115 protein-coding genes, 2 tRNA genes and 1 pseudogene (2 of these 118 cut by a window edge) are annotated in these 110,207 nt (G+C 67.2%); 71 read left to right on the top strand and 47 right to left on the bottom strand.

Annotation, left to right across the window (positions count from 1 at the left end; genetic code table 11):
• On the bottom strand, positions 1-1,742 hold the 5' portion of the coding sequence (locus D1793_RS02430; RefSeq protein WP_119023542.1) for an NADP-dependent isocitrate dehydrogenase. Its footprint begins 493 nt before the window's first position; the window shows 1,742 of its 2,235 coding nt (coding positions 1-1,742); it begins with the start codon at positions 1,740-1,742; the stop codon falls past the left edge of the window.
• A 283-nt stretch (positions 1,743-2,025) separates the two neighbouring features.
• Here D1793_RS02430 and D1793_RS02425 point away from each other — a divergent pair, with 283 nt between their 5' ends.
• The 8 genes from D1793_RS02425 to D1793_RS02390 all read left to right on the top strand — a co-directional run bounded on the left by D1793_RS02425 (position 2,026) and on the right by D1793_RS02390 (position 9,977).
• Positions 2,026-2,664 carry a pseudouridine synthase gene (locus tag D1793_RS02425; RefSeq protein WP_119020724.1) on the top strand — a complete coding sequence of 213 codons (639 nt, stop codon included), beginning with the start codon at positions 2,026-2,028 and terminating at the stop codon, positions 2,662-2,664.
• The gene (locus D1793_RS02420; protein WP_119020723.1) at positions 2,661-3,110 is read left to right on the top strand and encodes an NUDIX hydrolase; all 450 of its coding nucleotides are present in this window, start codon (positions 2,661-2,663) and stop codon (positions 3,108-3,110) included. Before D1793_RS02425 ends, D1793_RS02420 begins: the two co-directional genes overlap by 4 nt.
• Before the next feature lie 72 nt (positions 3,111-3,182).
• Positions 3,183-4,313 (top strand): tRNA 2-thiouridine(34) synthase MnmA, encoded by a 1,131-nt coding sequence (mnmA, locus tag D1793_RS02415; protein WP_119020722.1) that lies wholly within the window; start codon positions 3,183-3,185, stop codon positions 4,311-4,313.
• Positions 4,310-4,951 carry a high frequency lysogenization protein HflD gene (hflD, locus tag D1793_RS02410; protein ID WP_119020721.1) on the top strand — a complete coding sequence of 214 codons (642 nt, stop codon included), beginning with the start codon at positions 4,310-4,312 and terminating at the stop codon, positions 4,949-4,951. Before mnmA ends, hflD begins: the two co-directional genes overlap by 4 nt.
• A 50-nt stretch (positions 4,952-5,001) precedes the next feature.
• The gene (purB, locus tag D1793_RS02405; protein WP_119020720.1) at positions 5,002-6,390 is read left to right on the top strand and encodes an adenylosuccinate lyase; all 1,389 of its coding nucleotides are present in this window, start codon (positions 5,002-5,004) and stop codon (positions 6,388-6,390) included.
• A gap of 26 nt (positions 6,391-6,416) precedes the next feature.
• On the top strand, positions 6,417-7,568 hold the full coding sequence (locus D1793_RS02400) for a cupin domain-containing protein (protein WP_119020719.1): 1,152 nt from the start codon (positions 6,417-6,419) through the stop codon (positions 7,566-7,568).
• A 51-nt stretch (positions 7,569-7,619) separates the two neighbouring features.
• Positions 7,620-8,054 carry a GNAT family N-acetyltransferase gene (locus D1793_RS02395; protein ID WP_119020718.1) on the top strand — a complete coding sequence of 145 codons (435 nt, stop codon included), beginning with the start codon at positions 7,620-7,622 and terminating at the stop codon, positions 8,052-8,054.
• A gap of 327 nt (positions 8,055-8,381) precedes the next feature.
• Positions 8,382-9,977 carry an isocitrate lyase gene (locus tag D1793_RS02390; RefSeq protein ID WP_119020717.1) on the top strand — a complete coding sequence of 532 codons (1,596 nt, stop codon included), beginning with the start codon at positions 8,382-8,384 and terminating at the stop codon, positions 9,975-9,977.
• Between the two features lie 180 nt (positions 9,978-10,157).
• On the opposite strand, the gene D1793_RS02385 is transcribed toward D1793_RS02390, so the two are convergent.
• Complete coding sequence (locus D1793_RS02385; protein ID WP_119020716.1) at positions 10,158-10,640, bottom strand: peptidylprolyl isomerase; 483 nt, start codon at positions 10,638-10,640, stop codon at positions 10,158-10,160.
• A 258-nt stretch (positions 10,641-10,898) separates the two neighbouring features.
• Here D1793_RS02385 and D1793_RS02380 point away from each other — a divergent pair, with 258 nt between their 5' ends.
• Positions 10,899-11,180 carry a hypothetical protein gene (locus tag D1793_RS02380; protein ID WP_119020715.1) on the top strand — a complete coding sequence of 94 codons (282 nt, stop codon included), beginning with the start codon at positions 10,899-10,901 and terminating at the stop codon, positions 11,178-11,180.
• 149 nt (positions 11,181-11,329) lie between these two features.
• Here D1793_RS02380 and D1793_RS02375 read toward each other — a convergent pair whose 3' ends face one another.
• Entirely contained in the window at positions 11,330-11,797 is a 468-nt protein-coding gene (locus tag D1793_RS02375) for a glycine zipper 2TM domain-containing protein (protein ID WP_119020714.1), read from the bottom strand.
• A gap of 382 nt (positions 11,798-12,179) precedes the next feature.
• On the opposite strand from D1793_RS02375, the gene D1793_RS02370 reads away from it, so the two are divergent.
• Positions 12,180-12,404 carry a hypothetical protein gene (locus tag D1793_RS02370; RefSeq protein WP_110068241.1) on the top strand — a complete coding sequence of 75 codons (225 nt, stop codon included), beginning with the start codon at positions 12,180-12,182 and terminating at the stop codon, positions 12,402-12,404.
• A gap of 60 nt (positions 12,405-12,464) precedes the next feature.
• On the opposite strand, the gene D1793_RS02365 is transcribed toward D1793_RS02370, so the two are convergent.
• The 3 genes from D1793_RS02365 to D1793_RS02355 form a co-directional block, all read right to left on the bottom strand.
• Positions 12,465-13,643, bottom strand: a complete 1,179-nt coding sequence (locus D1793_RS02365; RefSeq protein WP_110068242.1) for an MFS transporter — start codon at positions 13,641-13,643, stop codon at positions 12,465-12,467.
• An 83-nt stretch (positions 13,644-13,726) separates the two neighbouring features.
• A complete protein-coding gene (locus D1793_RS02360; RefSeq protein ID WP_119020713.1) occupies positions 13,727-14,356 on the bottom strand; it encodes an NlpC/P60 family protein in 630 nt (209 codons plus the stop codon).
• Positions 14,357-14,576: 220 nt separating this feature from the next.
• The gene (locus D1793_RS02355) at positions 14,577-17,042 is read right to left on the bottom strand and encodes a DUF1266 domain-containing protein (protein ID WP_119020712.1); all 2,466 of its coding nucleotides are present in this window, start codon (positions 17,040-17,042) and stop codon (positions 14,577-14,579) included.
• 236 nt (positions 17,043-17,278) lie between these two features.
• Between D1793_RS02355 and gabT the strand changes: the two genes are divergently transcribed.
• A complete protein-coding gene (gene gabT / locus D1793_RS02350) occupies positions 17,279-18,571 on the top strand; it encodes a 4-aminobutyrate--2-oxoglutarate transaminase (RefSeq protein WP_119020711.1) in 1,293 nt (430 codons plus the stop codon).
• Positions 18,572-18,687: 116 nt separating this feature from the next.
• The gene (locus D1793_RS19640) at positions 18,688-19,305 is read left to right on the top strand and encodes a hypothetical protein (protein ID WP_205527614.1); all 618 of its coding nucleotides are present in this window, start codon (positions 18,688-18,690) and stop codon (positions 19,303-19,305) included.
• 66 nt (positions 19,306-19,371) lie between these two features.
• Here D1793_RS19640 and D1793_RS02340 read toward each other — a convergent pair whose 3' ends face one another.
• Both D1793_RS02340 and D1793_RS02335 read right to left on the bottom strand, forming a co-directional pair.
• On the bottom strand, positions 19,372-19,614 hold the full coding sequence (locus D1793_RS02340; protein ID WP_110068247.1) for a GlsB/YeaQ/YmgE family stress response membrane protein: 243 nt from the start codon (positions 19,612-19,614) through the stop codon (positions 19,372-19,374).
• Positions 19,615-19,666: 52 nt separating this feature from the next.
• A complete protein-coding gene (locus tag D1793_RS02335; RefSeq protein WP_119020710.1) occupies positions 19,667-20,218 on the bottom strand; it encodes a DUF924 family protein in 552 nt (183 codons plus the stop codon).
• Between the two features lie 83 nt (positions 20,219-20,301).
• Here D1793_RS02335 and D1793_RS02330 point away from each other — a divergent pair, with 83 nt between their 5' ends.
• The 5 genes from D1793_RS02330 (at position 20,302) to D1793_RS02310 (ending at position 25,609) form a co-directional block, all read left to right on the top strand.
• On the top strand, positions 20,302-20,490 hold the full coding sequence (locus tag D1793_RS02330; RefSeq protein WP_110068249.1) for a hypothetical protein: 189 nt from the start codon (positions 20,302-20,304) through the stop codon (positions 20,488-20,490).
• 20 nt (positions 20,491-20,510) lie between these two features.
• Positions 20,511-21,902, top strand: a complete 1,392-nt coding sequence (locus D1793_RS02325; RefSeq protein WP_119020709.1) for a YcjX family protein — start codon at positions 20,511-20,513, stop codon at positions 21,900-21,902.
• Between the two features lie 10 nt (positions 21,903-21,912).
• Positions 21,913-22,962, top strand: coding sequence for a TIGR01620 family protein (locus tag D1793_RS02320; RefSeq protein ID WP_119020708.1), 1,050 nt, complete (start codon positions 21,913-21,915; stop codon positions 22,960-22,962).
• Between the two features lie 91 nt (positions 22,963-23,053).
• Positions 23,054-23,497 carry a universal stress protein gene (locus tag D1793_RS02315; protein WP_119020707.1) on the top strand — a complete coding sequence of 148 codons (444 nt, stop codon included), beginning with the start codon at positions 23,054-23,056 and terminating at the stop codon, positions 23,495-23,497.
• Between the two features lie 171 nt (positions 23,498-23,668).
• Complete coding sequence (locus D1793_RS02310) at positions 23,669-25,609, top strand: exoribonuclease II (RefSeq protein WP_119023541.1); 1,941 nt, start codon at positions 23,669-23,671, stop codon at positions 25,607-25,609.
• Between the two features lie 149 nt (positions 25,610-25,758).
• Here the strand turns inward: D1793_RS02310 and sucD are convergent, their stop codons facing one another.
• From sucD to sdhC, 9 genes are all read right to left on the bottom strand, one after another.
• Complete coding sequence (gene sucD, locus D1793_RS02305) at positions 25,759-26,631, bottom strand: succinate--CoA ligase subunit alpha (protein ID WP_119020706.1); 873 nt, start codon at positions 26,629-26,631, stop codon at positions 25,759-25,761.
• The gene (sucC, locus tag D1793_RS02300) at positions 26,631-27,797 is read right to left on the bottom strand and encodes an ADP-forming succinate--CoA ligase subunit beta (protein ID WP_110068254.1); all 1,167 of its coding nucleotides are present in this window, start codon (positions 27,795-27,797) and stop codon (positions 26,631-26,633) included. Before sucC ends, sucD begins: the two co-directional genes overlap by 1 nt.
• Before the next feature lie 138 nt (positions 27,798-27,935).
• Positions 27,936-29,375: a dihydrolipoyl dehydrogenase gene (lpdA, locus tag D1793_RS02295; protein ID WP_119020705.1), complete on the bottom strand. Its 1,440-nt coding sequence runs from the start codon at positions 29,373-29,375 to the stop codon at positions 27,936-27,938.
• Between the two features lie 64 nt (positions 29,376-29,439).
• Positions 29,440-30,966, bottom strand: coding sequence for a 2-oxoglutarate dehydrogenase complex dihydrolipoyllysine-residue succinyltransferase (gene odhB, locus D1793_RS02290; RefSeq protein ID WP_119020704.1), 1,527 nt, complete (start codon positions 30,964-30,966; stop codon positions 29,440-29,442).
• Between the two features lie 40 nt (positions 30,967-31,006).
• Positions 31,007-33,841, bottom strand: a complete 2,835-nt coding sequence (locus D1793_RS02285; RefSeq protein WP_119020703.1) for a 2-oxoglutarate dehydrogenase E1 component — start codon at positions 33,839-33,841, stop codon at positions 31,007-31,009.
• Between the two features lie 255 nt (positions 33,842-34,096).
• Positions 34,097-34,801 (bottom strand): succinate dehydrogenase iron-sulfur subunit, encoded by a 705-nt coding sequence (locus D1793_RS02280; protein WP_110068258.1) that lies wholly within the window; start codon positions 34,799-34,801, stop codon positions 34,097-34,099.
• An 11-nt stretch (positions 34,802-34,812) separates the two neighbouring features.
• Positions 34,813-36,585: a succinate dehydrogenase flavoprotein subunit gene (gene sdhA / locus D1793_RS02275; protein WP_119020702.1), complete on the bottom strand. Its 1,773-nt coding sequence runs from the start codon at positions 36,583-36,585 to the stop codon at positions 34,813-34,815.
• 3 nt (positions 36,586-36,588) lie between these two features.
• On the bottom strand, positions 36,589-36,936 hold the full coding sequence (gene sdhD, locus D1793_RS02270; RefSeq protein ID WP_119020701.1) for a succinate dehydrogenase, hydrophobic membrane anchor protein: 348 nt from the start codon (positions 36,934-36,936) through the stop codon (positions 36,589-36,591).
• Positions 36,930-37,307, bottom strand: a complete 378-nt coding sequence (sdhC, locus tag D1793_RS02265; protein ID WP_110068261.1) for a succinate dehydrogenase, cytochrome b556 subunit — start codon at positions 37,305-37,307, stop codon at positions 36,930-36,932. The genes sdhD and sdhC overlap by 7 nt, the downstream gene beginning before the upstream one ends.
• Before the next feature lie 450 nt (positions 37,308-37,757).
• Here sdhC and gltA point away from each other — a divergent pair, with 450 nt between their 5' ends.
• Positions 37,758-39,041, top strand: a complete 1,284-nt coding sequence (gltA, locus tag D1793_RS02260; protein WP_119020700.1) for a citrate synthase — start codon at positions 37,758-37,760, stop codon at positions 39,039-39,041.
• 109 nt (positions 39,042-39,150) lie between these two features.
• The gene (locus D1793_RS02255; protein ID WP_119020699.1) at positions 39,151-40,041 is read left to right on the top strand and encodes an NAD(P)-dependent oxidoreductase; all 891 of its coding nucleotides are present in this window, start codon (positions 39,151-39,153) and stop codon (positions 40,039-40,041) included.
• Between the two features lie 495 nt (positions 40,042-40,536).
• Here D1793_RS02255 and D1793_RS02250 read toward each other — a convergent pair.
• The 3 genes from D1793_RS02250 to gltX form a co-directional block, all read right to left on the bottom strand.
• Positions 40,537-40,612, bottom strand: a tRNA-Glu gene (locus tag D1793_RS02250).
• 20 nt (positions 40,613-40,632) lie between these two features.
• A tRNA-Ala gene (locus tag D1793_RS02245) sits at positions 40,633-40,708 on the bottom strand.
• 56 nt (positions 40,709-40,764) lie between these two features.
• Entirely contained in the window at positions 40,765-42,246 is a 1,482-nt protein-coding gene (gltX, locus tag D1793_RS02240) for a glutamate--tRNA ligase (RefSeq protein ID WP_119020698.1), read from the bottom strand.
• 150 nt (positions 42,247-42,396) lie between these two features.
• Between gltX and D1793_RS02235 the strand changes: the two genes are divergently transcribed.
• From D1793_RS02235 to D1793_RS02230, 3 genes are all read left to right on the top strand, one after another.
• The gene (locus tag D1793_RS02235) at positions 42,397-42,894 is read left to right on the top strand and encodes a hypothetical protein (protein ID WP_346426389.1); all 498 of its coding nucleotides are present in this window, start codon (positions 42,397-42,399) and stop codon (positions 42,892-42,894) included.
• Positions 42,806-43,135, top strand: a complete 330-nt coding sequence (locus tag D1793_RS20095) for an SDR family NAD(P)-dependent oxidoreductase (RefSeq protein WP_346426388.1) — start codon at positions 42,806-42,808, stop codon at positions 43,133-43,135. Before D1793_RS02235 ends, D1793_RS20095 begins: the two co-directional genes overlap by 89 nt.
• 136 nt (positions 43,136-43,271) lie before the next feature.
• Complete coding sequence (locus tag D1793_RS02230; protein ID WP_162899889.1) at positions 43,272-43,862, top strand: helix-turn-helix transcriptional regulator; 591 nt, start codon at positions 43,272-43,274, stop codon at positions 43,860-43,862.
• Positions 43,863-43,881: 19 nt separating this feature from the next.
• Here the strand turns inward: D1793_RS02230 and D1793_RS02225 are convergent, their stop codons facing one another.
• Both D1793_RS02225 and D1793_RS02220 read right to left on the bottom strand, forming a co-directional pair.
• Positions 43,882-44,484 (bottom strand): hypothetical protein, encoded by a 603-nt coding sequence (locus D1793_RS02225; protein WP_110068266.1) that lies wholly within the window; start codon positions 44,482-44,484, stop codon positions 43,882-43,884.
• A 71-nt stretch (positions 44,485-44,555) separates the two neighbouring features.
• On the bottom strand, positions 44,556-44,879 hold the full coding sequence (locus D1793_RS02220; RefSeq protein ID WP_119020697.1) for a TraR/DksA C4-type zinc finger protein: 324 nt from the start codon (positions 44,877-44,879) through the stop codon (positions 44,556-44,558).
• A gap of 136 nt (positions 44,880-45,015) precedes the next feature.
• Here D1793_RS02220 and D1793_RS02215 point away from each other — a divergent pair, with 136 nt between their 5' ends.
• Positions 45,016-45,843 carry a sulfite exporter TauE/SafE family protein gene (locus D1793_RS02215; protein WP_162899888.1) on the top strand — a complete coding sequence of 276 codons (828 nt, stop codon included), beginning with the start codon at positions 45,016-45,018 and terminating at the stop codon, positions 45,841-45,843.
• A gap of 25 nt (positions 45,844-45,868) precedes the next feature.
• Here D1793_RS02215 and D1793_RS02210 read toward each other — a convergent pair whose 3' ends face one another.
• From D1793_RS02210 to D1793_RS02200, 4 genes are all read right to left on the bottom strand, one after another.
• Positions 45,869-46,108 (bottom strand): hypothetical protein, encoded by a 240-nt coding sequence (locus tag D1793_RS02210; RefSeq protein WP_162899887.1) that lies wholly within the window; start codon positions 46,106-46,108, stop codon positions 45,869-45,871.
• 617 nt (positions 46,109-46,725) lie between these two features.
• Entirely contained in the window at positions 46,726-46,947 is a 222-nt protein-coding gene (locus D1793_RS19330; RefSeq protein WP_162899886.1) for a hypothetical protein, read from the bottom strand.
• Positions 46,948-47,153: 206 nt separating this feature from the next.
• The gene (locus tag D1793_RS02205; RefSeq protein ID WP_119020695.1) at positions 47,154-48,233 is read right to left on the bottom strand and encodes a phage portal protein; all 1,080 of its coding nucleotides are present in this window, start codon (positions 48,231-48,233) and stop codon (positions 47,154-47,156) included.
• The gene (locus D1793_RS02200) at positions 48,230-50,008 is read right to left on the bottom strand and encodes a terminase family protein (RefSeq protein ID WP_119020694.1); all 1,779 of its coding nucleotides are present in this window, start codon (positions 50,006-50,008) and stop codon (positions 48,230-48,232) included. Before D1793_RS02200 ends, D1793_RS02205 begins: the two co-directional genes overlap by 4 nt.
• Before the next feature lie 151 nt (positions 50,009-50,159).
• Between D1793_RS02200 and D1793_RS02195 the strand changes: the two genes are divergently transcribed.
• The 11 genes from D1793_RS02195 (at position 50,160) to D1793_RS02145 (ending at position 56,149) form a co-directional block, all read left to right on the top strand.
• Positions 50,160-50,975 carry a GPO family capsid scaffolding protein gene (locus D1793_RS02195; RefSeq protein ID WP_119020693.1) on the top strand — a complete coding sequence of 272 codons (816 nt, stop codon included), beginning with the start codon at positions 50,160-50,162 and terminating at the stop codon, positions 50,973-50,975.
• Between the two features lie 9 nt (positions 50,976-50,984).
• Complete coding sequence (locus D1793_RS02190) at positions 50,985-52,010, top strand: phage major capsid protein, P2 family (RefSeq protein ID WP_119020692.1); 1,026 nt, start codon at positions 50,985-50,987, stop codon at positions 52,008-52,010.
• Positions 52,011-52,024: 14 nt separating this feature from the next.
• The gene (gpM, locus tag D1793_RS02185) at positions 52,025-52,732 is read left to right on the top strand and encodes a phage terminase small subunit (RefSeq protein ID WP_119020691.1); all 708 of its coding nucleotides are present in this window, start codon (positions 52,025-52,027) and stop codon (positions 52,730-52,732) included.
• 103 nt (positions 52,733-52,835) lie between these two features.
• On the top strand, positions 52,836-53,306 hold the full coding sequence (locus D1793_RS02180; RefSeq protein WP_119020690.1) for a head completion/stabilization protein: 471 nt from the start codon (positions 52,836-52,838) through the stop codon (positions 53,304-53,306).
• On the top strand, positions 53,306-53,515 hold the full coding sequence (locus D1793_RS02175) for a tail protein X (protein WP_119020689.1): 210 nt from the start codon (positions 53,306-53,308) through the stop codon (positions 53,513-53,515). The genes D1793_RS02180 and D1793_RS02175 overlap by 1 nt, the downstream gene beginning before the upstream one ends.
• 20 nt (positions 53,516-53,535) lie before the next feature.
• Positions 53,536-53,889: a putative holin gene (locus D1793_RS02170; protein ID WP_119020688.1), complete on the top strand. Its 354-nt coding sequence runs from the start codon at positions 53,536-53,538 to the stop codon at positions 53,887-53,889.
• A complete protein-coding gene (locus D1793_RS02165; RefSeq protein ID WP_119020687.1) occupies positions 53,886-54,158 on the top strand; it encodes a phage holin family protein in 273 nt (90 codons plus the stop codon). Before D1793_RS02170 ends, D1793_RS02165 begins: the two co-directional genes overlap by 4 nt.
• Positions 54,158-54,730: an N-acetylmuramoyl-L-alanine amidase gene (locus D1793_RS02160; protein WP_119020686.1), complete on the top strand. Its 573-nt coding sequence runs from the start codon at positions 54,158-54,160 to the stop codon at positions 54,728-54,730. The genes D1793_RS02165 and D1793_RS02160 overlap by 1 nt, the downstream gene beginning before the upstream one ends.
• Positions 54,727-55,098, top strand: coding sequence for a hypothetical protein (locus D1793_RS02155; protein WP_119020685.1), 372 nt, complete (start codon positions 54,727-54,729; stop codon positions 55,096-55,098). Before D1793_RS02160 ends, D1793_RS02155 begins: the two co-directional genes overlap by 4 nt.
• A 117-nt stretch (positions 55,099-55,215) precedes the next feature.
• On the top strand, positions 55,216-55,707 hold the full coding sequence (locus tag D1793_RS02150) for a phage tail protein (protein ID WP_119020684.1): 492 nt from the start codon (positions 55,216-55,218) through the stop codon (positions 55,705-55,707).
• Positions 55,700-56,149: a phage virion morphogenesis protein gene (locus D1793_RS02145; protein ID WP_119020683.1), complete on the top strand. Its 450-nt coding sequence runs from the start codon at positions 55,700-55,702 to the stop codon at positions 56,147-56,149. The genes D1793_RS02150 and D1793_RS02145 overlap by 8 nt, the downstream gene beginning before the upstream one ends.
• Positions 56,150-56,230: 81 nt before the next feature.
• Here D1793_RS02145 and D1793_RS02140 read toward each other — a convergent pair whose 3' ends face one another.
• Positions 56,231-56,512: an addiction module antidote protein gene (locus D1793_RS02140; RefSeq protein ID WP_119020682.1), complete on the bottom strand. Its 282-nt coding sequence runs from the start codon at positions 56,510-56,512 to the stop codon at positions 56,231-56,233.
• Entirely contained in the window at positions 56,509-56,811 is a 303-nt protein-coding gene (locus D1793_RS02135) for a type II toxin-antitoxin system RelE/ParE family toxin (protein ID WP_119020681.1), read from the bottom strand. Before D1793_RS02135 ends, D1793_RS02140 begins: the two co-directional genes overlap by 4 nt.
• Before the next feature lie 163 nt (positions 56,812-56,974).
• Here D1793_RS02135 and D1793_RS02130 point away from each other — a divergent pair, with 163 nt between their 5' ends.
• The 11 genes from D1793_RS02130 to D1793_RS02075 all read left to right on the top strand — a co-directional run bounded on the left by D1793_RS02130 (position 56,975) and on the right by D1793_RS02075 (position 67,074).
• The gene (locus tag D1793_RS02130; protein ID WP_119023539.1) at positions 56,975-57,511 is read left to right on the top strand and encodes a phage baseplate assembly protein V; all 537 of its coding nucleotides are present in this window, start codon (positions 56,975-56,977) and stop codon (positions 57,509-57,511) included.
• A 3-nt stretch (positions 57,512-57,514) separates the two neighbouring features.
• Entirely contained in the window at positions 57,515-57,712 is a 198-nt protein-coding gene (locus D1793_RS02125) for a hypothetical protein (RefSeq protein WP_119020680.1), read from the top strand.
• 1 nt (position 57,713) lies between these two features.
• Positions 57,714-58,052: a GPW/gp25 family protein gene (locus tag D1793_RS02120; protein WP_119020679.1), complete on the top strand. Its 339-nt coding sequence runs from the start codon at positions 57,714-57,716 to the stop codon at positions 58,050-58,052.
• A complete protein-coding gene (locus tag D1793_RS02115; RefSeq protein ID WP_119020678.1) occupies positions 58,049-58,960 on the top strand; it encodes a baseplate assembly protein in 912 nt (303 codons plus the stop codon). Before D1793_RS02120 ends, D1793_RS02115 begins: the two co-directional genes overlap by 4 nt.
• Positions 58,953-59,579 (top strand): phage tail protein I, encoded by a 627-nt coding sequence (locus tag D1793_RS02110; RefSeq protein ID WP_119020677.1) that lies wholly within the window; start codon positions 58,953-58,955, stop codon positions 59,577-59,579. The genes D1793_RS02115 and D1793_RS02110 overlap by 8 nt, the downstream gene beginning before the upstream one ends.
• Before the next feature lie 12 nt (positions 59,580-59,591).
• Positions 59,592-60,800 (top strand): phage tail protein, encoded by a 1,209-nt coding sequence (locus tag D1793_RS02105; protein ID WP_119020676.1) that lies wholly within the window; start codon positions 59,592-59,594, stop codon positions 60,798-60,800.
• A 140-nt stretch (positions 60,801-60,940) separates the two neighbouring features.
• Positions 60,941-61,336 carry a DUF4376 domain-containing protein gene (locus D1793_RS02100; protein ID WP_162899885.1) on the top strand — a complete coding sequence of 132 codons (396 nt, stop codon included), beginning with the start codon at positions 60,941-60,943 and terminating at the stop codon, positions 61,334-61,336.
• 952 nt (positions 61,337-62,288) lie between these two features.
• Entirely contained in the window at positions 62,289-63,467 is a 1,179-nt protein-coding gene (locus tag D1793_RS02095; protein WP_119020674.1) for a phage tail sheath protein, read from the top strand.
• A 58-nt stretch (positions 63,468-63,525) separates the two neighbouring features.
• Positions 63,526-64,035 carry a phage major tail tube protein gene (locus D1793_RS02090; RefSeq protein WP_119020673.1) on the top strand — a complete coding sequence of 170 codons (510 nt, stop codon included), beginning with the start codon at positions 63,526-63,528 and terminating at the stop codon, positions 64,033-64,035.
• Between the two features lie 55 nt (positions 64,036-64,090).
• Entirely contained in the window at positions 64,091-64,429 is a 339-nt protein-coding gene (locus tag D1793_RS02085) for a phage tail assembly protein (RefSeq protein WP_119020672.1), read from the top strand.
• 173 nt (positions 64,430-64,602) lie between these two features.
• Positions 64,603-67,074 carry a hypothetical protein gene (locus D1793_RS02075; RefSeq protein ID WP_119020670.1) on the top strand — a complete coding sequence of 824 codons (2,472 nt, stop codon included), beginning with the start codon at positions 64,603-64,605 and terminating at the stop codon, positions 67,072-67,074.
• Here the strand turns inward: D1793_RS02075 and D1793_RS19325 are convergent, their stop codons facing one another.
• The gene (locus tag D1793_RS19325; RefSeq protein ID WP_162899884.1) at positions 67,075-67,509 is read right to left on the bottom strand and encodes a hypothetical protein; all 435 of its coding nucleotides are present in this window, start codon (positions 67,507-67,509) and stop codon (positions 67,075-67,077) included.
• A 15-nt stretch (positions 67,510-67,524) separates the two neighbouring features.
• On the opposite strand from D1793_RS19325, the gene D1793_RS02070 reads away from it, so the two are divergent.
• Complete coding sequence (locus D1793_RS02070) at positions 67,525-67,980, top strand: phage tail protein (protein ID WP_119020669.1); 456 nt, start codon at positions 67,525-67,527, stop codon at positions 67,978-67,980.
• Entirely contained in the window at positions 67,977-68,960 is a 984-nt protein-coding gene (locus D1793_RS02065; RefSeq protein WP_119020668.1) for a phage late control D family protein, read from the top strand. The genes D1793_RS02070 and D1793_RS02065 overlap by 4 nt, the downstream gene beginning before the upstream one ends.
• A 183-nt stretch (positions 68,961-69,143) precedes the next feature.
• Here D1793_RS02065 and D1793_RS02060 read toward each other — a convergent pair whose 3' ends face one another.
• Positions 69,144-69,497 (bottom strand): hypothetical protein, encoded by a 354-nt coding sequence (locus tag D1793_RS02060; RefSeq protein WP_119020667.1) that lies wholly within the window; start codon positions 69,495-69,497, stop codon positions 69,144-69,146.
• A gap of 244 nt (positions 69,498-69,741) precedes the next feature.
• Between D1793_RS02060 and D1793_RS02055 the strand changes: the two genes are divergently transcribed.
• Positions 69,742-70,620, top strand: coding sequence for a Dam family site-specific DNA-(adenine-N6)-methyltransferase (locus D1793_RS02055; protein WP_240407754.1), 879 nt, complete (start codon positions 69,742-69,744; stop codon positions 70,618-70,620).
• Here D1793_RS02055 and D1793_RS19320 read toward each other — a convergent pair.
• Genes D1793_RS19320 through D1793_RS02050 form a run of 3 tightly spaced genes read right to left on the bottom strand, consistent with a single transcriptional unit; the run spans position 70,617 to position 73,989 of the window.
• The gene (locus tag D1793_RS19320; protein WP_162899883.1) at positions 70,617-71,957 is read right to left on the bottom strand and encodes a hypothetical protein; all 1,341 of its coding nucleotides are present in this window, start codon (positions 71,955-71,957) and stop codon (positions 70,617-70,619) included. The two genes, D1793_RS02055 and D1793_RS19320, sit on opposite strands and share 4 nt — an antisense overlap.
• On the bottom strand, positions 71,950-73,470 hold the full coding sequence (locus tag D1793_RS19315; protein WP_162899882.1) for a hypothetical protein: 1,521 nt from the start codon (positions 73,468-73,470) through the stop codon (positions 71,950-71,952). Before D1793_RS19315 ends, D1793_RS19320 begins: the two co-directional genes overlap by 8 nt.
• A gap of 12 nt (positions 73,471-73,482) precedes the next feature.
• The gene (locus D1793_RS02050) at positions 73,483-73,989 is read right to left on the bottom strand and encodes a S24 family peptidase (RefSeq protein WP_162899881.1); all 507 of its coding nucleotides are present in this window, start codon (positions 73,987-73,989) and stop codon (positions 73,483-73,485) included.
• A 260-nt stretch (positions 73,990-74,249) separates the two neighbouring features.
• Between D1793_RS02050 and D1793_RS02045 the strand changes: the two genes are divergently transcribed.
• Positions 74,250-74,567, top strand: coding sequence for a hypothetical protein (locus D1793_RS02045; protein WP_162899880.1), 318 nt, complete (start codon positions 74,250-74,252; stop codon positions 74,565-74,567).
• A 5-nt stretch (positions 74,568-74,572) separates the two neighbouring features.
• Here D1793_RS02045 and D1793_RS02040 read toward each other — a convergent pair whose 3' ends face one another.
• Positions 74,573-74,833, bottom strand: coding sequence for a hypothetical protein (locus tag D1793_RS02040; RefSeq protein ID WP_162899879.1), 261 nt, complete (start codon positions 74,831-74,833; stop codon positions 74,573-74,575).
• A gap of 43 nt (positions 74,834-74,876) precedes the next feature.
• Here D1793_RS02040 and D1793_RS02035 point away from each other — a divergent pair, with 43 nt between their 5' ends.
• The 13 genes from D1793_RS02035 to D1793_RS19635 all read left to right on the top strand — a co-directional run bounded on the left by D1793_RS02035 (position 74,877) and on the right by D1793_RS19635 (position 81,698).
• Positions 74,877-75,092: a hypothetical protein gene (locus tag D1793_RS02035; RefSeq protein ID WP_119020662.1), complete on the top strand. Its 216-nt coding sequence runs from the start codon at positions 74,877-74,879 to the stop codon at positions 75,090-75,092.
• 46 nt (positions 75,093-75,138) lie between these two features.
• The gene (locus tag D1793_RS02030) at positions 75,139-75,342 is read left to right on the top strand and encodes a ribbon-helix-helix protein, CopG family (RefSeq protein ID WP_119020661.1); all 204 of its coding nucleotides are present in this window, start codon (positions 75,139-75,141) and stop codon (positions 75,340-75,342) included.
• Between the two features lie 38 nt (positions 75,343-75,380).
• Entirely contained in the window at positions 75,381-75,569 is a 189-nt protein-coding gene (locus D1793_RS02025) for a hypothetical protein (protein WP_119020660.1), read from the top strand.
• Complete coding sequence (locus D1793_RS02020) at positions 75,566-75,814, top strand: ogr/Delta-like zinc finger family protein (RefSeq protein WP_205527613.1); 249 nt, start codon at positions 75,566-75,568, stop codon at positions 75,812-75,814. The genes D1793_RS02025 and D1793_RS02020 overlap by 4 nt, the downstream gene beginning before the upstream one ends.
• A 12-nt stretch (positions 75,815-75,826) precedes the next feature.
• On the top strand, positions 75,827-76,240 hold the full coding sequence (locus tag D1793_RS02015; RefSeq protein ID WP_119020658.1) for a hypothetical protein: 414 nt from the start codon (positions 75,827-75,829) through the stop codon (positions 76,238-76,240).
• Between the two features lie 37 nt (positions 76,241-76,277).
• Entirely contained in the window at positions 76,278-78,992 is a 2,715-nt protein-coding gene (locus D1793_RS02010) for a toprim domain-containing protein (RefSeq protein WP_119020657.1), read from the top strand.
• A gap of 135 nt (positions 78,993-79,127) precedes the next feature.
• Positions 79,128-79,523 carry a hypothetical protein gene (locus D1793_RS02005; RefSeq protein ID WP_119020656.1) on the top strand — a complete coding sequence of 132 codons (396 nt, stop codon included), beginning with the start codon at positions 79,128-79,130 and terminating at the stop codon, positions 79,521-79,523.
• A complete protein-coding gene (locus tag D1793_RS02000) occupies positions 79,516-79,731 on the top strand; it encodes a TraR/DksA family transcriptional regulator (RefSeq protein WP_119020655.1) in 216 nt (71 codons plus the stop codon). The genes D1793_RS02005 and D1793_RS02000 overlap by 8 nt, the downstream gene beginning before the upstream one ends.
• A 20-nt stretch (positions 79,732-79,751) precedes the next feature.
• On the top strand, positions 79,752-79,988 hold the full coding sequence (locus D1793_RS01995; RefSeq protein WP_119020654.1) for a hypothetical protein: 237 nt from the start codon (positions 79,752-79,754) through the stop codon (positions 79,986-79,988).
• Positions 79,985-80,272 carry a hypothetical protein gene (locus D1793_RS01990; protein WP_119020653.1) on the top strand — a complete coding sequence of 96 codons (288 nt, stop codon included), beginning with the start codon at positions 79,985-79,987 and terminating at the stop codon, positions 80,270-80,272. The genes D1793_RS01995 and D1793_RS01990 overlap by 4 nt, the downstream gene beginning before the upstream one ends.
• Positions 80,269-80,562, top strand: a complete 294-nt coding sequence (locus tag D1793_RS01985; RefSeq protein ID WP_119020652.1) for a hypothetical protein — start codon at positions 80,269-80,271, stop codon at positions 80,560-80,562. Before D1793_RS01990 ends, D1793_RS01985 begins: the two co-directional genes overlap by 4 nt.
• Positions 80,559-80,816 (top strand): pyocin activator PrtN family protein, encoded by a 258-nt coding sequence (locus D1793_RS01980; RefSeq protein ID WP_119020651.1) that lies wholly within the window; start codon positions 80,559-80,561, stop codon positions 80,814-80,816. The genes D1793_RS01985 and D1793_RS01980 overlap by 4 nt, the downstream gene beginning before the upstream one ends.
• Before the next feature lie 39 nt (positions 80,817-80,855).
• On the top strand, positions 80,856-81,698 hold the full coding sequence (locus D1793_RS19635; protein ID WP_205527612.1) for a BRO family protein: 843 nt from the start codon (positions 80,856-80,858) through the stop codon (positions 81,696-81,698).
• A 57-nt stretch (positions 81,699-81,755) separates the two neighbouring features.
• Here D1793_RS19635 and D1793_RS01970 read toward each other — a convergent pair whose 3' ends face one another.
• Positions 81,756-82,691, bottom strand: coding sequence for a site-specific integrase (locus D1793_RS01970; protein ID WP_162899878.1), 936 nt, complete (start codon positions 82,689-82,691; stop codon positions 81,756-81,758).
• Positions 82,692-82,942: 251 nt separating this feature from the next.
• Between D1793_RS01970 and dusA the strand changes: the two genes are divergently transcribed.
• Positions 82,943-83,953: a tRNA dihydrouridine(20/20a) synthase DusA gene (dusA, locus tag D1793_RS01965; protein ID WP_119020649.1), complete on the top strand. Its 1,011-nt coding sequence runs from the start codon at positions 82,943-82,945 to the stop codon at positions 83,951-83,953.
• 344 nt (positions 83,954-84,297) lie between these two features.
• On the opposite strand, the pseudogene D1793_RS01960 reads toward dusA, so the two are convergent.
• A pseudogene (locus D1793_RS01960) lies at positions 84,298-85,611 on the bottom strand (aspartate aminotransferase family protein); the annotation flags it as partial.
• 36 nt (positions 85,612-85,647) lie between these two features.
• Entirely contained in the window at positions 85,648-86,679 is a 1,032-nt protein-coding gene (locus D1793_RS01955) for a succinylglutamate desuccinylase/aspartoacylase family protein (protein ID WP_110068272.1), read from the bottom strand.
• 161 nt (positions 86,680-86,840) lie between these two features.
• On the opposite strand from D1793_RS01955, the gene D1793_RS01950 reads away from it, so the two are divergent.
• Positions 86,841-87,458: a TetR family transcriptional regulator gene (locus D1793_RS01950; protein WP_119020648.1), complete on the top strand. Its 618-nt coding sequence runs from the start codon at positions 86,841-86,843 to the stop codon at positions 87,456-87,458.
• A gap of 31 nt (positions 87,459-87,489) precedes the next feature.
• Here D1793_RS01950 and D1793_RS01945 read toward each other — a convergent pair whose 3' ends face one another.
• From D1793_RS01945 to D1793_RS01930, 4 genes are all read right to left on the bottom strand, one after another.
• A complete protein-coding gene (locus D1793_RS01945) occupies positions 87,490-88,245 on the bottom strand; it encodes an enoyl-CoA hydratase-related protein (protein ID WP_119020647.1) in 756 nt (251 codons plus the stop codon).
• Between the two features lie 74 nt (positions 88,246-88,319).
• Positions 88,320-89,729, bottom strand: coding sequence for an efflux transporter outer membrane subunit (locus D1793_RS01940; protein WP_119020646.1), 1,410 nt, complete (start codon positions 89,727-89,729; stop codon positions 88,320-88,322).
• Positions 89,722-92,865 carry a multidrug efflux RND transporter permease subunit gene (locus tag D1793_RS01935; protein ID WP_119020645.1) on the bottom strand — a complete coding sequence of 1,048 codons (3,144 nt, stop codon included), beginning with the start codon at positions 92,863-92,865 and terminating at the stop codon, positions 89,722-89,724. Before D1793_RS01935 ends, D1793_RS01940 begins: the two co-directional genes overlap by 8 nt.
• Entirely contained in the window at positions 92,865-94,100 is a 1,236-nt protein-coding gene (locus tag D1793_RS01930) for an efflux RND transporter periplasmic adaptor subunit (RefSeq protein ID WP_119020644.1), read from the bottom strand. The genes D1793_RS01935 and D1793_RS01930 overlap by 1 nt, the downstream gene beginning before the upstream one ends.
• Before the next feature lie 388 nt (positions 94,101-94,488).
• Here D1793_RS01930 and D1793_RS01925 point away from each other — a divergent pair, with 388 nt between their 5' ends.
• Positions 94,489-95,403 carry an alpha/beta hydrolase gene (locus tag D1793_RS01925; RefSeq protein ID WP_119020643.1) on the top strand — a complete coding sequence of 305 codons (915 nt, stop codon included), beginning with the start codon at positions 94,489-94,491 and terminating at the stop codon, positions 95,401-95,403.
• Positions 95,404-95,411: 8 nt separating this feature from the next.
• On the opposite strand, the gene D1793_RS01920 is transcribed toward D1793_RS01925, so the two are convergent.
• A complete protein-coding gene (locus D1793_RS01920) occupies positions 95,412-97,328 on the bottom strand; it encodes a sigma 54-interacting transcriptional regulator (protein WP_119023538.1) in 1,917 nt (638 codons plus the stop codon).
• Between the two features lie 293 nt (positions 97,329-97,621).
• Between D1793_RS01920 and D1793_RS01915 the strand changes: the two genes are divergently transcribed.
• From D1793_RS01915 to D1793_RS01895, 5 genes are all read left to right on the top strand, one after another.
• Entirely contained in the window at positions 97,622-99,055 is a 1,434-nt protein-coding gene (locus D1793_RS01915) for a CmpA/NrtA family ABC transporter substrate-binding protein (protein ID WP_119020642.1), read from the top strand.
• Positions 99,056-99,058: 3 nt separating this feature from the next.
• Entirely contained in the window at positions 99,059-99,919 is an 861-nt protein-coding gene (ntrB, locus tag D1793_RS01910) for a nitrate ABC transporter permease (protein ID WP_110068279.1), read from the top strand.
• A 32-nt stretch (positions 99,920-99,951) separates the two neighbouring features.
• Positions 99,952-100,899: an ABC transporter ATP-binding protein gene (locus D1793_RS01905; RefSeq protein ID WP_119020641.1), complete on the top strand. Its 948-nt coding sequence runs from the start codon at positions 99,952-99,954 to the stop codon at positions 100,897-100,899.
• Positions 100,892-101,332 (top strand): cyanase, encoded by a 441-nt coding sequence (gene cynS, locus D1793_RS01900; RefSeq protein ID WP_119020640.1) that lies wholly within the window; start codon positions 100,892-100,894, stop codon positions 101,330-101,332. The genes D1793_RS01905 and cynS overlap by 8 nt, the downstream gene beginning before the upstream one ends.
• Positions 101,333-101,508: 176 nt before the next feature.
• Positions 101,509-104,349, top strand: a complete 2,841-nt coding sequence (locus D1793_RS01895; RefSeq protein WP_119020639.1) for an AMP-binding protein — start codon at positions 101,509-101,511, stop codon at positions 104,347-104,349.
• A gap of 90 nt (positions 104,350-104,439) precedes the next feature.
• On the opposite strand, the gene D1793_RS01890 is transcribed toward D1793_RS01895, so the two are convergent.
• On the bottom strand, positions 104,440-104,952 hold the full coding sequence (locus D1793_RS01890; RefSeq protein ID WP_205527610.1) for a fasciclin domain-containing protein: 513 nt from the start codon (positions 104,950-104,952) through the stop codon (positions 104,440-104,442).
• A gap of 250 nt (positions 104,953-105,202) precedes the next feature.
• Here D1793_RS01890 and D1793_RS01885 point away from each other — a divergent pair, with 250 nt between their 5' ends.
• Positions 105,203-105,514 (top strand): NGG1p interacting factor NIF3, encoded by a 312-nt coding sequence (locus tag D1793_RS01885; RefSeq protein WP_119020638.1) that lies wholly within the window; start codon positions 105,203-105,205, stop codon positions 105,512-105,514.
• Here the strand turns inward: D1793_RS01885 and D1793_RS01880 are convergent.
• The 4 genes from D1793_RS01880 to D1793_RS01865 form a co-directional block, all read right to left on the bottom strand.
• A complete protein-coding gene (locus tag D1793_RS01880) occupies positions 105,484-106,986 on the bottom strand; it encodes a mannitol dehydrogenase family protein (RefSeq protein ID WP_119020637.1) in 1,503 nt (500 codons plus the stop codon). The two genes, D1793_RS01885 and D1793_RS01880, sit on opposite strands and share 31 nt — an antisense overlap.
• Positions 106,987-107,089: 103 nt before the next feature.
• Complete coding sequence (tal, locus tag D1793_RS01875; protein ID WP_119020636.1) at positions 107,090-108,040, bottom strand: transaldolase; 951 nt, start codon at positions 108,038-108,040, stop codon at positions 107,090-107,092.
• 28 nt (positions 108,041-108,068) lie between these two features.
• Positions 108,069-109,547: a xylulokinase gene (gene xylB / locus D1793_RS01870; protein ID WP_119020635.1), complete on the bottom strand. Its 1,479-nt coding sequence runs from the start codon at positions 109,545-109,547 to the stop codon at positions 108,069-108,071.
• Positions 109,547-110,207, bottom strand: partial view of a mannitol dehydrogenase family protein gene (locus tag D1793_RS01865; RefSeq protein WP_119020634.1) — the end only. Its footprint extends 827 nt past the window's final position; only the last 661 of its 1,488 coding nucleotides appear in the window; its start codon lies off the right edge, out of view — the gene reads right to left on this strand; its stop codon occupies positions 109,547-109,549. The genes xylB and D1793_RS01865 overlap by 1 nt, the downstream gene beginning before the upstream one ends.

Raw genomic sequence — 110,207 nt, 5'->3', positions numbered from 1 at the left:
GTCTCGAACAGGCCGCCACCGTTCATCAGCGGGACGATGGAGAGCATCTTGGCGCTGGTGCCCAGCTCCATGATCGGGAAGAGGTCGGTGAGGTAGTCGCGCAGCACGTTGCCGGTGACGGAGATGGTGTCCTCGCCGCGACGGATGCGCTCCAGGGAGAACTTCATGGCCTCCACCGGGGACATGATGCGGATGTCCAGGCCGCTGGTGTCGTGCTCGGCGAGGTAGGCCTCGACCTTCTTGATCAGCGAGGCATCGTGGGCGCGCTCGGCGTCGAGCCAGAACACCGCCGGGGTCTCGCTGTCGCGGGCGCGGGTCACGGCGAGCTTGACCCAGTCCTTGATCGGCGCGTCCTTGGTCTGGCACATGCGCCAGATGTCGCCCTTCTCCACGGCGTGCTCGAAGAGCACCTCGCCGGCGTCACTGGTGACGCGCACGGTGCCATCCGCCGGGATCTGGAAGGTCTTGTCGTGGGAGCCGTACTCCTCGGCCTTCTGGGCCATCAGGCCGACATTGGGCACGCTGCCCATGGTGGTCGGATCGAAGGCGCCGTTGGCCTTGCAGTCCTCAATCACCGCCTGGTAGATGGTCGCGTAGCAGCGATCCGGGATCACCGCCTTGGCGTCGTGGAGGGCATCATCGGCGCCCCACATCTTGCCGGAGTCGCGGATCATCGCCGGCATGGAGGCGTCGATGATCACGTCGCTGGGCACGTGGAGGTTGGTGATGCCCTTGTGGGAGTTGACCATGGCAAGGCGCGGACGCTCGGCGTAGAGCGCCTCGATATCGGCCTTGATCACCTCCTGCGTCTCGGCGGGCAGCTGCTCGATGGTGGCGTAGAGATCGCCGATGCCGTTGGTGGCATCGAAGCCGACCTTCGCCAGGGCGTCGGCGTGCTTCTCCAGCACGTCACGATAGAACTCCTTCACCACGATGCCGAACATGATCGGGTCGGAGACCTTCATCATGGTGGCCTTGAGGTGTAGGGAGAAGAGCACGTCCTTCTCCTTCGCGTCGGCGACCTGCTCCTTGATGAAGGCGGAGAGCGCCTTGTGGCTCATCACCGCCCCGTCGATCACCTCGCCGGCCAGCACCGGGGTCGTCTCCTTGAGCACGGTGGCGGTGCCGTCCTTTCCGACCAGCTCGATCTTCACCGAACCCTCGGCGGCCAGGGTGGCGGACTTCTCGCTGCCGTAGAAGTCACCCTCGCTCATGCAGGCCACGTGGGACTGGGAGTCGGCGCTCCACTCGCCCATGCGATGGGGGTACTTGCGGGCATAGTTCTTCACGGACTTGGGCGCGCGGCGGTCGCTGTTGCCCTCGCGCAGCACCGGGTTCACCGCGCTGCCCTTGGTGCGGTCGTAGCGCGCCTTGATGTCACGCTCCACCTGGGTGGTGGGCTCATCGGGATAGTCGGGAAGCTTGTGGCCCTGGGCCTGCAGCTCGCGGATGGCCGCCTTGAGCTGGGGCACCGAGGCGCTGATATTGGGCAGCTTGATGATGTTCGCTTCGGGGGTCTTGGCCAGTTCGCCCAGCTCGGCCAGGTGGTCGCCGATCTGCTGGGCCTCGGTCAGGTATTCGGGAAACTGGGAGAGAATGCGGCCGGCCAGGGAGATATCGCGGGTCTCCACGATGACGCCCGCGGAGTCGGTATAGGCATCGATGATCGGCAGCAGGGAAAAGGTGGCCAGGGCCGGCGCTTCGTCGGTCAGCGTGTAGATAATCTTCGGCGTTTTTGACATGTTGGCGTTGATCTCTCTGGTCACTGCGGTGGCATGAAACTGGATCGGTAGCGCGCGCTCACGATGTCTGCAACGGGGGACCGGCGTGCTCCGCCCACTGTTGTGATCGTGCGGGGATGCGCTTGGCATCGACCCGGTGGCGGAGTCTCGGCAGATCCCTGAACGACGAGGGCGCTCCCGGCGAGCGGGCGCATTATATCAGCCCGCCCGAGCCGGCGCATGAGCAATAAGGCTGACGCGCCGCCCCCTGCCATCCTGCCGCACTTGCCGGTAAGCTTGCCCCATGAGCACCCTCTACCTGCTGCACAAGCCCTACCGCATGCTGTCCCAGTTCACCGACCGGGCCGGCGAGGACGGCGAACGTCGCGCGACCCTTGCCGACGTCATCGATGTACCCGGCATCTACCCGGCCGGGCGCCTCGACCACGACTCCGAGGGGCTGCTGCTGCTCTCCGACGACGGCGAGCTGATCCACCGCATCAGCCACCCGCGCCACAAGCAGCCCAAGACCTACCGCGTCCAGGTGGAGGGCAAGCCCGATGACGCCGCCCTGCAGGCGCTGCGCCAGGGCGTCGCGCTCGGCGACGGCATGACGAAGCCGGCCAAGGTGCGCCGCCTGGAGGCGAGCGGCCTGCCCGAGCGCGACCCGCCGCTGGACCCCAGGCGCCACCCGGTGACCACCTGGCTGGAGATCACCATCAGCGAGGGGCGCAACCGCCAGGTCCGGCGGATGACCGCCCACGTCGGCCACCCCACCCTGCGCCTGGTGCGCGTGGCCATCGGCCCCTGGCGCCTCGACGGCCTGGCCCCCGGGGAGTGGCGCCGCGAGACCCTGCATGCACCGACCCCGTCGCGCCGTGACCGGCCGAGCCAGGGCCGCGCCCCGCGCCGCAAGCCCGCCACGCGAGGCGGCAGGCGATGAGTCGCTGGCAGCCCTACGTGACCGTGGCCTGCGTTGTGGAGCGCGCCGGCGCCTTCCTGATGGTGGAGGAGGACCGCGGCGGCCCCGCCACCCTCTTCAACCAGCCCGCCGGCCACCTGGAACCGGACGAGCAGATCCTCGACGCCGCTCTGCGCGAGGTGGCCGAGGAGACCGCCTGGCGGGTCGGCGTCAGCGACTACCTGGGGATGTATGTCTACCGGGCGCCGGATGGCAAGACCTTCCACAGCCACGCCTTCTTCGGCATGGCGCTGGCCCACCTGGGCAGCGAGCTGGACCCGGCGATCCGAGCCGTGCACTGGCTGACCCTCGAGGAGATCGAGGCCCTGGATCGCGAGGGTCGCCTGAGAAGTCCGCTGGTGCTGCGTCGCATCCGCGACGCCCAGGCCGGGCGCTTCTACCCCATGGACGTCATCCACGAACGCTGAGTGAGCCGCGCCCGGCGCTCAGATCATGTATAATCTTGCCCCATTTATGTCACACCGACTCCGAGGGCGCCCATGACCGCCACCCCAGGCAAGGTGATCGTCGGCATGTCCGGCGGCGTCGACTCCTCCGTCTCTGCCCTGCTGCTGCTCGAGCAGGGCTATCAGGTCGAAGGCCTGTTCATGAAGAACTGGGACGAGGACGACGGCACCGAATACTGCACCGCCAAGGCCGACCTGGCGGACGCCGAGGCCGTCTGCGACAGGCTCGGCATCCGGCTGCACACCGCCAACTTCGCCGCCGAGTACTGGGACAACGTCTTCGAGCACTTCCTGGCCGAGTACAAGGCCGGGCGAACGCCGAACCCGGACATCCTCTGCAACCGCGAGATCAAGTTCAAGGTGTTCCTGGAGTATGCCGAGATGCTCGGCGCCGAGAAGATCGCCACCGGCCACTATGTTCGCCAGGGCGAGCGCCGCGGCCCGACGGACGGCCTGCTGCGGCCGCGGCTGCTCAAGGGGCTCGACGCCAACAAGGACCAGAGCTACTTCCTGCACGCCGTGCCCGAGGCCGCCATCGCCCGCACCCTCTTCCCGGTGGGCGAACTGGAGAAACCCGAGGTGCGCGCCATCGCCGAGCGCCACGATCTGGTGACCGCCAGGAAGAAGGATTCGACCGGCATCTGCTTCATCGGCGAGCGGCGCTTCCGCGACTTCCTCAAGCAGTACCTGCCGGCCCAGCCCGGGGTGATCGAGACCCCCGAGGGCGAGGCGATCGGTGAGCACATGGGGCTGATGTACTACACCCTGGGTCAGCGCCAGGGCCTGGGCATCGGCGGGCTCGCCAATCACCCGGAGGCCCCCTGGTACGTGGCCGCCAAGGATCTCGAGCGCAACGTGCTGATCGCCGTGCAGGGCAAGCACCACCCGCTGCTCTACACCGACAGCCTGGCCACCGAGGCCATGGACTGGGTGGCCGGCGAGGCGCCCGCCGCCGAGGGGCGCTTCACCGCCAAGACCCGCTATCGCCAGAGCGACGTGCCCTGCCGCATGCGCACCCTGGCGGATGGCGGCGTCGAGGTGCGCTTCATTGATCCCCAGCGGGCCGTCACCCCCGGCCAGTCGCTGGTGCTGTACGATGGCGAAATCTGCCTGGGCGGTGGGGTGATCCGTGACACCTGGAACGCCGAGGAGCCTGCCCCATGACCGCCTCGACCCCGATCCACCGCGTCCCCGACGACCCCGTCACCCGCCAGGCCCTGGCCCTGGCGGGGGTCTTCCAGTCCGCCAGCCTGGTCGATGAACTGGCCCGCACCGGCCAGGTCGACCCGCGTAGCTGGGACACCCTGATCCGCGCCACCCTCGACACCAACCCCGAGAGCTTCGAGGCGATCTACGGCGGCCATCCCAACAACCTGCGCCGCGGCCTCGAGGTGCTCGAGGCCGTGGTGGGCCGCAAGCAGGCCAACCCGGTGGTGCTGCGCTACGGCTTCACCCTGCTGCTGCTGATGAACCAGGTGCGCAAGAACGACGCCATGCTGGGCGAGCTGGGCAGCCGGCTGGTGCGCATCCAGGGGCAGGCCGAGCACTTCGGCGAGACCCACGAGAACGTCATCGCCAGCCTCGGCGAGGCCTACCAGGAGACGCTCTCCACCCTCAAGACCCGCATCGTGGTGCAGGGCGACCCCTCGCTGCTGCAGAGCCGGATGATGCCCGAGCGGGTGCGGGCCTGCCTGCTCGGCGGCATCCGCTTCGCCCTGCTCTGGCACCAGCAGGGTGGCCGACGCTGGAAGCTGGTCTTCCAGCGCGGCGCCCTGAAGAGGGCCCTGGACCAGCTTTCCTGACCCCTTACCCAGCCCGACACTCCAACGCTCATCGACCCGGAACCCGAACCATGCACGCCCTGTCGCACTCTTCGCTTCCCCTCTCCGCCCTTACCGCCCTCTCTCCCGTCGACGGCCGCTACGGCAGCAAGGCCGTCAGCCTGCGCGAGCACTTCAGCGAGTTCGGCCTGATCCGCGCCCGCGTGATCGTCGAGGTTCGCTGGCTCCAGCGCCTGGCCGAACTGGCCGGGGTCACCGAGGTGCCGCCCCTCTCCGCCGAGGCCACCGCCTTCCTGGAGGCGCTGATCCGCGACTTCTCGCTGGAGGACGCCGAGCGCATCAAGGAGATCGAGCGCACCACCAACCACGACGTCAAGGCGGTGGAGTACTTCCTCAAGGAGAAGATCGCCGGCCAGCCGGAGCTGCACGCCATCACCGAGTTCGTGCACTTCGCCTGCACCAGCGAGGACATCAACAACCTCTCCCACGGCGTGATGCTCACCGACGGCCTCAAGAGCCTGCTGCCGGTGATGCAGCGGGTGGCCGACGAGATCGCCAAGCTGGCCCAGGAGCATGCCGCGCTGCCGATGCTGTCGCGCACCCACGGCCAGACGGCGAGCCCCACCACCCTGGGCAAGGAGATGGCCAACGTCGCCTATCGCCTGCGCCGCCAGCTCGCCCAGATCGAGGGCGTCGAGATCCTCGGCAAGATCAACGGCGCGGTGGGCAACTACAACGCCCACCTGGCCACCTACCCGGAGGTGGACTGGGAGGGCAACGCCCGCACCTTCGTCGAGGGGCTGGGGCTGACCTTCAACCCCTACACCACCCAGATCGAGCCCCACGACTACATCGCCGAGCTGTTCGACGCCATCTGCCGCTTCAACACCATCCTGATCGACTTCGATCGCGACGTCTGGGGCTACATCTCGCTGGGCTACTTCAAGCAGAAGACCGTCGAGGGCGAGATCGGCTCCTCGACCATGCCCCACAAGGTCAACCCCATCGACTTCGAGAACTCCGAGGGCAACCTGGGGCTTTCCAACGCCATCCTCGGCCACCTGGCCCAGAAGCTGCCGATCTCCCGCTGGCAGCGGGATCTCACCGACTCCACGGTGCTGCGCAACCTGGGCGTCGGCCTGGCCTACGGCCTGATCGCCTATGAGGCCTCCCTCAAGGGCATCGGCAAGCTCGAGGCCAACCCGGTTCGCATCGCCGAGGACCTCGACGCCAGCTGGGAGGTGCTCGCCGAGCCGATCCAGACGGTGATGCGCCGCTACGGCATCGAGAAGCCCTACGAGAAGCTCAAGGAGCTGACCCGCGGCAAGCGCATCGACCAGGACGGGCTCAAAGCCTTCATCGACACCCTGGCGCTGCCCGCCGAGGTCAAGGTCGAGCTCAAGGCGCTGAGCCCGGCGACCTACATCGGCAACGCCGAGGCCCAGGCGCGCCGGCTGTGAGCGCTTCTGCGGATACCCCGCTGGCCATGCTCGGCGGCCTGACCGCCGCCGAGTTCCTGGGCGACTTCTGGCAGCAGAAGCCGCTGCTGATCCGCGGCGCCTTTCCCGACTTCGAGTGCCCGCTTACCCCCGACGAGCTGGCGGGCCTGGCCTGCGAGGAGGGCGTCGAGGCCCGCCTGGTGGAGGAGCACGGCAAGGCTGGCCCCTGGCAGGTCAGCCACGGCCCCTTCGATGAGCGCACCTTCGCCCGGCTGCCCGAGCGGGACTGGACCCTGCTGGTGCAAGCCGTGGATCACTATGTGCCCGAGGTGGCCGAGCTGCTCGAGACCTTCGACTTCCTGCCCCGCTGGCGGCTCGACGACATCATGATCAGCTACGCTCCCCCGGGCGGCAGCGTCGGCCCCCACGTCGACCAGTACGATGTCTTCCTGCTCCAGGGCAGCGGGCAGCGTCGATGGCAGCTGGGCGGCCGAGTGGGTGACGACGCCCCGATCATCACCGGCATCGACCTGCGCATCCTCGAGCACTTCGAGGTGGAGGACGACGACGACTGGGTGCTTGCGCCCGGCGACATGCTCTACCTGCCGCCCGGCTGGGCCCACCACGGCGTCAGCCAGTCCGACGACTGCCTGACCCTCTCGGTGGGCTTCCGCGCGCCCTCCGCCGACGAGGCGATCACCTCCTTCGCCGACTTCCTGGGCGAGCAGCTGCCGGCCTCGAGGCGCTACTCCGACGCCGGCATGGCCCCGCTCGGGGACCCGGCCGAGCTGGACGATGCCGCCATCGCGCGCATGCGCGCCCTGATCCTCGAGACCCTCGACGACCCGGCCCAGCTGGCCCAGTGGTTCGGCCGGGTAATGACCCAGCCCAAGTACGTCGACCAGCTGGTGGCCAGCGACACCCCCACCGACCCCGCCGCGCTTGTTGCGGCACTACAGGAAGGCGAGATGCTCGTGCGCAGCCCCGGTTCGCGCTTCGCCTGGCGGGCCCTGGACGACGAGCGTGCCACCCTGTTCGCCGACGGCGACGGCGTCGAGTGCGCCCTCGCGCTGGCACAGCTGGTGGCCTCCGAGGTTCCGCTGGATGCCGAGGCGCTGGCCCTGCCCGGCGCCGCCGAGCTGCTGACCGCCCTGCTGGATGCCGGCAGCCTGGCCTGGGACGGCGAGTTCGAGGAGTAGCCGGCCCGCCAGCGGATCAGCCCCGAGCAAGAGAAAGGCGAGAGGTGAGCGATGACGAAAGCGCTGGAGATTCGCGAGGGGAGCTGGGAGGCGCTGGGCGCCGAGGCCACCGAGATCCGCCGGATGGTCTTCATCGAGGAGCAGCGCGTCCCCCTCGAGGAGGAGTGGGACGGCCGCGATCCCGAGTGCCGCCACTTCCTCGCCCTGCTGGAGGGGCTCCCGGTGGGCACCGCCCGCCTGCTGCCCGACGCCCATATCGGCCGGGTAGCGGTGCTCGCCAGGGCCCGCGGCTCAGGGATCGGCGCGGCGCTGATGGCGGCGGCCATCGAGGCCGCCCGCCGCGACGGCCACCCCGCCGTGGAGCTCGCCGCCCAGACCCACGCCCTCGCCTTCTATGCGCGACTGGGCTTCATGCCCTTCGGTGACGAATTCATCGACGCCGGCATCTTGCACCGCAATATGCGCCTTCCGCTGGCCGATTCCTGAGCCGGCTAACCACCTTTCAAACGAAAATTGACTACACAAGCGGGGCCATTTCGGCCCTGCTTGTAGTCGAGTTACAACGCCTTCTTCCCCAAAGAGCCCATTGTTGAAGCCCATGGCCATGGGCCATAGTGCTTGCCATGGCGGACGACGAAACGACTGTTTGACACCGGCCCCGCGAGCGCCTTCATACATTCGTTTCAAATTCGCCCGGGTTCGACCAAGGCCGCAGAGACAAGCCGGCGGCGATGAACGAACCTGACTCCACTTCGCAGGTGCAGCATAAGCGACACCGGCAAGCCAACGACCAGACCAGGAGAGGATGACACCATGTCATACCAGGACGATATCAAGGCGCTGTCCCAGCTGCGTGAAGCCATGCAAGGCAAGTGGGCGGACATCAGCCCCGAGAGCGCCGCCCGCATGCGTGCCCAGAACCGCTTCAAGACTGGCCTGGACATCGCCAAGTACACCGCCAAGATCATGCGGGAAGACATGGCGGCCTACGACGCCGACACCGCTCAGTACACCCAGTCCCTGGGCTGCTGGCACGGCTTCATCGGCCAGCAGAAGCTGATCTCCATCAAGAAGCACTTCGGCACCACCAAGCGTCGCTACCTCTACCTCTCCGGCTGGATGGTCGCCGCCCTGCGCTCCGAGTTCGGCCCGCTGCCCGACCAGTCCATGCACGAGAAGACCGCCGTCTCCGGCCTGATCGGTGAGCTCTACACCTTCCTGCGCCAGGCCGACGCCTGGGAACTGAACCACCTGTTCCGCGCCCTGGAAGAGGCCAAGCAGGCCGGCGACAGCGCCAAGGCCGCCGAGCTGGTGAAGCAGATCGACAACCACGAGACCCACGTGGTGCCGATCATCGCCGACATCGATGCCGGTTTCGGCAACGCCGAGGCCACCTACCTGCTGGCCAAGCAGATGATCGAGGCGGGTGCCTGCTGCATCCAGATCGAGAACCAGGTCTCCGACGAGAAGCAGTGCGGCCACCAGGATGGCAAGGTCACCGTGCCCCACGAGGACTTCCTGGCCAAGATCAACGCCGTGCGCTACGCCTTCCTGGAGCTGGGCGTTGACGATGGCGTCATCGTCGCCCGTACCGACTCCCTGGGCGCCGGCCTGACCCAGAAGATCGCCGTGACCAACGCGCCGGGCGACCTGGGCGACCAGTACAACAGCTTCCTCGACGGCGACTACATCGACAGCGCCGACCAGATCGACAACGGCGACGTGGTGATCAAGTCCGAAGGCAAGCTGAAGAAGCTCAAGCGTCTCGCTTCCGGCCTCTTCCAGTTCAAGCCGGGCACCGGCGAGGACCGCGTGGTGCTGGACTGCATCACCAGCCTGCAGAACGGCGCCGATCTGATCTGGATCGAGACCGAGAAGCCCCACGTCGGCCAGATCGCCGGCATGGTCAACCGCATCCGCCAGGTGGTGCCGGACGCCAAGCTGGTCTACAACAACTCGCCCTCCTTCAACTGGACCCTCAACTTCCGCCAGCAGGTGTTCGACGCCTGGGAGAAGGAAGGCAAGGATGTCTCCGCCTACGACCGCGCCAAGCTGATGAGCCCGGAGTACGATGCCACCGAGCTGGCCCAGCTGGCCGACGAGTGGACGCGCAACTTCCAGCGCGACTCCTCTCGCGAGGCGGGCATCTTCCACCACCTGATCACCCTGCCGACCTACCACACGGCGGCTCTCTCCACCGACAACCTGGCCAAGGGTTACTTCGGCGACGAGGGCATGCTGGCCTACGTGGAGGGCGTGCAGCGCCGCGAGATCCGCCAGGGTATCGCCACCGTCAAGCACCAGGACATGGCCGGCTCCAACATCGGGGACGACCACAAGGAGTTCTTCCACGGCGAGGCCGCACTGAAGGCCGGTGGCAAGGACAACACCATGAACCAGTTCGGCTGATCGCGGATCGGTTGATCATGGCACTGCGGTAAAACTGGAACTTGGGGAGGCAGCTGCCTCCCCTTTTTTGTGCCTGTTCGCCAGGCTGGCAAGGCCGTCACTACCGCAAACAGAAGGGGCAGCCCGTGGCTGCCCCTTCTGTTGCGTGCGGCGCTCGCCGCGTCGGCTGTCGGACACCGCTCAGTGCTGGTGACCGCCCTCACCGTGCACGTGGCCGTGCTCGATCTCTTCCTGGCTGGCCTCGCGCACCGAGGCGATCTCGACGGCGAAATTCAGGGTCTGGCCGGCCAGCGGGTGGTTGCCATCGACGGTGACGGTGTCACCCTCGACCTTGGTCACGGTGACCATCAGCGGACCACCCTGGGTCTGGGCCTGGAACTGCATGCCCGGCTCGATGCCCTCGACGCCCTGGAAGGCATCGCGGGGTACTTCCTGCACCAGTTGCTCCTGCTTCTCGCCATAGCCTTCGGCCGGTGACACCACGGCGTTGAGGGTATCTCCCGCCTGGCGGCCTTCCAGTTCCTTCTCGAGGCCCGGAATGATGTTGCCGGCGCCATGCAGGTAGGTCAGCGGCTCGCGGCCTTCTGAACTGTCCAGCACCTCACCTGAGTCGTTGGTCAGGGTGTAGTGGAACGCGACAACGGAGTTCTGCGCAATCTGCATTAATGAACCTTTCGGTGAGTGCATGTCCCGGCATGGTAACGCGGGGCGAGGGGGGCTGTCAGGGGCATGGCGGAATTTCAGGATCGCAAACGGCATCCTGAAAGGTGTTCACGCACCCGGCCGATAGCCGGCCGCCGCCGGTAAATGGCACGCCCCCAGGGTTGACCTATGGACGGTTGCGCCCGAGTGCAGCCACGGCTAACCTAGCTCGCACCCTTTTGATGACCCGCCTTTCACCCCTTGTCTGGAGATCTGTCCATGACCCAAGTAGTGCTCTGGCTGATCGCTTTCGGAGCGATTCTCTTCTTCACCTTCAAGCGCTGGGACAGCGTGAGTCCGGCGCTGGACCGCGTGCTGCCTTCGCTGCTCAAGAGCCGCGGCGACAATCGCACCCTCTGGGGGCTTTCGCTTGCCATCCTGGGGGCCACCGTCTTGGTGCGCCCGGTGGACATCCTGCTGACCGTGGTGCTGGCCGTGATCATCGGCCTCGTCGGCTGGAAGCTCGCTAGCTGGGCGATGAACAAGGTCGACCTGCACTGAGACAGCAGCGCTGCCGGAGCGGCAGCGCTTGATCACCGAGTAGCAGAAGGCCCGCGGATCTCTCCGCGGGCCTTCTGCTTTCAGCGCTGCGCTATGCCCGGCCCCGGTTAACCCGTAACCGGGCCAGGCGTCGCGGCGCGGCGCGGGGCTCAGTAGGGAGCTACGGTCACGTTGGCACCGCTGCCGATCAGGCGGACGCGCTGGCCGGTCTGGAAACGCTGGTCGGCCTTCTGGACGATCACCACGCGCTGGCCGTCATCGCGACGGATCTCCATCTCCAGGGCGTTGACGCGGTTGGTGGCCTCCTCGATGCGCGAACCGGCCACGGCGCCACCGATCACACCGGCGGCAGTCGCCAGGTCGCGTCCGCTGCCGCCACCTACCTGGCGGCCCAGCAGGCCACCGACTACGGCACCACCGCCGGTGCCCACGATGCCCCCGGCGCGGCTGTCGGCCTGGATCTGCACCTGGCGGACGGCCTCGATGGTGCCGAAGGTCACGGTCTGGGCGGTGCCGGCCTGGCTGCCACGGTAGACGTTGCCGCCCATCGTCGAGGTGTTGGCACAGCCGGCCAGGGTCAGGGCGCCGATGGCAAGGATGGGAAGAAGTCGCTTCATGAAAAACCTCCTGAAGAAAGGCTGCCGGTCCCCGTCATGTGGGAGCTGGCTCCGGGACGCCCGGAGAGGAATGGCCAGATTAGTGAACAGTGTTTGCTAACGGGATTCTATGCCAGTCTGTAACGCTTTGACCAGCGCAGGCCGTCTATGTGCGGCTCATTCTAGCCCGAAATCGCTCAAGGAATGTGAAAGTCCCCTGCCCGGCCTACCGGGCGGAGCGCCATGTAGTCGAGCTACAACCGGGGGTTCACCCAATGATGCATTGCGGCAAAAAAGGGCCTGGACCATAGTGACATCATGGATCAGGAGGGTGTGCCGCCATCCCGACTCCCCGCAGACGGCATTGACCAGCGCCGTGATGACCTGACACGAGGAAGAGACCATGAACGCCACCGAACTGAGCGAACAGGCCGAGCGTATCGCCGACAGCTTCAGCAAGCAGGACCTGGCCAGGCTGGTGGTTGCCCTGAAGGGCGACCGACAGTCCCTCCAGCACGCTCTCGAAGTGGTCGACACCCTCGACTCCCGCCTGAGCTGCACCCTGGAAGAGGCCTGGGCCGAAGTCCGCGCCGGCGAGAACCGCGAGGAGACCGCCCACGAGGAGTGACAAGGCGTCACCCATCAGGCCGCTCCCCTCTCTTCGCCCCCTGCCATCGGCAGGGGTTTTTCATGGGCGCTGTCGTCGCCACAGCCAGGCGGCAATCGCCAGGGTGACGCCCAGCACCAACCAGGAGGCCAGCGCGACCCCGGGCCAGGCCCCGACCTGCCAGAAGGGTTCCAGCCAGAAGGCCCCCAGACTGGCGCCGCTGTAGTAGAAGACCAGATAGAGCGCCGAGGCGCTGCCCCTGGCCTGTCCGGCATGGCGTCCCACCCAGCTCGAGGCCATGGCGTGGGCCAGGAAGAAACCAAAGGCGTTGATGGTCAGGCCGAGCACGATCAGCGCCAGCGACCCCGCCAGGGTCACCAGGGTCCCACCCATGAGGATCAGGATGCCCAGCATCATGCAGGCTGGCGGTGTCAGGCGCCGCGCCAGCCGGCCGGAGAGCGATGAGCCCAGGGTGCCCCCCAGATAGGTCAGGAAGACCAGCCCCAGCACGCTCGGCCCCAGCTCGAAGGGCGCCTGGGCCAGGCGGAAGGTCAGGTAGCTGTACTGGTTGATGAAGATCAGGAAGTTGAGCCCGCCCAGCAGGTAGGCGGCCAGCAGCAACGGGTTACGCAGGTGCCCGGCGAGATCTCGCGCTGCGCCGCGCAGCTCGAAACGGCGTGGCACGAAGCCCCTGGCCGCCGGCAGCAGCTTCCAGAACACCACCAGCCCCACCAGTGTGATCACGCCTACCGCCAGGAAGCTGGCGGAACTGCCGGCCACCTCCCCCACGGCCCCGCCCACCAGGCGGCCGCTGATCCCGCCCAGGGAGTTGGCACCGATATAGAGGCCAATCGCCGGCAGCATCGCCGAAGGCTCGAACTCGTCCCCCATCCAGGCGATGGCCACCGCCGGCAGCCCGCCCAGCACGAAGCCCTGCAGCCCGCGCAGCACCAGCAGCACCTCGAAGCTGGGTGCCAGTGACAGACCCAGCGACAGCGCGCCGGCCGCCAGCAGCGTCAGGCGCATGATGGCCGCGCGACCGATGGCGTCCGACAGCGGACCGAAGACCAGCAGCGAGGCCGCCAGGGCAAGGGTCGCGACCGACATCACCAGCCCCACGGCCAGGGTGGAGACCCCATAGGCCTCGCGCAGCTCCGGCAGCAGCGGCTGAGGGGCGTAGAGATTGATGAAGACGAGGAAGGAACCCAGGCTGAGAGCCAGGGTAGCGCGCCACCAGGCACGGGTTCGAATCTGGATCATGGCGTGAACGCCTGCGGTCATGGGAGCAGCGGGCCGGCCCACGGGCGGCGACGGTCGCCGGCTCGCCGCGACCGCGGCGCGATTCAGCCCTGGTCGCCGACCATCACACGCTGGGCCAGGGTGGTGGGCTCCAGAGTGCGACGGGCCTGCCAGTAGTAGCGCTGCCAGTAGCGGTTGTCGAGTTCGGAGATCATCACCCCCCGGGAGGTGGAGGCATGCAGGAAGCGCCCCTCGCCCAGGTAGATGCCGACGTGGTCATAGCGGCCCGGCGGGCGGAAGAAGACCAGGTCACCGGGCACCAGTTCGCTGCGTTCGACCGGCGCCCCCTGGTGGACCTGCTCGCCGGTGGTGCGCGGCAGGGAGACGCGGAAGGTCTCCTCGAAGACGCTCTGAACCAGCGCCGAGCAGTCGATCCCGCTGGAGGAGGTGCCGCCAATGCGGTAGGGCGTACCGACCCAGCGCTCATGCTGGGCCAGCAGCGCCTGCTGGATCAGGGCGGGCGGGGGATTGCCGAGGGCGCGCGCCTCCAGAATCGGATTGTCCACCGGCGACATGGCCAGCCCCCAGTCGCCGGATATCCCGGGCAGCTGACGGGCGAAGTAGGGCTCCTCGGCGTCGCGGGAGGCGACATCGCGAGGAGTGGAGGCACAGCCGGCCAGCAGGGCCAGCGACACGACAACACACAGGGCGCGGCACGACGAGGTGACGTCCATTCCAGCGGTGACCTCTGACCGGAGCCGCGCCCCGGCGGCGCCAGCGGGCGCCAGCCTTCGGGGGAGTCATCGCTGTGGCAGTGGTGCCGGCAACCGGTATCACTGCCAGAGCGGCCTGTCGGCGGCTCACTGTGGAACACGGCTCCCGACAGGTGGAGCCTTGTTTAGACTCGTCGACTATAAACCAGCCCCGAGCGGGTGGCGAGCCCTGAAAGCGCTCTCAGTGCAGGGTGCGCGAATCACCCGGCAGGGTGTCGATATGCATCGGCGCCCAGTGGCGCGGGCGTGCCCCGGGAAACTCCAGGCTTGCCCAGGGCCCGGCCAGGGGCGGAGCCGCGGACAGCCAGGCCACCAGGGCCTGCCGAAAGCCGGCAACGAAGCTCTCCCGCTCCGGGGTCTCGCCCATGAAGAAGGAGAAGCCGGCATAGAGCCCGCGAGCATAGGCCTCCCACCCCGAGTAGTGGGCTGCCGCCAGGCCATGGGCACGCTCCAGCACCGCCACAAAGGCGCGCTCCTCCAGCCAGCCCAGCTGGCGTGCGGCGATGGCCAGATCCACCGCCTGAGCCACGTCCCAGGCGGCCATGTCGGTCTCGTTGCAGCCGTCCTCGTTGTCCCGCACCCGCTGCAGGCGCAGCAGGTGGGTGCGCTCCTCGTCGCTGCACTCGCCGGACTCCAGGGTAGCGATCTCGGAGCCGAGCCGGGCGGCGTTCAGGGTGTAGGGCGCGTAGTTGATCAGATACTCCTGACGGTCGCCGGACTCGAGCAGGAACTCCAGGAACTCGCCCAGCTCCTCGGCCCCCTGGAGCCCGTAATGGCCATCGATCCACTCGCGGATCGATACGCGCTCACGCTCGCTTTCCGGGTGGGGCAGGCTCCAGGCCGGGCTGTTGAGCGGCCCCACCAGTGCCATGGCGGTGAACAGGTTCAGGCTGGGACGCGGCCCCGGCTCCTGCCATTCGCCGGCACGCCAGTCGAGCCAGTGAAACAGGCTGCCGGGGTCCTCCTCATGCCAGCGGATCTCGACCACCAACGAAGGCTGCTCCTCCTCCGGCAGCAGTCCCTCCCAGGTCGCCCAGGCCTCCAGCAGGCGGCGGGGGTCCGGATAGAAGCGGCACAGCGAGGCGCGCAGGGCATCGGCCAGCGCCGCCAGCCCCTCGGCGTCGAAGGCCTCGCAGTCCATGGCCATCTGCAGATAGAAGGCGTACTTCTCGGCCATGTGGATGGTGGCCGCATGACGGCTGCCGCGGCGCAGCGCATCGCGGCTTGCCAGCCCCGCCGGGTCGGCGTGGCCAAAGGAGGTCTCCGCCGGCGGCAGGGCGCCATGGGCCGCATCGGCGGCCAGCTGGTTGAGGTGGTGCGCCTGGGCCGGCAGCCAGTAGCGGGAGAGCGCCGAGATGCCCTCGTCGGGGTGCAGGTCGAGGGTCTCGGCCAGGTACTGGAGGGCGTCCTCGCGGCGCGCTACCGCTACCGGCCCGGCGGGCCCCTGGCGAGCCGCCAGCTCGGGCTCACGCACCGCGGCCAGGGCCAGCACCCAGTGTCGGGGATCGGCTCGCCAGGCCCGAATGGCCTGCCGGGAGCGCTCCAGCGGCTCGTGCCCCACCAGCCCCTGCAGGGCCGGGCGCCAGGGACTGACCGGCGACTGCAACAGCAGCCGCCAGTCGGCCTCGAAGGTGCTCAGCAGGTTGCGCCCCTCGAAGAGGCTCCTGCCACGCTGATAGGCCCGGGCCAGAGCCGCCCAGTCGCTGTAGCGATGCATCACCAGGTCGGCGCCGTGAAGCGCGAAGTCGGCGGCCTCCCGGCCGCTGAGCCAGCCCAGGCAGGCCCCGGCCCAGGCCAGGTCGATCAGCCGCAGCCAGTCCCAGGCCGCCCACTCCAGGGGCTCGCCGTGCTCGATGAACTCGAGCAGCACCCGGCCATAGCGCTGATCCTCCTCCTCGAGCTTGTGAAGCCAGGCATAGCGGCTCGCCGGATCGCTCTCCAGCAGCCGCGTGGCGTCCAGGTCCCAGCCCTGACGATCGCCCTGCCCGCCCAGCCACAGCAGAGAACGGATCAGGTCGTCACGGTGGTGGATCTGCCACGCCTCGCCCAGCCAGCCGGCCAGGCCCGACCAGTCCCCCTCGATGGCGGGCACGCTTATCACCGGCGCGAAGCCGGCGCGCAGGCGCCACACCTGTGCCTCCTCCTCGACGGGCCACAGCGGCGGCAGCGTATCGTGGATCGCCAGCCACTCGCCGAGACGCTCCCAGGTGATGCCATCGCCATCGTGCTCGAGGGCAGCCAGCGCCTCGCAGGCCTCGAAGAAGCCGTCATCGCCGCGCACCCATCCCTCGGCGCTGCGCGCCCGACGCAGTGCAGAAAGCCAGGCATCCAGGTCGCGGTGATGGGCGCTGATCTCGGCGGCCAGACGATGGGCCCAGGCGCGCCCGGCCCGCTCGTCCAGCCAGCCCGCGGCACCGGCCAGGGCGACCAGCTCCAGGGCCGCCAGCAGGCGAGCCGGGTCGGCCATGCTGCCGCCCACGCCGAAGGACTCCACCAGGCGCCAGCCGAGCTCGCCGCGGTCCGCCACGCCCAGCCCGTGCAGGCGCATCAGGGCGGCCTGAGGTTCCACGCTCAGCGGGTCGGGGTCGAAGGCCCAGTCACACAGCACCAGCTGCTGGGCCCACCAGGCATTCAGCGGATCGATCAAGGCTCACCTCGGCATCAGTCAGAAGGACGGCAGCGGCCGCCAGCGTATTGCGGCGCCATAGTGTAGCGGAAAGCGCCGCCGGCGCCGATGGGTCGAGGCGCGCCTTCTGCCGGTTCCGGTTCCGCTGCTGCCCCCGAGCGCCCTGCCCTTGCGCGCCCCGGCAAACCTGGCAGAGTGAACTAGACTGTGGGGGCGCGGACCGCTCTCGCCCCCCTTATTCTGCCACCGGAGGCATCATGACCAACGCGGAACTCAACGACCTGAAGAAGCGCTATGTCGCCAACGGCGCGGCCAGCCCCGCCACCCAGTTCGCCGATCGCGCCGAGAACGCCGTGATCTGGGATGCCGATGGCAACCGCATCATCGACTTCGCCGGCGGCATCGGCGTACTCAACATCGGTCACCGCCACCCCAAGGTGGTCGAGGCCGTCAAGGCGCAGCTCGACCGCGTGATGCACACCTGCCAGACCGTCATGCCCTACGAGGGCTACGTGAAGGTGGCCGAGAAGCTCAGTCAGATCACCCCGGTACGCGGCCACGCCAAGGTGATGCTGGCCAACTCCGGCGCCGAGGCCCTCGAGAACGCCGTCAAGATCGCCCGCGCCGCCACCGGCAAGAACAACGTGATCTGCTTCGACGGCGGCTACCACGGCCGCACCTTCATGACCATGGCCATGAACGGCAAGGTCGCCCCCTACGCCGCCGACTTCGGCAGCATGCCGGGCAACGTCTTCCGCGCCCCCTACCCGGTGCCCTACCACGGCGTCAGCGAGGACGAGGCCCTGCGCGGTCTCAAGATGGCGCTGAAGACCGACGCCAACCCCCGCGATACCGCGGCCATCGTGCTGGAGCCGGTGCTCGGCGAGGGCGGCTTCTACCCCGCCCCGGCCAGCTTCCTCAAGGCGGTGCGCGAGATCTGCGACGAGCACGGCATGCTGATGATCGTCGACGAGGTGCAGTCCGGCTTCGGCCGCACCGGCAAGATGTTCGCCATCGAGCACAGCGGCGTCGAACCGGACCTCATCACCATGGCCAAGAGCATGGCGGCCGGCATGCCGATCTCCGCCGTGGTGGGCACCGACGTGCACATGGACGCCTCCGGCCCCAACTCCCTGGGCGGCACCTACACCGGCAGCCCGGTCTCCTGTGCGGCCGTGCTGGCGGTACTCGAGGTGTTCGAGGAGGAGAACATCCTCGCCAGGAGCCAGGCGCTGGGCGAGAAGCTGGGCAAGCGCTTCGCCAAGTGGCAGCAGGCCTTCGACTGCGTGGATAACGGCCGCCACCTGGGCGCCATGGCGGCCATCGACCTCGTCTCCGACAGGGCCAACCACACCCCGGACGCCGACCTGGCCGCGGCGCTGTGCAAGCGCGCCCGCGAGAAGGGGCTGGTGCTGCTCTCCTGCGGCCTCTACGGCAATACCATCCGCTTCCTGATGCCCGTGACCATCGAGGACGAGGTGCTAGAGGAGGGCCTGGCCATCGTCGAGGCCTCCCTCAAGGAGCTGGTGGGCCAGCCCGCCACCGCCTGATCGGCCTAGCCTGCGTGCCTCAACCGCCCGGCCAAGCGCCGGGCGGCTTGCGTCGGGGGCCTTGTCATCGCCGGGCACAGCCGGGAAGATGACCGCGTCCACCGCGAGGCCATCCCGTGATACTGCGAACCCTTTCCCTGCTGCGCTCCCTGCAGGGTGCCAGCCACACCGCCCAGGAGGCCCAGGCCAGCGTGCAGCAGGCCTGCGACTACCGCTGGCTGCGCGGGGAGCTTCACCACGGCGCCATCACCGAGCCGTCCACCGCCCTGGCCGACGGCACTCCCGGGGTCACCATCACCCTGGCCTACCCCGCCACCCGAGCGCGCCTGGCCGGCGGTCGCTGGCCCGAGCCCCCCGAGGAGCGCGAGCGCTGCTTCGTGGAGGGAGCCCACGCCTGCCGGGCCGCAGGCGCCCCCGCCTATCGCACCCTGGAGAGCCTCTCCCGGGGGCTGGCCGAGGGCGCCGCCTCGGTGCTCACCGATGCCGCCCGCCTGCAGTACCTGCTCCAGCAGCGCGCCCTGCGCCTCGCCTGGCGGCGACCGGAGGCCCTGCCCCCGGCCCTGCCCCCGGCCCTGGCCCGGCGCCTGGACTCGGGTGAGCCCGCCGCCGACGGCGTCTTCCTGCTGGCGCTGAGCGTTCCGGCCCGGCGCGATGAAGTGGCGCTGAACGGCGCCTGGCTCGACCGCACCCTGGACCGCTATCGGCGCATCCTGCCCCGCCACGCAGGACGCTGAGCCGCCGCCAGAAACGACGACGCCCGGCTGGAGCCGGGCGCCAGGCAGGCGTCATGGCGGCGGGGGTCAGGCCTTCCTGACCTTCGAGATCACCCACAGCAGCACCACGGCCCCGACGATGGCGGTGACCAGCGAGCCGACGAAGCCACCGGCCTGCAGCCCCAGCAGGCTGAACAGGAAGCCGCCGATCACCGCGCCCACAACGCCGACGCCGATATTGCCGAGGATGCCGAAGCCGCCTCCACGCATGATGTGTCCGGCGATCCACCCCGCCAGCCCGCCGATAATCAACCAGGCAATCAGTCCCATATCGCTCTCCTTGCAGTGTGTCGTGTTGAATCCAGGCCAGCCCGAGCGGCGCTCAGAATGACGAGCCGGGCTGTTCGAGGAAGGCCAACTCCTCCGGCGTGGAGGGGCGGCCCAGTATCGCGTTGCGGTGCGGGTAGCGACCGAAGCGCAGGATGATGTCGCGATGGCGATGCTCGAAGTGCAGCTGCTCCTCCAGGCCCGGCTGGTCGAAGAGCCCCAGGGCCTCGTCATGGATGGCCAGGGACTCGCTGTGCATCCAGGGCATGTAGAGGAAGGCGCGCCAGGGCACCTCCAGGTGGTGATCGATGCCGCCGGCCACGGCCTCTTGGGCCAGCACCAGCGCCACCGGGTCCCGGGCGAAGGCCAGCGGGGTGTCCCGATGGATGTTGCGCGAGAACTGGTCGAGCACGAGCACCTCGGCCAGGCGACCCCGCGCCGAGAGCCGCCACGACCAGAGCTCGCCGCGCCCCGCGGCCTCCAGCAGCTCGCCGAAGCGCGCCGCGATCTCGCCATCCAGTTCGGGGTCCTTGCGAAACCACTGGGCCGGCGTGAGTTCGTCGAACCAGAAGCGGATCACCGCCTCGGCATCCGGTAACCTGGCCATGCGCTTCCTCCTGGTCGGTCCTGCGGAGACACCCCGACACCTGATACCATTCCCCACACTGCACGGCAACCCGAGGAACCCGCATGTCGCCCCAGCATTTCATGGAGATGGCCTCCTTCACCCTCAACCTGGTGGGCATGCTGGTCTGCATCGGCGGCCTGACCCTGGCCCACCGCACCCGGCATCGAGTGCCCGGCTACCTGCTGGCCGGGGCGGGCTTCGTGATCGCCGCAAGCCCCCTGCTCTACACCATGTTTGCCGGCCCCCGCTGAGCCCCGAGGAGGCCCTGCCCATGCGCCAGCCCCTGGCTCGCGAGCTCCATGACCTGATCGAGCGCGGCCGCGACCGCCAGCTGCGCCTGGCGGTGACCGGCCTCTCCCGCTCCGGCAAGACCGCCTTCCTCACCTCGCTGGTCAACCAACTGCGCCATGTCGGCCTGGAGGCCAGGCTCGACCTGCTGCCGGCGGCCCGCCAGGGGCGGCTGCTGGGAGCCAGGCGGGTCAACCAGCAGGACCTGGGCGTCCCGCGCTTCCCCTACGACCAGGCCATGGCGGCACTGGCCGAGACGCCGCCGCGCTGGCCGGAGCCCACCCGGGGCATCAGCGAGCTGCGCCTGGTGCTGCGCTATCGCCCCGCGAAGCGTGGCTGGCTCGGCGGCGAATCCCGCCAGCTCACCCTGGACCTGTTCGACTACCCCGGCGAATGGCTGCTCGACCTGCCGCTACTGGCCCATGACTACCCCAGCTGGTGCCGCCGCCAGCAGGCCCTGGCCGGGGCGCAGCGCCGCGCCCACTTCACCGCCTGGCACGCGGCCGTGGAGGCGCTCGACCCCGCCGCCGAGGCCGACGAGGCGCGCCTGGCCGAGATCGCCGAGCACTATGCCGAGGGGCTGCGCGCCGCCCGGGAGGCGGGATTCGCCGACCTGCAGCCGGGACGCTTCCTGCTGCCGGGGGATCTCGCCGGCGCCCCGGTGCTGCAGTTCTTCCCGCTGCCCGGCGTGGCCGAGGCGGACCCCGCCGCGCTCGCCACCCTGCCGCCCGAGAGCAACTACGCCACCCTGGCGCGGCGCTTCGCGTACTACCAGCAGCACATCGTGAAGCCCTTCTACCGCGACCACTTTCGCCGCTTCGATCGCCAGATCGTGCTGGTGGACCTGCTCGGTGCGCTGAATGCCGGCCCGGAGCGCTTCCAGGATCTCTCCCGGGCACTCGCCAACCTGATGCAGAGCTTCGATTACGGCAAGCGCAGTCTGCTCTCGCGGCTCTTCGCGCCGCGCATCGACCGCCTGGCCATCGCCGCCACCAAGGCCGACCACGTCACCCCGGAGCAGCACCCTCGTCTGGTGGCGCTGCTCGAGGCGCTGCTGGCCGAACCCCTGAAGGACCTGCGCTTCGCCAGCGTGCCGGTCCGCGCCCTGTCGCTGGCGGCCATCCGCGCCAGCGAGGCTCGCGAGGTGGAGCATCGCGGCCAGCGCACCCCCGCCCTGCGCGGCACCGGGCTCGACGGCGAAGCGCTGCTGCTCTATCCCGGCGAGGTCCCGGAACGCCTACCCGATGACGCCTTCTGGGCGCGCCAGGGCTTCGCCTATCCGGCCTTTCGGCCGCTGCCCCTGGAGGGCGGCGCCCTGCCCCATATCCGCATGGATGCCGCCTTGGACTGGCTGATCGGAGACAAGCTGTCATGAGCGAGCCGACATGAACGAACCTCGCGACCCGCGACCGGGCCAGCGCTTCTCCCCCGAACCCGACGCCGAGGCCCCCGCGGCCCGCGACCCGCGGCCCGCCGCGGCCTTCGCCACCGACCTGGAGAGCCGCCCGCTGGCCGAGCCGCCACCCGACGCCGGCGAACGCGCCCTGGAGACGAGCCTGGCCCGGCCGCGCCGGCGACGCTGGGGCCTGCTCGCCCTGCTCGGCGGCACGCTCGGGCTCGGCGCCGTGGAGGCCGGCACGACCCTCTACGTCGCCGGTCTCGGTGGCGACTGGCTGGCCGGCGCCTGGAGCGGGCTCCTGCTGCTGGCCCTGGCCCTGGGGGGCTCGGCGCTGGGACGCGAGCTGTGGCGGCTGCGCCGGCTGCGCCGCCACGACCGGCTGCGCGACCGTCTCACCGCCCTACCCGAGGCGACGCCCCGCGAGGCGCTTGCCACCGCCGAGGCGCTGCGCCATGCCCTGGCCCTGGAGGACGACCACCCCCACTGGCAGGGCTTCCTGGCGGCCCGCCAGGCCCACCACGACGGCCGGGACCTCCAGCTGCTGCTCGACCACCACCTGCTGGCCCCCCGCGACCGCGAGGCGAGCCGGCTCGTATCACGGATGTCCGGCGAGACGGCGATCATGGTGGCGGTCAGCCCCTTGACCCTGGTGGACATGGCGCTGGTGGCCTGGCGCAGCCTGGCGATGATCGACCGTCTGTGCCATCTCTATGGCCTGGAGCTTAGCTATGCGGGGCGGATCCGGCTGCTGCGCGCGGTGCTCCACCAGATGGCCTTCGCCGGCGCCACCGAGATGGCCAGCGACGCCGGCATGGAGCTGCTGTCGATGAACCTGGCCGGGCGACTCTCCGCCCGGGCCGCCCAGGGCATGGGCGTGGGGCTGCTCGGCGCCCGGCTGGGGCTGCGCACCCAGCGGCTCACGCGACCGCTGCCCTTCCCGGAGAACGCGGCCCCTCGCCTGGGTGATCTGCGCCGCGAGCTGTGGCAGCAGCTGCGCCGGCTGGAGAGCCGCGAGTCACCGGACGAGCGGCGCTGAGCCCCGGCCACCTTGACCGGGGTCATGACAGCGTGGCCCCGAAGCGCTACGATCAAGGCATCGTCCATCCAACCGAGCAAGGAAGTCCGCCATGTTCAAGTCCATCCTGGTGCCCGTCGACGGTTCCGAGCACGCCAAGAAGGCCCTCTCCGTGGCCTGCCAGCTCGCCCGCCAGGAAGAGGGCTGCACCCTGCACCTGGTGCATATCCCTGAAGAGCTTGCCCACGAGACCACCCTGGTGTGGGGCATCGGCGCCATCGCCATCGAGGCCAGCCGCGAGGAGCGCCAGGAGGCCGGCAAGCAGGTAATGGACCGCGCCGCCGAGGCCGCCCGCGAGCAGGGCGCCACCAACATCGAGACCGTGATCGGCCAGGGCGACCCGGCCCGCACCATCCTCAGCGAAGCGCGCCGCCGCGGCGTCGACGCCATCGTCATGGGCAGTCGCGGCCTGAGCGACCTGCAGGGCTTCGTGGTCGGCAGCGTCTCCCACAAAGTGGCCCATACCGCCGACTGCACCGTCATCACCGTGCGCTGAGGCCGCGGCCAAACAGAACGACGACGGCGCCTGCGGGCGCCGTCTGCGTTCTGGTCGGGATGCGGGCGCCGGCTCAAGTGACTGATTCCCCTTGTCCGGCCTGTCCCGCGTTTGGCGCGCGCCCCGGGAGTCCGTATAGTGGCCCCCTACCCCCGCCACACGTTCGTGATCATGCTGCAGAACAACGCCCTGCTTGCCCAGCTCAAGCAACAGATTCGCTCCAGCACCCCCCGGGTCGAGGGGGTGATCAAGGCCACCCAGAAGGGCTTCGGCTTCCTCGAGACCGACGAGGGCGAGTCCTACTTCGTGCCGCCCCCCGCCATGAAGCTGGTCCTCCACGGCGATCGTGTCGGCGCCGTGCTGCATGAGGAAGGCGACAAGAAGCGCGTCGAGCCCGACACCCTGATCGAACAGGGACTCGACCGCTTCATCGCCCGGGTCCAGAAGGCCGAGGGCCGCCTGGCCGTGGTGCCCGACCACCCCTCCATCAACAACGCCCTCAAGGCGCGCATCAAGCGCAGCTTGGACGAGACCACCATCGGCGACGCCGACTGGGTCGTCGCCCGCCTAGTCCGTCACCCCCTCAAGGCGGACGACCGCGGCTTCTTCGCCCAGATCGACGAGCTGGTGGCCAAGGCCGACGACCCCGCCGTGCCCTGGCGCGTCACCCTGGCCCGCCACGCCCTGGAGCAGGAGTGCCCGGATGCCGGCGACGACTGGCCGCTGCGCGACGAGGGCCTCGAGCGCGAGGACCTCACCGCCGAGCCCTTCTTCACCATCGACGGCGAGAAGACCCGGGACATGGACGACGCCCTGCGCATCGTGCCCCGCGAGGAGGGCGGCTGGGCGCTGACCGTGGCCATCGCCGACCCCACCGCCTATGTGGAAGAGGGTCACGCGGCCGACCTGGAGGCGCGCACCCGCGCCTTCACCGTCTACCTGCCGGGCCAGAACGTCACCATGCTCCCCGAGCAGCTGGCCGACGACCTCTGCTCGCTGTGGGAGGGCAAGGAACGCCCGGTTCTGGCCTGCACCCTGAACGTGGAGGCCGACGGCAGCCTCGGCGACTACCGCTTCTTCGCCGCCACCGCGACTTCCCGGGCCAAGCTGGCCTATGACCGCGTCTCCGACTGGCTGGAGGGCCAGGGCGACTGGGCCCCGGCAGACGAGATCGCCGAACAGCTCAAGGCCCTGCGCGACCTCACCGAGGCCCGCAGCGCCTGGCGCGCCGCCCACGCCCTGGTGTTCAAGGATCGTCCCGACTACGTCTTCGACCTGGACGAGGCCGGCAACGTGCTGGACGTGCGTACCGAGGAGCGCCGCATCGCCAACCGTATGATCGAGGAGTCGATGATCGCGGCCAACGCCTGCTGCGCCCACTTGCTGGCCGAGCACGTGGGCCACGGCATCTTCAACGTCCATCGCGCCTTCGAGGACGACAAGGCCGAGGCGGCCCGCGACTTCCTGGCCAGCCAGGAGATCGAGGTGGCGCTCGAGGCCCTCACCGAACTGCCCCGCTACAAGGAGCTCAAGCGCGAACTGGAGGGCCGCGACGACGCCTGGCTCGACGCGCGCCTGCGCCGCTTCCAGGGCTTCACCAGCATGTCGGCGAAGCCCGGCCCGCACTTCGGCCTGGGGCTTGCCGCCTACGCCACCTGGACCTCACCGATCCGCAAGTATGGCGACATGGTCAACCACCGCCTGATCAAGCGGGTGCTCAAGGGCGAGCAGGCTCCGGCCGAGGCGAGCCTCGCCCTCACCGAGCAGCTCACCGAGCGTCGCCGGCTCAACCGCATGGCGGAGCGCGACGTCAAGGACTGGCTCTATGTGCGCTACCTGACCCCGGCCGCCGAGGCCCAGGAGAGCTTCGACGCCGAGATCATCGCCATCAACCGCGGCGGCATGCGCGTGCGCCTCACCGCCAACGGGGCCACTGCCTTCGTGCCGGCACCGATGATCCACAGCGATCGCGACAAGGTGGCCATCGACGACAAGGAGGGGCGTATCCAGGTGGAGAGCGAGGAGCGCTTCAAGCTGGGCGACCATATCCGCGTGGCCCTGCTGGAGGCCCGCGAGGAGACCCGCTCGCTGGTGGCGCGTCCCGCCGACTGAGACCCGGGCCCTCGCGGCCCAGCAGCAGCAAGCAGCACGGCGGCCAACTGGCCGCCGTGCTGCTGTCAGGCCCCGATAGCCCACACCGCCCCACGAGAAAGGGCGCCCGAAGGCGCCCTTTTGGCATGTCCCGAGAGGGAGGGAGCGGCTTACCAGCCGGTCACTTCCTTCAGGGCATCGCCGATCTGCGCCAGGGAGCGCACGGTCTTGACACCGGCGTCCTCGAGGGCGGCGAACTTCTCGTCCGCGGTGCCCTTGCCGCCGGAGATGATCGCACCGGCGTGGCCCATGCGCTTGCCCGGAGGGGCGGTCACACCGGCGATGTAGGAGACCACCGGCTTGGTGACGTTGGCCTTGATGTAGGCCGCCGCCTCTTCCTCGGCGGTGCCGCCGATCTCGCCGATCATCACGATCGCCTCGGTGGCCGGATCCTTCTCGAACATCTCGAGGATGTCGATGAAGTTGGAGCCCGGGATCGGGTCGCCGCCGATGCCCACGCAGGTGGACTGGCCGAAGCCGTGGTCGGTGGTCTGCTTGACCGCCTCATAGGTCAGGGTGCCGGAGCGCGACACGATACCGACCTTGCCCGGCTTGTGGATGTGACCCGGCATGATGCCGATCTTGCACTCGCCGGGAGTGATCACGCCCGGGCAGTTCGGGCCGATCAGGCGCACGCCCAGCTCGTCGCACTTCACCTTGACGTCGAGCATGTCGAGGGTGGGGATGCCCTCGGTGATGCAGACGATCAGCTTGATGCCGGCGTTGGCGGCCTCGAGGATGGAGTCCTTGCAGAACGGGGCCGGCACGTAGATCACGCTGGCCTCGGCGCCGGTCTTCTCCACGGCTTCCTTGACGGTGTTGAACACCGGCAGGCCCAGGTGCTCCTGGCCACCCTTGCCCGGGGTCACGCCGCCGACCATCTGGGTACCGTAGGCGATCGCCTGCTCGGAGTGGAAGGTGCCCTGGCCGCCGGTGAAGCCCTGGCAGATGACCTTGGTGTTCTTGTCGATCAGGATACTCATTACTTGCCCTCCGCTGCCTTGACGACCTGCTCTGCCGCATCGGTCAGGCTGGTAGCAGCGATGATGTTCAGACCACTGGAGGCCAGCTTCTCGGCGCCCAGCTCGGCGTTGGTGCCTTCCAGGCGCACCACGACCGGCACGTTGACGCCGACCTGCTCGACGGCACCGATGATGCCCTCGGCGATCATGTCGCAGCGCACGATACCGCCGAAGATGTTGACCAGCACGGCCTTCACATTATCGTCGGAGAGGATCAGCTTGAACGCTTCGGCCACGCGCTCCTTGGTGGCACCGCCGCCCACGTCCAGGAAGTTGGCCGGGGAGCCGCCGTGCAGATTGACGATGTCCATGGTGCCCATGGCCAGGCCGGCGCCGTTCACCATGCAGCCGATGTTGCCATCCAGCGCCACATAGTTGAGTTCCCATGCGGCCGCCTCGGCCTCGCGAGCATCCTCCTGGGAGGGGTCGCGCATCGCCTGCAGGTCCGGATGACGGTAGAGGGCGTTGCTGTCCAGATTGAGCTTGGCGTCGAGGCAGTGGAGGTTGCCTTCGTCGGTGATCACCAGCGGGTTGATCTCCAGCAACGCCAGATCCTTGTCGTGGAACAGCTTGGAGAGGCCCAGGAAGATCTTGGTGAACTGCTTCACCTGGTCACCCTTGAGGCCCAGGGCGAAGGCCAGCTCGCGCGCCTGGTAGGGCTGCGCGCCCACCAGCGGATCGATCTCGGCCTTGAGGATCTTCTCGGGAGTCTCCTCGGCAACCTTCTCGATCTCCACGCCGCCCTCGGTGGAGGCCATGAAGACCACGCGGCGGGTGGCACGATCAACGACGGCGCCCAGGTAGAGCTCCTCGGCGATGTCGGTGCAGTTCTCGACCAGGATCTTGGCGACCGGCTGACCGTTGGCGTCGGTCTGGTAGGTCACCAGGTTCTTGCCCAGCCACTGCTCGGCGAAGGCCTTGGCCTCCTCCGGGCTCTTGATCAGCTTGACGCCGCCGGCCTTGCCGCGGCCACCGGCGTGGACCTGGGCCTTGACGACCCACATGTCGCCACCGATCTTCTTGCAGGCTTCTGCGGCTTCTTCGGGGGTGTCGACGGCGAAGCCCTTGGACACCGGCAGACCGTAGTCGGCAAACAGCTGTTTGCCCTGATACTCGTGAAGGTTCATCGATTCATGCCATTGGTTGCATGTGACTCGAACGGTGGTCCGGCCTCGCCTCGGGCGGACGTCTCGGACCACCACCGTCCCTGCCGATACATGGTCGGAAGGGGCGCGCCGCCCGATGGGCGGCGCTCGTTGTGCGGCTTACTTGCGCTTCTTGCGGTTGGCCATGTGGATGGCATGGCCATCCACCGCCAGGGCGGCCTCGTGCACGGCTTCCGACATGGTCGGGTGCGCGTAGCAGGTCAGTGCCAGGTCCTCGGCGCTGGAGCCGAACTCCAGGGCGATGACGCCCTGGGCGATCATCTCGCCGGCGTGCTGGCCGACGATGTGCATGCCCAGCACGCGGTCGGTCTCGGCGTCGGCGACGATCTTGGCCTGCCCTTCGGTGGCATTGTTGGCCATGGCGCGGCCGCTGGCGGCAAACGGGAAGCTGCCGACCTTGACCTCGATGCCCTTGGCCTTGGCCTCCTGCTCGGTCAGGCCGACCCAGGCCACCTCGGGGAAGGTGTAGATGACGTTGGGGATGGCATCGTAGTTCATCTCGGCCTTGTGGCCGGCGATGATGTCCGCGACCATCACGCCCTCTTCGGAGGCCTTGTGGGCCAGCATCGGGCCGCGCACGCAGTCGCCGATGGCGTAGACGCCCGGCACGCTGGTGCGGCACTGGTCGTCGACGTGGATGAAGCCACGCTCGTCGAGGTCGACGCCGACACCATCGGCCACGACACCCTGGGTGTAGGGCTTGCGGCCAACGCAGACAATCAGCTTGTCGAAGGTCATCTCCTGGTCGCCATCGCCGTCGGTGTACTTGACGATGACTTCCTGGCCCTTGACCTCGGAGCCGGTGACCCGGGCGCCCAGCTTGATGTCCAGGCCCTGCTTCTTGAGCAGCTTCTGGGTCTCCTTGGCGATGGCGGTATCCACCATCGGCAGGAAGCTGTCCATGGCCTCGAGCACGGTGACCTCGGAGCCCAGGCGGTTCCACACGCTGCCGAGCTCCAGGCCGATGACGCCGGCGCCGATCACGCCGAGGCGCTTGGGCGTCTCGGTGAACTCGAGCGCGCCGGTGGAGTCGACGATCAGCCCCTCGGTCAGCGGGGTCGGCGGGATCTCCACCGGCACGGAGCCCGCGGCGATCACGATGTTGTCCGCCTCATAGGTGGTCGCCTTGCCGTCGAGGTCGGTGACCTCGACCTGCTTCGCGCCCACCACCTTGCCGGTGCCCTCGATGCCGGTCACGCCGTTGGCCTTGAACAGGCCGGCGATGCCACCGGTGAGGTTCTTCACGATCTTGTCCTTGCGGGCGATCATCTTCTTGACGTCCATCTGGACGTCACCTGTCTCGATCCCCATGCCGGCGAAGTCGTGCTTGGCCTCGACGAACTTGTGGGAGGCCTCGAGCAGCGCCTTGGAGGGGATGCAGCCCACGTTGAGGCAGGTCCCGCCGAATACCACCTTGCCTTCCTTGCCGATCCACTTCTCGACGCAGGCGGTCTTCAGGCCCATCTGGGCGGCGCGGATGGCGGCCACGTAGCCGCCGGGGCCCGCACCGATCACGATCACATCAAACTTGTCAGCCATGTTGGCTCCCCTTGCGTGTCTTGGGATGGAGTACCGCCGGGGATCGCCCGGCGGCACGTTCCGCTCAGATGTCCAGCAGCAGGCGCGCCGGATCTTCCAGCAGTTCCTTGATGGTGACCAGGAACCGCACCGCGTCCTTGCCGTCGATCATGCGGTGATCGTAGGAGAGCGCCAGGTACATCATCGGGCGAATCTCGACCTTGCCGTCCACCGCCATGGGGCGATCCTGGATCTTGTGCATGCCCAGGATGGCGGTCTGCGGCGGGTTGAGGATCGGCGTGGACATCAGCGAGCCGAAGGTACCGCCGTTGGTGATGGTGAAGGTGCCGCCCTGCATCTCGTCGATGCCCAGCTTGCCGTCACGGGCACGCTTGCCGAAGTCGCCGATGCCCTTCTCGACGTCGGCGATCTTCATGCTGTCGGTGTCGCGCAGCACCGGGACGACCAGGCCGCGGTCGGTGGAGACCGCCACGCCGATGTCCTGGTAGCCGTGGTAGACGATGTCGGTGCCGTCGATGGAGGCGTTGACGTCCGGGAAGCGCTTGAGCGCCTCGGAGGCCGCCTTGACGAAGAAACCCATGAAGCCGAGCTTGACGTCGTGGGTCTTGGCGAAGGTGTCCTTGTACTGGGCACGCAGCGCCATCACCGCACTCATGTCCACCTCGTTGTAGGTGGTCAGCATGGCGGCGGTCTGCTGGGCCTGGACCAGGCGCTTGGCGATGGTCTGGCGCAGACGGCTCATCGGCACGCGCTTCTCGGGACGCTCGCCCTCGAAGGCGGGGGCCGCGGCGGCGGCAGGCTTGGGCGCGGCCGGCTTGGCGGCCTTCTTCGCGGTGCCCTCCTTCACGGCCTTCTGCACGTCCTCCTTGAGGATCCGCCCACCCTTGCCGGTGCCCTGGATAGCGCTGACGTCGAGGTCGTGCTCGGCGACGAGCTTGCGAGCGGCGGGGGCGAGGATCTTGTCGCCCACCTTCTCGTCGCTGGCGCCGTCATCGGCGGAGGCCGCCGGGGTCTCGTCAGCGGCGGTCGCGGCACCGCCGGCGCCCTCGGTGAAGATCGCCAGCACGGCCTCGGACTCGACCTGGCTGCCCTCCTCGGCCTTGATCTCGGTCAGCGCGCCGTCGACCGGCGCCACCACCTCGAGCACCACCTTGTCGGTCTCGATCTCGGCCAGCACCTCATCACGCTTCACGCTCTCGCCGACCTGCTTGTTCCAGCGGGCGACGGTGCCTTCCTGGATGGACTCGGGGAAGGTCGGCGCCTTCACCTGGTGCTGCTTGCCACCGCTGGCGGCAGGCGCGTCGGCCTTGGCGTCGCTCTTCGGCTCGGCCTTGGCCGCCGCCGGCTTGGCCTTGCCCTCGCCGATGCGGCCCAGCACCTGCTCGGACTCGACGGTGTCGCCCTCCTCGGCGAGCACCTCGGTGAGGGTGCCGGCCTCGGGAGCCAGTACCTCGAGCACCACCTTGTCGGTCTCGATCTCGACGATCAGCTCGTCGCGCTCGACGCTGTCACCGGCCTTCTTGTGCCAGGCAGCCACGCTGCCTTCGGCAACGGATTCCGGAAAGGTTGGGGCCTTGATATCGGTAGCCATGTCGTTTCCCTTGTCTGTTCTCTCGTCCCGGTGGCGTGCCTTACAGATTGAAGGCGTCTTCCACCAGCTGGCGCTGCTGTTCGATATGGACGGACATGTAGCCCGCGGCGGGTGCGGCAGAGGCCGGGCGCCCGGCGAACTTGAGCGCGCCGCCCAGGTTGCTCTTGAGCATGTCGGCTACGGCCCGCATGTGGTGCTGGCTCGAGTACCAGGCGCCCTGGTTGAGCGGCTCCTCCTGACACCACACCACGTCCCTGACGTTGACGTAGGCCTTGAGCGCCTCGAAGAGCTCCTCCTTGGGGAAGGGGTAGAGCTGCTCGACCCTCACGATGGCGACATCCTGGCGGTCATTCTCCTCGCGCCAGGTAGCCAGGTCGTAGTAGACCTTGCCGGCGCACAGGATGATGCGCTCGACCTGCTGGGGATCGCGCACGCCCTGGTCGGGCAGCACCATCTGGAACTGGCCGGTGGCCAGCTCGTCGAGGGTGGAGATCGCCTCCTTGTGGCGCAGCAGGCTCTTGGGCGACATCACCACCAGCGGCTTGCGCAGCGGGCGAATCACCTGGCGGCGCAGCAGGTGGAAGATCTGCGCCGGGGTGGTGGGCACACAGACCTGCATGTTGTACTCGGCGCACAGCTGCAGGAAGCGCTCCAGACGGGCCGAGGAGTGCTCGGGGCCTTGCCCCTCGTAGCCGTGGGGCAGCAGCATGGTCAGGCCGCACAGCCGTCCCCACTTGGTCTCGCCGGAGGAGATGAACTGGTCTACCACCACCTGGGCACCGTTGAAGAAGTCGCCGAACTGCGCTTCCCAGATCACCAGGTCGTTGGGCGCCGTGGTGGCATAGCCATACTCGAACGCCAGCACCGCCTCCTCGGAGAGGAAGGAGTCGTGGATGGTGAAGGCCGGCTGGCCGTCCGCCATGTGCTGGAGCGGTACGTAGCTGGTGCCATCCTTCTGGTTGTGCACCACCGCGTGGCGGTGGGAGAAGGTGCCGCGGCCCACGTCCTGGCCGGTGATGCGCACCGGGTGACCCTCGTCGAGCAGGGTGGCGTAGGCCAGCGTCTCGGCGAAGCCCCAGTTCAACGCCATGCCGCCGGCCTGCATCTTGCGGCGATCCTCGTAGATCTTGGCGACCTGACGCTGCACCTCGACCCCGTCCGGGATCTCGCACATCCGCGCAGCCAGGCGCTGCAGGCGCTTCATCTCCACGGCGGTGTCGGCATAGCCGGTCCACTCGTGGCCGAGGTAGGGCTTCCAGTCGACAAACAGCGAGGTGTTGGGCTCCTGCACCAGGGCGTTGGCCACGTGGTTGCCGGCCAGCAGGTCCTCGCGGTAGGTCTCAATCATCGCCTTGGCGTCCTCCTCGGAGAGCACGCCTTCCGCCACCAGGCGCTTGGCGTAGATCTCCCGGGAAGAAGGATGGTCCTTGATCTTCTTGTACATCAGCGGCTGGGTGCCGCTCGGCTCGTCGGCCTCGTTGTGACCGCGGCGACGATAGCAGACGAGGTCGATCACCACGTCCTTCTTGAACTGCTGACGGAAGTCGAGCGCCACCTGGGTGGCGTGCAGCACCGCGTCGGGGTCGTCGCCGTTGACGTGGAAGATCGGCGCCTGGACCATCTTGGCGATGTCGGTGCAGTACTCGGTGGAGCGGGTGTCCAGCGGGTTCGAGGTGGTGAAGCCGACCTGGTTGTTGATCACGATGTGGATCGTGCCACCGGTCTTGTAGGCGCGGGTCTGGGACATCTGGAATGTCTCCATGACCACGCCCTGGCCGGCGAAGGCCGCATCGCCGTGGACATTGATCGGCAGCACCTTGCTGCCGTCGCTGTCGTCGCGGCGGTCCTGACGGGCGCGCACCGAGCCCTCGACCACCGGAGAGACGATCTCCAGGTGGGAGGGGTTGAAGGCCAGCGCCAGGTGCACCTCGCCGCCCGGGCTCATCACGTTGGAGCTGAAGCCCTGGTGGTACTTGACGTCGCCGGAGCCGCGCTCGATGACCTTCTTGCCGTCGAACTCGTCGATCAGGTCGCCGGGATTCTTGCCGAGGATGTTGACCAGCAGATTGAGGCGGCCGCGGTGGGCCATGCCGATCACGATCTCCTTGATGCCGTAGCCGCCACCGCGCTGGATCAGCTCGTCCATCATCGGAATGAAGGACTCGCCGCCCTCCAGGCCGAAGCGCTTGGTGCCGGGGTACTTGGAGGCCAGGTAGTTCTCCAGCCCCTCGGCCGCGGTCAGCCTCTCGAGCACATGCTGACGCACCTCGCTGCTGAACTTGGGCGCGCTGCGCACCGACTCGAAGCGCTGCTGCAGCCAGCGCTTCTCCTCGGTGTCGACGATGTGCATGATCTCGCAGCCGATGGAGCGGCAGTAGGTCTGCTCCAGCGCCTCGACGATATCCTTGAGCGGCGCCTTGTCCAGCCCCAGGAAGAAGGAGCCGGTCTGGAACTCGGTGTCCATGTCGCTCTTGGAGAGCTGATGGAAGGAGAGGTCGAGGTCGGGCACCGGTGTCGGGCTGCGCAGGCCGAGCGGATCAATATTGGCCTTCTGGTGACCGCGGAAGCGGTAGGCGTTGATCAGCTGGAGAACCTTGACCTGCTTCCTGCTCTCTTCGCCGTCGGCGGCGGCAGGTGCCAGGGCGGTGCGGCGGGCACGACCCAGCTGGTAGAACTGGTCGCGGACCGGGGCGAGGGGGACATCCTGGGGGGCACTGCCTTCGGGGGCCGGCAACTGGTCGAAGTAGTTGCGCCACTCTTCCGGGACAGCGGCGGGATCGTCGAGGTACTGCTCGTAGAGCGCTTCCACATAGTGGGCATTGCCGCCACTGACGTGGGAGGAGCGCCACATCAACTCCATTATGCCTTGTTGCATCTCTCGGTCACCCTGCACTGATGGGGTGGTATCGGCGTCCCCGCACGCTGGGCGCGGCGACATCGGTGGTGCCCTGCCGGCGGGGCCATTCTCGTTCCGGCGCTGCCGACACGCGGTCGACAGCCTTGAATTCCATGCTCAGGAGCCGGTGCCCAAGGCACCGGCTCCTGATGCTGCTGAACCGACCGGCTCCGGCTGCGACACCTGGTCGCAGCAGGAGACGGGGGCCCATGATAGCAAGCTAGGCGCCACGATTTAAGTGGCGTTGGCCAGCAGCATCTCGCGGATCTTGCCGATCGCACGAGTGGGGTTGAGCCCCTTCGGACAGACCGCGACGCAGTTCATGATGCCGCGGCAGCGGAACACGGAGAAGGGATCCTCCAGCTCCGCCAGACGCTCGCGGGTCGCCTCGTCGCGGGAGTCGGCGAGGAAGCGGTAGGACTGCAGCAGACCGGCCGGACCCACGAACTTGTCCGGATTCCACCAGAACGAAGGGCAGGAGGTGGAGCAGCAGGCGCACAGGATGCACTCGTACAGCCCGTCCAGCTTGTCACGGTCTTCCGGCGACTGCAGGCGCTCGATGGCCGGCGCCGGGGTGTTGTTCTGCAGGTACGGCTGGATGCGCTCGTACTGCTTGTAGAACAGCCCCATGTCGACCACCAGGTCGCGGATGACCGGCAGACCCGGCAGCGGGCGCAAGACCAGCTTGCCGTTCTTCACCACCTCGGAGAGCGGGGTGATGCAGGCCAGGCCATTCTTGCCGTTCATGTTCATGCCGTCGGAGCCACACACACCCTCGCGGCAGCTGCGGCGATAGGCCAGGCCGTTGTCCTGCTCCTTCATCAGGTGCAGCACGTCCAGCACCATGACATCACGGCCCTGAGTGTCGACCTGGAACTCCTGCATGTAGGGCGCGGAGTCGGTTTCCGGGTTGTAGCGGTAGATGGATACCTGAAGCATCGTGACTCCCCTCAGTAGGTGCGGACTTTCGGCTCGAACGTATCGACGGTCTTCGGCGTGAAGTTGACGTCACGCTTGCCGAGCTTCTTCTCTGCCGGGAAGTAGAGCGAATGCTTCAGCCAGTTGACGTCGTCGCGATCCGGATAGTCGTAGCGGGAATGGGCGCCACGGCTCTCCTTGCGCTCGAGAGCGGCGATGGCAGTCGCTTCGGCGACTTCCATCAGGTTGTCCAGCTCCAGGGCCTCGACGCGCGCGGTGTTGAAGGCGTTGGACTTGTCCGGCAGGTAGGCATTGGCGATGCGCTCGCGCAGTGCGGCCAGCTGCTTGACGCCCTCGACCATGTTCTTCTCCTCGCGGAACACGCCGAAGGAGTTCTGCATGATGTTCTGCAGCTCGCGCTTGAGCTCCGGGACGGTCTCGCCGCCCTCGGACTCGTTCCAGCGGTTCATGCGCTTCATGGCCGACTCGATGTCGGACTCGGAGGCGTCGAGGTAGTCGATGCCCTCGTTGAGCGCCCCCTCGATGAACATGCCGGCCGCGCGGCCGAAGACCACCAGGTCCAGCAGCGAGTTGCCGCCCAGACGGTTGGCGCCGTGCACCGACACACAGGCCGCCTCGCCGCAGGCGAACAGACCGTTGATGATCCGGTCGTTGCCGTCGGCGTCCTGCATGATCGCCTGGCCGTGGATGTTGGTCGGCACGCCGCCCATCATGTAGTGGCAGGTCGGCACCACCGGGATCGGCTCCTTGGCCGGGTCCACGTGGGCGAAGGTCTTGGAGAGCTCGACGATGCCGGGCAGGCGCTTGCCGAGCACCTCCTCGCCAAGGTGGTCGAGCTTCAGGAAGACGTGGTCGCCGTGCTCGCCACAGCCGCGCCCCTCGAGGATCTCCATCACCATGGAGCGGGCGACCACGTCGCGACCGGCCAGATCCTTGGCGTTGGGGGCGTAACGCTCCATGAAGCGCTCGCCATCCTTGTTGACCAGGTAGCCACCCTCACCGCGACAGCCTTCGGTCACCAGGGTGCCCGCACCGTAGATGCCAGTCGGGTGGAACTGCCACATCTCCATGTCCTGCATCGGGAAGCCGGCGCGCAGCGCCATGCCGATGCCGTCGCCGGTGTTGATCAGGGCGTTGGTGGTGGAGGCGTAGATGCGGCCGGCGCCGCCGGTGGCCAGCACCGTGGCCTTGGACTTGACGTGGACCACTTCACCGGTCTCGATGTCCATGGCGATGCAGCCCACCACGTCGCCGTTGGCGTTCTTGACCAGATCAACCGCATACCACTCGTTGAGGAAGGTGGTATTGTTCTTCAGGTTGTTCTGATAAAGGGTGTGCAGCAGGGCGTGCCCGGTACGGTCGGCCGCGGCACAGGTACGCGCCGCCTGGCCACCGGCGCCGAACTCCTTGGACTGGCCGCCGAACGGGCGCTGGTAGATGCGGCCGTTGTCGAAGCGGGAGAACGGCAGGCCCATGTGCTCGAGCTCGAAGACCGCCTTGGGGCCCTCGGAACACATGTACTCGGCGGCGTCCTGGTCGGCGATATAGTCGCCGCCCTTGACGGTGTCATACATGTGCCAGCGCCAGTCGTCGTTGGGGTCGGCAGACGCGATGGCACAGGTGATGCCGCCCTGGGCGGAGACGGTATGGGAGCGGGTCGGGAAGACCTTGGACAGCACGGCGGTCTTCTTACCGGACTTGGCCAGCTCCAGGGCGGCACGCAGGCCGGCACCGCCACCGCCGATGATGATGGCGTCGAAAGAAAGGCTACGCAGGTTGGACATGTATCAGGCTCCCCACAGAATCTGAATGCCCCAGACCAGGAACACGAAGATGGCCAGGATGATGACGGTCTGGGCGCCGACGCGAAGGCCGGTCGGCTTGAGGTAATCGGTGGTCACGGTCCACAGCCCGACCCAGGCGTGGGCGGCCAGCGACACGAAGGCCAGCAGCGAGAAGATGCGCATCCAGGTCTGGGCGAACAGTCCGCTCCAGGTGGCGTAGTCGAGACCCGGATTGAACAGCAGGTAGAGAACGATGAAGACGGTGTAGAGCGCCAGGATGACCGCCGACACGCGCTGAATCAGCCAGTCGGAGAGGCCACTGCGGCCGAAATTCGTGATGTTGGTTACCATACCCAGACTCCCGCCAGAATGATCAGGACCGCACTCACCACCACGGTGATCTGCGCCTTCTTGACACCACCCTCGAGGGTCACGCCGATATCTGCGTCCATCAGCAGGTGCTTGATGCCGGCCACGAAGTGGAAGGCCAGCGCCGAGAGCAGGCCCCAGGCGATCAGCTTGGCCAGGAAGTTGTTGGCCAGCGCATCACTCACCGCGGCGAAGCCGGCCGGAGAGGAGAGCGACTTGCTCAGGGCCCAGAAGGCGAAGATCAGGCCGACAAACAGGATCACACCGGTGATGCGGTGGGTGATGGAGGTCAGGGCGGGGAGGGGGAACTGTATAGTGGACAGATCCAGGTTTACGGGTCGTTTACTATTCACGGCTCTCTACACACTCTCTATGGCCCACTTGAGGACGGGACGGGCAAGGTCCGAGCGGGCGGTGGTTTCGGGAAGGAGCGGCACTTACCGTTGAAGGCAAGACCGCCTGTTCCTGCCAGTCGCGCGGGGTGGATTATAGGGACATGGCCGGGCCATGACAAACGCAGCGGCGGCCAACTAGACCATGGTGCAAAGGGTGTCGACAGCCAGCAGACGCCTGCTCCGGCACAACCTGCCCCGGCGCCCGCGCGGGCGTGGTGCAAAGCACCAATTATCATACAACAGTTATATATCACTTGACAGCTCGTACAATGGCGAGGTCGCCATGGGCTAATTGACAATCGCTGGAACGCTTCTATAGTGGGCGAACCTTTTCGCCGGCATCATCTGCGAACCCGCCAGTGAAATAACGACTTATCGCCCTATCACGAACTCGAGAGGAGGCCTTGCATGGCTGACAGGAAAGCGACGCTGACGGTAGACGGTCTGGACAAGACGATCGAACTGCCTGTCTATTCGGGCACCCTGGGCCCCGACGTGATCGATGTACGCGGGCTCGGTGCCGAAGGCCTGTTCACCTACGACCCCGGCTTCATGGCCACCTCCTCCTGCCAGTCCGCCATCACCTATATCGATGGCGGCAAGGGCGTCCTGCTGCATCGCGGCTTCCCGATCGACCAGCTGGCCAAGCAGTCCGACTTCGTCGAGATGTGCTACCTGCTGCTGTTCGGCGAGCTGCCGGACGATGCCCAGTACGCCGACTTCGAGTCGCGGGTGCGCAACCACACCATGGTCCACGACCAGATCAACAACTTCTTCAAGGGCTTCCGCCGTGATGCCCACCCGATGTCGATCCTGTGTGGCGTAGTGGGCGGTCTGGCCGCCTTCTACCACGACCATATGGACATCACCGTGGAAGAGGACCGCATCATCAGCGCGATCCGCCTGATCGCCAAGATGCCGACCATCGCCGCGATGTCCTACAAGTACAATGTGGGCCAGCCCTTCAACTATCCGCGCAACGACCTGAGCTATGCAGAGAACTTCCTCTACATGATGTTCAGCACGCCCTGCGAGGAGTACAAGGTCAACCCGGTCTACGCCAGGGCCATGGACCGTATCTTCATGCTCCACGCCGACCATGAGCAGAATGCCTCCACCTCCACGGTGCGCCTGGCAGGCTCCACCGGCGCCAACCCCTTCGCCTGCATCAGCGCCGGCATCGCCGCCCTGTGGGGTCCGGCCCACGGCGGCGCCAACGAGGCGGTGCTGAAGATGCTCGACGAGATCGGCGACGACTCCGAGGAGAACATCCAGCGCTTCATCGACAAGGCCAAGGACAAGGATGACCCCTTCAAGCTGATGGGCTTCGGGCACCGCGTCTATCGCAACTTCGACCCGCGCGCCAAGGTCATGAAGGAGACCTGCGACGAGGTACTGGCGGAGCTCGGCATCGACGATCCCCAGCTGAAGATCGCCAAGCGCCTGGAGCAGATCGCCCTGGAAGACGAGTACTTCGTCGAGCGCCAGCTCTATCCCAACGTCGACTTCTACTCCGGCATCATCCTCAAGGCTATGGGGATTCCGACCAACATGTTCACCGTGATCTTCGCGGTGTCCCGCACCATCGGCTGGATCTCCCACTGGCACGAGATGCTGAGCGACAGCTACAAGATCGGCCGTCCGCGTCAGCTCTACACCGGCCACACTCAGCGCGACTATCCTGCCAAGTAAGCCATCGGCAGATGCGGCCACGCCCGCATGCGCTACCCTACAGAAAGCCGCCCTCGGGCGGCTTTCTGCGTCGTGACCCCAACCTTCCCAACCAGAGTGAGCAGTCAGGATGAGCAAGAGCATCTCTAGAATCGCCTTCATCGGCCTGGGCGTGATGGGCTATCCCATGGCCGGCCACCTGGCCCGCGCCGGGCTCGAGGTCCGCGTCTACAACCGCACCGAGGCCCGCGCCGCCGCCTGGGCCGCCGAACATGGCGGCAGCCACCACCCCACCCCCCAGGAGGCCGCGAGCGGCGCCGACCTGGTACTGGTCTGCGTGGGCAACGACGATGACGTGCGCCAGGTCACCACGGGCGAGCAGGGCGCACTCTCCGGCATGGCCGAGGGCAGCCTGCTGGTGGACCACACCACCGCCTCGGCGGAACTCGCCCTGGAGCTCGACGCCGCCTGTCGCGAGCAGGGCATCGGCTTTCTCGACGCGCCGGTCTCCGGCGGCCAGCAGGGTGCCCAGAACGGCGCCCTGACCATCATGTGCGGCGGCGAGGTGGACGACTTCACGCGCGCCGAAGCCGTGCTCGCCCACTATGGCCGCGCGGTGGCCCTGATGGGTGCCGCCGGCAGCGGCCAGCTCACCAAGATGGTCAACCAGATCTGCATCGCCGGCCTGGTCCAGGGGCTGGCCGAGGGGCTGCACTTCGCCGAGCAGGCGGGGCTCGATCGCCAGCGCGTGGTGGACGTCATCGCCAAGGGCGCGGCCGGCTCCTGGCAGATGGAGAACCGCCACGCCACCATGATCGCCGACGAGTACGACCACGGCTTCGCGGTGGACTGGATGCGCAAGGATCTCGGCATCTGCCTGGCGCAGGCCCGCCAGCTGCAGGCACGCCTGCCGGTCACCGCCCTGGTCGACCAGTTCTATGCCGATGTCCAGGTGATGGGCGGCGGCCGCTGGGACACCTCCTCGCTGCTGCGCCGACTGCGCGCCGTGGGCCACCGCTGAGCCTCAGGGCGGCGCCCCGGCGCCGCCCTTCCCCCTCCCCCACCAGTATTAGTCTCCCCCTCTTTTCAGGTTGACAAAAGCCATACTGCACAGCGCCAGAGGCTTACTCGCCGTTGTCCACACATTCTGTGGATAAACCTGTTCACAACCGCAAGAAAAGGCCGTCAGATCGCCATGAACTGGGGGCTGAGCTCAGATTGATCAATTTTTGATCTTGTATAAACCATTGATTTTGAAAGTCTTTATGAAAAAGCCTGTAGACACGGGCGATTGCAGACCTGCTGTACACAGGCGTACCGACGGAACCCCGCCTGGTGGACAAGTCAAGCAGAAATCGCCCCGCAAGAGGGGCCCTAAGAGGGAGATAACGTGAGAGGCATCAACGCTGGCGACCGGCAGCAGGCGATGAAAAAAGGGCACTCGGAGAGAGTGCCCTTTTCAGGCAGCAGGCGATGAAAAAAGGGCACTCGGAGAGAGTGCCCTTTTCAGGAAGAGTGGCGTCCCATAGGGGGTTCGAACCCCTGTTCCCGCCGTGAAAGGGCGGTGTCCTAGGCCACTAGACGAATGGGACGCAGGTGTCGTTCGAGGGGTTGGTGGAGCCTAGCGGGATCGAACCGCTGACCTCAACACTGCCAGTGTTGCGCTCTCCCAGCTGAGCTAAGGCCCCGTGCCCTGAAGACGAGTCGTATAGTACTGATTCGACTCGCCTTCGTCAACAGGAAATCACGCGAGTTCGCGGAATTCCTTCTCGAAGCGCTTGGCCTGCTTCTTGGAGACGCCGCCGAGCACCTCGATGGCGTGGCGCAGGCGCGCCCGGGTCATGTCGGAGCCGAGGATCGCCATGGCGTCCATCACCGAGGTGCTGGCGGCGGAGCCGGTGATGGCGATGAAGACCGGCGCCAGGAACTCCTTCATCTTGAGGTCGAAGTGGGCGGCCAGCGCCTTCACCTCGCTAAGCAGCGCCTCCTTGTGCCAGGCGGGCAGCGTCTCCAGGCGCCACACCAGGAACTGCAGCAGCCTGAGCAGGTCCTCGCGACCCAGCTTGACGCCGTCGAAGCTCTCCTCGCCGATCCGCGGCAGCCCCGAGAAGAAGTGGCCGGCCAGGGGCACCACCTCGGAGAGGGTCTCCACCCGCGGGCGCACCTGGGGCAGGATCTCCTTCACGTAGCGCTCGTTGAAGGCCCACTCCATCAGCGCCCTGAGGAAGGCGTCGTCGTCGAGCTCCTCGCGGATATAGAGGCCATTGAGCCAGGTCAGCTTCTCGAGGTCGAAGACCGGGCCGCCCAGCGAGACCCGCTGGATATCGAAATGGGCCATCATCTCGTCGAGGCTGAACTTCTCGCGCTCGTCGGGCATCGACCACCCCATCCGGCCCAGGTAGTTGATCACCGCCTGGGGCAGGTAGCCCATGCGCCGGTAGTAGTTGATCGAGGTCGGGTTCTTGCGCTTGGAGAGCTTCGACTTGTCGGGATTGCGCAGCAGCGGCATATGGCAGAGCTCGGGCATCTCCCAGCCGAAGTACTCGTAGAGCAGCTGGTGCTTGGGCGCCGAGTTGATCCACTCCTCACCGCGCAGCACATGGGTAATCCCCATCAGGTGGTCATCGACCACGTTGGCCAGGTGATAGGTGGGCATGCCGTCGGACTTGAGCAGGATCTGGGCATCCACCTGGGCCCAGTCCACCTCGATGGTGCCGCGCAGCATGTCCTGGATCACGCAGGTGCCGCTGGCAGGCACCGCCATGCGCACCACGTAGGGCCAGCCCTCCTTCTCGCGGCGCGCCTGCTCCTCGGCGGGCAGGGCGAGGTCCGCGGGCTTGAGCGCCAGGTGCATGCCGGCAGCCTTGCGCGCCTCGCGCAGCTCATCGAGCTCCTCGCTGGTGCGGTAGCACTTGAAGGCGTGCCCCGCCTCGATCAGCTGGCGGGCGTACTCGGCGTAGATGTCGCCGCGCTCGCTCTGGCGATAGGGCCCATGGGGGCCACCCACGTCGGGGCCCTCGTCCCACTCCAGGCCCAGCCAGCGCAGGGAGTCGAGGATCATCTGCTCGGACTCGGCCGTCGAGCGCACCCGGTCGGTGTCCTCGATGCGCAGGATGAACTGGCCGCCGTGCTGGCGGGCGAAGCAGAGGTTGAACAGGGCGATGTAGGCGGTGCCGACGTGGGGATCGCCGGTCGGTGACGGCGCGATACGCGTGCGTACGGTCATGTCGTTGCGGTGTCCCGATGCTGGTGGAAGAATGGCCGCATTATACGCACCTGCCGCCCGCTCGGCAGCCGTCACCGGGAATCATCCGCGTGGATCGCGGTCAATGTCAGGCTACCCGACCTGGCCCGCCGGCCGACCAGGAGACACGTCATGCTTGCGCAACTTCCCGAGGGCTTCACCACGCTGGTGACCGGCGCCGGCGGCGGCATCGGCCGGGCGGTGGTGGAGACCCTGCTGGCCAGCCCCAGGCCGGGCCGGGTGATCGCCGCCAGCCGGCGCCCGATGCCCCAAGCGGATCCCCGCCTGGAGCCGCTGGAAGCCGACCTCACCACGCCCGAGGGCCGAGAGCGACTGGCCGCCCACCTGGACGGCACACCGCTTCACCTGACCTTCAACACCCTCGGCATGCTGCATGACGAGGCGCTCGGCATTCACCCAGAGAAGAAGCTCGACGACCTCGACGCCGAGGCCATGGCACACCTGTTCCACGTCAATGCCACGACCCCGGCTGCTGCTCCAGGCGCTGCAGCCCAGCCTGAAGGGAGGGCACCCGGCCCTGGTGGCCAGTCTCTCGGCCCGGGTCGGCTCCATCGAGGACAATCGTCTGGGCGGCTGGTACGCCTATCGCGCCAGCAAGGCAGCCCATAACATGCTGATGAGGACGGCCGCGGTGGAGCTGCGACGGCTCAACAAAACCCTCGCCGTGGTCTGCCTGCATCCCGGCACCACGGATACCGGACTCTCACGCCCCTTCCAGGCCCGGGTGCCGGAAGGCAAGCTGTTCACACCGGCATTCGTGGCCGAGCGGCTTCTCGCGGTGCTGGGGGAGCGCCCGCTCGGGGGGGCCGCCAGCTTCTACGACTGGGCCGGCGAGCCGGTAGCCTGGTGACAAGCGCCGACGCCACCATAATCGGTGAATCAACGTTGGTGTGCGTTATTGCACAGCCGCACAGGATGCCGGATGATCACCGCCGGCTTTTCCTAACGTTCCGATAACACAAGACATGCAACGACAGGATGAAGAGATGGATTCACTAGGCCCGCGCATCAAGGAGCTCCGTCTGGAGGCCAACCTCAACAAGGCGGCCCTGGCTCGACGGGTAGGCGTTTCGGACGTGACCATCTCCTACTGGGAGTCGGGCGCCATCCGCCAGATCGGCCACGAGCGGCTGGTGGCGCTGTCCCAGGCCCTGGGCTGCCCCCTGTCACGGCTGCTGGAGGGCGAGAACGGCGGCCGGGCCGCCCCTCTCTACTTGCGCAGCCAGCCCCCCGCCCCCTGGCAGGACCCCGCCGCCGGACGCATCGAGCTGCCCTTCGAGCTGGTGCCCGCCCAGCAGTGGGAGGGAGAGTGCTTCCTGCTGACCCCGGCCCCTGGCGAGCATTTCGACTTCCTGAGCGAAGGTGACCTGGTCGCCGTGGCCCCCACCGACATCTTCCATCAGACCGGGCTCTACCTGGTCGAGCGAGAGGGGCGTCACTGCATTCGTCGCGTCAGCCAGGACGATGACGGCAAGCTGCTGTTCAGCGCCGAGGAGAGCGACCGGGTCGAAGGCTATACCCCCGATACCCGGCTGCTGGGCAAGCTGGTGGCCCGCTGGCAGACCGCCTCACTCTGAGGCGGCCCTCTTCCTCCCCCTACTCGACGCCCAGCACCTCGACCCGATCATCGGTGCGACGGGGCTCGCTGCCCACCAGGAAACGCCGTGAGGCACTGGCCACCTGCCCCAGGCCGTGTCGTGAGGTACTCACCAGCGGACCGCTCAGGTGCTCGCCCTGCTGGCCGATCTTCCGCCGCACCTCCAGCGGCTGCACGCTGGCCTCGGGCAGGTTCACGGTAATGGTGTAACCGCCGTCCGGCAGGCCACTGCCCGGGCCGAAGGGACCGGCATGGAAGCGCCCCTCCTGCAGGGTGGTGCGCTGCTGCCAGCGCACGCCGCTCAGTTCCCGCTCCACCACGATCTGCAGCCTCGCCCCCTCGGGCAGATTGCTCTCCCCCTCGACCATCAGCCGCCGGTCGGTGCGCAGGCTGGCCGCGAACTCGATGACGACCGGCTCGTCGAAGGGTGCCACCTCGGGTTCCGGTTCGGGCGCCGGCGCCTCGACGACCACCTCCGCTTCCGGCTCCTCTGCCGGCGCCTCGGGCGCCGCGTCACCATTATCGGCGCCGCCGCAGCCCGCCAGCAGCACCAGCAGCACCAGCAGCAGCCCCAGGCTGCATCCTCGATACCACAGCTTCATGCATGACCTCCCAAGCGATGACTCCCAGGCCAAGGCTATCATCTGCTCGGGCTGCCCGTCCCGTGAACCACTCAACGTGGCTCGGCGCAGTCTCGGCAGAGGGTAGCGAACGGCAGGGCCTCGAGACGCTCGCCCGCGATCGGCTCCTCACACACCTCGCAGAGCTCCCCTTCGCCGCCGTCGATGCGCCCCAGGGCATGCATCACCTGACGCAGCTCATCCTCGGCCTCCCGCTCCAGGGCATCGACCACCTCGTCGTTCTGCAACTCGATGGCCTGCTCCTCCATGTCCTTGTCCAGCGGGCCTGCACGCTGCTCCTTGTGGTCACGATAGCGTTCGATTCGCTCGACCAGCTCGTCACGCAGGGTCTCGAGTCGCTGCTTGCGCTCCATCATGGTCCTGCCTCCCGTCGCCAGGCGTACCGGAGTGGCACCGCCTGTCCTTCTTCATAGCACATGCCGACCGTCCCACGACCCGGCAATTGCCTGTCGGCACGGGTTTTCCACTAGAATGCCCTCTTCACGACAACCCATGACGATCGAGGAGACGCCCGTGGATCCCCTGTGGTGGCTGGCCTATCTGGCCCTGGGAAGCTTCGTTGGCCTGATGGCCGGCATGCTCGGCATCGGTGGCGGCGGCATCATGGTGCCGATCCTGACCTTCCTGTTCGTGCTCCAGGGCGTCCCCCATGAGCACCTCGCCCACCTGGCCCTGGGCACCGCCATGGCCGCCATCGTGCCGTCCGCCTCGGCCAGCCTCTGGTCGCACCATCGGCATGGCGCGGTGAACTGGCATGTCGTTCGCCTCATCACCCCCGCGATCCTCGCCGGCACCTTCCTGGCCACCTTCATCGCGGCCCTGATACCGACCCGCGGCCTGGCGGTGTTTTTCGCCTGCTTCATGGTACTGATGTCGCTGCAGATGTTCGCCAACCTCAAACCCAGGCCATCCCGCACCCTGCCGGGTACCGTCGGCCTCTCCGGGGCGGGGTTCGGCATCGGCGGCATCTCCGCGCTGGTGGCCATCGGCGGCGGCTCGCTCACCGTGCCCTTCCTCACCTGGTGCAACGTCCGGCTGCCCCAGGCGATCGGCACCTCCGCCGCGGTGGGCCTGCCCATCGCCCTGGCGGGGGCGCTGGGCTACCTGATCAACGGCTGGGGCACCGCCGGCCTGCCGGATGCCGCCTGGGGCTATGTCTACCTGCCCGCCCTGCTGCTCATGGCGCCCTTCAGCATCCTCACCGCCCCCCTCGGCGCGAGGCTCGCCCACCGCCTGCCGGTGGCACTCCTCAAGCGGGTATTCGCGGTCATGCTGATGCTCCTCGCGCTGCAGATGCTCTACACGGTGTTCACCGCCTGAAACTCGGGCCGACCAGGCGGGCCCCTCAGGTCATGTCGAGGGCCGCATAGCCCTCCTCGGTCAGCGTCAGGGTCTCCCCCTGGCCCCGGCCGGCATGGGGCGTCACCGTGATCAGCCCCTTCTCCTCCAGCGCGGCGATGTCCTCGCGCAGCGCCGGCAGCAGGGCGTCCTCGTCGGAGTAGCCGAAGGGCGAGGAGAGGACCCCGCCATGCTGCAGCACGCGGGCCAGCAGCTCCAGTTGGTGGTCGGTCAGTTCGTGGGACATGGCCGTCATCTCGCAGATAAGGTTCCAGGGGTAGCGTCGCTCACGCTTGAAGCATCGCCCTCACCCACAGGGTACATGGCCCGCCCCTTATCTGCGGGCAGTGCGGCAACCGCGAAGCACCGACCGCCTTCTCCCAGGCCGACCCGATCGGCCGCAGCATGTCTGCCATGGGCAACCCGCGCCGGGGGCTGGTAGAATACTGCCTCTCCGAACAACCCCGTGATGCCCGATGCCCCAGCTCGACCGCACCTTCTCCGTCGCGCCGATGATGGATTGGTGAAGGTGCCCGGCATTACGGGCTTGATGCTTGCGCAGTACCAAAATTGTTCCAGCTCCCCACCGGTTTTTGCCACTTTGGACTCGCCACGTTCGCGAATCCTGAGATTCGTGCGCGACGCGCGCGTATGCGTGTCACGCGCACGCCTGGCTCTAGAATCCGTGGGGGGCTCGGAAAAAGGTAACAACGGTAGCGCAATGGCAAAAATCAACATAAGCCAATGATTCTAATGGATTTCAAACGTACGTCCAAAAGGTAACAAAAAGGTGATGTAAAGGTGATGCGTTACCTTTTTGAAAGGTCACAGAAGAGATTTCATATACCTATTAGAATCAGCAGCTTATGTGGGCATCACCTTTTTCAGTACTTTTTGTGACCTTTTAAAGGTAACGGCAAAAGCATTTAAAATCATAGGCTTATATATAAAAAACAGCCCTGCGACCCATGTTACCTTTTTCCGAGCACCCCCCACCTTCTCAGAATCCCCCATCACCGGGGCGCCACCCTTTTCACCATCCATATTGAAAGAAAACGCAAGTATTTCCAGCCACTTAGCTGCCATTCCACCCTACCAATCTGCGCCTGTTCCCAGGCCATGCATACGTGCAGAAAATTCGGCACGCAAAGAGCGCCGGCGGGGCGGGGTGTCGACGGCGCGCCGTGGGGCTGGGCCGTGTGCCCGGGTGAAGTTGGTACTCGCCGGCCAGCTGCGGCGAGCAGCCACAAAAATGCCGCCCAGCGGGCGGCAAGCGATGAGAGCAGGTTGCGTCAGGCGGCGCTGTCGCCCTCCTCCTCGAGCAGGTATGGCCGGAAGCGGACGATCTCCTCGCCAGTGATCTCGTTGATCTCCTTCAGGCTCTCCTGGAGAGGTTCGAGCTCGTTGGCCACGAACACCCGGGCGGCCTTCTCAACGTCACCGAAGCCGGCGGTGTTGGTGGGCACGATGCCCATCAGCTGCGGGGGGATCCTGTGGCCGGCGAGCTGGTCGTCTCGGGTGAGGTTCTTGATGTTCCAGAAGTCGTCCTTGGCCGCCACCTCGGAGACGGGGATCACCTGGACCCCGTCCTTCTTGCCCTTGGGGGAGTACAGGAAGAGGTTGCGGAAGTTGCCCGGGCCCTTACTGTCCTTGAGGGCCTGGCGCATGGCGTCGATGTCCTTCTGGTCCTGGGCGGGGTCGTTGACGTAGAGGATGAACCCGGCATGGCTGCCGTTCAGGTAGTAGCGCCGCCGGAACAGCGTGGCCGACTCGTTGAGCCAGGCCGACTGCAGACTCCCCAGGTAGTCCGGCACCCCATAGATCGACTGGTCGATGTCGGGCTCGAGCAGATGGATCACTCGCCCGTGGGGCAGTTCCTGGCGCTCCAGGTAGTTGGGTACCCACCAGTATCGGTCCGCCTCGAGGCCGCCGCGGCGCATGTACTTGGCTCGCAGGTGGCGGAACGGCAGCCGCCGGCCCAGCCGTCCCCTCACCTCCTCCAGGTAGGCATTGCCGAACACCAGGTAGTCGAGGGCCAGGCCGCTGAACACCTGCCTGCTCAGAAGTGGGTGCGGCTCGAAGGTCCTGAGCAGGATGTTGCGCTTCACCTGGAGCGCCGAGCCATGGTGCGCGGTCGCCCGATAGCTCTTGGCCAGGATCGAGAGCGGGATCGGCGGCTCGTACCACTCGTCAACGGTGAGCCACACCCCCTCGTACCAGATGTCGCGCATGCTGGTGACCGGCTCCGGGTCGCCGAAGCTGAAGGCCTCCATGGCCGGCGGGGAAGCCACGGCAGTCGCTGCGGCTGCTGGCTCGCCGCTGCGGTAGGCGGGCACGCGAATGCGCGGCTTGCTTGCTGTCGTCTGGCTCATCCGGAGATCTCCATGATGGAGCCCGTGCCCTCTTCGGCCGGGCCGTCGATCGGTTCATTGTGCAGCGCATGCATCGTCGCCCAGGCCAGGTCGGCGTGGCCGGTGGCGCGGCTGCGCCCGCTGGTGTAGGTGAACTGCCGCCCGCTGGGGGTGAGCTCGCGTTTGATGGCCATGAAGCTCTGGGCCATATCGCTCCACCCCGCGTCGAACTCCAGGCGGCTCTTGCGCATGATCTGCTGGGCCTGCATTACCATGGTCGCCTTCAGGGTGACGTCGTAGCGGTAGCGCACCAGGGTCGGGAACCACTTCTCCACGTGCTCGGCCACCGCCTCCCCCAGGCCGCTGACATCGATGCCGATATGCTCGATGCGGTACTTCTCCTGGAACGAACGGATGAAGGCGGCCTGGGCCTCGTAGTCCTCTCCCTTGAGCCGGTGCCGCTCCAGCACCCGGTGCTTCTCCTCCCGGGTGCGTGCCGGCAGCACCACCACCAGCCCCGCGCCATCGCCATCCTCGCCGGTACCGGTGGGGTCGTAGCCGATCCACACGCCACGGTCCCCCACCGGGCGCGGGGCATAGGGACGGTAGTCGTCCCACACCTCCCAGCTGTCGACCATGCAGGGGTGCAGCAGCGAGAGCGGGAAGGCGCTCTGGCTGTCGTCCACGAACTGGCACATCAGCAGGTTGTTGAACTCGTCGACGCTGTACTCCAGCCGAAGCTGCTCCAGGTCGAAGAGATCGCAGCCACCCCGGATCGCGTCTTCAACGGTGACGATCTGGCGCCACTGGCCATCCGGGCACAGCCGCCCACCCGCCAGGGTCGCGTGGGAGACATCGAATTCTTGGCGCTCCGCCTTGGGCCGGCGAGTGTTGAACAGCTCCCCGCTCCAGAACGGGTAGGCCTCATGGCCCAGGCTCGAAGGCGTCGAGAAGTAGGTCTGCCGCCACTTCTTGTGCATGGCCATGCCGCTGGTGACCTTGCGGAACTCCTGGAAGCGGTGGATCCAGAAGTACTCGTCCAGGTAGACGTCGCCGTGGTAGCCCTGGGCCGTCTTGCTGTTCGTGCCCAGGAAGTGCAGCTCGGCGCCGTTGTCGAGGATGATCGGGTCGCCCTTCAGCTCGATGTCACAGGTCTCTTTGACGAACTTGACGATGTAGCTGCGGAAGATGTGGGCCTGCGCCTTCGAGGCACTCAGGAAGATCTTGTTGCGGCCATGCTCGAAGGCATCGACGATCGCTTCGAGTGAAAAAAAGTCCGTGGCCCCGATCTGGCGACTCTTCAGCACGTTGCGAATGCGGTGCTTCTGCCCCGCTTCGTACCAATCCAGCTGGTACTGGAAGCACCTTTCGAGAAACGCTGCTTTCAGCAGCTCGACCTGTTCCTCATCGAGGTAGTTGCGGCGCTGCTTGCGGATGCGCGGCGCCTCGTTGCGCGCGTGGATGTTGGGGTTCAGGTCCGACTCGCGCCCGCTCTCGGTGTACTTGTGCACCCGGGCCAGGCGTTCGATCTGCCGGCCGAGCAGGTCGATCTCCTTGAAGTCCCGCCCCTCCTTCTCGGGCTTCACGATCAGCTGAACCAGCCGCGCCTCGAGCGCCCCCTCCACCCGCTGGATCGGTGTGGCGTCATCCCAGCCATCGCGCCGCTTCCAGCTGTGCAGCGTCGCCTCCTTCTCGTCCAGCAGCTCGGCAATGCGCACCACGCGCCACCCCTGCCAGTAGAGATGGCGGGCGATCAGGCGCGGAGAGTCCAGGGCATCGGGGGGCATCGTCGTCATGCGGCCAGCGTACCCGCGCGCCCGCGAGGCGAAGCGGTGCCGGCCATGTACCGCCAGGACCGTACACGCCAGCCGCATTGAGAAGGCCCGCGCAGGCACGGAACCTGACGGCAACGATCGCCGCCCGCCCCGCTTCAGCCGAGGACACCCCATGAAATGGTTCCGCGTCGCCACCCAAGGCGCCACCACCGACGGCCGCGAGATCTCACGCGAGTGGATCGAGCAGATGGCCAGCAACTACGACCCGAAGAAGTACGGCGCCCGCGTGTGGATGGAGCACATCCGCGGCATGGGCGCCGACAGCCACTTCGGCGCCCTGGGCGACGTCATCGCCGCCAAGGCCGAAACGGTCGAGGACGGCAAGCTCGCCCTCTTCGTCCAGATCGACCCCACCGAGCGGCTCAAGGAGATCAACGCCGACCGGCAGAAGGTATTCACCTCCATCGAGGTGAACCCCAAGTTCGCCGACACCGGCGAGGCCTACCTCGAGGGCCTGGCGGTCACTGACTCCCCCGCCAGCCTCGGCACCGAAATGCTCAAGTTCAGCCGCAGCGCCGGCGACGCCTCCCCCCTGGCCGCGCGCAAGCAGCACCCCGAGAACCTCTTCTCCGAAGGCATCGAGGTCGAGCTCGACTTCAGCGACGAACCGGAGCCCCCCACCGGCCCCACCCTCGCCGAGCGGGTCGCCGCCCTGTTCAAGCGCCAGGACGCCAAGACCGCCAAGGGCTTCGAGGCCTTCCGCGGCGAGCTCGAGCAGACCCTGGAGCTCTTCGTGCAGAAGCATGGGGAACTCGCCGGTGAACTTGCCAAGCGCCCCACCCAGGCACAGTTCGATGCCCTGCAGGCCGCCCACGACCGGCTCAAGGCGGACTTCACCGCCCTCTACGAGCAGCTCGACACCACCCCCGACACCCCGCCCCGCACGCCCGCCACCGGCGGCGGCGACGCCCAACTCACCGACTGCTGAGGAGCGCCCATGCGCAACCAGACCCGCATCGCCTACAACAAGCTGCTCGAGCGCGTGGCGCACCTCTCCGGCGTCCCCAACGCCAGCGAGAGCTTCGCCGTCGAGCCCAGCATCCAGCAGACCCTGGAATCCAAGATCCAGGAGAGCTCCGCCTTCCTCAGCCTGATCAACATGGTCGGCGTCGACGAGCTCAAGGGCGAGAAGCTCGGCCTCGGCATCTCCGGGCCGATCGCCGGCCGCACCGACGTCTCCACCAAGGACCGCCAGCCCCGCGACCTCACCGCCCTGGACCCCAACGGCTACGAGTGCGTCAGCACCGAGTTCGACACCTTCCTCCCCTGGAGCAAGCTGGACGCCTGGGCCAAGTTCCCCGACTTCCAGACCCGGGTGCGCAACGCCATCGTCCGCCAGCAGGCCCTCGACCGCATCATGATCGGCTTCAACGGCACCAGCGCCGCCAGCGAGACCGACCGCGTCGCCAACCCCCTGCTCGAAGACGTCAACAAGGGCTGGCTGCAGATGTACCGCGAGCGCGCTGCGCAGCGCGTGCTCACCGAAGGCGGCGAAGGCGTCGGCCAGGTGCGCATCGGCCCCGGCGGCCACTACGCCAACCTCGACGCCCTGGTCTACGACGTCGTCAACGAGATGATCGACCCCTGGCACCGCGAGTCCACCGACCTGCGCGTCATCTGCGGCCGCAAGATCCTCGCCGACAAGTACTTCCCGCTCATCCAGGAGCATGCCGGCACCCCCACCGAAAACCAGGCGCTCGACCTCATGGTCAGCCAGAAGCGCATGGGCGGGCAGCAGGCCGTGCGCGTGCCCTTCTTCCCGGACGGCAAGCTGTTCATCACCATGCCCGAGAACCTCTCGCTCTACTGGCAGCTCGGCAGCCGCCGCCGCTACATGAAGGACAAGCCCGAGCGGAAGCGCGTCGAGAACTACGAGTCCTCCAACGACGCCTACGTCATCGAAGACTTCGGCGCCGGCTGCCTGGTCGAGAACGTCGTCTTCGGCGACTGGACCAGCGAGTGAGGAGCGAACCACCCATGGTGAACCAGCACAGCAGCCCCGCCCGCCGCCACTACCAGCGCGCCACCGCCGCCCAGTCGGCGGCGGCGGCCACCCCCGCCCAGCAGCAGCAAGGCCACCAGTACGAGCTGATGGCCGCCGCCCTGTGGGAAGCCCGCCGCACCCTCAAGGCCATCAAGTCCGTGCAGGCCAAGATCGAGAAGAAGCGCGAGCTGCTGCCTGAGTTCGCCCCCTACGTCGAAGGCGTTCTGGCCGCCGGCCAGGGCGCACAGGACGACGTGCTGATGAGCGTCCTGGTGTGGCGCATCGACGTCGGTGACCTGCCCGGCGCCCTGGACATCGCCGAGTACGCCATGCGCCACCAGCTGCAGACGCCCGACCGCTACGAGCGCGACACCGCCAGCCTGATCGCCGAGGAACTCGCCGACCAGGCCCTGCGCATGCTGGTCGAGGACGCCCCCGACGGCCCGGCCATCGCCGAGATCCTGCAGCGCACCGAGGCCATCACCGCCGGCCACGACATGCACGACGAGATCCGCGCGAAGCTGCACAAGGCCCTCGGCTACGCCCACCGCACCGCCGGCAGTCCGGCCGAAGCGGTCGAGCACCTGCGCCGGGCCCTCGCGCTCAACGAGCGCGCCGGCGTGAAGAAGGACATCGAGAAGCTCGAGCGCGAGCTCAAGCAGCACGACACCGGCCAGCCCCCCGCCCAGCCAGGGGCCTGACCACCACCGAGTCGCACGCCGACGCCAAGGGGGCGCCGGGCCAGCCTGGAGCAACGCCCCGCGCTGATACCCCGGCCCACCCCCTTCCCCAGCGAGGCACACCATGTCACTGATCGCCGCCGGCACCGGCCCCCAGGAAGCGCCCCCGGAACCCCTGGCCAACAACGGCTTCTGGCCCGAGATCGTCCCGGGCGACTTCCGCGAGACCCAGCGGCTGGACGGCACCGTCACCCGGCCGCGCCTCGAGCACGCCCTGCGCGTCGCTATGGCCGACGTCAACCGCCAGCTCGCCGACTACCAGGCTCAGCAGCAGGCCGCCGGCATCGAAGGCGCCCAGGGCATCCCGCTCGAGCCCTGGCAGATGCAAGGCCACCACGCCCTGCTCTACCGGCGCGCTGTCTACGCCCAGGCCCATGCCGAACTGCTCGAGCGCTACCGCGATATCAGCGCCACCGGCCAGGGCGACGAACGCGGCGAGGCCAAGGACCTCGCCGCCGACGACTACCGCGGCGATGCCCGCTGGGCCATCGCCGAACTCACTGGCCGCACCCACAGCACCGTGGAGCTGATCTGATGCAGACCGAGCGCGCCCGCCAGGGCGAGACCCTCGACGCCCTCTGCCACCGCGTGCTGGGCGCCACGGCCGCGATCACCGAACAGGCGCTCGAGCTCAACCCCGGCCTCGCCGAGCTCGGCCCGTATCTCCCCGAGGGCACCGCCGTGCGCCTGCCCGACGCCGAGCCCGAACCCCGCCAGCAGCGCACCGTGCAGCTCTGGACCTAAGCCCCGGAACTGAGGAACTCATGGCCGAACCCAGCACCGCCGTCGCCGCCGGCACCATCAGCCTCACCGCTGCCCTCATCGCCCTGCTGCCCGGGGTCGACCCCGACGCCGCCATCGGCGCCTTCTGCGGCGCCCTGCTGTTCTTCATCAGCGGCAAGCAGGAGTTCCCGCTGTGGATGCGGATCGCCTACCTGCCGATCTCCTTCGTCATCGGCTACCTGGGCGGCCCCTCCCTGCTCGGCGACTACATCGAGGCCACCGCTGTCTCCGCCTTCATCGGCGCCTCCATCACCGTCACTGCCGGCATTCGAGTCATCGAGGGCGTCCGCACTCTCGACCTCAAGGCCTGGTTTGGCTCAGGGGGGAAGAAATGAGCGTGTTCACCGACATCGCGATCCTCGCTGCCGTCATCAGCGTCTTTCGCATCCTCACCTTCCAGCGCCGCGGCAGCCGCTACCGCCGGGGCATCGCGCTACTCGCGTGGTTGGTCTCCTGCGCCCACGTCACCGTCATCGTCAAGCTTCCAACGCTCGACCTCCCCGAACCCGCCGCCGCCGGCCTCGCCCTGGTGCTGGTCACCATCGCCGTCCTGCTGCTGCGCGCCGGCGGCAACCTCGCCCACCTGTTCCGCTGGAGACACTGATGCGCCAATACGCCGCCCTGCAGGAGAAGAGCCTGTACATCGCCGCCGGCCACAGCGACACCGACCCCGGCGCCGTAGGCCACGGCCATACCGAGGCCGATATCGTGCTGGAATTCCGCGACCTGCTCGCCGACTACCTGCGCCGCCGGGTCATCTTCGACAAGGACGGCGCCCCCGGGCAGAACCTGCCGCTGCGCGAGGCCATCGGCGCCGCCAAGGCCCACGACCTCGCCGTCGAGTTCCACTGCAACGCCTTCACCGACCCCGCCGCCACCGGCGTGGAAACCCTCAGCCACCGCCAGCACTACCCGCTCGGCAACGCCCTCTGCCAGGCCATCGCCGACACCCTCGGCATCGCCAACCGCGGCGCCAAGGGCGAAGCCAGCGGCCAACACAGCCGGCTCGCGTTCATCGCCCAGGGCGGCGGGCTGATCGTCGAGCTCTTCTTCATCACCAACAAGAGCGACCTGGCCAAGTACATCGCCAACCGCCGCCGCGTCGTGGCAGCCGTGGGCGACGTGCTCGTCGCCGCCGTCTGCCAAGGCGAAGCCCCCACGGCATACGCCGCATGAAACGCGCCCGCCTTGCCGGCCTCGCCCTGCTGCTGGTGGCCACCGCTACCGGCAGCTGGCAGGCCCGCGGCTGGTTGGAAGACAGCCACCGCCTCACTGCCGAGCGCGCCGCCCAGCGCACTATCGACGCCGCCCTGGCCCGCGAAAGTGAGATCGCGGCCAGCGTCGAAGCGCGCCTCGCCGAGCTCACCGCCAGCGAGCGAGTCATCGACCGAGGAATCATCCGTGAGATCGAGCGCCCGATTTATCGCCGCGTCTGCCTTGAGCCTGACACTATCCGCCTGCTCAACGACGCCGCCGCCGGCCGCACCCCCGATCCAGCAGAGCCTGCTGAGCCGCTGCCCCGCCGAGCTGCCCCCGCTGACTGACGGCACCGGCGGCGACGTCGCCCTCACCATGGCCAGTTGGGCCGGGCAGTACCACCGCTGCGCCACCCGCCATAACGGTCTGGTCGACGCCCTCGAAACCCGCCAGGAGCCCCGCCGATGATCAAACTTCAGGCCCTTCGCCAGCACCTGCTGAACGCCGTGCCGGATCTCAAGCGCGGCCCCGAGAAGCTGCTCACCTTCGTGCAGGATGGCGGCATCGCCTTCGCCCGCGGCCAGCACCTCAGCCACGAGTATCGCGTCGACGCCCAGATCATCGTCACCGACTACCGCTGCAGCCTGGACACCCTGATGATCCCGCTGCTGCAGTGGCTCAGCCGCTACCAGCCGGACCTCGACCCCGACGAAGCCGTGCGCCTCGAGGCCGAGATCCTCAGCAACAACGCTTGGGACCTCGCCCTCACCGTGCGCCTCACCGAACGGGTGATCGCCCTGGTGGACTGCGACGCCGGCACCATCAGCGCCGAGCACCGCATGCCCGCCTACCCCATCGAGGCCTGCCCGGCGCTCTCCTGGTCGCTCAACGTCAAGGGCCCCGGCGATGCCGACTATCAGCCGGCCAGCCAGTGGGAGAGCCCGAACGATGGATGACGGCGACCTCCAGGCCCTCGAGAGCTGGGTCGAGCCGCTGATCGCCAAGCTCGGCCCCGCCGAGCGGCGCCGCCTTGCCCGCCACGTCGCCCGCGAGCTGCGCATCAGCCAGCGCGAGCGCATCAAGGCCCAGCAGAACCCGGATGGCAGCGCCTACGCCCCCCGCGCCGCCCTGCGCGGCCAGGCCGGCGGCATCCGCCGGCGGGCCATGTTCACCCGGCTGCGCACCGCCCGCTTCCTCACCATGAAGGCCGGGCCCAACGCCGCCGCGGTCGCCTTCCTCGGCCGCGTGGCGCGCATCGCCAAGGTCCACCAGCAGGGCCTGCGCGACCGCGTCGAGCCCGGCGGCCCCATGCACCAGTACCCGCGCCGCGAGCTGCTCGGCTTCACCCGCGCCGACCGCGAGCGGATCCGCGACAGCCTGATCGACCACCTCACCTGAAGTCGTGCCTGCCCCCAATGAAAAACGCCCTGGCACGGGTGCCAGGGCGTTGCGTAGTCAGGGAGCGCCGCTCGCTTCGGGTCAGGAAGCCTCAGCGTGAAGCGTGAACCCGAGGGCCTTTATGACCTTCATGATCGTCGCAAAGCTGGGGTTGCCATCGGCAGAGAGCGCCTTGTAAAGCCCTTCACGGGTCAGCCCCGTGTCGCGGGCCAGCTGCGCCATGCCACGCGCCCGGGCAATGTCGCCCAGGGCAGCCGCCACCAGCGCAGGGTCGTTTTCCTCCAGGCATGCCTCCAGGTACAGGGCCATCTCCTCCTCGGAGCCCAGATGCTCGACCGCATCCCATTTCTGTAGTGTGCTCATGGAACCTCCTTCAACTCGCGCGCGAGCTGCTTCGCAACCTCGATGTCCTTGGCCTGGCTGCCCTTATCGCCGCCCGCCAGGAGAATCACCAGCTCGAAGCCTCGCTGCACGAAGTAGACCCGGTAGCCGGGGCCGTAATGAATGCGCAGCTCCGACACCCCCTCGCCCACCGGTTCGCAATCGCCGAAGTTGCCAAGCTCCACGCGGCGTATCCTGGCCAGGATCTTGGCCTTCGCCCTCTGGTCGCGCAGCTTGGCGAACCAGTCGGCATAGGTCTCGGTTTGGCTGATGCTCTTCATGACAGCAAGTGTGAACCACAGTTCACGTCTAGGCAATCTATTCCGCCAACGTGCGGCGCCAATATCGCCTGACCGCCCCCTCACCTGATCGAGCGTGTACCGCTCCGCCGGTACATGGCTCAGCGCTACCGCGCCCACGCCCGGGCGCGCAAGCATGGGCGGCATGAGCCCCTCTCACGCTACCCAAGGCGTCGCCGAGCTGCTGCGCCTGATCCACAACCTCATCCGCCTCGGCACCATCGCCGAGGTGAACCACGCCTCCGCGCGCTGCCGGGTGCAGATCGGCGAGCTCACCACCGCCCGCCTGCCCTGGCTCGAACTGCGCGCCGGGGAAACACGCACCTGGAACCCGCCCACCCTCGGCGAACAGGTCCTGGTGCTCTTCCCGGGCGGGGATCTCTCCGCCGGCGTCGTGCTCTCCGGGCTCTACCGCCAGGCGCACCCCGCGCCCAGCGGCGACGAGAACCTGATCGGCACCTGGTACCCGGACGGCACCCGGGTCGAGTACGACCACCAGGGCAACACCCTGACCATCGACTGCGTCGGCAACGTCATCATCAAGGCCGCCGGCGTGGTCACCGTCGACGCCGAAAGCATCCACCACAACGGCGGCAATCCGATCGTCACCACGGGGCACATCTGCCACTTCACCGGCAACCCCCACGGCGACGGCTCCAGCACGGTCACCGCGGGGAAATAGCGCATGGCACTCAGCAAGGGGCAGCTCAAGAACCGCATCGTCAGCGAGATGGCCGCCCAGGGCGCCACCGCAAGCGGCGAACACTCCTGGGTCAACCGCATGGCCGAGGCCATCGCCAACGCCGTGGTCGACGAGATCCAGAGCAACGCCGAGGTCCCCGTCACCGGCGGCAGCTCCGCCGGCACATACAAGGTGGAATGACATGGCAGGCATGAACGCCCACACCGGCCGCCGTCTCGAAGGCCTCGCGCACATCCAGCAGAGCGTGCGCGACATCCTCACCACGCCGATCGGCTCGCGCGTCATGCGCCGCGACTACGGCAGCCTGCTGCCCGAGCTGATCGACATGCCGCTCAACGACGCCACCCTGCTGCAGGCCTACTCGGCCAGCGTCATGGCGCTCATCCGCTGGGAGCCCCGCATCCGCGTCACCGCCATCCGCCGCGCCGTCAGCACCACCCACCCCGGCGCCGCCGTGCTCGAGATCGACGCCCAGACCCGTGAAGGCGACCCCCTGCAGCTCGAGGTGCCCATCGCATGAGCGGAACCATCGACCTCTCTCAGCTCCCCACGCCGCGCGTCGTCGAGCGCCTCGACTTCGAGGAGATCCTCGCCGACCGCCGCCAGGCGCTGCTCGACCTCGTCCCCGCCAGCCGCCGCGACGAGGTCGAGGCCACCCTCGCCCTGGAGAGCGAGCCGCTCACCCTGCTGCTGCAGGAGAACACCTACCGCGAGCTGGTCTGGCGGCAGCGCATCAACGAAGCCGCCCGCGCCGTCATGCTCGCCAACGCTCGGGAAGACGACCTCGAGCAGCTGGTCGCCAACTTCAACGTCCGGCGCCTGGTGATCGACGAAGGCGACCCCAACGCCACGCCGCCGGTACCGCCCACCCTGGAGAGCGACAACGACCTGCGCCTGCGCGCCCAGCAGGCCTGGGAAGGCCTCAGCGTCGCCGGCCCCCGCGGCGCCTACGTCTACCACGCCCTCTCGGCCGATGGCCGCATTTCCGATGCCACCGCCATCAGCCCGGCCCCGGCCGAAGCCCTGGTCACACTGCTCAGCACCGAAGGCGATGGCCACGCCAGCGAAGCGCTGGTCGAGATCGTCAAGAAGGCGCTCTCCGCCGAAGACATCCGCCCGGTCGGCGACCGCCTCACCGTGCAATCCGCCACCATCGTCGACTACGCCATCGAGGCCACGCTCTACATCTTCCCCGGCCCCGAACAGGAGCCGGTGCTGGCCGCCGCCGAGGAGTCCCTCGCTCGCTACATCAACGAGCAGCGCCGCCTCGGCCGCGACATCCGCATCTCGGCCATTCATGCCGCCCTGCACGTCGAAGGCGTACAGCGGGTCGAGCTCGCCCAGCCCGCCGCCGATGTGGTGCTCGATGACACCCAGGCCGCCCACTGCACCGGCGTAGAGATCGTGATCGGGGGCAGCGATGAGTGACCGTCGGCCCCTACTGCCGGGCAACGCCTCCCCCCTGGAGCGCGCCGCCGCCGAGGCCCTGGCCGAGATCCAGCGCGTACCGGTGCCGCTTCGCCAGCTGTGGAACCCCCACACCTGCCCCGCGCACCTGCTGCCCTACCTCGCCTGGGCCTTCAGCGTCGACCGCTGGGACCCGGCCTGGAGCAACGCCGCCAAACGCGAGGTCATTGCCACCAGCTTCTACGTCCACCGCAAGAAGGGCACCATCGCCGCCCTACGCCGCGTGGTCGAGCCGCTGGGCTACCTGCTCGAGGTCACCGAGTGGTGGCAGCTCGAACCCATGGGCGAGCCCGGCACCTTCGCCCTGCGCATCGGCGTGCTCGAGACCGGCATCACCGATGCCATGTACCTGGAGCTCACCCGCCTGGTGGATGACGCCAAGCCGCTCACCCGGCACGTCATCGGCATGGATCTGCTCGGCGAGAGCCGCGGCCGCTTCTACGTCGGCGCCGCCACCTACGACGGCGACGTCACCGCCATCTACCCCTACGAGGCCGGCGACACCGAGGTGGCCGGGCCCTTCTTCGTCGCCATCGGCCTCGACACCGTCGACAGCGCCACCGTCTACCCGCAGACATAAGGAGGCCCACCCATGGCCCAGTTCTATACGCTGCTCACCCAGGTCGGCCAGGCCAAGCTGGCCAACGCCGTCGCCCTGGGCAACACCATCGAGCTCACCCACCTGGCCGTGGGCGATGGCGGCGGCAGCGTCCCCACGCCGGACAGCGACCGCACCGCACTGATCAACGAGGTGCGCCGCGCGCCCATCAACCGCGTCGAGGTGGATGCCGACAACCCCAACTGGGTCGTCGTCGAGCAGGTCATGCCGCCGGACGTCGGCGGCTGGACCATCCGCGAGATCGGCGTCTTCGACTCCGCCGGCGACCTCATCGCCTACGGCAACTACCCCGAGACCTACAAGCCCACCCTGGACGAAGGCTCCGGCCGCACCCAGACCGTGCGCATGGTGCTCCAGGTCAGCGACACCGCCGCCGTCACCCTGAAGGTCGATCCCAGCGTGGTGCTCGCCACCCGCCAGTATGCCGACAGCGGTGACACAGCGACTGCCCAGGCCGCAGCGCAGGCGCTGCAGGAGCATGCTGAGTCAGTCGAGGCTCATGTCGCCGACCAGATCAAACTGAAAGAGGAGATCGCACAGGTACCGGTGGCCGAAACATTACAACAGGCGCTTTCGGCATTGGGAGACTTCGCGGCAGAGGGCTTCCAGAACATCGCTGTATTTGAAACTCCCGGCTCCAATGAATGGACAGTGCCTGATGTTCTTAAGCAGGGCCTTCGAAAGGCATATGTCACTGTTATCGGAGGCGGTGGCGGCGGCGGAAGCTCCTCAAGCTCTGTCGATTGCGGCGGTGGCGGCGGCGGCGGGATCGCTTACAAGATATTGGATTTGACGGGCCACAACAGCATTTTGGTCACTGTCGGCGCTGGGGGGAATTTAACCGCCGGAGGATCAAGCAGCTTCGGTTCTTATCTATCAGCCACCGGAGGTCGCCGTGGCTCTGATGGAGGTTACCGATCAGGAGCGCCAGGTGGTGTGGGCATCGGTGGGGATATAAACAGTAGCCTTGGGCCAGGCGGCGCTCCGATTTATGACCCAATAAGCGGTGGGATATATCGAGGGGGGCACGGAGGGGGACCCGGTGGTAGGGGCGCCGGATATCTAAGCACAAGTGTTTCATCCCCAGCCCTTGGGCCAGGTGGCGGCGGGGGAGGCGGCAACTCGATAAATGAAAATGGCCAAACGACTGGTGCTGATGGCATTGTCATTGTGAGGTGGTAACTATGTGGGCACGAATCAACAATGGCACCGTGGCCGAAATCACGGACATTGACCCGGTGGGTCGCTTTCACGCTTCAATTCAGTGGGTGGCCTGCTCAACCGATACCCGCCCCGGCTGGCACTACGACGGAGAGCAGTGCTTGCCGCCACCACCCGAGCCCCCGGAGGATCTCGCCGCCCGCAAGCGCGCCGAGATCGACCAGGCCCGCGATGCCGCCTTCGCCGCCGGCCTCCCCTACGAGATCGTCGGCGAACCCGATGTAGTGCAGACCCGCCCCCAGGACCAGATCAATCTGCTCGGGCTCTCCGCCAAGGCCCAGCGGCTCATCGTCGCCGGCGATAGTGAGGCCACACTCACCTTCCGCGGCCTCTCCAACGTCAACCGCGAACTCACCGCCGAGGAGATGGACACCCTCACCCTCGCAGCCCTGGCCCACATCGAGGGGATCTACCAGCGCAGCTGGGACCGCAAGGACGCAATCGACCGGGCCCTGGCCGAGGAGGACCGGAAGGGGATCGAAGCAGTGGTGTGGTAGATCATCAACACACCATGACTGAGTCGATATGATCTTTAAGGTCAACGTGCTGGCTAAGCCTCGCAACCCATTGTGAGGCTTAATTTTTTGGCCCAAAAAGGGCTGCACAGCTCACCGTTTACAACTTGCCCGGTGACTAGCCGGGATACACTGAGCGCTCAATGTCGTTGAGAGAGGCAGCGTTGATTCGATGTCCGCTAATGCATCGCATGGGGTAGCTACAGTGTCTTATTCACCGAGTGCTGCTTCGTGAATCACCAGACCAAGTCCAGACTACCTTCTGTAAACCCCATCATTACAGAGAAGTCTGCTAGTGCATGGCAATCACCTTGAGCAACATCACCATAGAAAAAATATCAGCATTTCCAGTACTCGTTGAGAACCTCCACCTGCACCAGCTAGACAAAGGATAGGGTGTCAAGTGAATGATTTTTATAGTCACCAAGGTTATCCACAACCCTGACCACTGCTTGCCCACAACACAACCCCGGCCCGAGTAGGATAGGATATCGAATAATGCGAATGCGGAGCGGTAATTGACCAGATCAGATAGAGAAGAGACCTAAATGAGGAAGCCCCGGTCGGGGGGACCGGGGCTTCGAATGCATCAGGCGTTGGCGCGCCTTCAACAAAGGGCTGTCTTGCATGCACCACGATAACCGAAATCGAACCACCGTCAAGTGGTGGAACTTCAGCATTACCCTACCTGGTACAACGTTTGTAAGTCGTTGCGTTGGGATCAGCATCTTGCTGGTGGCAATGGCGGTCGTGATATGGGCTACAGGCGTATACCTCTCACCTGTGCTGCTGGCCATCTTGGCATAACCGTGGGCCGGCAGCCCCACCCATGTACCACCCCCATCGTACACCCCTGCCCGGTGGCCCCTCGCGCGCCCGCGCGGCACGGTGACGGCATCACTCTGCCGCCACCCGCCACCGCGCAGGAGCCCCCATGCCCGATCAATACCACCACGGCGTCCGCGTCCACGAGATCAACGAGGGCACGCGCCCCATCCGCACCGTTGCCACCGCCGTCATCGGCCTGGTGGCCACCGGGCCGGAGGCCGACGCAGAGGCCTTCCCGCTGGATACCCCGGTGCTGGTCACCGATCTCTACGCCGCCATCGGCAAGGCCGGCAGCGGTGGCACCCTGGCGCGCTCGCTGAGGGCCATCGTCGCCGAGGCCCGCACCCTGGTGGTCGTGGTGCGCGTGGAGGAAGGCGAAGACGAAGCCGGCACCACCGCCAACCTGATCGGCGGCGTGGATAGCGAGACCGGCCAGAAAACCGGCATGCAGGCGCTGCTCGCCGCGGAGCAGCGCTTCGGCATCAAGCCGCGCATCCTCGGCGTGCCGGAGCTGGATGACGAGAGCGTGGCCGCCGAGCTGATCACCACCGCCAAGAAGCTGCGCGGATTCGCCTATATCTCCGCCCACGGCTGCGAGACGAAGGAAGAGGCCGCGATGTACCGCGAGGCCTTCGGCGCCCGCGAGGCCATGGTGATCTGGCCGAACTTCCAGGCCTTCGATGTGGATGCCGAAGAAACCCGCCCACTCTCTGCCGTAGCCAAGGCATTGGGCCACCGCGCCCGGCTGGATCAGCAGTTCGGCTGGCACAAGACGCTCTCCAACATCCCGGTGAACAGCGTCACCGGCATCTCCAAGGACGTCTTCTGGGACCTCCAGGACCCCAACACCGATGCCGGCTATCTCAACGCCGCCGAGGTGACCACGCTGATCAACAAGGGCGGCTTCCGGTTCTGGGGCTCGCGCACCACCAGCGACGACCCGCTGTTCGCCTTCGAGAACTACACCCGCAGCGCCCAGGTCATCGCCGACACCCTCGCCGAGGCCCACCTGTGGGCCGTGGACAAGCCCATGCACCCCTCACTCGTGCGCGACATCATCGAGGGCATCAACGCCAAGTTCCGCGAGTGGGTGCGCCTGGGCTACCTCATGGGCGGCGAGGCCTGGTTCGACGAGTCCGCCAACAGCCCCGAATCCCTCAAGGACGGCAAGTTGTTCATCGATTACGACTACACCCCGGTGCCCCCGCTGGAAAACCTCAACCTGATGCAGCGCATCACCGACCGCTACCTGGTCGATTTCGCCGACCGCGTCGCCGCTGCCTGAAGTTGAAATTGAAAGCCGCCGGTTCGGCATCGAGAACCAGAACTAGGAGCCCCTCGACATGGCACTTCCCAAGATCCTCAAGGACTTCAACCTGTTCGGGGACGGCAACAACTGGCAGGGCCAGATCCCCGAACTCACCCTGCCCGAACTGGCCCGCCGCATGGTCGAGTACGAAGGCGGCGGCATGGATGGCCCCATCGAAGTCGACCAGGGCGCCGAGCTGCAGGTCTTCGAGTGGACCGCCGGCGGCATGATCGTCGAGATCTTCGATACCTGGGGCTCGCCGATCCACGATGCCGCCCTGCTGCGCCTCACCGGCAGCTACGAGAGCGACGAGACCGGGGAGACCATCCCGGTGGAGATCGTCATGCGCGGCCGCCACAAGAGCATCGCCCTGGGCGACGCCAGCAAGGGCGACAACAACCAGATCAGCGTCACCACCACGCTCAGCTACTTCAAGCTGACCGTCGACGGCGAAGCCATCATCGAGCGCGACGTGCCCGGCATGGTGTTCCGCGTGCGCGGGGAAGACCGCTACGCCCAGCGTCGCCAGAACCTCGGCGTCTAACCCCGCCCCCATCCCCCGGCCGCCACCGGCGGCCCACCCCCCTCCAGGAGAGACCATGAGCGAGCAACCCAACGAGCAAGCCACCGCCCCGGCAGCCCTGCCCAGCGTGCCCACCGAAACCGTCACCCTCGACACCCCCCTGCAGCGCGGCAGCAAGGCCGTCACCGAGGTCAGCGTGCGCAAGCCGCTCTCCGGTGCCCTGCGCGGCGTCGCCCTGGTGGATCTGCTCAACATGGACACCCACAGCCTCACCCGCGTGCTGCCGCGCATCACCGAACCCGCCCTCACCGAGGCCGAGCTGCGCAAGATGGACCCGGCCGACCTGGTCCAGCTGGGCAGCAAGGTGAGCCGTTTTTTGCTGGGCAAGCGGGCCCAGGAGGACGAGACCGCGTAACCCTGCCCGCCTGCGTCGACGACGCCATGGCCGATATCGCCATGGTGTTCCACTGGGGGCCGGAATCCATGGCCCCCATGCCCCTCGAGGAACTGATGGCCTGGCGCGAGCGGGCCCGCCAACGCGTTGAAGCCGCCGGCCGCCGGCACCCATCGCACCGCTAAGGAGCCCGCATGGCCCGCGACCTGAACCTGAGCGTTACCCTCAGCGCGATCAACAAGGCCACCGGGCCACTACGGCAGATCATGCAGGGCAGCCAGGGCGCCGGCCGTGCCATCCGCGAGACCCGCGACCAGCTACGCAACCTGCAGGACCAGCAGAAGCAGCTCACCGCCTTCCGCGACATGAGCCGCCAGAGCCACGCCACCCGGCGGGCACTGATGGACAAGCGCGAAGAGCTGCGCCAGGTCAGCCAGCAGCTGCAGACCACCGAAGGCCCCACCCGCCGCCTCACCCAGCAGCAGGAACGCGCCCAGCGCGAAGTCGACAAGCTCACCCGCGAATACCGCGGCCAGCGCGACCAGGTGCGCGAACTCGCCCGCCAGCTGCCGCCGGGCATCGAGGGTACCCGCGGCCTCACGCAGCAGAACGACGCCCTCGCCCGCCAGATCGCCGAGACCACCCGCCGCCTCGAGGCACAGCGCAACGCCCTGCAGCGGCTCAGCGATGCCGATGTCAGCGGCCGCTTCCGCAACATGGGCACCGAGGCCCGGCGCTTCGCCCGCAACGTCACCCTGGCCACTACCCTGGCCGCCGGCTCCATCTTCGGCCTGGCCAACTCCACCGCCGGCCTGGGCGACGACGTCGCCAAGACCGCCGACATCATGGGCATCGGCACCTACGAGCTCCAGGAGCTGCGCTACGCCGCCGAGCGCGCCGGCGTGGGTACCGGCGCCCTGGATAGCAGCATGCAGCGCATGGTGCGCCGCATCGGCCGGGCCGCCCAGGGCGGCGGCGCCGCGGCCAAGGCCTACGAGGAGCTCGGGCTCAACGCCCAGGAGCTCGCCGCCATGCGCCCCGAGCAGGCCCTGGGCGCCATTGCCGATCGGCTCAATCAGGTCGAAGGGCAGACCAACAAGATCGCCTACGCCAGCGCCATCTTCGGCAACGCCGGCGAATCCATGATCAACATGATCAAGGGCGGCTCCGGCGAGCTCGAGGAGCTGCGCCGCCAGGCTCAGGACACCGGCTACGTGCTCAGTGAGGAAGCGACCCGCGGCTCGGAAGACTTCAAGGACGCCCTGCTCGACGCCCAGCTCAGCCTCAAGGGCATGAAGAACACCATCGGCGCCGAGCTGATGCCCGCCGTCACCGAGCTGATGGGTGAGTTCACCGGCTGGATGCGCAGCAACCGCCACGAGGTGCAGGCCTTCGCACGGGAGTTCGGCCACCGCCTCAAGGCAGCGGTGCCGGTCATCATCGAGCTCACCCAGGGCGCCGCCAACTTCGCCAGCGGCCTGGCCGAGCTCACCATGCGCGCCGCGGATCTAGTCGGCGGCTTCGACAACCTGGCGCTCATCCTCGGCGGCCTGTTCGCCGGCAAGCTGATCATGAGCGTGGTGATGTTCGGGATCAGCCTGGTCAAGGCCGGCGCCGCCCTGGGCAGCCTGGCCGCCACCCTCCCGGGGCTGATCGGCGGCATCAAGGCGCTGGGCCTCGCCTTCATGGCCACGCCGCTGGGCTGGGTGATCGGCGGCATCACCGCCATTGCCGCCGGCGCCCTCTACCTATGGCGCAACTGGGAAGCCGTCGGGCCGCGCTTCGCCGCCCTGTGGGAGGGCCTCAAGGCGCTGCCCGGCCAGGCCTGGGCAGGCATCAAGGCCGCTTTCGAGGAGGGCATCGGCGGCGTCACCCGCCTGCTGGTGGATTGGTCGCCCCTCGGCCTGCTGTGGCGCGCCATCAGTAGCGGGCTGGCCGCCCTGGGCATCGAACTACCAGCCAGCCTGAGCGAACTGGGCGGCATGATCATCGACGGCCTGCTGGGCGGCCTGCGCGCCAAGGCCGGCGAGCTGCGCGACGCCATCACCGGCATCGGCGGCAACATCGTCGGCTGGTTCAAGGCGCGGCTCGGCATCAACTCTCCCTCACGGGTGTTCGCCGGCTTCGGCGGCAACCTGCTCGAGGGGCTGATGGATGGCATCGACGCGAAGTGGGGCGTGCTGCGCGACAAGATCGGCAGCGTGGCCGGCGGCGTGGTCGGCTGGTTCAAGGATCGCCTGGGCATCCGCTCGCCCTCTCGCGTGTTCGCTGAGCTGGGCGACGACACTCTGGCCGGCTACCGCGAAGGGCTGGAGCGCTCCGAAGGCGGCGCCCTGCGCGAGATCCGCCGCTTCGGCGAGCGGGTGCGCCGGGCCGGTACCGGCATCGCCCTGGGCAGCGTGGCCACCGCCGCCGTAGCCGCCGGCGGTGAAGGCCCGGCCGCAGCCCCCGGCGCCCTGCGCTTCGATACTCGCCCACCGCTCTCAGCCCCAGGCGGCGAAGGCCTGGTGATCCACGGCGGCATCAACATCGAGATCCACGCTGCCCCGGGCATGGATGAGCAGGCGCTGGCCCGCCTGGTGGATGCCCGCGTACAGCACGCCCTGCGCCAGGCCGCCCGAGAGCAAGCAGCCCGTAGCAGGAGCTCGCTTTATGACGTGGATTGATCAGCGCCGATGGCGAGGCGGTGGAGTACGAACAAACTTTGGGCGATCCATTTGCACTGGCCGTGAAACCTTCCGGCCATAGCCTTTCAAGGCTCGGAAAAGCTGAAAAATGCTGTAAAGCAACCCGGACACGAAGATGGAAACAAGAAAGCTTCCCGCCATCCAGGCAAGGTCATGCTCAAGGCTGGTGAAAGCTCCTAGAAGCATCGAAGCGATAACAGCAGTTACCGCTGCGGCCAAAGCGATGAGGCCATGCTCTTCTGACGAGTCTTTCAAGACGAAGCCCAAGGCAGCACCAACAAGGAGATAGATCGACTCATGGCCACCACTCTGTACCAGCCGAAGGATATATCCACGATCTCCAGCTAAATCTGAACCGAATACGATAACCATGACGACAACGAACACAAACACGACTTCCTTCAGCCCCTTCACGATGAGTATCTCCCTATGATGATGGTTTACGGCCTGTTCGTATTCAGCCTCTCCACCGCAGCCTATCAGGAGTTCCAGCGGCAGACCTCCTGGCGCCACCAGAGCCAGAGCCGCGTGGGTGCCCGGCCGGCGCGGCAGTTCCTCGGCGCCGGTGACGACACCATCACCCTCACCGGTACCCTGCTACCCGAGTTCACCGGTGGCCAGGCCAGCTTGGATGCCCTGCGAGAGATGGCCGACCAGGGCCGCGCCTGGCCGCTGATCGAGGGCACCGGGGTCAACTACGGGCTCTACGTCATCGAAAGCCTGAACGAGCGCAAGAGCCGTTTCTTCCGCGACGGCGCCGCCGCCCAGATCGAGTTCGATCTCACCCTGCAGCGCATCGACGACGAGCGCCGCGAGCTGCTCGGCGTCATCAACAACACCATGCTGCGCGGCCTCTCCGGCCGGCTGGCCGGGGCCTTCGCATGAGCCGGCGCCCCACTTACCGCATCACCCTACAGGGCCAGACCATCAGCCCCGAGTTCCGCGCCCGGCTCTCCCGCCTGCGGCTGACCGATCGCCGCGGCCTCGAGGCCGACCAGCTGGATCTCACCCTCACCGATGACGACGGCCGCCTTGCCCTGCCGCCCCGCGGCGCCGAGCTCACCCTTGCCCTCGGGTGGGCCGGCGAGGCCCTGGTGGAGCGTGGTACCTACATCGTCGACGAGGTGGAGCACAGCGGCAGCCCAGACGTGCTGATCATCCGCGCCCGCAGCGCCGATATGCGCGGCGGCCTGCCCGGCAAGCGCACCCAGAGCTGGGAAGGCCTCACCCTGGGCGAGCTGGTCACCACCATCGCCGCCCGCCACGGCCTGGCACCGGTGGTCGGCACCACCCTGCAGGGCGTGCCCATTGATCACATCGACCAGACCGAGGAGAGCGACCCGCACTTCCTCACCCGCCTGGCCGAACGTTTCGACGCCGTGGCTACCATGAAGGCCGGCCGCCTGCTATTCATGGCCGCTGGCACCGCCACCACCGCCAGCGGCCTGCCCATCCCCCCGGTGCAGATCCGCCGCCGCGACGGCGACGGCCACCGCTACATCACCAGCGACCGCGATGCCTTCACCGGCGTGGTCGCCGCCTGGCACGACCCCAACAGCGCCGAGCGCCAGGAAGTGGTCGCCGGCAGCGAGGCAAACGCCAAGCGCCTGCGCCCCACCTACGCCAGCGAGCAGGACGCCCTGGACGCCGCCCGCGCCGAATGGCAGCGCCTACAGCGCGGCCACGCCGAGTTCAGCCTCGAGCTCGCCGAAGGAGACCCCCGCCTGATGCCGGAAACCCCCGCCGCCCTCACCGGCTGGAAGCCCGAGATCGACGCCACGCCCTGGCTGATCACCGAGGTCACCCACGAGCTGACCGATACCGCCTACACCAGCTCACTTCGGCTCGAGGTGATGGGTGAGTAGCCAAACGGAAGAGCCCCGGCCATCATAGCCGGGGCTCTCGAACGCAACGCATCATGGGGTTCCTGGCGGCCAAGGCCGCAATCGTCAGGCGTTACGCCTTCAGCATGGCAAATTGCCTTGGGCCTTCTGAGCGTTGTTCACTCAGCTGCGTGTAAGAGATCACCGACACAGCAGGGCAGCCCCTCACCACGCGTACCGCCGCGCCTGGCTGACCACTACCCCGCGCATGTCCGCCTGCCGGGCCACGAGTGAACGCCCCTGGTGCACCACCGGCAGCAGCCTGAACTGCCCGCCAATCCGGTGCGTGGTGAACAACCGCTGCTCCCCGGCCTGCTCCACCACTACCAGGTCGGCATGGCCCGGCGTCCTGGCCTCGTCCACCACCAGCAAGTCGCCCTCGATCACCGGGCCGCTCACCCCCGCCTCGTCACCCACCTCCACCAGGAAGCAGCTTGGCGAGAACTGGCTCAGGTCGTAGCCAGCCAGCGCCGGGTGAGCCATGCCTGCCATGAGTGGGCCCAGGTAGGTCACGCGCATCCATCGTCTCCTCGTCCAGCTTGAGCTCCATGGCCAGGCATCGTTCTATGGTTGCCAGAAGCCTTTGCGCCACCAATACTGTGCGCATAAACAGCATACAGCAATAGCAACACCGCCATGACCCAGCCCAACCCCGCCCTCCCTGCAAGCTCCATAGCCGAATGTTGGCGGATGTTCTTCCACTGGACGCAGCGCCGACCCATCCCACGATGGGGATGCCTCATGCATCGCAAGGCGGTACCCCATGGCGCCGGATCCGCGCTCCACGTATCATAGTGGCCAGAATTCGTATCAGGATGATGAAATGTCAGAGGAAATTGTGCTGCCCTTTCTGAAGTGGGCTGGTGGGAAAAGGTGGCTGGTGCGAGACCACCCTGACATTTTCCCAAAAGAATTTAACACCTACATCGAGCCTTTCCTGGGAAGTGGCTCGGTGTTTTTTCATCTGAAGCCTGAAAATGCTCTTCTCGCTGATGTGAATAAGGAGCTCATTACAACGTACAAAGCGCTTCGCAATCGAAACCGAAAGGTAGAGGCGCTGCTCAGAACGTACCATGAGAGCCACTCTGAAGAGTTCTATTACCATATGCGAGAGCAATCTCCTGAAAAGCAGGAAGAAATTGCCGCACGTTTTATCTATCTAAATAGGACCTGCTGGAACGGTCTATACAGAGTAAATCTTACTGGGAAATTCAATGTACCCAAGGGCACAAAAAACAAAGTAATCCTTGATACGGACAACTTCAAAAAAACTGCCATGTTACTTAGGCAATCTGTGATTGCCCACTCTGACTTTGAAACCATTGTGGACGCTGCACAAGAGGATGACTTTGTTTTTATCGACCCTCCTTATACAGTCAAGCACAACTTAAATGGTTTCGTAAAGTACAACGAAAAGCTCTTCTCATGGGACGACCAAATAAGGCTGAAATTAGCTGTAGATCGCGCAGTTAACAGAGGCGCCAAGGTGCTTATAACAAACGCGCACCACGAATCGATAGCCGAGCTTTACAGTAACTATGTGGATTATAGTACGCTGTCTAGAAACAGCGTACTTTCTGGAAAAAAAGAGTTTCGAGGAAAGTACGAAGAACTGGTCATCAAATGCTGGAAAGAAGACTAGGCACCGGACATTCCAAAAAATGCTATTTTCTCCAATCGAGACAGCGGCTCAACAAATAGATGCCCATCCCTCATAAATTTTTTCCAACAAGTTACTTCTTCTTCCAGATGCTCCCCAAGACCTGTGATGGCATCTTCAATTTCTATCCACAGGCTTTCAATATCAGCTTCGCAATCACCAACAAGCATTCCTTCTTCCACTAGGCCAGAGGAGTACGCCACTTCACCCCACCAGAAATCGAAATCGTCCATAGACATCCCTGACTCTTTTAACATTTTTGAAATACATGCTGATGAAATTCTAAGCAGAAGAAAGGCCCTAGAGAACATATCTAAAAATTGGTAATCATCGAAAGTTGACCTATCATTTCTAGCATGGCCTAAGATGGAAAGATCAGGGTCGCCATCCCGTTGCTTAAGGAAGTTTTTCGCATACTCACCCACCCCAAGATCATCACAAACTTGACTTACCACGTCATTGTATGACTTACCGCCAAAAATCACCCCTTTGTCATTATAAATCCTTAACAAAACACTTTTCAGCAAGTGCATATCAAGTGATGAAAAAGCAAGCATGGAAGGATCTGATGCCTCCCAAATCTCCTTTATGAAATCATAAAAATTTTTTGGAGATATCCCTGACTCTGGATTTTTAATATTCACCTGATATGAAACCTCGTTACGAGATCCTCTATCACCAGAATATTTTTCCAAGTCGCATCCCCATGCATTTATCAAGCTAGCCCCGGTATAATTAAGAAGCGGCGTTTTCTCAAATCCATGAAGCCATTCATGAAGTGGGCGTGAGAATGCCGCTATTTCTTCTCCAAAAAGCTCTCCTGAAGAAGATGACTTACTCCACTCTTCAAGGGAGAGCCAGGCTATAGTATGCGTTGACTTTTTTGAGAATTTATAAACACACCCAGCCGAATCAACAACTACATTGTTGCAACCATATATGCCGACTCCTTGACTTGCCAAAATACTTATAGATGCTCGAAGCTCAGCGTAATATGCCAGATGTCTTACTGCACCCAGATCTCCTCTAATCATTGACTGCATAGATTGCGCCAGATATGACCAACCATCATAAGCATGCAAAAGAACAGACGCAGAGAGATATTCAAGCAACGAATCGTCTCTAAACTGATCTTCCAAGTCCTTCCAATCAGTTTTGAGCTTATCACTAGCCGAACAAGAGTAAGGGTTTTCATCTGACAACAACACCCCTCTCTGAAAGCACCCTTTTAGCGAGCTAAAAGCGTTGGTAACAGCTTGCGAAGATGCAAGAGACAGGATATCCAGCTCAGATTGCGTAAGTGTAGGCTTGTTACTCATAAAGGCCTGTCATCCTTGCAACGTTCTCAAGAGCCTCAGATAAATCATCACTTTCTGAGTGGTCAAGGCAAAACTTAAGAATATCCTTTCTCAACTCAACATAGCCACCGCTTCCACGGAATATCTTTTTATCATGAACTTCTTTCTCCGACAGCCCGGGCCCAGCGGACGTCCTCCAGTCATATTTTGAGAGGGTTTTTGAAAACTGTTCAAGAAGGGATGAAAACTTGAAATCAGGTATCCTCTCCAACTCATCATCGATACTATCTTCTGAAAAAGCCCCTGCCCCCTGCACGGGCTCCCACTCATAAAAATCATATCTATCAACATTAATCACACACAGCTCGTTCAAAAGAAGAAGTAGGCTTCTAACCCCCTGATCTGAGTTCAAAAGAGATTTTTTGTCAAACATGCCTGGCTCATAGGCGTCATCATCAATTTCTTTCGTTTTGTTTTTTCTAAGCTCCTCTACCCACACATCAGTTGATTCTTTTATTTTCTCTAGAAGAAGATTACCAAAGAAAATTATGAATGCTGCTTGCTGAGACCTGGCCCAAGGAATAATAGACTCCCCATCCCGGGATGAGGCTCCAAAAAGCCCACCAATTCTATTTCCCCCGGCAGCATTTTTCACAAAAGAGTTAAGGAATGCCCGAATCCAAGTGGCCTGCCTAATGTAGGGGTTTCCGGACTCAGCAAGCATATTCACCTTGTTTCTCCAAGGGCTTTTCGAGTGCGACCAAAGAGTCTCGACTATTTCTTGGGCTCTTGCCTCTTGATATACTTTGTGGCCAGCCTTATCCACCCAATCCTCTGCTCGCAAAAGAGGGTACATATCAAAGGCTAAACTTCTATTTATTCTAACGGGGGTAATATTAATTGACCAAAACAGATACGCCTGCCAACTTATATCTAGACCATGAAACGCTATTACCGGCATCTCATAATCAGGTGCAAAGTCTTCATCAAAAGCCCAAAGACGATGCTGTCCATCAATAACCTCAACAGGGGGGAGAGTTGTCGGGCGCCATGCTTCTTCTTCAAACCCTTCCGGGAGCCGCAAACCAACCACTTTAGACTCCCCACTCACATCAATCTCAAGCATATCCTTCTTATCAACCACTTTGCCCTTTCTAGGATCGGCTTCGGTCAATATATTTATAACAATCCCAGTAGGTAGCCACCCGGGCTTACGTAGCGATGAGTGCTGCTCATTATCTTTCTGATATTCGGTCAGCTCGCAGTAAGGGTAGCCATACCTAACAAACTCTTTTATCTTTCTTGACCTCTTGGCATCATGACTGCGTTGGATGCCTGTATCATAGGTCCGCTTCTCGCCATCTTTAGCGTGTCGACGATAAATCCCTGAAAGCCTTTTTAAATCAGATGCCTTAATTGAAAAAATAAAGAACTCATGCTGAGGTTCTCTGCGATAATTTTTTTCATCCCACTCAACTTCATTCCAGCTTTCTAACCACTGGGAGACTCGAATCCCTTCAATTTTATTGCTCATATATCACCCTTACTAAATAATCTTCCCAATCCGAATCTCACACCGCCCCAGGATCTCCACCTCTCCCATCTGCTCGGGCGTGATCATCTCGGGCTTGTAGTGCTCGTTATCGCTGATCAGGTACAGCGCGCCGCCAGCCAGGCGCTGCACGCGCTTGATGCGCCGCTCGCCGCTCACCCACAGCAGGAACACCCCCTCCCGCCGCGGGTCGCGGTTGGCCAGGTCCACCAGCACCCAGTCGCCATCGGCGAGGGTGCCCTCCATGGAATCCCCGCGCACCTTCACGCCGGCCACCTGCCCAGGTGAGATCCCCAAGGCCGCCAGCTGCGCCTCGGGGAAGTAGAGCTGCCCTTCTACCTGCTCGCCCTCGAGCGAACGGCCAGCGCCGGCCGCACCCTCCACGTCGTAGAGCTTCACCTCGGCCAGGCCGGGCCCTGGGCCATTGGCCGCGGTAACCGGGGCGCCATCGGCCACCCGCTGGGCGGTCACGCCGGCCTCTGCGCCGCGTCGGCCTGTCATGACGTATGTAACGTCTACACCAATCGCGCCGAGACGCATGAGATATTCCACAGAGCAGCGTTTACGGCCACTCACAACATCCCTGAGGCCCTGTGGAGATTCATCTCCCGCAGCTCTTGATGCCTCAGCAAGTGATTGATATCCCACGCGCTCTATCTCATCGCGCAGGCGAGCAAGCATATGTTCCACGTCCGTGCTTGACATGATGTATTATTTCCACAAGACTGCATGTGACATTTACACAGCTCTGGGAGCCGCCCATGACTCACCCCAACCACTTAACCCCGAGCCTGCAGGAGTTCCGCGGCTTGACCGTGGACCTCGAGCGCTGCACCCCAGGAGCACGCCGCCAGCTGCAGAACTTCCTGTCTCACACCGTCGCCGGCGCCAAAAACCCGCTGGCTGAGATCGAGGCCCTGGAGGAGCAAACGCTGGCCGCAGCCGCGTCTCGGCTCAGCACAGAGATGATCGCCGCTGGCCACGACGACGACGCCATCGAGAACGCCCTTGTCAGCCTGCGCGGCCACCTCGAGGCCCATTTCATCCAGCGCAAGCTCAGCGCGCTCTACGAGCGCTGAGGGGGTCAGTCGTGTTCGCCGTGCCACACCTTTTCCGCCGGGTAGCTGATCGCCAGCCCCTTCTCCGATTGCCTGTGCAGTTCCACCACGTAGGGCTCTGCCAGGCGCAGCAGGTCCAGGCGCGTGTAGTCCTCGCCTGGCGTCGCGCCGGCCATCTGCAGCGTCTCTTCGATGCTGGCGGCAGTGGCGTAGAGCGTGTCGGCAAAGCCCTCGGCATCCATTTCTCCCAACCGCGGGAAAAGCCGCGCGGGTTCTCGCGTCGTCATGCTCTCGCCTCTTGTCATTAATTCCACAAAGGAAGCCTAACCCATGAATACCGCTGAAACCATTCGTAACACTGCCACCGCCTACTCGCGCAGCCCCAACGGCTGCAGCAAACAGGTGATGACCCAGATCACCCCGGATGAGCGCGAAAAGCTCAAGGAGATCGCCGAGCTCGAGATGCGCAGCGTCTCCAGCACGCTGCGCATGCTGATGCTGCGCGGCATGCAGGGCTACGAAGACGACACCCTCGCCGCCAGTTGAGCCGCTGCCCGATGAATCCGTCGCCTGCTGCATAAGGAAATTCGCCATGTACCAGGACCCCAAGCGCGTGCGCACCAAGACCACCGTCTACCTCGATCAGTACGAAGCGGATGTGATCACCGCCCTGGCCAACTACCTGGGCCTGCCCAAGGGCGAGGTGATGCGCCAAATGCTGATGAAAGAGGCGCGGGACGTGTTGGGCGTCGACCCCGCAGGCCTCGAACCCACTATCGCCGAACAGGCCGGGTAAATCGCACCCCCACATCCACCGTGCATTTTGAGGTCCGCATGCCTGATCAACCCATGGAGCTCGACCAGCAGGCCAAGGCATTGCTCGACGCCGTGTGTGAGCAGCAGGGCCTGGAGAACCGCGAACAGGCCGCCGAGTGGCTGCTGCGCCGGCGCATTCGCCGCGGCGCCCAGGGCCTCACCGGCCGCGGTCGGGCGCTCTACGAAGTGAAGCGAGGAGAACCGTGAGCCATTCGCGTCGCCACCCCTGCCCGCACTGCGGTAGCCCCATGCGCATCCGCAACTCGGTGGGCGTGACCCCGCTGTACCGCGAAGCCTGGATCCACTGCACCAACGAAGTGGAGTGCGGCTTCCGCGCCAAGATGGGCCTGGAGCTGATCCATACCACCTGCCCCAGCGCCAAGCCCAACCCCGAGGTAGAGCTGCCGGCCGCCCCCTCCCTGCTGGCCAAGCTGCTCAACGAAGCGAACTGAAGGAGCACCGCCATGAACACCGCCCCGAACGCCCCCCTGCGCCAGGTCACCGTCATCCGCCCTGCCACGCCGCGGCTGGATACCGCAAACCTCGCCACCGGCTACCTCTTCCAAGTGCGCTGGGAAAACCGAGTCAACGCCCTGCGCCACTGCATCGATCAGCTGGTCACCCACCACGACATGCCCGAAGCCACCGCCGAGCTGGCCGCCCTGCAGGCCTATGCCGCCATCGAAGGCACCAACCACACCGCCCGCATCGATGTGGATGCCACCACCTCCGATCTGGTGGTGCTGCGCACCGAAGGCGGCCGCCCGGTGGCCTTCACCACTGCCGACCTGCTGCGCCTGCTGCAGCGCGCCCGCGATGAAGGCGCGGCCATCGTCATCGCTCAGGACCGCCGCCGCCCGGTCGTCCTCGAGCACTAACCCCGCCCTCTCACTCCACGGATAAAGGAGGCACAGCGTGAATCCATCGCTGCGCCAGGACATCCTCGCGCGCTTGATGCGCGATTACGACGCCCAGGAGCGGGGCGCGTACCTGCAGAAGGTGCGCTGCCCCGACTGCGGCAAGCGCGAGGCCTACATCGCTGCAGAAGCGCCGTGGATGCTGAAGTGCGGGCGCGAGAACAACTGCGGCGCCCAGGTGCACGTGAAGAGCCTGTTCCCGGAGCTGTTCGAATCCTGGAGCGAGCGCTACGCCCCCCGGCCTGATCAGCCCGCTCACGCCCAGCCGGCCAGCACCACGCCGGTGGCCGATGGCTACCTGCAAGACGGCCGCGGCTTCGATCTGCAGCGCATTCAGGGCTGGTACACCCAGGAGAGCTACTGGAAGCCCGAGGTCGGCGGCACCGCCACCGTGCGCTTCCCGCTGCCCGGCGGCGCCTACTGGGAGCGCCTGCTCGACAAGCCGGAGCGCTTCGGCAAGCAGAAAGCCAACTTCGTGGGCCGCTACAAGGGCCAGTGGTGGTGTCCGCCGGCGCTCACCCTGGCGGATCTCGTCGAAGCCGGCGAGGTGTGGGTCGTGGAGGGCATCTTCGATGCCATCGCCCTCTACCACCACGGCATCGCCGCCGTCTCGGCCATGAGCTGCACCAACTACCCCAGCGCCGCCCTCGAGCAGCTAGCCGATGCCGCCCACCAGGCCGGCACCGCTCGCCCCGCCCTGGTGTGGGCCCTGGATGGCAACCGTGCCGGCCAGAACGCCACCCTCAAGCACGTGAAGCACGCCCGGGAAACGGGCTGGGACTGCCACGCCGCTCAGATCCCCGGCGGCGGCCGGCACGACTGGAACGACTGCCACCAGCGCGGCGAGCTCACCGAGAAGCACCTCGAGACCTACCGCTACCACGGCGACCTGCTGCTGGCCCCCACGGCCATGGCCAAGGCGCTGATCATCTACCGCCGCACCGAGCGCCGCGAGTGCTGGTTCGAGTACCGCCGCCAGCTGTGGTGGTGGAAGCTCGATGTGGACGCCTTCGATCGCGCCGTGCGGGCCGAGGGCGCCGATGGCCTCGACCAGCAGCAGCTCGACCCCACCCTGCGCGATGCCGCCCTGGAGCAGGCCGGTAGCGTCAAGCGCATCTGCACCTGCTACCCCACGGCGCTCTACTTCCAGGCCAACGCCGTCACCGACGAGAGCTGGTACTACTACCGCGTCGAGTTTCCGGATGGCCGCGCCCCGGTGAAGAACACCTTCAGCGGCGGCCAGCTTGCCAGTGCCAGCGAGTTCAAGAAGCGCCTGCTGGGCGTGGCCCCGGGCGCGGTGTGGACGGGTACCAGCCAGCACCTGGATACCCTGCTGCAAGACCAGATCGGCAGCATCAAGACCGTCGAGACCATCGATTTCATCGGCTACAGCAAGGAGCACGGCGCCTATGTGTTCGGCGACCTGGCCGTGGCCAGCGGCAAGCTGCACAAGATCAACAGCGAGGACTACTTCGAGCTCGGCCACCGCCTGCAGCTGAAAACGCTGAGCCAGTCCGTCGCCCTGCACCTCAACCCCAACCGCAAGGACTACCACACCGAGTGGACCCGCCAGCTGCTCGGCGCCTTCGGGGTCAAGGGCGTGGTCGCGCTGGCCTTCTGGCTGGGCAGCCTGCTGGCCGAGCAGATCCGCGCCGAGATGGGCAGCTTCCCCTTCCTGGAGATCGTCGGCGAGGCCGGGGCGGGCAAGTCCACCCTGATCGAGTTCCTCTGGAAGCTGGTGGGCCGCCGCGACTACGAGGGCTTCGACCCCTCCAAGGCCACCATGCCGGCCCGGGCCCGCAACTTCGCCCAGGTCTCCAACCTGCCGGTGGTGCTGATCGAGTCCGACCGCGAGCAGGAAGGCGGCGCCAAGCAGAAGCAGTTCGACTGGGACGAGCTCAAGACCGCCTTCAACGGCCGCAGCATCCGCGCCCGGGGCGTGAAGAACAACGGCAACGACACCTACGAGCCGCCCTTCCGGGGCACCATCGTCATCAGCCAGAACGCCACCGTGCAGGCCGGCGAAGCCATCCAGACCCGCATCTGCCACCTGCACTTCACTCGCGAGGGGCAGAACGCCCACACCAAGGAGCTGGCCGAGGCCCTGGAGAAGGCCGAGATCGAACAGGTCAGCCAGTTCGCCCTTGAAGTGGCCACCCGCGAGGCCGCCCTGCTCGATCTGATCACCGGCAAGCCGGGCAGCAATGGCCGCCGCGAGCCCGGCCTCGCCAAGCAGTACGCCAACCGCCTGGCCGAAGACCCCGATATCAAGGTGCTGCGCATCGCCAAGTGCCACGGCCAGCTGATGGCCCTGGTGGACTGCCTGGGGCCCGAGGGACTGGGCCTGTTCAACGCCCAGGTGATCGACCAGGCCGCCGGGCTGATCTGGCAGATGGCTCGGGATCGCCAGCAGGCCATCAACGCCGACCACCCGCTCGTCGCCGATTTCTGGGAGGCCTACGACTACCTCGAGGGCCTCACCGAAGAGCCGCTGCTCAACCACTACGGCAAGCACGCCCCGAACATCGCCATCAATCTCAAGGACTTCGAACGCAAGTGCGCCGACTACAAGCTGCGCGTGCCCGAAATGCGCGAGCTCAAGCGCTACCTGCGCGGCAGCAAGACCCGCAAGTTCCTCGACGCCAACCGCACCGTCCGCTCCCAGATCCGCATGGGCGGGGCCAGCGTGAAGTGCTGGATTTTCCAGGGCTGAGCCCGACCACCACAGGAGCGCGCCATGCACCCCCGCACCCACCCCCTCGAACAGGCAGCACCGCTGCTGAACATGGGCCGCCACACCCCGGCAGCCCGCCAGATGCCTCACCCCCGCAACCCGTAGGAGTCACCCATGAGCCTTCGTAACGAAACCCTGTACGACGCACTGCAAACGATCGCCAGCAAGGTCAGCAGCGTGGAGATCGACCGCCAATCCCTCGAGCGTTCACTGGAGCAGCTCGAGCAGGCCAAGCAGGCCGCCCAGGAGGTCATCAAGCAGCTCTCCACCGAGGAGATCCGCGAGCTGGCCGCCATGCCGATCAAGGCCGGGGATGTCTGGCTGCACCTGCAGTTCGACGAGGCCGCCGGCGAGATCCTGATCACCGAGCAGGCCGAGCCCCGCCACCGCGCCCTCTACGAGCTGCTGCCCGAGGAAACGCCCGCGGAGAAGAGCGCGCGGCTCCAGCGGATCCGCCAAGCCGCCGAAAGCCGCGAGGCAGCCAACCAGGAGGGCGCCACCCATGGCTGACAACGCCGACCTCGCCAACGAGCTGATGGAGATGCGCCTGGAGGGCGCACTCTCCACCCGCCTGACGCCCCAGGTGCCGGCCAACGCCCCCTGGTGCGAAGACTGCGGCGCCGAGATCCCCACCGCCCGCCGCCACGCCGCGCCCTGGGCTACCACCTGCATCGAGTGCCAGGGCATCCGCGAACAGCGCGCCCGGCACCGCCGCTAAGCCACCACGAGGACGAGACCATGCACCCCGTGACCCGCGATCGCATCACCCAGCTGATCCACACCAGCGCCGACGACGCCCGCTCTAGCCTGGAGCTGATGCACACCCAGCACGGTGCCGACTACACCCTGGAGGTAGCCAGCGGCGCCATCCTGCGCCTCGAGGTGCTGCAGGCCGCAAAGCTCAGCCACCGCAAGGTGTTCGCCACCGCCGCCCGGCGGGCGCTCAAGCAACTGGAGAAGGGGCCGCTGTCATGACCGCTGCCACCGCCATCGACCCGCGCGACTACGCCATCATCAGGGCCCTGGGGGCCCTGAGCCTGGCCACGCCCAACCTGGAGCTGGCCCGGGCCTTCTTGCGTGAAGCCGGCGCCGACGCTCGCATCCACCACGCCGCCCAGGTACAGCGCTGCCAGCAGGTGCTCGCCAAGGGTGTCGCCAGCCGCATCGGAACGCAGACCGTCGCCATCAGCTTCCACACCATGACCGCCGCCGATGCCTTCGAGACCCTCGCCAAAGAAGCCAAGGAGTGCCGCCCATGACTCAGCCACCACCGAAAGGCGGCCGGCTGGCCCAGCAGGCCGCCCTGCTCTGCCAGGATCGCGCCTTCCAGCTCTACCTGGACCGCCGCCGGCGCCACAAGCAGGGCCTCACCGCAGCCCAGCTGCCGGACGGCACCCACAGCGAGCAGGACGCCCGCGACTGGCTCTGCGCCGCCTGCCAGATCGGCAGCCGCGCCGAGCTCGACCACAACCCCACCGCCGCGGCCATGCTTCGCAGCATCCGCCAGCGCTTTCACCTCTGGAAGACCCGCCAAGGAGGCCAGCCATGAACACCTACTTCGGTCTGCTCGCTGAGTTCGACGGCCGCGCGGAGATCCCGCTCGACGAAGTCGCCCCCCGCTACTTCGGCATCAGCCCCCGCACCGCCAGCGCACGCGCCGGCGCCCAGGCCCTGCCGGTACCCGCCTACCGCGCAGGCGACTCCCAGAAGTCACCCTGGCTTGTCAGCGCGGTGGATCTGGCCCAGTACCTTGACGCCAAGCGCGCCGAGGCGCGGGATATGTGGAAACGCGTGAATGAGTGAAGCCTACGCTACCGATTTCGGCCTTCTGGAGAGCGCTCTATGAGCCACCTGATTCCCTTCAACTTCGACGACAGTCTGGTTCGATCCACCCTGATCGACGACCAGCCCTGGTTCGTGGCAATCGACATCGCCAAGGTGCTCGAGTACCGAGAAACTCACGACATGACTCGCATGCTCGATGATGACGAAGCTGCCCCGCACACTATGCGGGTCAGGTCCGAAAATGGAGTAGAGCAGGACCGGCAGGTGACCATCATCAACGAGTCAGGCCTCTTCCACGCCATCCTCAAGAGCCGCAAGCCCGAGGCCCGGCGCTTCCGCAAGTGGGTCACCGGCGAGCTGCTGCCCACGCTCTACCGGGACGGCGGATACAGCCTGACCGATCACGCCGAGAAGCTGCGGCTGGAGACGAACAAGCGCATCACCCAGCACCAGGAGGCCGCCGTGCGCCTGATCGACAAGATCCGCCGCGAGCACCGGCCCGAGGTACGCGAGGCGCTGCACGCAGCCATGGTGCACAACTGCGCGGCCGGCAACATGCCGGCGCCACCGCTGGAAGCCCTGGGCGGCCCTGATCTGGCAGAGAAATCGCGCATCGATGCGTTCTGGGCGGCCGTCACAGACCTGATGGCCAAAGGCGAGGAACTCAACCACAGCCGCGACCCTGCACGCCTGGCGATCAGTCTGCCCCACCTGCGGCGCCTGGCGGCCAAGCATGGGACCCCAATCCCAGCGGCAGCACTGCTGCGCCGCTGCCTGCGGGCCAGCGAAGCGCCACTGTTCATCGACTACCGCACCGTACGCAGCGCGCTGTTCGGCGGCTCGGTGAAGTGCTGGGTGTTCGCCCAGGAGGATGAGGCAACGGGTGAGGAGCAGCCGTGAGGGAAGCCGCCCTTCAAGGCGGCTCTCTCGCCACCGCCGGTAACGGTATAAGCCCAGCTATCGCAGCTGAAGCTTCTCCGGCCGAAGGTGCGTGTAGCGCTTCAGCACGTCCCAGCTCTCATGCAGCGTAAACTGCTGCACCTCCACGATTTCATACCCCGCCTCGAACAGCCGCGACGTCGCCTCATGGCGCAGGTCGTGAAAGCGCAGGTCCTCGATGCCGCAGGCCGCCGTCGCCGCCTGCCACCGCGTCCCGATCGACGCCGGCCGGAAGGGGAAGATCCTCTCCTCCCCCTGGCCCCGCGGCTGCCGGCGGATGATCGCCATGGCGTCGGCGGTGAGCTTGAAGCGCTTGTGGTTGCCCCACTTCTGCCGCGGGTGCTTGGCATCGCGCACCCAGCAGGTCGAGGCCTTCTCATCCAGGTCTGACCACAGCAGCCGGGTGATCTCCTCGCGCCGCCTTGAGGAAGCGATGGCGAAGTCCATGATGTCTTCCATGGGGATGATCGCGCTCGGCCGGATCCGCTGGGAGCGCTGGAAGTAGGCCCGCAGCCGCTCGACCTCTGCCGGCGCCGGCCGCCGATCCCGCGACTTCGACTTCCCAATCAGGCCCTTGGAGCGCAGCAGCAGCTTGGCCGCCTCGAACTCGCTGAGGTTCACCGGCATCTTCCAGGCCGCCACGGCCGTTTTCAGGATGATGCCCAGCCAGACGATGTCCTGGTTGATGGTCGCCGGCTTGATGCCACTGTTCCGGCGCATCACCCCGTGCTCGATGATCTGCTGGCTGGTCAGCTCGGTGATCTGCACCCGGGCGATCGGGAAGCGCTGCAGCTGCTCGATCGTCGCCCGCTTGGAGCGGCCGGCGTCCTGGGCGAACTCGTGCAGGTAGCGCTCCATGGCGTTGTCCAGGGTCACCCCCCGCCACTGCGCCGACAGGATCCCGCCCGGGGCGCTGAGCTCGAGCTCGCGGCGCTTGGCCCACTCCTCGGCCATGGTCTTCCTGGGGAACGTCCGCGACTCCGAGTGGTCTGGTTGGCCACGCCGCGCAATGCGGATCTGGGCCAGGTATGAGAAACTGCCGTCCTTCTTTCGACGCTTCCGGATCGTCGCCACGCGAGCCCCTCCGATGTACCAAATCGCCATGGCCCCGTGTGCCAAAAATGTACCAAGCAATGGCGAAAAACGGGGCTCTACTACTGTAAATATGTACAGTTATGACAGACAAGGCAACCGCCACAACCCGCATGGATACTGACACCCCGCGCCCTGCACTAGACAGGACTTTCTCCGTCGCGCCGATGATGGATTGGACGACCCGCGACTACCGCGCCTTCGCCCGGACCCTGACCCGCCGCGCCCTGCTCTACACCGAGATGGTCACCACCGGCGCCATCCTGCACGGCAGCCCGCGGGAGCGCTTCCTGGGCTTCGATGCGGTGGAGCATCCGCTGGCCCTGCAGCTGGGCGGCAGCGACCCGGGCGAGCTGGCCGAGTGCGCCGCTATCGCCGAGGCTTGGGGCTATGACGAGGTCAACCTCAACGTGGGCTGTCCCAGCGACCGGGTACAGAACAACCTGATCGGTGCCTGCCTGATGGGCCATCCCGACAAGGTGGCCGCGGCGGTGCGCGCGATGCGCGAGGCGGTGTCGATCCCGGTCACGGTCAAGTGCCGCATCGGCATCGACGACCAGGACGAGGACGCGGACCTCGAGCGCTTCATCGCCACGGTGGCCGACGCCGGCTGCGACACCTTCATCGTGCACGCCCGCAAGGCCTGGCTGCAGGGCCTCTCCCCCAAGGAGAACCGCGATATCCCGCCGCTCAACTACCCCCGGGTGCACCGCCTCAAGGCGAGCCGCCCGGAGCTGCATATCGGCATCAACGGCGGCCTCAGGACCCTCGACGAGTGTCGCGCGCAGCTCGAGCAGGTGGACAGCGTGATGGTGGGCCGCGAGGCCTACCAGAACCCCTGGCTGCTGGCCGGGGTCGATGCCGCCCTCTACGGCGAGGCAGGCCCGGCGCTGAGCCGACACGCGGCGGCGCGGACGTTTCGCCCCTACATCGCCCGGCGCCTCGAGGAGGGCGCCAAGCTCAACCACATCACCCGCCACCTGCTGGGCCTCTTCCAGGGCCAGCCCGGCGGGCGCCGCTTCCGCCGCCACCTCTCCGAGAACGGCCACCTCGACGGAGCCTGCCTGCGGGTCTTCGACGACGCCCTGAGCCTGGTGCCCGAGCGCGAGAGCGCCGCTGCCTGAGCGACAACGCAACGCCATAACGACGACCGGGGCCATCATGGCCCCGGTTTTCTTTCAAAGTTTGCTCTACGCCAGCCGGTCCAGCACTCCCGCCACCGCATCGAAGAGACGCTCCAGCTCCTCTTCGGTGCTGCCGAAAGGGCGGCCGAGGGTTGGTAGAGAGGGTGGCGCCGCCTTGGCGGCGAGGCCTGTTTCACTCCAGCCGGTCCAGCACCCCCGCCCCCGCATCGAAGAGACGCGCCAGCTCCTCTTCGGTGCTGCCGAAAGGGCGGCCGAGGGTTGGTAGAGAGGGTGGCGCCGCCTTGGCGGCGAGGCCTGTTTCCCTCAAGCCGGTCCAGCACGCCCGCCACCGCATCGAAGAGACGCTCCAGCTCCTCTTCGGTGCTGCCGAAGGGGGGGCCGAACTGCAGGGTGTCGCCGCCATAGCGCACGTAGAAGCCCGCCTCCCACAGCGCCATATGGGCGTCCCGGGGCCGAATGGTGGGATCACCCTCCCGCGGCGCCAGCTGAATGGCGCCAGCCAGGCCATAGTTGCGGATATCCACCACATGGGGCCGCCCCTTGAGCGCGTGCAGCTTCGCCTCGAAGGCCGGGGCGATGGCGCGCACCTGGGCAGGGAAGGCCTCGCGCTCGAAGAGCGACAGGGCCGCCAGGGCCGCGGCGCAGGCCACCGGATGGGCGCTGTAGGTGTAGCCGTGGGGAAACTCGATGGCGTGCCGGGGCCCACCGGCGTGCATGAAGGTGTCGAAGATCTCGCGCGAGGCCACCACTGCCCCCATGGGCACGGCGCCGTTGGTGAGCTGCTTGGCGATGGTCATCATGTCCGGCACCACGCCGAACGCCTCGGCGCCGGTGCGCGCCCCGCTGCGCCCGAAGGCGGTGATCACCTCGTCGAAGATCAGCAGGATCTCGTGGGCATCGCAGATCGCCCGCAGCCGCTCGAGATAGCCCTTCGGCGGCACGATCACCCCCGCGGAGCCGGACATCGGCTCGACGATCACCGCGGCGATATTGGAGGCGTCATGCAGGGCGATCTGGTCGAGCAGCGCATCGGCCAGCTCGGCGCCGCTCTCGGCCTGGCCGCGGGTGAAGGCCAGTCCCGGCTGCAGGGTATGGGGCAGATGGCTGACCTCCATCAGCTGGCCGTAGTGCTTGCGGTTGCTGCCGATGCCGCCGAGGCTGGTGCCGCCCACGTTGACCCCGTGGTAGCCCTTGGCGCGGCCGATCAGCCGGGTCTTCTCGGGGCGCCCCTTGAGCCGCCAGTAGGCCTTGGCCATCTTCACCGCGGTGTCGGCGGACTCGGAGCCCGAATCGGTGAAGAAGACGTGGTCGAGGCCGTCCGGGGTGAGGCTCGCCACCTTCTCGGCCAGGCGGAAGGCCAGCGGATGGGCGACCTGGAAGCCCGGCGCGTAGTCGAGGGTGCCGAGCTGCGCCGCCACCGCCTGCTGGATCTCGGCGCGGTTGTGCCCCGCCCCGCAGGTCCACAGCCCCGAGAGCGAATCGAACAGCCGCCGGCCCCGGTCATCGATGAAGTAGCGCCCTTCCGCCCCGGTGATCACCCGCGGGTGGGCATGGAAGTCGCGGTTGGCGCTGAACGGCATCCAGTAGTGGTGGTTGAGCTCGCCCGGCGCGCCGCCGGAAGCGCGCTGGGCATCCATCTGCTGGGGGCTTAGATCGAACATGGTGGTGCCTCCTCAATAGAGCGGGTCGGGCGGCGGCGTGAGGCTGGAGTGGAAGTCCTCGATGGCGCTCTCGGCCTCCTCGATGGCATCGAAGCGGGCGATATGAAAGAGCGCCTCGCCCTCGTTGGCCAGCGGCAGTCGGCTCATGCCGATGACGATGCCGTCGGCCATGGAGCGCACCTCCCCTTCCGCGTTACCGAAGGGGTCGGCGACCCGGCCCAGCAGCTCGCCCCGGGCCACCCGGTCCCCCAGACGCACCTGGGGGCGCAGGATGCCGTCGATGGGCGCCCGGGCCCAGCTGGAGCCGTTGGCGACCTCCGCCGCCGGCGGCGCGCGACGGCGGTGCTCGCCGGTCAGCATGCCGAGCCGGCGCATCACCCGCAGCACGCCGCGCACCCCGGGGGTGATCGCCCACTCATCGAAGCGCAGCGCCTCGCCGGCCTCGTAGGTGAGTACCGGGATGCCGCGCGTCTGGGCATAGTGGCGCAGGCTGCCTTCGCGAAGCTCGGCGTTGAGGATCACCGGCGCGCCGAAGGCGTTGGCCATGCGCTCGGTCTCGCTGCCGCTCTCCAGCTGGGCGCGGATCTGGGGCAGGTTGGTGCGGTGGATCGCGCCGGTGTGCAGGTCGATGATATGGGTGGCATGGTCGACAATCTGCTCCCGAAACAGCGCCGCCACCCGCCCGCCCAGGGAGCCCGACTCACTGCCCGGGAAGCAACGGTTGAGGTCACGCCGGTCGGGCAGGTAGCGGCTGTGCTGCACGAAGCCGAAGACGTTGACGATGGGTGCGGCGACCAGGGTGCCGCGCAGGCCCTGGAGCTGCTTCGAGCGCAGCAGCCGGCGCACGATCTCCACGCTGTTGATCTCGTCGCCGTGGATGCCCCCGCACACCAGCAGCGTCGGCCCCGCCTGGCGGCCATGGACCACCTCCACCGGGATATAGAGCGGCGCATGGGTATAGAGCCGGGCCACCGGCACATCGATCTGGGTGCGACTGCCGGGGGCAATCCGTATGCCGGCGAGGTCGAAGGGGGCGCGGGCCATGGCGAGTCATCCTGTGACGGGGCGAGATTTCCTTTATACCCGTGTCATCAGGGGGTTGGCGAGGGCGGCGACAACCGCCCACCAACCATACGTTGACGAATGTAAAAGTCGCGACAATCGGTTAGAATCACTCCCCCACCGCTTGATGGAGTCCGCCCCCCATGGCGCGAAAGACCAAGGCCGAGGCCGCCGCGACCCGCGAGGCCCTGCTCGACGCCGCCGAGGAGGTCTTCCTCGAGAAGGGCGTGGCCCGCACCTCCCTGGAGCAGATCGCCCGCCATGCCGGCATGACCCGGGGGGCCGTCTACTGGCACTTCAAGAACAAGGCCGACCTCTTCCAGGCCATGCTCAACCGGGTACGCATGCCCTTCCAGGAGCTGGTGGAAGAGATCGGTGGCCCGAGCCTTGCCGACGCCCCTCTGGAGGCGATCCGCCTGGCCTGCGTCAGCGGCTTTGCGCGCCTCGAGCGGCCGCGCTACCGCCGTGTCCACGCCATCCTGATCCACCACTGCGAGGTGTTCGGCGATATCGACCCGCTGGCCATGCAGAACGAGATGGCCGAGGAGTCCTGCGGCGCCCTGCGCGACTACCTGGAGAGCGCCGCCCGGCTGGGCCAGCTGCGCGAGGACCTCCCCCCGGAGCTCGCCGCCAGGCTGCTGCAGTCGATGCTCGGCGGGCTGTTCCACGACTGGCTGCGCAATCACGAGCAGTTCTCCATCGTGGAACAGGGCAACCTGCTGGTGGAGACCCAGCTCAGGCTGTTCAGGCGCCAGGCCTGATCCGGCCCGGCGCCCTTCCCTTCCTGTCACGTCACGGATGGCGCCTTCTGGCGTAGAAGGCATCGATGGCGCCCTGGGCCTCGGGCGTGCGACAGCGCGCCAGCAGCATCTGCTCCTCGCGATCCAGCGCCGCCTTGACCGCCTCGGCCTGCCCCTCGCGCATCAGCGCCTTGGTGGCCAGCACGGCCTCACGGGGCTTGGCCAGCAGGCGGGCGGCGCAGTCGAAGGCCTGCTCCAGCGCTCGGCCATCCGGCGCGGTATCGGTCAGAAGGCCGATCTCCCGGGCCTCGCCGGCCGAGAAGGCCTGCCCCAGCAGCAGCATCTGTGCCGCCGCCTTGTGGCCCGCCAGCTGCGGCAGCAGCCAGGTGGTGGCCCCCAGCGGGCTCAGGGCGAAGCGGGTGAAGGGCAGCTGGAAGCGGGTCGAGTGCCCCGCATAGGCGAAGTCGCAGTGCAGCAGCATCGAGACCCCAAGCCCCATGGCGATCCCCTCCGCCGCCGCGATGGCCGGCTTGGGAAAGGCGTGCAGGCGGCGCAGGAAGGTGATCGCCGTGACGCTGTCGGCCTCGGCCAGGGCCTTGTAGTTGGCCAGGTCGTTGCCCGCCGTGAAACAGTTCTCGGTGCCGGTGAGGATCAGCACCCTGACGCTGTCGTCCGCCTCGGCCGCGGCAAGCCCGTCGATCAGCTGCGCGTAGCTGGCCTCGTCGAGGATGTTGCGCCGCTCCGGGCAGCTGATCTTCAGCACCATGATGCCATCGTCGCGCCGGGTAGCGGTGATTCGGGTCGCCATGACGTGTCTCCCTTGAGTTGGTGGGGGCCGACCGGTTACCAGGCCGGCCCTCGTTCCCTGGGCCTTTCGGCGCCTCAGCCGTCGACCTGCCAGCCGCCGCCCAGCGCCTTGAACAGCGTGGCGGTGGCGGTCAGGCGATCACGCATCGCCTCGGAGAGCGCGAGCTCCGCGGCCAGCAGGGCGCGCTGGGCATCGAGCAGCTCGATGAAGCCCACGAAGCCCTCCCGGTAGCGCACCTCGGCCAGCTCCAGGGTGCGCTCGAAGGCGGTCACCTGGCGGCGGATCGCCTCGACGCGCTCGCCGCTCGCCTCGTAGGTGACCAGGGCGTTGCGCACCTCGTTGAAGGCCTGGGCCACGGTGGCGCGGTACTGCACCTCGGCCTGCTCGGCCAGCGCCTCGGCGGTCTCGATGCGCGAGGCGCTGCGCCCGAAGTCGAACAGCGGCCCCATCACCGTGGCGGAGAGCCCCCAGGTGCCGGCCGCCGAGGTGAACAGATCCCCGGCATCCCCGGCGGCGCTGCCCAAGAGCCCGCCCAGGTTGAAGCGCGGCAGGCGGCTCGCCTCGGCCACGCCGATACCGGCGTTGGCGGCGATCAGCCCCGCCTCCGCCGAGCGGATATCGGGGCGCCGTGCCAGCAGCTCCGAGGGCAGCACCGCCGGCACGCCATCGGGCAGTGCGATCGCCTCCAGGTCGGTGTCGCCATAGTCCAGCTCGCCCATCAGCTCGGCGGGGGTCATGCCCACCAGCAGCGCCAGGGCGCCCTCCAGCACCCGCACCCGCTGCCGCTGGCCCGGCAGCTGAGCCAGGGTCGACTCCAGCTCCGACTGCGCCTGGCGCAGTGCCAGCTCGTCGCTCTCGCCCACGTCAAAGCGCAGCTGCTCGAGGCGGAAGGTCTCCTCGCGGGACTCCGCCGTGGCCTCGGTGATGCGCAGCTGGCGCTGGGCGCTGCGCAGGTCGAAGTAGGTGGCCACCACGTCGCCGATCACGTTGAGGCGCACCGCATCGTGGGCGAACAGGCTCTGCTCGAGCAGCGCCTCGGAGGCCTCCCGCTCCCGGGCCAGGCGGCCCCAGAGGTCCAGCTCGTAGTCGAGCACGCCGGCCAGCGAGAAGGTGGTGTCGGTGCTTTCGCCGAAGGGCGACAGGGTGCCCGGGGTGCGCTCCCGGGCCGCCTCGGCCTGGGCGCCCACCGTGGGCAGCTGCTCGGCGCGGGCCAGTCCCAGGCGCGCCCGGGACTCCTGGATCCGCGCCAGCTGCAGACGCAGCTCCAGGTTGTCGTCCACCGCCCGGGCCACCAGGGCATCCAGGTGCGGGTCCTCGAACTGGCGCCACCACTGCTGCCAGTCGGCCCGCGCCTCGGCGGAGAGCAGCACGTGCTCGGGCCACTGCTCGGGCAGGTCCAGCGCAGGGGCCCGGTAGTCGGGCCCCACGGCACAGCCGGCCAGCAGGGCGGTGGAGAGCAGCAGGACAGGCAGTGCCTTACGCATGGGGAGTCTCCTTCTCCAGGCGGCCCACCTTGCGCTCGCGGCGCCAGGTCACCAGATCCTCCAGCAGCTTGTAGGCCAGCGGCACGAAGATCAGTGCCAGCGAGCTGGCCATCAGCATGCCCCCCACCACCACGGTGCCGATCTCCTGGCGGCTGTTGGCGCCTGCGCCGCTGGCGAACACCAGCGGCAGGGTGCCGATGATGAAGGTCAGGGCGGTCATCAGGATGGCCCGGAAGCGCTGCCTCGCCGCGCCCAGGGCAGCCTCGGTGGAGCTCATTCCGGCACGCCGGTTCTGGGCGGCGAACTCCACGATCAGGATGGCGTTCTTGGCCGCCAGGCCGATCAGCACCAGCAGGCCCACCTGGAAGTAGATGTCGTTGGGGAAGCCGCGCAGCATGGCGGCCAGCGCCGCCCCCAGCACCCCGAAGGGCACCGCGGTGGCCACCGCCAGCGGCAGCGACCAGCGCTCGTACTGGGCGGCCAGGATCAGGAACACCATCAGCAGCCCCAGGCCGAAGGCCAGGGCCCCGGCACCGGCCGCGGCGTCGAGCTGATAGGCCTCGCCGGTCCAGCCCAGCTGCACGTTGCCACCCTCGAGCACCTCGGCGGCGACCTGGTCCATGGCGTCCTTGGCCTGGCCGGTGGTGTAGCCCGGCGCGGCGTCGGCCAGGAACTTGGCGGCAGCGTAGACGTTGTAGCGGTTGAAGATGTCCGCCCCGGACTCGCGGGTCAGGGTCACCACCGAGGAGAGCGGGATCATCTCGCCCTCCTGGGAGCGCACGAAGACCTTGTTGAGATCCTCGGGCCGGCTGCGGAACTCGCCCTCGGACTGCAGGTTCACCTGCCAGTTGCGCCCCGAGAGGGTGAAGTCGTTCACGTACATGGAGCCGAAGGTGCTCTGCATGGCCGCAAACACCTCGTTGATCGGCACGCCCATGGCGCGGGCCTTCTCGCGGTCCAGCTCGGCACGGTAGCGCGGAATGGAGGTGTCCAGGGTGGTGCGGGCGTTGGTCAGCTCCGGGCGCTCGTTGGCGGCGGCGGCCAGCCGGTTGGCCAGATCGGCGATCTGCTGGGTGGTGGCGTCGCCGCGCACCTGCAGATAGCCCTCCACGCCGCCGGTCAGCGACAGGCCCATGATCGGCGGCGGGGTGAAGGAGATCACCAGCGCCTCGGGAATGCCGCCCCCCATGCCCATGATCCGGCCGGCCAGGGACTGTGCGTCCTGGCCGGGACCGGTCCGCTCGCTCCAGTCGGCGAGGTTGGCGAACCCCACCCCGGCGTTGGTGCGCAGGGCGCCGGCGATGATGTCGAAGCCGGCGAAGGAGGTGAACTCGTCGATCTCGTCCATCTCCAGCAGCATCGCCGAGACCTGGTCACGCACCGCCGCGGTGCGGGGCAGCGCCGACACCTGGGGCAGCTGGTAGACCACCAGCGCCACGCCCTGATCCTCCTGGGGCACGAGCCCCGGCGGCAGGCGCGACATGGTGAAGAGCGTGGCGGCGATGACGCCGACGAACAGCAGCACGCCGATCACCGCATGGCGCAGCAGCTTGCCCACCAGCCAGCTGAAGCCGGCGGTCAGCCGGTCGAAGCCGGCGTTGAACCACTGGAAGGGTTTGGCCACGGTGTGGGACTGCTTGTCGAGCAGCATGGCACACATCGCCGGGGTCAGGGTCAGGGCCACCACCCCGGAGACCACCACCGAGACCGCGATGGTCACCGCGAACTGACGGTAGAGCTCGCCGGTCAGCCCCCCCAGGAAGGTCACCGGTGCGAACACCGCCACCAGCACCAGGGTGGAGGAGACCACCGCGCCGGCCACCTGCTTCATGGTCTCGATGGCCGCCTCGCGGGCCTTCATGCCCTGCTCGTTGATCAGCCGGTCGACGTTCTCCAGCACGATGATGGCGTTGTCCACCACGATGCCGATGGCCAGCACCAGGCCGAACAGCGTCAGCAGGTTGACCGAGAAGCCGAAGGCGAGCATGCCGGCGAAGGTGCCGACCAGCGATACCGGAATCGCCACCACCGGGATCAGGGTGGCGCGCAGGTGCTGCAGGAAGAGAAAGGTCACGCCCACCACCAGCGCCACCGCCACCAGCAGGGTGATGAACACCTCGCGGATGGAAATCTCGACGAACTCGGTGGTGTCGTAGGGCACCGTGTAGGAGAGGTCATCCGGGAAGCGGGAAGCGAGATCCTCCAGCGCCTCGTGCACCGCCGAAGCGGTCTCCAGGGCGTTGGCGCCGGGCTGCAGGTAGACCCCCATGGGGACGGCGTTCTGGCCGTTGTAGGTAGCCGAGAAGGCGTAGTTCTGGGAACCCAGCTCGGCGCGGGCCACGTCCCCCAGGCGCAGAGTGCTGCCGTCCTGCTCGGCGCGCAGGATGATCGCCTCGAACTCCTCGGGATCCGACAGCTGGCCGCGAGTGGTCACCGTGAAGGTGTAGGCCTGGCCCTCCGGCGAGGGCTCGGCCCCCAGGCTGCCGGCGGCGAACTGGGCGTTCTGCTCGCGGATCGCCGAGGCCACGTCGTTGGGGGTCAGGTCGTACTGGGCCAGCTTGTCGGGGCTGAGCCAGATACGCATGGAGTAGTCCTGGGCGCCGAACAGTGAGGCGTCACCCACGCCCGGAATCCGCACCAGCTCGTCGAGCACGTTGAGCAGCGCATAGTTGGACATGAAGAGCACGTCGCGGCTGCCCTCCGGCGAGAACAGCACCGGCACCATCAGGATGTTGGTGGAGCGCGCCTCGACGCGCACCCCCTGGTCGCGCACCGACTGGGGCAGGCGCGCGGTGGCGGCCTGCACGCGGTTGTTGACGTTGATGGCGGCCTGATCGGGATCGGTGCCCATCTCGAAGGAGACGGTGATCTGCAGGCTGCCGGCATCGGTGGAGGCCGACTCCATGTAGAGCATGTTGTCGACGCCGTTGATCTCCTGCTCCAGGGGCGCGGCCACCGCCTCGGCGATCACCTCGGCACTGGCGCCGGGATAGGCGGCCTGGACCACCACCTGGGGTGGCACCACGTCGGGATACTGCTCCACGGGCAGCATGCGCAGCGCGGCGAGGCCGGCCAGCACGATGATGATGGAGATGACCGACGAGAAGATCGGTCGATCGATGAAGAACCTGAGCATCACGCCTCCTCGTCAGCGGCGAGCTCGTCGTCCAGCGACACCTCACCGGCCGTCTCGTCGTCCATGACGCCCTCGGCGGAATCCGCCACGCTGACCTGCACCGGCATGCCGTCCTGCAGCACCACCTGGCCGCTGACCACGATGCGATCGCCCGCCTCGAGGCCCGAGAGCACCACCTGGCGGTTGTCGACGATGGGGCCCAGCTCCACGTTGCGGGCGTGGGCGGTCTCCTCCTCGACCACGAAGATCCGCGGCCCCTCGGCGCCCTGGCCCACCGCCTCCTGGGGCACCAGGAAGACGTCGTCGAGCTCCTGCACCAGCACGCGCACCCGCACGAACTGGCCCGGCACCACCATGCCCTCCGGGTTGGGGAAGACGGCCCTCGCCGAGACGCTGCCGGTGCGGGGGTCGATGGTGCTGTCGGTGAAGTCGATCTGCCCCATCTCCTCATATTCGCTGCCGTCGGGCAGGGTCAGCCAGGCCTCGCGAGGGGCCTCCGCCTGGGCATCGCTCATGGCCCGGCGGGCGGCTCGCTGCAGGGCGGCGTCGCGCTCGGGCAGCGAGAAGCGCACGTGAATCGGGTCCTGCTGGGTCACGCTGGTCAGCAGGGTGCCGCGCTCGATCAGGCTGCCCTCGGGGAAGCTCTCAAGCCCCGTCAGGCCAGCCAGGGGGGCGCGCACCTCGGTATAGCTGAGGTTGAGCTCGGCGTTGGCCACGCCGGTCTCGGTCAGGGCGTAGCGCGCCTCGGCCAGCTCCCGGGCGGAGAGGGCGCTGTCGCGCTCCCGCTCGCTGACCGCGTTCTGGTTGAACAGGGTGGAGATCCGCTGCCACTCGCGGTTGGCCTGGTTGAGTTCGGCACGGGCATTGGCCCGCTCCGCCTCGGCGCGCTTGAGAGCGATCTCGTAGGGCTCGCGATCGATGCGGAACAGCGCATCCCCCTCGCTGACCATCTGGCCCTCGGTGTAGAGGCGCTCCTCGAGGATACCGTCGACCCGGGCACGCACCTCCACCTCGCGGGAACCCCGTGCGCGGGCCGCATACTCCTCGATCACCTCGACGCTGCGTGGCTCCACGCCTACCACGACGACCGGGGGCGGCGGACGGTCGCCGCCACCGCCGCCGGGCGCTCCGGCCTGATCGTTGTCCTGCCCGCAGGCGGACAGCCCGGCGGCCATCAGGCCGGCCAGGGCCAGGATTTTCAGGGGCCTGTGCCCCTTCAGGGGTGCCAATCGCATGGAAGTCTCCACTCTGGGTGATCTCGTCAGGGGCCCGGCAGCAGGGGGAAGAAGCCGGCGCGCGGGTCGAAAACAGGCAGGGATTATAGCTACATCCATGTATGTATACTAGTGACTTTTCCCCTAGCCTCCCCCTTCCGGCCAGAAAAAAACCGCCCGGGGCGGGGCGGCAAAGCAGGGTTGGTACAGACGGAACTCGAAACGAGGAACAGCTCATTTCAAGCCGAGGGCTGAGGCTCCCTCCACGAAATATTAGACAAGAAATAAACACGAATCAACATCCGTACAATTTTTATCACCTCGACCCGGGCCCGGCTCACCGCTAAGCTGCCGCGAGGGTGGCAAGGCAAGCCACCCAGACCATCATGACCGACAGGGGAGCAAGGCAATGGATGCGCTGGAACTGGTGAGGGTCGACGAGCTGGAGGTCGCGGTGCGCATCTGGCAACCCCAGGCCCCCCGGACGGTCGTGGCCTGGCACGGCCTGGCCCGCCACGGCGGCGATTTCGAGGACTTCGCCCGGGCGCTGGGCCCCGGCTGGCGAGTGCTCGCCCCGGACACGCCGGGGCGCGGCCTGTCGGGCTGGCCGCTCTTCCCCGCTCAGGACTACCTCTATTCGCGCTACACGGCCCTGGCCATCGCCCTGCTCGACCACTTCGGGCTCGACAGCGTGCCCTGGGTGGGCACCTCCATGGGCGGGCTGATCGGCATGCTGCTCGCGGCGGACCCCGAGACGGCCCCGCGCCTCGAACGGCTGGTGCTCAACGACGTCGGCCCGGAGCTGGATCCCCAGGGGCTGGCCGACCTGGGCCGCTACTTCGCCTCCCCCCACCGCTTCACCCGCTTCGGCGACCTGGAGGCCGAGCTGCGCCGCCACTATGCCGGCTTCGGCATCGACACTGACGACGCCTGGCGGCGGCTGGCCCTGGGCAGCGCACGCCGGCTGCCCGACGGCAGCTGGACCTACCACTACGATCCCCGCATCGGCGAGCAATTCATCCACGACACTCCCCGCGACACCTGGGCCGACTGGCGCGCGATCCGCTGTCCGCTGATGGTGGTGCGCGGCGCCGATTCCCCGCTGCTGCGCCGGGACAGCGTGGCGAAGATGGTCGAGGCCCAGCCGGGCCTGGTCACGCTGGAGGTGCCCGGCTGCGGCCACGCCCCCATGCTGGACCGGGCGAGCCAGGTCGCCCCCATCGCGGACTTCCTCGAGCGGCCGAGAGAGACCCTGATGCCGGCACCGCCGGGGCCTCCCTCCACGGCCTGGTGGAAGCGGCTGCTCGCGCGGCTCAGGGGTTAACCAGACCGTCATGACGCCTTGAAGTCCCGGGGCGCGATTCCCCACGCCTTGAGACGGGAGCGCAGCGTGGTCGGCTTGATCCCCAGCCGCTCGGCGGCCCCGCCCTCCCCCGACACCTTGCCACCGCTGGCACGCAGCGCCGCCAGGGCGTTCTCGCGCTGCCGGCGTGACAGCTCCTGCTCGGTCAAGAGTCCCGGCTCGGCCGACTCCCGGGGCGGCGGAAAGGGCTCGCCGGGCGAGGCCACCCGCTCGTCGCCGGCCGCCGGGATCAGGTCATCGAAGGCCAGCTGGCGCCCCTGGGCCACGATCACCTGGCGTTCGATCACGTTCTCCAGCTCGCGGATATTGCCAGGCCACGGGTAGCGCTTGAGCACCTCGAGCTGGGCCGGCGGTATCCTCACCCCCGGCCGGTTGAACTTCTGGCAGGCGCGCAGCAGGAAGTGCCGCGCCAGCAGGGGCACGTCCTCGATGCGCTGGCGCAGCGGCACCGAGGCGATCGGGAAGACATTGAGGCGGAAGTAGAGGTCCTCACGAAACTCGCCCGCCTCGACCATCTCGCGCAGGTCGCGGTTGGTGGCGGCGATCACCCGCACATCCACCTGGCGCGTGCGGTTGTCTCCCACCCGCTCGAACTGCTGCTCCTGCAGCACCCGCAGTAGCTTGCCCTGCAGTTCGAGGGGGATCTCGCCCACCTCGTCGAGGAACAGGGTACCGCCATCGGCCAGCTCGAAGCGCCCCGGCCGGTCGTTGACCGCCCCGGTGAAGGCCCCCTTCACGTGGCCGAAGAACTCGCTCTCGAAGAGGTCGCGGGGGATGGCGGCGCAGTTGACCCGGATCAGCGGCCGGCCACCGCGCGCGCCGCCGGCGTGGATGGCCCGGGCGATCAGCTCCTTGCCGGTGCCCGACTCGCCGCTGATCAGCACGTTGGCATCGGTGGGCGCCACCAGCGCGATCTGGCGCACCAGATGAGCCACGGCCTGGCTCTCGCCGACGATCTCGCGATGGTTGATCTCGGCCTTGATCTCCTCCTGCAGGTACTGGTTCTCGAGTTCCAGGCGCTGCTTGAGGGACTCGACCTCGGCCAGGGCATCGCGCAGCTGCTGCTCGGCGCGCTTGCGCTCCGAGATATCGCGGAAGAGCACCACGGCCCCCACCAGACGCCCCATCTCGAAGATCGGCGTGCTGGTGTACTCCACCGGCACCGCCTCGCCGTTCTTGTGCCAGAACACCTCGTCATCGACCCGATGCACCTGACCGTCGCTGAAGGAGGCGTGGATCGGGCACTGCTGCACCGGAAAGTGGCGGCCATCTGCATGGGTATGGTGGAACAGCAGGTGAGCGTCGTGGCCCACCATGTCCTCGCTGCTCCAGCCGAGGATCCGTTCGGCGGCCGGATTGGCGAAGGTGGTGCGGCCCTCGGCATCCAGGCCGTAGATGCCCTCGCCCGCCGCGCCGAGGATCAGCCGGTTCTGGCGCTCGATGCGCTCGAACACCTGCTCGACCCGCTCCCAGCCCACCTGCCCGCGCCGGTGCTGACGCCCCAGCTCGGCCCGGGCACGGCGCTGCTCGGCCTTCTGGCGATCGACCAGGGTCAGCAGCAGCCGTCCCCGCACCAGCGCCTGGGCCTGCACCTCAACATGGCGCGGCTGGCGCTTGAGGTCGAGGACCACCAGGTCATCCGACCAGGCGGGAGAGCGGGTCAGGGCCTCGTCGGTGAAGCTGACCCACAGCGGCAGCGAGGCCCCCAGGCGATGGCTGAAGGGGTGCGCGCTGAGCGCCTCGAGGTCGCCACCCAGCAGCTGGCAGGCCGCGGCATTGGCGCCCAGCAGGCGGTCGGCCACGGGGTCGATGAGCAGCAGCGCCTGGGGCGACCGGGCGAAGGCCTCCTGGACAAGCGATGGTGGGGAGAGATCGGGCAGGGACATGGCGACGGCCTCGCAGCGATGGATACCCCTGCCATACAAGGCCCGCGCCAATGACGAGAAATCGCCAATCTTTCAACGAGATCTCGTCATTGACGAGATCTCGTCACCGTCAGGAAGCGCCCTCGCCAGTCAGCCATTTACTTCCAAGCGTTTGAAAATTCGACGGGTATCTCAGGAATATCGCGAGATGGCACGGGCCTCGCAGCATTCAGGGTGAACGGCCAGCGGGCAGCGTATCTGCACCAGGCTGGCGCATGACAGGCCTTCCCCTGTACCAGCGAAGCGAGACGACCATGAACAACGACCACAGCAGTCTGGGTAACCCCTTCGATCACCGGCACTCCCTGGTCCATGGACGCGACTGTGGCTGCCAGACCTGCACGGATGCGCACCCCCACCCCTCCGAGGCCGCCAGCGCCGCCTCCCGCCCCGCCGAGGCACAGTCGCCCGCCTCGGCCGCACCGCGCGACAGCGAGGCGATGATGGACCGCGTGGTGGAGAGCGCCCTGGTGCGCGGCATCTTCGGCCACAGCGACATGCACCGCCGCCAGTTCATGAAGCTGGTGGGGGGCGGCACCGTGGCCGCGGCCCTGGCGACCCTGTTCCCGATGGACGCCATCAAGGCGGCCGTCAAGGAGGACCTCGGCCCGCTGGAGAAGACCCGCCTGAACGTGGGCTTCATCCCCATCACCTGCGCCACGCCGATCATCATGGCTCACCCCATGGGCTTCTATGAGCGCTACGGCCTCGACGTCAACGTGATCAAGACCGCCGGCTGGGCGCTGATCCGCGACAACTCGCTCAACGACAACTACGACGCCGCCCATATGCTCTCGCCCATGCCGCTGGCCATGAGCCTGGGGGCGGGCTCCAGCCGTCGCGCCTTCATCACCCCGGCCATCGAGAACATCAACGGCCAGGCGATCGTGCTGCACAACGATCACCAGGACAAGCGCGACCCGACTCAGTGGAAGGGCTTCACCTTCGGCGTGCCCTTCGAATACTCGATGCACAACTTCCTGCTGCGCTACTACGTCGCCGAACACGGCCTCGACCCCGACCAGGACATCCAGATCCGCGTCATTCCGCCGCCCGAGATGGTCGCCAACCTGCGCGCCGGCAACATCGACGGCTTCCTCTCGCCGGACCCCTTCAACCAGCGGGCGGTGTTCGAGCGCATCGGCTTCATCCACCTGCTGACCAAGGAGATCTGGGACGGCCACCCCTGCTGCGCCTTCGCCACCAGCGCCACCTTCGCCCGCGAGAACCCCAACACCTACGGCGCCCTGCTGCGGGCCATCATCGATGCCACCCAGTACTCCTCCGACCCCGCCAACCGTTCGGAGATCGCCGAGGCCATCGCCCCCACCAACTACCTCAATCAGCCGGTGACGGTGATCGAGCAGGTGCTCACCGGGCGCTTCGCCGACGGCCTGGGCAACGTGCAGAACGTGCCCGATCGCATCGATTTCGACCCCTTCCCCTGGCACTCCATGGCGGTGTGGATCCTCACCCAGATGAAGCGCTGGGGCTACATCGATGGCGACGTGGACTACCAGCGGGTCGCCCGCGACGTCTTCCTGGCCACCGAGGCCGCCGAGGTGATGCGCGAGCTCGGCTACGACGCCCCGGAGGAGACCTCGCGGCAGTACCAGATCATGGGCAAGACCTTCGACTACACCAATCCCGAAGCCTATCTGCAGAGCTTCGACATCCGCAGGAGCTGAACCATGGACCGCACGACCACCGAGTGGAAGTTCAGTCTCAATTTTCGCGCCGGCCTGCTCGCCGCGGTGATCCTGGCGCTGCTGCTCGGCCTCTGGGAGGGGCTCAACCGGGCACCGATCCTGGGCGGCGCCGGCGCCGAGCTCAGCGAGTACGAGCTGTTGATGGGTGGCGCCGACGAGACCGCCCGGGTACCGCCCCCCTCGCAGATCATCGAGCGCGGCTGGCAGGAGCTGTCGAACCCCTTCTACGATGCGGGCCCTAACGACAAGGGCATCGGTATCCAGCTCGGCTACTCGCTGTTCCGGGTGCTCACCGGCTACTTCGCCGCGGCCCTGGTGGCGATTCCCATCGGCTTTCTGATCGGCATGTCGCCGCTCGCCTACAAGGCGCTCAACCCCTTCATCCAGGTGCTGCGACCCATCTCGCCGCTGGCCTGGATGCCGCTGGCGCTGTTCATCATCCGCGATGCCCAGGCCTCGGCGATCTTCGTGATCTTCATCTGCTCGATCTGGCCGATGCTGCTCAACACCGCCTTCGGCGTGGCCGGCGTGAGGCAGGACTGGGTCAACGTGGCCCGCACCCACGAGCTGTCGCCGATGAAGACCGCCTTCCAGGTGATCCTGCCCGCCGCGGCCCCGACCATCCTCACCGGCATGCGCATCTCCATCGGCATCGCCTGGCTGGTCATCGTCGCCGCCGAGATGCTCGTGGGCGGCACCGGCATCGGCTACTACGTGTGGAACGAGTGGAACAACCTCGACCTGACCAGCGTGATCTTCTCGATCCTGCTTATCGGCGTGGTCGGCATGCTGCTCGACCTGGCCCTCGGCGCCGTCGCCAGGCTGGTCGCCTACCAGGAATGACCGACCCCACGCATCCCCCACAGGAGAGAACCATGAGTCATGCCTTTGTGGAAGTTCAGCAAGCCGCCAAGCGCTTTCCCGGCGCCAAGGGAGGCGAGGGCCTGACGGTCTTCGAGAACGTCAGCTTCAGCCTCGAGAAGGGCGAGTTCGTCTGCATCATCGGCCACTCCGGCTGCGGCAAGTCCACCATCATGAACGCCCTGGCCGGGCTGGATCAGTTCAGCGATGGCGCCATGGTGATGGAGGGCAAGGAGATCAAGGGCCCGGGCCTCGAGCGCGGCGTGGTGTTCCAGAACTACAGCCTGCTGCCGTGGCTGACCGCCCTGGAGAACGTGCGTTTCGGAGTGCGCGCCCGCTGGAAGGCGTGGGACGAGGCCCAGGTCACCGAACACAGCCTGCGCTATCTGGAGATGGTGGGACTGAAGGGGGTCGAGGATCGCAAGCCGGCCCAGCTCTCCGGGGGCATGCGCCAGCGTGTCAGCATCGCCCGGGCCTTCGCCACCAAGCCGGAGCTGCTGCTGCTCGACGAGCCCTTCGGGGCGCTCGACGCTCTGACCCGCGGCGTGATCCAGGACGAGCTGGTGAAGATCTGGAGCCAGGACCGCCAGACGGTGTTCATGATCACCCACGACGTGGACGAGGCGATCCTGCTGGCCGACCGCATCTTCCTGATGACCAACGGCCCCCAGGCGCGCATCGCCGAGGCGGTGGAGATCGACCTGCCGCGGCCGCGCTCCCGGGCCGAGATCGTCAAGCACCCGCACTTCTACACCATCCGCAACTACCTGGTCGATTTCCTGGTGAACCGCTCGGGCGAGCTGCGCACCGCCGACCTCGACCGCCGCGGGCTGCACTACCCGCGCCCGGTCAACCCGGTCACCGAATCGGCGACCGAGTCCGACAGCCCGGATGCGCCGGCATCCGCTTCCCCCACCGAGAAACTGGTCAAGTTCACTCCCAAGGAGACTCACCATGGATAAGCTCGAGATGCGCCACACCCTGCTCGCCGCCAAGGCCCGCAAGAAGATGAGCTGGGACGACATCGCCACCGCCGTGAACATGTCGCCCGTCTGGGTGGCCTCCGCCTGCTACGGCATGAACAGCGCGAGCCACGAGGTGGCCCACAAGCTCTGCGACGTGCTGGAGGTCGACACCGAGGTCGCCGAGGCGCTCACCGACTTCCCCACCAAGGCCTGGGACGAGGCGATCCCCCAGGACCCCTTCATCTACCGCCTCTACGAGGTCGTCGGCGTCTACGGCGAGACCCTCAAGGACGTGGTCCAGGAGCGGTTCGGCGACGGCATCATGAGCGCCATCGACTTCACCATGGAGGTCGACAAGATCGAGGACCCCAAGGGGGACCGCGTGCTGCTGACCCTCAACGGCAAGTTCCTGCCCTACAAGGCCTGGTAAGACGCACCTGGTCCGCTACAGCGCCCCGGCCCATCGGCCGGGGCGCTGTCGTTCCGGCCGATGGGCCCAGCGCCGGCTACGCTAGCAGTAGGGCCCGGACTCGCCGGCGGGGTCTCACCCCGACGCGGCCGGCCGCCCTCCCCACAGGCCCGTAGGCGCCAGGCGTGAGGTAATCGATGGCCCGATCCGACGAATCCCGCCCCACCCCGGCGCCCGACGCCGTCACCCAGCGGCTGCTGGCGGTGATCGACGCCCTGGTGCAGGAGACGCAGCCCCGGCAGGGCGCACGCTACCGCTCGACGCTCACCACCCGCCTGGACCGCGACCTGGGCCTCGACAGCATGGCGCGCTCCGAACTGCTGCTGCGCCTGGAGGCGGAGTTCGCCGTGCGCCTCCCCGAGAGCGCACTGCTGGCGGACACCCCGGCCGAGCTGATGGCGCTGCTGACGGCCGCCCGGGGCAGCGGGCAGCCCCTGCCCGCGCCCGGGCCCGTTTCCTCGCCGGCGCTCGCCTCGGCCCCCGGTCCGCCGGCCCAGGCCGAGAGCCTCAATGCGGCGATGGACTGGCACCTGGCTCGCCATCCCGAGCGCCCCCACCTGCAGATCTATACCGGCGATGAGACCCTGAAGACGCTGAGCTACGCCGAGCTCGAGCACGGTGCCCGGGGCATCGCCGCGGCGCTTCGCCGGCGCGGGGTCGCCCCCGGCGACCGGGTCGCCCTGATGCTGCCCTCCGAGCCGGACTACTTCATCGCCTTCCTCGGCATCCTGCGCGCCGCCGCGGTGCCGGTGCCGATCTATCCGCCGGCCCGGCCGGCCCAGCTCGCGGAGCACCTTCGCCGCCACGGCCGACTCCTCACCAACGCCGGCGCCAGGACCCTGATCACGCTGCCCGAGGTCGGGCAAGTGGCCCGCCTGCTCCGGGCCGAGGCGCCACGCCTGACCTCCGTGGTCACGGTGGCGGAGCTCGGCGAGTCGGGCGGCACCGACGGGGAAGCCGTGCCCCCCGGCGAGACGAGCCTGGCGCTGCTGCAGTACACCTCGGGCAGCACCGGGGATCCCAAGGGGGTGATGCTGACCCATGGCCAGCTGCTGGCGAACATCCGCGCCATGGGTATTCGGCTCGAGGTGACTCCGGAGGACGTCTTCGTCAGCTGGCTGCCCCTCTACCACGACATGGGCCTGATCGGCGCCTGGCTGGGCAGCCTCTACCACGCCGTGCCGCTGGTGGTGATGTCGCCCCTCGCCTTCCTCGCCCGCCCCCGGCGCTGGCTCGAACTGATCCACCACCACCGAGCCACGATCTCCGGCGGCCCCAACTTCGGCTACGAGCTCTGCCTGCGCGCCCTGGCGCATCAGGGCCCGGAGGGGCTGGACCTGAGCCGATGGCGCGTCGCCTTCAACGGCGCCGAGCCGGTCAGCCCGCACACCATGCAGCGCTTCGCCGAGTACCTGGCCCCCTGCGGCTTCAGGCCGAGCGCCCTGATGCCGGTCTACGGCCTCGCCGAATCGGCGGTGGGGCTCTGCCTTCCCGCCCCCGGCCGCGGCCTCAGGCTCGACCGGGTCGAGCGCGAGGCCTTCATGGCCCGGCAGGAGGCGCGCCCGGTCGCGGTTCACGAAGGTGAGGACCGCGAGCCCGCCCTCACCTTCGTGAACTGCGGCCCGCCGCTGCCGGGCTACGCGCTGCGCATCGTCGACCGTGACGGCCATGAGCTGCCACCGCAACGGGAAGGCGAGGTCGAGTTTCGCGGCCCCTCCGCCACGGCGGGCTACTTCGACAATCCCGCGGCCACCGGCGAGCTCTTCCACGGGGAGTGGCTGCGCACCGGCGACCGCGGCTACCTCCTCGACGGCGATCTCTACATCAGCGGCCGGATCAAGGACATGCTGGTGCGGGGCGGACGCAACCTCTACCCCTACGACCTCGAGGAGGCCATCGGCCGCCTCGAGGGGGTCAGGAAGGGGTGCGTGGCGGTGTTCGGCCACCGGGACCCCGAGAGCGGCATCGAGGAGCTGGTGGTGGCGGCGGAGACCCGCCTCGCGGATCCGGCACGCCGCGAGGCCCTGATCCGGGCGATCCGCGAGGTCAGCGTGGACATCGTCAATGTGCCGGCCGATGTGATCCGGCTGGTGCCGCCCCACAGCGTGCTGAAGACCTCCAGCGGCAAGATCCGCCGGGCGGCCACCGCCGAGCGCTATCGCTGCGGCCGCCTCGGGGCGGACGCGCCCCCCGTCTGGCGCCAGGCGCTCGGCCTGGCGGCCAGGGCCGGCCTGCAGCGCGCCCGGTGGCGGCTCGGGTGGCTCGGCGAGCGCCTCTACGCCGGCTATGCCTGGGGCATCTTCGGCCTCGGCGCCGTCCTGCTCTGCCTGCTGGCGCTGCCGCTGCCCCGCCTCGCCTGGCGCTGGGCACTCGCCCATCGCCTCGCCCGCCTGGCCGCGGGGCTCGCCGGCATTCGCCTCGCGCGGTGCGGCCTCGAGCATCTGCCCCGCCGGACGCCCTGCGTGCTGGTGGCCAACCACGCCAGCTACCTGGACGCCCTGGCCCTGACGGCGGCGCTGCCTCGCGGCTTTCGCTATCTGGCCAAGAGCGAGCTGCAGCGCCGCCGGCTGCCGCAGCTGGTACTGGGGCGCCTGGGCGTGCTGTTCGTGGAGCGCTTCGACCCCCGCCAGGCCACCCGGGACTCCCGGCGGATCGCCGCCGCCCTCGCGCAGGGCGACGCCCTGGCCTTCTTCCCCGAAGGCACCTTCGACGCCACGGCCGGCCTCGGGGCCTTCCATATGGGGGCCTTCGTGATCGCCGCGCATGCCGGCGTGCCGGTGGTCCCGGTGGCCCTTAGCGGTACCCGGGCGGTGCTGCGCGGGACCGAGTGGCTGCCCCGCCGCGGCCGGGTGCGGGTCTGCGTCGGCGAGGCGCTCGCGCCCCAGGCCGACGACTGGGCCGAGGCGGTCCGGCTGCGCGACGCCGCCCGCGCCTTTATCCTGAGCGAGAGCGGCGACCCCGACCGGCAGGCGCGCTGACCCACCGGCTCACGCCGCAGCCGTCGCCCATAAAAAGGCCGCCCCGAGGGGCGGCAAGAGCAAGGGACTGGAGGAAGCGCGGAAAGGGGGTCACTCGGGCAGCAGTACCGCGTCGATCACGTGGATGACGCCATTGCTGGCCTCGATGTCGGCCTGGATCACGTTGGCCTCGTTGATCATCACACTGCCGTCCATGGTGGTGATGGTGATCTCCTGGCCCTGAACGGTCTCGGCGCTCTCGAGGCCCATGGCATCCTCGGCCATCACCTTGCCGGCCACCACGTGGTAAGTGAGGATCGCCTGCAGGGTCTCCTGGTTCTCGGGCAGCAGCAGCTCCTCCAGGGTGCCCTCGGGCAGGGCGGCAAAGGCCTCGTCGGTGGGCGCAAAGACGGTGAAGGGACCCTCGCCCTTCAGGGTGTCGACCAGACCCGCTGCCTCGACGGCGGCCACCAGGGTCTCGAACTGCCCGGCCGCTGCCGCGGTATCGACGATGTCCGGATGGTCATGGCCGCCACCGTGGCTACCTGCCTGCACGGCGCCAGCCATCATCAGGCCGGCCACGCCGACGCCCATCCAACGGGTTGCTGCCTTGAAGCTCGTCATTGGTGTCACTCCTTGAGGGATTGCCCAGCGGGCAGTTCGTCAATCATCGGTGCCTGTCAGGAGACCCGAACCGCGGGAACATTCCTGTACATGACAGATTATTTGTACATTTACTGGACAAGAAGTTCACCGCGTCACGCTACTTTTTTCGTCACTCCCTCTCCGTCGGGCTGACGCGGCGCCCAGGCTATGGCACAAGGGGGCGCAGGGGATGCCCCCGACCCGATACCGACCAACAGGGAGAACCGCGATGTACAAGCTGGCCTTCTTCGTGCCCGTGGCGGATGCCGAGGCAGTCAAGGAAGCCGTGTTCGCCACCGGCGCGGGACGCATCGGTGACTACGAGGCGTGCTGTTTCGAGACCCGGGGCACCGGGCAGTTCCGGCCGCTGGCCGGGGCCAACCCGCATATCGGCCGCGTCGGCGACCTGGAGCGCGTCGAGGAGCTCAAGGTGGAGCTGGTCTGCGAGGACGACCGCATCCAGGCCGCCGTGGCCGCGCTCAGGCTGGCCCACCCCTACGAGGAGCCGGCCTACGACGTCTGGAAGCTGGAAGCGCCGTGAGCCCCCGTCACTACGTAGCGCCGCACGGCCGACCGGGCGCCGCGGTCGTCGATGACCGCGAGCCATCCCGCCAGGGCCGTCAGCAGCTCCCGGGAATCGACCAGGTCATGGAAGATCTCGCGGACCCCCAGGAAGGCCTGCGGATCCCGGCTGGCCCGTCGCGCCCCTTCCCTCAGCCGTGACGAAAGGGGATCCGAGAGCGCGGGCACGCCGTGGCCCTCGCCCGCCTTCCTGCAGAAGTGGCACCACAGGGCCAGCTCGAGTGCCAGGCCCTCGATGGGCCGGCCCCTGGCGAGGGCATCGCGGATCACCGGGAGCACGAACTTAGGCTGGCGTGTGGACCCGCTGGCGCAAAGTCGGGCAACGGTATCGCCGACCTCGGCATTGCCAAAGCGCTCGAGGACGCCTTCCAGATAGGCCCTGTAGTCCACCCCGTCGGCCTTTTCCAGAAGGGGGATGATCTCCCGCTGCTGCAGAGCGAGCAGCCAGTCACGGATATCCGGATCCGCCACCGCTCGATGCACATGACGATACCCCAGCAGGGCCGCGAGATAAGCGATGCTGGCATGCCCCGCGTTGAGGATCCTCAGCTTCATCGTCTCGTGGCGAGAGACGTCGTCCACGAACTGGACGCCGACCGTCTCCCAGCGGGGACGCCCGGCGCAGAAGCGATCCTCGACTACCCACTGCCGGAAAGGCTCGCAGACCACCGGCGCGGCATCCCGGATGCCGAAGCGTCGACTGACCAGTTCCCGCTCACGGGCCGTGGTACGCGGCGTGATGCAGTCGACCATCGAGTTGGGAAATGTGACCTCCCGCCTGATCCAGTCAGCCAGGTCAGGGTCGATGAGTTCGGCCAGGCCGACGACGATGTGTCGCGTGATATTGCCGTTGCCGGGCAGGTTGTCGCAGGAGAGCACCGTGAAGGGCCCAAGCCCCCTGGCCCTCCGCTCGGCCAGCGCCTTGACCAGCATGCCGAACAGGGTCCGCGGAGCCGACGGGGCCGCGGCATCGGCCCGGATCCGCGGATGGCTCGCGTCGAACCGACCGGTGGCGGTGTCGAGAAAATAGCCGCCCTCCGTGATGGTCAACGAGACGATACGGATACGCGGGTCGCACAGCGCCTTGACGATGGCTGCAGGCTCCACGGGAACGAAGTCGACCATCGCACCCACCACCCTCGCCGAGCTCCCCCCGGGGTCGAGGTCGACGATGGTGGTAAGCCAATCCTGCTGCTGCAGGCGCTTGCGCATCCGGGCATCTGCCGGCATCACGCCGGACCCGATGATCGCCCAGTCATGGGCCTCGCCTCGTTCGAGCAGGCGGTCCAGGTACACCGCCATGTGCGAACGGTGAAAATTGCCCAGGCCGATATGCAGGATCCCTGGCGCCAACCCGCGCCGGTCATAGGCCGGCACCCCGACGTCCTGGCCGAGGGCGGCAAGGGACTTCTGCGACAGTGGCAGCGCCATGGGATCTCCTCCTGACCCTGCAGCAGGCCGGGCGACGTCGGTCGCTGACATTATCCGCGCATCAGGCCGAGAGCGCACTCGGCTCGGCACGCCGCCCTCCCTCTCAGCCCAGCCGCTCGGCGAGTCGTGCCTCCAGGGTGCACTGATCCTCGTAGAAGCCGCGGATGCCCTCGGCCAGCTTGTCGTTGGCCATGGCGTCCTGGTTGTGCGCCCAGCGGAAGCTGGGCTCGTCGAGGGGCGTCGGCCGTTCGCCGGCGGCCGGGATCGTCACGGCCCGGGTGACCTCGCCCTCCTCCGCCGCCAGCGCCTCCAGCAGCGCCGGCGAGATGGTCAGGCGTGGACAGCCGGCCAGGGCCAGCACCTGGCCGGTGGTGCGGAAGCTCGCCCCCATCACCACGGTGGCGTAGCCACCGCGGCCGCCCCGCTCGCAGACGCCGCGCACGAAGCGCACCCCGGGATCCTCCTCCGGGGCGAAGTCGCGGCCGGTCTGCCGCTTGTACCAGTCGGTGACGCGGCCGACGAAGGGCGAGATCAGGAAGACCCCGGCATCGAAGCAGGCCTGGGCCTGGGCGTCGCTGAACAGCAGGGTCAGGTTGCAGTTGATGCCTTCCCTCTCCAGCACCTCGGCGGCGCGGATGCCCTCCCAGGTGGCAGCCAGCTTGATCAGCACCCGATCGCGGCCCACGCCGCGCCGTTCATAGAGCTCGATCAGCTCATGGGCCTTGCGGATGCTGGCCTCCTTGTCGAAGGAGAGTCGGGCGGCCACCTCGGTGGAGATCCGCCCCGGGATCACCTTGGCGATCTCCACCCCCTTGGCCACGGCGAGGCGATCCACGGCGTGCTCCACCCGGTCCCGGGCGTCCCGATACTCGCTCCTGACGGCGGCGAGTTCCTCGTCGATCAGTGCCTGATAAGCGGGCAGCTCGAAGGCCTTGAGCAGCAGGGAGGGGTTGGTGGTGGCGTCATGGGGCCGGTAGCGCTTGATCGCCTCCAGATCGCCGGTATCGGCCACCACCAGGGAGTGTCGCTTCAGGGCATCGAGTCGTGTGGTCATGGCAAGCTCCTCTTGTTGTCAGGTTTGATCAGGCAATGGCGTGGCGTGCGGCCAGGCTGCATCGATAGCGGGCATAGATGTCGTCATAGGCGGCGACGCTGGCCGGGTCGGGCTCGGCGCGGGAGGCCTCGTCGAGGGTCACCAGGCCCGAGCACAGGTCGGCCAGCCCCCCTCCACGATGACACCAGGCGGCCTGCAGGGCGGCGCCCAGGGCCGCCGCATCGGTGATCGCGGGGCAGACCACCGGGGTCCCGGTGATGTCCGCGACCATCTGACGCCACACCGGGCTGCGCGAGCCGCCGCCGATGAGGCGGATCTCCTCGGCCCCCTCGGCCAGGGCACCGAACTGATCGAGGCCATAGCGCAGCCCCAGGGTGGCGCCCTCCACCACCGCCCGGCACAGATTGGCCTGGGTGGTATTGACGCTGGTCAGGCCATCGAGGCTGGCGGTGGCCTCGGGTAGCATGGGCACCCGCTCGCCGTTGAAGAAGGGCAGCAGCGTCACCCCTTCGGCGCCAATCGGCGCAGTGGCGATGCGCGCCTCGAAGCTCGCCAGGTCGAGACCCAACAGCTCGCGGATCCGCGTCGTCGCCGATGTCACGTTCATGGTGCAGATCAGGGGCAGCCAGCCGCCGTGGCTGGCGCAGAAGTTGGCCACCATGGCACTGTCGGCGATCACCGGCGCCGACGAATGGGCGCAGATGGTGCCCGAGGTGCCGAGGCTCAGGGTGACGAGTCCCGGTCGGATATTGCCGGTGCCGATGGCGCCCAGCATGTTGTCTCCCCCACCACTCGACACCAGCACGCCGTCGGAAAGCCCCAGCTCGCGGGCCACCTCGTGCCGCACCATGCCGGCCGGCTCGCGGGAGGCGATCAGCCGCGGCAACACCCGCTCGGGGTCGAGTTCCGGGGCGATCAGGGCGAAGACGTCCTCGCGCCAGCGCCGGGTGCGGGTGTCGAAGTAGCCGGTGCCGGAGGCATCGCCGGCCTCGGTCACCCGCTCGCCGGTGAGCCAGAAGTTGAGGAAGTCGTGGGGCAGCAGCAGTGTGGCGATGCGCCCATAGGCCTCGGGGTGGACCTCGCGCAGCCAGGCCAGCTTGGAGGCGGTGTAGCCGGTCTGGAGCACCAGGCCCAGCCTGTCCAGGCAGCCCGCCTCACCGCCCAGGCGCGTGACCAGTTGCGCATTCCAGGGAGCGGTCTCGGTGTCGCACCACAGCTTGGCCGGATGCACCGGCTCGCCGGCGGCGTCGAGGGCCACCAGGCCGTGCTGCTGGCCGGAGACGCCGATGGCGCGCACCGCCCGGGGGTCGAGGCCGGCTCGGCTCACCGCCTCACCCAGGGCACCGCGCAGCGCCTCGATCCAGTGGCGGGGCTCCTGCTCGCGACGGCCGCCCTCCCCCTCGATCAGGCGATGAGGGCGACTCGCCTCGGCGAGGATCCGCGCCCCCTCGACATCGACCACCACCACCTTGGTACTCTGGGTCCCGCAGTCCACACCGAGGTACATCAGGCCGCTCCTCGTGACGTGACCAGTGCTTCCAGTGTGGCACGGGCGCCGCGCCCATGAAGCGAGGCCAGGGCATCGAGATAGGCCTCTCGGAAGCGGGGGGCCTCGGCCAGGTCGCCGAACAGCTCCCGGTTCTCGATAAAGGCGGTCGGTTGCTCACGGTTGCGCTGTGCCAGCGCCATCAGCTCCTCCCTGAGACGGTCCACCACCTCGATGGGCTCGCCCCGCTCGTCGACGCCCTCGGCGTAGCGGGCCCAGCTCGCCACCACGGCCGCGCTGCGGTGGATCTCGCCGCCATTGGCCAGCTGCTCGCGAATCACCGGCACCAGCCACTTGGGAATCCGATCGGAGCTCTCGGCGCAGAGCCGCGCCAGGGTGTCCTTCACCTCCGGGTTGGCGAAGCGTTCGATCAGGGTCAGACGGTAGGCTTCCAGGTCGATGCCCGGCACCGGGGCCAGGGTCGGCGAGCTCTCGCGGCGCATGTAGTCGAGCAGGAAGTCGACGAACAACGGGTCCCGGCACACCTCGTGGGCATAGCGATAGCCGGCGAGATAGCCGAGGTAAGTAAGCGCCTGGTGGCTGGCGTTGAGCAGGCGCAGCTTCATCAGCTCGTAGGGCGCCACGTCCTCCACCAGCTGCACCCCGACCTTCTCCAGAGCC

The organism is Halomonas sp. JS92-SW72, from assembly GCF_003547075.1.
Taxonomy (GTDB): Bacteria; Pseudomonadota; Gammaproteobacteria; order Pseudomonadales; family Halomonadaceae; genus Halomonas; species Halomonas alkalicola.
This window is presented reverse-complemented; position numbering and strand designations above follow the sequence as displayed.

Excerpts from the sequence above, each read along its gene's own strand:
- D1793_RS02205 (WP_119020695.1), bottom strand. The coding sequence starts at position 48,233 with ATGAGCCAGACGACAGCAAGCAAGCCGCGCATTCGCGTGCCCGCCTAC.
- D1793_RS02255 (WP_119020699.1), top strand. The coding sequence starts at position 39,151 with ATGAGCAAGAGCATCTCTAGAATCGCCTTCATCGGCCTGGGCGTGATG.
- odhB (WP_119020704.1), bottom strand. The coding sequence starts at position 30,966 with ATGGCTACCGATATCAAGGCCCCAACCTTTCCGGAATCCGTTGCCGAA.
- D1793_RS02380 (WP_119020715.1), top strand. The coding sequence starts at position 10,899 with ATGACCCAAGTAGTGCTCTGGCTGATCGCTTTCGGAGCGATTCTCTTC.
- D1793_RS02090 (WP_119020673.1), top strand. The coding sequence starts at position 63,526 with ATGGCACTTCCCAAGATCCTCAAGGACTTCAACCTGTTCGGGGACGGC.
- D1793_RS02000 (WP_119020655.1), top strand. The coding sequence starts at position 79,516 with ATGGCTGACAACGCCGACCTCGCCAACGAGCTGATGGAGATGCGCCTG.
- D1793_RS02340 (WP_110068247.1), bottom strand. The coding sequence starts at position 19,614 with ATGGGACTGATTGCCTGGTTGATTATCGGCGGGCTGGCGGGGTGGATC.
- D1793_RS02320 (WP_119020708.1), top strand. The coding sequence starts at position 21,913 with ATGAACGAACCTCGCGACCCGCGACCGGGCCAGCGCTTCTCCCCCGAA.
- D1793_RS02070 (WP_119020669.1), top strand. The coding sequence starts at position 67,525 with ATGATGATGGTTTACGGCCTGTTCGTATTCAGCCTCTCCACCGCAGCC.
- D1793_RS01915 (WP_119020642.1), top strand. The coding sequence starts at position 97,622 with ATGAACAACGACCACAGCAGTCTGGGTAACCCCTTCGATCACCGGCAC.
- hflD (WP_119020721.1), top strand. The coding sequence starts at position 4,310 with ATGACCGCCTCGACCCCGATCCACCGCGTCCCCGACGACCCCGTCACC.
- sucC (WP_110068254.1), bottom strand. The coding sequence starts at position 27,797 with ATGAACCTTCACGAGTATCAGGGCAAACAGCTGTTTGCCGACTACGGT.
- purB (WP_119020720.1), top strand. The coding sequence starts at position 5,002 with ATGCACGCCCTGTCGCACTCTTCGCTTCCCCTCTCCGCCCTTACCGCC.
- D1793_RS02165 (WP_119020687.1), top strand. The coding sequence starts at position 53,886 with ATGAGCGTGTTCACCGACATCGCGATCCTCGCTGCCGTCATCAGCGTC.
- D1793_RS02395 (WP_119020718.1), top strand. The coding sequence starts at position 7,620 with ATGACGAAAGCGCTGGAGATTCGCGAGGGGAGCTGGGAGGCGCTGGGC.
- D1793_RS01995 (WP_119020654.1), top strand. The coding sequence starts at position 79,752 with ATGCACCCCGTGACCCGCGATCGCATCACCCAGCTGATCCACACCAGC.
- tal (WP_119020636.1), bottom strand. The coding sequence starts at position 108,040 with ATGACCACACGACTCGATGCCCTGAAGCGACACTCCCTGGTGGTGGCC.
- xylB (WP_119020635.1), bottom strand. The coding sequence starts at position 109,547 with ATGTACCTCGGTGTGGACTGCGGGACCCAGAGTACCAAGGTGGTGGTG.
- D1793_RS02085 (WP_119020672.1), top strand. The coding sequence starts at position 64,091 with ATGAGCGAGCAACCCAACGAGCAAGCCACCGCCCCGGCAGCCCTGCCC.
- D1793_RS02025 (WP_119020660.1), top strand. The coding sequence starts at position 75,381 with ATGCCTGATCAACCCATGGAGCTCGACCAGCAGGCCAAGGCATTGCTC.
- lpdA (WP_119020705.1), bottom strand. The coding sequence starts at position 29,375 with ATGGCTGACAAGTTTGATGTGATCGTGATCGGTGCGGGCCCCGGCGGC.
- gltA (WP_119020700.1), top strand. The coding sequence starts at position 37,758 with ATGGCTGACAGGAAAGCGACGCTGACGGTAGACGGTCTGGACAAGACG.
- D1793_RS02075 (WP_119020670.1), top strand. The coding sequence starts at position 64,603 with ATGGCCCGCGACCTGAACCTGAGCGTTACCCTCAGCGCGATCAACAAG.
- D1793_RS01880 (WP_119020637.1), bottom strand. The coding sequence starts at position 106,986 with ATGGCGCTGCCACTGTCGCAGAAGTCCCTTGCCGCCCTCGGCCAGGAC.
- D1793_RS02045 (WP_162899880.1), top strand. The coding sequence starts at position 74,250 with ATGACTCACCCCAACCACTTAACCCCGAGCCTGCAGGAGTTCCGCGGC.
- D1793_RS02220 (WP_119020697.1), bottom strand. The coding sequence starts at position 44,879 with ATGATGGAGCGCAAGCAGCGACTCGAGACCCTGCGTGACGAGCTGGTC.
- D1793_RS02055 (WP_240407754.1), top strand. The coding sequence starts at position 69,742 with ATGGCGCCGGATCCGCGCTCCACGTATCATAGTGGCCAGAATTCGTAT.
- D1793_RS02060 (WP_119020667.1), bottom strand. The coding sequence starts at position 69,497 with ATGCGCGTGACCTACCTGGGCCCACTCATGGCAGGCATGGCTCACCCG.
- D1793_RS01950 (WP_119020648.1), top strand. The coding sequence starts at position 86,841 with ATGGCGCGAAAGACCAAGGCCGAGGCCGCCGCGACCCGCGAGGCCCTG.
- gpM (WP_119020691.1), top strand. The coding sequence starts at position 52,025 with ATGGTGAACCAGCACAGCAGCCCCGCCCGCCGCCACTACCAGCGCGCC.
- D1793_RS02235 (WP_346426389.1), top strand. The coding sequence starts at position 42,397 with ATGCTTGCGCAACTTCCCGAGGGCTTCACCACGCTGGTGACCGGCGCC.
- D1793_RS01920 (WP_119023538.1), bottom strand. The coding sequence starts at position 97,328 with ATGTCCCTGCCCGATCTCTCCCCACCATCGCTTGTCCAGGAGGCCTTC.
- D1793_RS02310 (WP_119023541.1), top strand. The coding sequence starts at position 23,669 with ATGCTGCAGAACAACGCCCTGCTTGCCCAGCTCAAGCAACAGATTCGC.
- D1793_RS02065 (WP_119020668.1), top strand. The coding sequence starts at position 67,977 with ATGAGCCGGCGCCCCACTTACCGCATCACCCTACAGGGCCAGACCATC.
- sdhD (WP_119020701.1), bottom strand. The coding sequence starts at position 36,936 with ATGGTAACCAACATCACGAATTTCGGCCGCAGTGGCCTCTCCGACTGG.
- D1793_RS02175 (WP_119020689.1), top strand. The coding sequence starts at position 53,306 with ATGCAGACCGAGCGCGCCCGCCAGGGCGAGACCCTCGACGCCCTCTGC.
- D1793_RS02365 (WP_110068242.1), bottom strand. The coding sequence starts at position 13,643 with ATGATCCAGATTCGAACCCGTGCCTGGTGGCGCGCTACCCTGGCTCTC.
- D1793_RS01980 (WP_119020651.1), top strand. The coding sequence starts at position 80,559 with ATGAACACCTACTTCGGTCTGCTCGCTGAGTTCGACGGCCGCGCGGAG.
- D1793_RS01940 (WP_119020646.1), bottom strand. The coding sequence starts at position 89,729 with ATGCGTAAGGCACTGCCTGTCCTGCTGCTCTCCACCGCCCTGCTGGCC.
- D1793_RS02110 (WP_119020677.1), top strand. The coding sequence starts at position 58,953 with ATGAGTGACCGTCGGCCCCTACTGCCGGGCAACGCCTCCCCCCTGGAG.
- D1793_RS01890 (WP_205527610.1), bottom strand. The coding sequence starts at position 104,952 with ATGACGAGCTTCAAGGCAGCAACCCGTTGGATGGGCGTCGGCGTGGCC.
- D1793_RS02230 (WP_162899889.1), top strand. The coding sequence starts at position 43,272 with ATGGATTCACTAGGCCCGCGCATCAAGGAGCTCCGTCTGGAGGCCAAC.
- D1793_RS02030 (WP_119020661.1), top strand. The coding sequence starts at position 75,139 with ATGTACCAGGACCCCAAGCGCGTGCGCACCAAGACCACCGTCTACCTC.
- dusA (WP_119020649.1), top strand. The coding sequence starts at position 82,943 with ATGGATACTGACACCCCGCGCCCTGCACTAGACAGGACTTTCTCCGTC.
- D1793_RS01935 (WP_119020645.1), bottom strand. The coding sequence starts at position 92,865 with ATGCTCAGGTTCTTCATCGATCGACCGATCTTCTCGTCGGTCATCTCC.
- D1793_RS02375 (WP_119020714.1), bottom strand. The coding sequence starts at position 11,797 with ATGAAGCGACTTCTTCCCATCCTTGCCATCGGCGCCCTGACCCTGGCC.
- D1793_RS02170 (WP_119020688.1), top strand. The coding sequence starts at position 53,536 with ATGGCCGAACCCAGCACCGCCGTCGCCGCCGGCACCATCAGCCTCACC.
- D1793_RS02120 (WP_119020679.1), top strand. The coding sequence starts at position 57,714 with ATGGCAGGCATGAACGCCCACACCGGCCGCCGTCTCGAAGGCCTCGCG.
- D1793_RS02330 (WP_110068249.1), top strand. The coding sequence starts at position 20,302 with ATGTCGCCCCAGCATTTCATGGAGATGGCCTCCTTCACCCTCAACCTG.
- D1793_RS02040 (WP_162899879.1), bottom strand. The coding sequence starts at position 74,833 with ATGACGACGCGAGAACCCGCGCGGCTTTTCCCGCGGTTGGGAGAAATG.
- D1793_RS02195 (WP_119020693.1), top strand. The coding sequence starts at position 50,160 with ATGAAATGGTTCCGCGTCGCCACCCAAGGCGCCACCACCGACGGCCGC.
- D1793_RS02190 (WP_119020692.1), top strand. The coding sequence starts at position 50,985 with ATGCGCAACCAGACCCGCATCGCCTACAACAAGCTGCTCGAGCGCGTG.
- D1793_RS01885 (WP_119020638.1), top strand. The coding sequence starts at position 105,203 with ATGTACAAGCTGGCCTTCTTCGTGCCCGTGGCGGATGCCGAGGCAGTC.
- D1793_RS19635 (WP_205527612.1), top strand. The coding sequence starts at position 80,856 with ATGAGCCACCTGATTCCCTTCAACTTCGACGACAGTCTGGTTCGATCC.
- D1793_RS02385 (WP_119020716.1), bottom strand. The coding sequence starts at position 10,640 with ATGCAGATTGCGCAGAACTCCGTTGTCGCGTTCCACTACACCCTGACC.
- D1793_RS02035 (WP_119020662.1), top strand. The coding sequence starts at position 74,877 with ATGAATACCGCTGAAACCATTCGTAACACTGCCACCGCCTACTCGCGC.
- D1793_RS02005 (WP_119020656.1), top strand. The coding sequence starts at position 79,128 with ATGAGCCTTCGTAACGAAACCCTGTACGACGCACTGCAAACGATCGCC.
- D1793_RS02150 (WP_119020684.1), top strand. The coding sequence starts at position 55,216 with ATGATCAAACTTCAGGCCCTTCGCCAGCACCTGCTGAACGCCGTGCCG.
- D1793_RS02360 (WP_119020713.1), bottom strand. The coding sequence starts at position 14,356 with ATGGACGTCACCTCGTCGTGCCGCGCCCTGTGTGTTGTCGTGTCGCTG.
- D1793_RS02145 (WP_119020683.1), top strand. The coding sequence starts at position 55,700 with ATGGATGACGGCGACCTCCAGGCCCTCGAGAGCTGGGTCGAGCCGCTG.
- D1793_RS01970 (WP_162899878.1), bottom strand. The coding sequence starts at position 82,691 with ATGGCCGAGGAGTGGGCCAAGCGCCGCGAGCTCGAGCTCAGCGCCCCG.
- D1793_RS01955 (WP_110068272.1), bottom strand. The coding sequence starts at position 86,679 with ATGGCCCGCGCCCCCTTCGACCTCGCCGGCATACGGATTGCCCCCGGC.
- D1793_RS19315 (WP_162899882.1), bottom strand. The coding sequence starts at position 73,470 with ATGAGCAATAAAATTGAAGGGATTCGAGTCTCCCAGTGGTTAGAAAGC.
- D1793_RS02390 (WP_119020717.1), top strand. The coding sequence starts at position 8,382 with ATGTCATACCAGGACGATATCAAGGCGCTGTCCCAGCTGCGTGAAGCC.
- D1793_RS19330 (WP_162899886.1), bottom strand. The coding sequence starts at position 46,947 with ATGGCAGCTAAGTGGCTGGAAATACTTGCGTTTTCTTTCAATATGGAT.
- D1793_RS01925 (WP_119020643.1), top strand. The coding sequence starts at position 94,489 with ATGGATGCGCTGGAACTGGTGAGGGTCGACGAGCTGGAGGTCGCGGTG.
- D1793_RS02015 (WP_119020658.1), top strand. The coding sequence starts at position 75,827 with ATGAACACCGCCCCGAACGCCCCCCTGCGCCAGGTCACCGTCATCCGC.
- D1793_RS02315 (WP_119020707.1), top strand. The coding sequence starts at position 23,054 with ATGTTCAAGTCCATCCTGGTGCCCGTCGACGGTTCCGAGCACGCCAAG.
- D1793_RS02335 (WP_119020710.1), bottom strand. The coding sequence starts at position 20,218 with ATGGCCAGGTTACCGGATGCCGAGGCGGTGATCCGCTTCTGGTTCGAC.
- D1793_RS02200 (WP_119020694.1), bottom strand. The coding sequence starts at position 50,008 with ATGACGACGATGCCCCCCGATGCCCTGGACTCTCCGCGCCTGATCGCC.
- gltX (WP_119020698.1), bottom strand. The coding sequence starts at position 42,246 with ATGACCGTACGCACGCGTATCGCGCCGTCACCGACCGGCGATCCCCAC.
- D1793_RS02210 (WP_162899887.1), bottom strand. The coding sequence starts at position 46,108 with ATGTCCCACGAACTGACCGACCACCAACTGGAGCTGCTGGCCCGCGTG.
- D1793_RS01945 (WP_119020647.1), bottom strand. The coding sequence starts at position 88,245 with ATGGCGACCCGAATCACCGCTACCCGGCGCGACGATGGCATCATGGTG.
- D1793_RS02225 (WP_110068266.1), bottom strand. The coding sequence starts at position 44,484 with ATGAAGCTGTGGTATCGAGGATGCAGCCTGGGGCTGCTGCTGGTGCTG.
- D1793_RS02160 (WP_119020686.1), top strand. The coding sequence starts at position 54,158 with ATGCGCCAATACGCCGCCCTGCAGGAGAAGAGCCTGTACATCGCCGCC.
- D1793_RS01895 (WP_119020639.1), top strand. The coding sequence starts at position 101,509 with ATGGCCCGATCCGACGAATCCCGCCCCACCCCGGCGCCCGACGCCGTC.
- D1793_RS02280 (WP_110068258.1), bottom strand. The coding sequence starts at position 34,801 with ATGCTTCAGGTATCCATCTACCGCTACAACCCGGAAACCGACTCCGCG.
- D1793_RS02215 (WP_162899888.1), top strand. The coding sequence starts at position 45,016 with ATGACGATCGAGGAGACGCCCGTGGATCCCCTGTGGTGGCTGGCCTAT.
- D1793_RS01930 (WP_119020644.1), bottom strand. The coding sequence starts at position 94,100 with ATGCGATTGGCACCCCTGAAGGGGCACAGGCCCCTGAAAATCCTGGCC.
- D1793_RS01905 (WP_119020641.1), top strand. The coding sequence starts at position 99,952 with ATGAGTCATGCCTTTGTGGAAGTTCAGCAAGCCGCCAAGCGCTTTCCC.
- D1793_RS02425 (WP_119020724.1), top strand. The coding sequence starts at position 2,026 with ATGAGCACCCTCTACCTGCTGCACAAGCCCTACCGCATGCTGTCCCAG.
- D1793_RS02130 (WP_119023539.1), top strand. The coding sequence starts at position 56,975 with ATGAGCCCCTCTCACGCTACCCAAGGCGTCGCCGAGCTGCTGCGCCTG.
- D1793_RS02135 (WP_119020681.1), bottom strand. The coding sequence starts at position 56,811 with ATGAAGAGCATCAGCCAAACCGAGACCTATGCCGACTGGTTCGCCAAG.
- gabT (WP_119020711.1), top strand. The coding sequence starts at position 17,279 with ATGACCAACGCGGAACTCAACGACCTGAAGAAGCGCTATGTCGCCAAC.
- mnmA (WP_119020722.1), top strand. The coding sequence starts at position 3,183 with ATGACCGCCACCCCAGGCAAGGTGATCGTCGGCATGTCCGGCGGCGTC.
- ntrB (WP_110068279.1), top strand. The coding sequence starts at position 99,059 with ATGGACCGCACGACCACCGAGTGGAAGTTCAGTCTCAATTTTCGCGCC.
- D1793_RS02115 (WP_119020678.1), top strand. The coding sequence starts at position 58,049 with ATGAGCGGAACCATCGACCTCTCTCAGCTCCCCACGCCGCGCGTCGTC.
- D1793_RS02050 (WP_162899881.1), bottom strand. The coding sequence starts at position 73,989 with ATGACAGGCCGACGCGGCGCAGAGGCCGGCGTGACCGCCCAGCGGGTG.
- D1793_RS02125 (WP_119020680.1), top strand. The coding sequence starts at position 57,515 with ATGGCACTCAGCAAGGGGCAGCTCAAGAACCGCATCGTCAGCGAGATG.
- D1793_RS02420 (WP_119020723.1), top strand. The coding sequence starts at position 2,661 with ATGAGTCGCTGGCAGCCCTACGTGACCGTGGCCTGCGTTGTGGAGCGC.
- sdhA (WP_119020702.1), bottom strand. The coding sequence starts at position 36,585 with ATGTCCAACCTGCGTAGCCTTTCTTTCGACGCCATCATCATCGGCGGT.
- D1793_RS02180 (WP_119020690.1), top strand. The coding sequence starts at position 52,836 with ATGTCACTGATCGCCGCCGGCACCGGCCCCCAGGAAGCGCCCCCGGAA.
- D1793_RS02325 (WP_119020709.1), top strand. The coding sequence starts at position 20,511 with ATGCGCCAGCCCCTGGCTCGCGAGCTCCATGACCTGATCGAGCGCGGC.
- D1793_RS02105 (WP_119020676.1), top strand. The coding sequence starts at position 59,592 with ATGGCCCAGTTCTATACGCTGCTCACCCAGGTCGGCCAGGCCAAGCTG.
- D1793_RS01990 (WP_119020653.1), top strand. The coding sequence starts at position 79,985 with ATGACCGCTGCCACCGCCATCGACCCGCGCGACTACGCCATCATCAGG.
- cynS (WP_119020640.1), top strand. The coding sequence starts at position 100,892 with ATGGATAAGCTCGAGATGCGCCACACCCTGCTCGCCGCCAAGGCCCGC.
- D1793_RS19320 (WP_162899883.1), bottom strand. The coding sequence starts at position 71,957 with ATGAGTAACAAGCCTACACTTACGCAATCTGAGCTGGATATCCTGTCT.
- D1793_RS02370 (WP_110068241.1), top strand. The coding sequence starts at position 12,180 with ATGAACGCCACCGAACTGAGCGAACAGGCCGAGCGTATCGCCGACAGC.
- sucD (WP_119020706.1), bottom strand. The coding sequence starts at position 26,631 with ATGAGTATCCTGATCGACAAGAACACCAAGGTCATCTGCCAGGGCTTC.
- D1793_RS02155 (WP_119020685.1), top strand. The coding sequence starts at position 54,727 with ATGAAACGCGCCCGCCTTGCCGGCCTCGCCCTGCTGCTGGTGGCCACC.
- D1793_RS02140 (WP_119020682.1), bottom strand. The coding sequence starts at position 56,512 with ATGAGCACACTACAGAAATGGGATGCGGTCGAGCATCTGGGCTCCGAG.
- D1793_RS02400 (WP_119020719.1), top strand. The coding sequence starts at position 6,417 with ATGCTCGGCGGCCTGACCGCCGCCGAGTTCCTGGGCGACTTCTGGCAG.
- D1793_RS02095 (WP_119020674.1), top strand. The coding sequence starts at position 62,289 with ATGCCCGATCAATACCACCACGGCGTCCGCGTCCACGAGATCAACGAG.
- D1793_RS02285 (WP_119020703.1), bottom strand. The coding sequence starts at position 33,841 with ATGCAACAAGGCATAATGGAGTTGATGTGGCGCTCCTCCCACGTCAGT.
- D1793_RS01985 (WP_119020652.1), top strand. The coding sequence starts at position 80,269 with ATGACTCAGCCACCACCGAAAGGCGGCCGGCTGGCCCAGCAGGCCGCC.